This is a genomic window from Methylibium sp. (assembly GCF_035762065.1).
Lineage (GTDB): Bacteria > Pseudomonadota > Gammaproteobacteria > Burkholderiales > Burkholderiaceae_C > Methylibium.
Genome location: NZ_DASTPW010000002.1, coordinates 108,649 through 222,765, shown reverse-complemented (window position 1 = coordinate 222,765; position 114,117 = coordinate 108,649). Strand labels below are relative to the sequence as shown.

General features: G+C 71.2%; 100 protein-coding genes and 1 other RNA gene (2 of these 101 cut by a window edge). 47 read left to right on the top strand and 54 right to left on the bottom strand.

The genetic code is table 11. The features are described 5' to 3' along the window. Both VFR90_RS01220 and VFR90_RS01215 read left to right on the top strand, forming a co-directional pair. A protein-coding gene (locus VFR90_RS01220) for an NAD(P)/FAD-dependent oxidoreductase (RefSeq protein ID WP_326404097.1) crosses the window boundary here: on the top strand, positions 1–828 show its 3' portion. It extends 567 nt beyond the left edge of the window; only the last 828 of its 1,395 coding nucleotides appear in the window; its start codon lies off the left edge, out of view; it ends in the stop codon at positions 826–828. Positions 829–904: 76 nt separating this feature from the next. Next, the gene (locus tag VFR90_RS01215) at positions 905–2,722 is read left to right on the top strand and encodes an aminopeptidase P family protein (RefSeq protein ID WP_326404096.1); all 1,818 of its coding nucleotides are present in this window, start codon (positions 905–907) and stop codon (positions 2,720–2,722) included. Between the two features lie 13 nt (positions 2,723–2,735). Here the strand turns inward: VFR90_RS01215 and VFR90_RS01210 are convergent, their stop codons facing one another. Continuing rightward, positions 2,736–3,548: a TIGR00266 family protein gene (locus VFR90_RS01210; RefSeq protein ID WP_326404095.1), complete on the bottom strand. Its 813-nt coding sequence runs from the start codon at positions 3,546–3,548 to the stop codon at positions 2,736–2,738. Between the two features lie 181 nt (positions 3,549–3,729). Between VFR90_RS01210 and VFR90_RS01205 the strand changes: the two genes are divergently transcribed. Beyond that, complete coding sequence (locus tag VFR90_RS01205; RefSeq protein ID WP_326404094.1) at positions 3,730–4,983, top strand: GGDEF domain-containing protein; 1,254 nt, start codon at positions 3,730–3,732, stop codon at positions 4,981–4,983. Positions 4,984–5,014: 31 nt separating this feature from the next. Here the strand turns inward: VFR90_RS01205 and VFR90_RS01200 are convergent, their stop codons facing one another. Further along, positions 5,015–5,866 (bottom strand): ABC transporter substrate-binding protein, encoded by an 852-nt coding sequence (locus tag VFR90_RS01200; RefSeq protein WP_326404092.1) that lies wholly within the window; start codon positions 5,864–5,866, stop codon positions 5,015–5,017. A gap of 11 nt (positions 5,867–5,877) precedes the next feature. Between VFR90_RS01200 and VFR90_RS01195 the strand changes: the two genes are divergently transcribed. Beyond that, positions 5,878–6,030 (top strand): hypothetical protein, encoded by a 153-nt coding sequence (locus tag VFR90_RS01195; protein ID WP_326404090.1) that lies wholly within the window; start codon positions 5,878–5,880, stop codon positions 6,028–6,030. A gap of 51 nt (positions 6,031–6,081) precedes the next feature. Further along, positions 6,082–6,453: a winged helix-turn-helix domain-containing protein gene (locus tag VFR90_RS01190; protein WP_326404088.1), complete on the top strand. Its 372-nt coding sequence runs from the start codon at positions 6,082–6,084 to the stop codon at positions 6,451–6,453. A gap of 10 nt (positions 6,454–6,463) precedes the next feature. On the opposite strand, the gene VFR90_RS01185 is transcribed toward VFR90_RS01190, so the two are convergent. From VFR90_RS01185 to VFR90_RS01175, 3 genes are all read right to left on the bottom strand, one after another. After that, entirely contained in the window at positions 6,464–7,468 is a 1,005-nt protein-coding gene (locus tag VFR90_RS01185) for an XdhC family protein (protein WP_326404087.1), read from the bottom strand. Between the two features lie 126 nt (positions 7,469–7,594). After that, positions 7,595–8,302, bottom strand: a complete 708-nt coding sequence (locus VFR90_RS01180) for an ABC transporter ATP-binding protein (RefSeq protein ID WP_326404086.1) — start codon at positions 8,300–8,302, stop codon at positions 7,595–7,597. Then, positions 8,295–9,014, bottom strand: coding sequence for an ABC transporter permease (locus VFR90_RS01175; RefSeq protein ID WP_326404197.1), 720 nt, complete (start codon positions 9,012–9,014; stop codon positions 8,295–8,297). The genes VFR90_RS01180 and VFR90_RS01175 overlap by 8 nt, the downstream gene beginning before the upstream one ends. A gap of 97 nt (positions 9,015–9,111) precedes the next feature. On the opposite strand from VFR90_RS01175, the gene VFR90_RS01170 reads away from it, so the two are divergent. The 4 genes from VFR90_RS01170 to VFR90_RS01155 all read left to right on the top strand — a co-directional run bounded on the left by VFR90_RS01170 (position 9,112) and on the right by VFR90_RS01155 (position 13,675). After that, the gene (locus tag VFR90_RS01170; protein WP_326404085.1) at positions 9,112–10,278 is read left to right on the top strand and encodes a substrate-binding domain-containing protein; all 1,167 of its coding nucleotides are present in this window, start codon (positions 9,112–9,114) and stop codon (positions 10,276–10,278) included. Between the two features lie 23 nt (positions 10,279–10,301). Then, the gene (locus VFR90_RS01165) at positions 10,302–11,066 is read left to right on the top strand and encodes a fumarylacetoacetate hydrolase family protein (RefSeq protein WP_326404084.1); all 765 of its coding nucleotides are present in this window, start codon (positions 10,302–10,304) and stop codon (positions 11,064–11,066) included. 102 nt (positions 11,067–11,168) lie between these two features. Beyond that, the gene (locus tag VFR90_RS01160) at positions 11,169–12,059 is read left to right on the top strand and encodes a Tll0287-like domain-containing protein (protein ID WP_326404083.1); all 891 of its coding nucleotides are present in this window, start codon (positions 11,169–11,171) and stop codon (positions 12,057–12,059) included. Between the two features lie 11 nt (positions 12,060–12,070). Then, positions 12,071–13,675 carry a serine/threonine-protein kinase gene (locus VFR90_RS01155; RefSeq protein ID WP_326404082.1) on the top strand — a complete coding sequence of 535 codons (1,605 nt, stop codon included), beginning with the start codon at positions 12,071–12,073 and terminating at the stop codon, positions 13,673–13,675. A 168-nt stretch (positions 13,676–13,843) separates the two neighbouring features. Here the strand turns inward: VFR90_RS01155 and VFR90_RS01150 are convergent, their stop codons facing one another. From VFR90_RS01150 to chlG, 26 genes are all read right to left on the bottom strand, one after another. Beyond that, entirely contained in the window at positions 13,844–14,854 is a 1,011-nt protein-coding gene (locus VFR90_RS01150; RefSeq protein ID WP_326404080.1) for a 2-dehydropantoate 2-reductase, read from the bottom strand. Between the two features lie 31 nt (positions 14,855–14,885). Then, a complete protein-coding gene (locus tag VFR90_RS01145) occupies positions 14,886–16,391 on the bottom strand; it encodes a tripartite tricarboxylate transporter permease (protein WP_326404078.1) in 1,506 nt (501 codons plus the stop codon). Between the two features lie 34 nt (positions 16,392–16,425). Further along, a complete protein-coding gene (locus VFR90_RS01140; protein WP_326404077.1) occupies positions 16,426–16,926 on the bottom strand; it encodes a tripartite tricarboxylate transporter TctB family protein in 501 nt (166 codons plus the stop codon). 130 nt (positions 16,927–17,056) lie between these two features. Further along, the gene (locus VFR90_RS01135; RefSeq protein ID WP_326404076.1) at positions 17,057–18,052 is read right to left on the bottom strand and encodes a Bug family tripartite tricarboxylate transporter substrate binding protein; all 996 of its coding nucleotides are present in this window, start codon (positions 18,050–18,052) and stop codon (positions 17,057–17,059) included. A 42-nt stretch (positions 18,053–18,094) separates the two neighbouring features. Further along, the gene (locus tag VFR90_RS01130; RefSeq protein ID WP_326404075.1) at positions 18,095–19,615 is read right to left on the bottom strand and encodes an acyl--CoA ligase; all 1,521 of its coding nucleotides are present in this window, start codon (positions 19,613–19,615) and stop codon (positions 18,095–18,097) included. Positions 19,616–19,774: 159 nt separating this feature from the next. After that, a complete protein-coding gene (gene pufC / locus VFR90_RS01125; protein WP_326404074.1) occupies positions 19,775–21,190 on the bottom strand; it encodes a photosynthetic reaction center cytochrome PufC in 1,416 nt (471 codons plus the stop codon). Further along, entirely contained in the window at positions 21,190–22,164 is a 975-nt protein-coding gene (pufM, locus tag VFR90_RS01120; protein ID WP_326404072.1) for a photosynthetic reaction center subunit M, read from the bottom strand. The genes pufC and pufM overlap by 1 nt, the downstream gene beginning before the upstream one ends. 21 nt (positions 22,165–22,185) lie before the next feature. Beyond that, complete coding sequence (gene pufL, locus VFR90_RS01115; RefSeq protein ID WP_326404071.1) at positions 22,186–23,025, bottom strand: photosynthetic reaction center subunit L; 840 nt, start codon at positions 23,023–23,025, stop codon at positions 22,186–22,188. Between the two features lie 148 nt (positions 23,026–23,173). Next, entirely contained in the window at positions 23,174–23,359 is a 186-nt protein-coding gene (pufA, locus tag VFR90_RS01110; RefSeq protein ID WP_326404070.1) for a light-harvesting antenna LH1, alpha subunit, read from the bottom strand. A 31-nt stretch (positions 23,360–23,390) separates the two neighbouring features. Next, complete coding sequence (locus VFR90_RS01105) at positions 23,391–23,615, bottom strand: hypothetical protein (protein ID WP_326404069.1); 225 nt, start codon at positions 23,613–23,615, stop codon at positions 23,391–23,393. A gap of 29 nt (positions 23,616–23,644) precedes the next feature. After that, positions 23,645–23,788 carry a light-harvesting antenna LH1, beta subunit gene (gene pufB / locus VFR90_RS01100; RefSeq protein ID WP_326404196.1) on the bottom strand — a complete coding sequence of 48 codons (144 nt, stop codon included), beginning with the start codon at positions 23,786–23,788 and terminating at the stop codon, positions 23,645–23,647. Positions 23,789–23,920: 132 nt separating this feature from the next. Further along, a complete protein-coding gene (gene bchZ, locus VFR90_RS01095; protein ID WP_326404067.1) occupies positions 23,921–25,408 on the bottom strand; it encodes a chlorophyllide a reductase subunit Z in 1,488 nt (495 codons plus the stop codon). Further along, positions 25,408–26,946 carry a chlorophyllide a reductase subunit Y gene (bchY, locus tag VFR90_RS01090; protein WP_326404066.1) on the bottom strand — a complete coding sequence of 513 codons (1,539 nt, stop codon included), beginning with the start codon at positions 26,944–26,946 and terminating at the stop codon, positions 25,408–25,410. The genes bchZ and bchY overlap by 1 nt, the downstream gene beginning before the upstream one ends. 9 nt (positions 26,947–26,955) lie before the next feature. Next, a complete protein-coding gene (locus VFR90_RS01085) occupies positions 26,956–27,984 on the bottom strand; it encodes a chlorophyllide a reductase iron protein subunit X (RefSeq protein ID WP_326404065.1) in 1,029 nt (342 codons plus the stop codon). Continuing rightward, positions 27,981–28,934: a chlorophyll synthesis pathway protein BchC gene (bchC, locus tag VFR90_RS01080; RefSeq protein WP_326404064.1), complete on the bottom strand. Its 954-nt coding sequence runs from the start codon at positions 28,932–28,934 to the stop codon at positions 27,981–27,983. Before bchC ends, VFR90_RS01085 begins: the two co-directional genes overlap by 4 nt. Positions 28,935–29,076: 142 nt before the next feature. Continuing rightward, positions 29,077–30,345, bottom strand: a complete 1,269-nt coding sequence (locus VFR90_RS01075; RefSeq protein ID WP_326404062.1) for a methyltransferase — start codon at positions 30,343–30,345, stop codon at positions 29,077–29,079. Next, positions 30,342–31,235 (bottom strand): polyprenyl synthetase family protein, encoded by an 894-nt coding sequence (locus tag VFR90_RS01070; RefSeq protein ID WP_326404061.1) that lies wholly within the window; start codon positions 31,233–31,235, stop codon positions 30,342–30,344. Before VFR90_RS01070 ends, VFR90_RS01075 begins: the two co-directional genes overlap by 4 nt. Before the next feature lie 89 nt (positions 31,236–31,324). Next, positions 31,325–32,398 (bottom strand): phytoene/squalene synthase family protein, encoded by a 1,074-nt coding sequence (locus VFR90_RS01065; protein ID WP_326404060.1) that lies wholly within the window; start codon positions 32,396–32,398, stop codon positions 31,325–31,327. Further along, entirely contained in the window at positions 32,395–33,288 is an 894-nt protein-coding gene (bchO, locus tag VFR90_RS01060) for an alpha/beta fold hydrolase BchO (protein ID WP_326404058.1), read from the bottom strand. The genes VFR90_RS01065 and bchO overlap by 4 nt, the downstream gene beginning before the upstream one ends. 83 nt (positions 33,289–33,371) lie before the next feature. Beyond that, complete coding sequence (locus tag VFR90_RS01055; protein ID WP_326404057.1) at positions 33,372–35,165, bottom strand: magnesium chelatase subunit D; 1,794 nt, start codon at positions 35,163–35,165, stop codon at positions 33,372–33,374. 5 nt (positions 35,166–35,170) lie between these two features. Then, entirely contained in the window at positions 35,171–36,199 is a 1,029-nt protein-coding gene (gene bchI / locus VFR90_RS01050) for a magnesium chelatase ATPase subunit I (protein ID WP_326404056.1), read from the bottom strand. A 13-nt stretch (positions 36,200–36,212) separates the two neighbouring features. Then, the gene (locus VFR90_RS01045; protein ID WP_326404055.1) at positions 36,213–36,518 is read right to left on the bottom strand and encodes a hypothetical protein; all 306 of its coding nucleotides are present in this window, start codon (positions 36,516–36,518) and stop codon (positions 36,213–36,215) included. 14 nt (positions 36,519–36,532) lie between these two features. After that, positions 36,533–37,054, bottom strand: a complete 522-nt coding sequence (locus VFR90_RS01040; protein ID WP_326404053.1) for a TspO/MBR family protein — start codon at positions 37,052–37,054, stop codon at positions 36,533–36,535. Between the two features lie 105 nt (positions 37,055–37,159). Next, a complete protein-coding gene (locus VFR90_RS01035) occupies positions 37,160–38,374 on the bottom strand; it encodes a geranylgeranyl diphosphate reductase (protein WP_326404052.1) in 1,215 nt (404 codons plus the stop codon). A 29-nt stretch (positions 38,375–38,403) separates the two neighbouring features. Further along, complete coding sequence (locus VFR90_RS01030; RefSeq protein ID WP_326404051.1) at positions 38,404–39,756, bottom strand: BCD family MFS transporter; 1,353 nt, start codon at positions 39,754–39,756, stop codon at positions 38,404–38,406. After that, the gene (gene chlG, locus VFR90_RS01025) at positions 39,753–40,649 is read right to left on the bottom strand and encodes a chlorophyll synthase ChlG (RefSeq protein WP_326404050.1); all 897 of its coding nucleotides are present in this window, start codon (positions 40,647–40,649) and stop codon (positions 39,753–39,755) included. The genes VFR90_RS01030 and chlG overlap by 4 nt, the downstream gene beginning before the upstream one ends. A gap of 98 nt (positions 40,650–40,747) precedes the next feature. On the opposite strand from chlG, the gene VFR90_RS01020 reads away from it, so the two are divergent. After that, positions 40,748–42,310 (top strand): phytoene desaturase, encoded by a 1,563-nt coding sequence (locus VFR90_RS01020; protein WP_326404049.1) that lies wholly within the window; start codon positions 40,748–40,750, stop codon positions 42,308–42,310. Positions 42,311–42,316: 6 nt separating this feature from the next. Next, the gene (locus tag VFR90_RS01015) at positions 42,317–42,511 is read left to right on the top strand and encodes a hypothetical protein (RefSeq protein ID WP_326404048.1); all 195 of its coding nucleotides are present in this window, start codon (positions 42,317–42,319) and stop codon (positions 42,509–42,511) included. Here the strand turns inward: VFR90_RS01015 and VFR90_RS01010 are convergent, their stop codons facing one another. The 5 genes from VFR90_RS01010 to VFR90_RS00990 all read right to left on the bottom strand — a co-directional run bounded on the left by VFR90_RS01010 (position 42,512) and on the right by VFR90_RS00990 (position 48,303). Next, a complete protein-coding gene (locus VFR90_RS01010) occupies positions 42,512–43,396 on the bottom strand; it encodes a carotenoid 1,2-hydratase family protein (protein WP_524538607.1) in 885 nt (294 codons plus the stop codon). Positions 43,397–43,401: 5 nt separating this feature from the next. Next, positions 43,402–44,991, bottom strand: a complete 1,590-nt coding sequence (gene crtD, locus VFR90_RS01005; protein WP_326404046.1) for a 1-hydroxycarotenoid 3,4-desaturase CrtD — start codon at positions 44,989–44,991, stop codon at positions 43,402–43,404. Between the two features lie 7 nt (positions 44,992–44,998). Then, positions 44,999–45,664, bottom strand: coding sequence for a spheroidene monooxygenase (locus VFR90_RS01000; RefSeq protein ID WP_326404044.1), 666 nt, complete (start codon positions 45,662–45,664; stop codon positions 44,999–45,001). 106 nt (positions 45,665–45,770) lie between these two features. Further along, positions 45,771–47,228: a transcriptional regulator PpsR gene (gene ppsR / locus VFR90_RS00995; RefSeq protein ID WP_326404043.1), complete on the bottom strand. Its 1,458-nt coding sequence runs from the start codon at positions 47,226–47,228 to the stop codon at positions 45,771–45,773. A gap of 79 nt (positions 47,229–47,307) precedes the next feature. Further along, entirely contained in the window at positions 47,308–48,303 is a 996-nt protein-coding gene (locus VFR90_RS00990) for a cobalamin B12-binding domain-containing protein (protein ID WP_326404042.1), read from the bottom strand. Between the two features lie 220 nt (positions 48,304–48,523). On the opposite strand from VFR90_RS00990, the gene bchF reads away from it, so the two are divergent. From bchF to VFR90_RS00890, 20 genes are all read left to right on the top strand, one after another. Further along, positions 48,524–49,042, top strand: coding sequence for a 2-vinyl bacteriochlorophyllide hydratase (bchF, locus tag VFR90_RS00985; protein ID WP_326404041.1), 519 nt, complete (start codon positions 48,524–48,526; stop codon positions 49,040–49,042). 14 nt (positions 49,043–49,056) lie between these two features. Beyond that, positions 49,057–50,352: a ferredoxin:protochlorophyllide reductase (ATP-dependent) subunit N gene (locus VFR90_RS00980; RefSeq protein WP_326404040.1), complete on the top strand. Its 1,296-nt coding sequence runs from the start codon at positions 49,057–49,059 to the stop codon at positions 50,350–50,352. A 19-nt stretch (positions 50,353–50,371) separates the two neighbouring features. After that, positions 50,372–52,000, top strand: coding sequence for a ferredoxin:protochlorophyllide reductase (ATP-dependent) subunit B (gene bchB, locus VFR90_RS00975; RefSeq protein WP_326404039.1), 1,629 nt, complete (start codon positions 50,372–50,374; stop codon positions 51,998–52,000). Then, the gene (locus VFR90_RS00970; RefSeq protein ID WP_326404037.1) at positions 51,972–55,700 is read left to right on the top strand and encodes a magnesium chelatase subunit H; all 3,729 of its coding nucleotides are present in this window, start codon (positions 51,972–51,974) and stop codon (positions 55,698–55,700) included. The genes bchB and VFR90_RS00970 overlap by 29 nt, the downstream gene beginning before the upstream one ends. Next, positions 55,697–56,623 (top strand): ferredoxin:protochlorophyllide reductase (ATP-dependent) iron-sulfur ATP-binding protein, encoded by a 927-nt coding sequence (gene bchL, locus VFR90_RS00965; RefSeq protein WP_326404036.1) that lies wholly within the window; start codon positions 55,697–55,699, stop codon positions 56,621–56,623. The genes VFR90_RS00970 and bchL overlap by 4 nt, the downstream gene beginning before the upstream one ends. Then, positions 56,616–57,347 carry a magnesium protoporphyrin IX methyltransferase gene (bchM, locus tag VFR90_RS00960; protein ID WP_326404035.1) on the top strand — a complete coding sequence of 244 codons (732 nt, stop codon included), beginning with the start codon at positions 56,616–56,618 and terminating at the stop codon, positions 57,345–57,347. Before bchL ends, bchM begins: the two co-directional genes overlap by 8 nt. Further along, positions 57,344–58,798 carry a BCD family MFS transporter gene (locus tag VFR90_RS00955; protein ID WP_326404034.1) on the top strand — a complete coding sequence of 485 codons (1,455 nt, stop codon included), beginning with the start codon at positions 57,344–57,346 and terminating at the stop codon, positions 58,796–58,798. The genes bchM and VFR90_RS00955 overlap by 4 nt, the downstream gene beginning before the upstream one ends. Positions 58,799–58,841: 43 nt before the next feature. Further along, positions 58,842–59,615 (top strand): photosynthetic reaction center subunit H, encoded by a 774-nt coding sequence (puhA, locus tag VFR90_RS00950; protein WP_326404032.1) that lies wholly within the window; start codon positions 58,842–58,844, stop codon positions 59,613–59,615. A 19-nt stretch (positions 59,616–59,634) separates the two neighbouring features. Continuing rightward, the gene (gene puhB, locus VFR90_RS00945; RefSeq protein ID WP_326404031.1) at positions 59,635–60,327 is read left to right on the top strand and encodes a photosynthetic complex putative assembly protein PuhB; all 693 of its coding nucleotides are present in this window, start codon (positions 59,635–59,637) and stop codon (positions 60,325–60,327) included. Between the two features lie 28 nt (positions 60,328–60,355). Then, on the top strand, positions 60,356–60,811 hold the full coding sequence (gene puhC / locus VFR90_RS00940; protein WP_326404030.1) for a photosynthetic complex assembly protein PuhC: 456 nt from the start codon (positions 60,356–60,358) through the stop codon (positions 60,809–60,811). Further along, positions 60,808–61,182 carry an O2-dependent cyclase accessory protein gene (locus VFR90_RS00935; protein WP_326404029.1) on the top strand — a complete coding sequence of 125 codons (375 nt, stop codon included), beginning with the start codon at positions 60,808–60,810 and terminating at the stop codon, positions 61,180–61,182. The genes puhC and VFR90_RS00935 overlap by 4 nt, the downstream gene beginning before the upstream one ends. Further along, positions 61,179–62,258: a magnesium-protoporphyrin IX monomethyl ester (oxidative) cyclase gene (acsF, locus tag VFR90_RS00930; RefSeq protein WP_326404028.1), complete on the top strand. Its 1,080-nt coding sequence runs from the start codon at positions 61,179–61,181 to the stop codon at positions 62,256–62,258. Before VFR90_RS00935 ends, acsF begins: the two co-directional genes overlap by 4 nt. 21 nt (positions 62,259–62,279) lie before the next feature. Further along, positions 62,280–63,104 (top strand): putative photosynthetic complex assembly protein PuhE, encoded by an 825-nt coding sequence (gene puhE / locus VFR90_RS00925; protein ID WP_326404027.1) that lies wholly within the window; start codon positions 62,280–62,282, stop codon positions 63,102–63,104. A gap of 83 nt (positions 63,105–63,187) precedes the next feature. Continuing rightward, the gene (locus VFR90_RS00920; protein WP_326404026.1) at positions 63,188–63,349 is read left to right on the top strand and encodes a hypothetical protein; all 162 of its coding nucleotides are present in this window, start codon (positions 63,188–63,190) and stop codon (positions 63,347–63,349) included. A gap of 92 nt (positions 63,350–63,441) precedes the next feature. Then, positions 63,442–64,242: a glycosyltransferase family 25 protein gene (locus VFR90_RS00915; RefSeq protein WP_326404025.1), complete on the top strand. Its 801-nt coding sequence runs from the start codon at positions 63,442–63,444 to the stop codon at positions 64,240–64,242. Continuing rightward, the gene (locus VFR90_RS00910) at positions 64,239–65,036 is read left to right on the top strand and encodes a DUF707 domain-containing protein (RefSeq protein ID WP_326404024.1); all 798 of its coding nucleotides are present in this window, start codon (positions 64,239–64,241) and stop codon (positions 65,034–65,036) included. Before VFR90_RS00915 ends, VFR90_RS00910 begins: the two co-directional genes overlap by 4 nt. Then, on the top strand, positions 65,005–66,825 hold the full coding sequence (locus tag VFR90_RS00905) for an ABC transporter transmembrane domain-containing protein (protein ID WP_326404023.1): 1,821 nt from the start codon (positions 65,005–65,007) through the stop codon (positions 66,823–66,825). Before VFR90_RS00910 ends, VFR90_RS00905 begins: the two co-directional genes overlap by 32 nt. Positions 66,826–66,835: 10 nt before the next feature. Further along, a complete protein-coding gene (locus VFR90_RS00900; RefSeq protein WP_326404022.1) occupies positions 66,836–68,656 on the top strand; it encodes a hypothetical protein in 1,821 nt (606 codons plus the stop codon). 84 nt (positions 68,657–68,740) lie between these two features. Beyond that, the gene (locus VFR90_RS00895; RefSeq protein ID WP_326404021.1) at positions 68,741–69,187 is read left to right on the top strand and encodes a DUF2382 domain-containing protein; all 447 of its coding nucleotides are present in this window, start codon (positions 68,741–68,743) and stop codon (positions 69,185–69,187) included. A gap of 145 nt (positions 69,188–69,332) precedes the next feature. Next, the gene (locus tag VFR90_RS00890) at positions 69,333–70,274 is read left to right on the top strand and encodes a YsnF/AvaK domain-containing protein (protein ID WP_326404020.1); all 942 of its coding nucleotides are present in this window, start codon (positions 69,333–69,335) and stop codon (positions 70,272–70,274) included. Positions 70,275–70,322: 48 nt separating this feature from the next. Here VFR90_RS00890 and VFR90_RS00885 read toward each other — a convergent pair whose 3' ends face one another. From VFR90_RS00885 to ompA, 7 genes are all read right to left on the bottom strand, one after another. After that, a complete protein-coding gene (locus VFR90_RS00885) occupies positions 70,323–71,216 on the bottom strand; it encodes an O-methyltransferase (protein WP_326404019.1) in 894 nt (297 codons plus the stop codon). Positions 71,217–71,290: 74 nt separating this feature from the next. Continuing rightward, positions 71,291–71,866 carry a sugar O-acetyltransferase gene (locus VFR90_RS00880; protein ID WP_326404018.1) on the bottom strand — a complete coding sequence of 192 codons (576 nt, stop codon included), beginning with the start codon at positions 71,864–71,866 and terminating at the stop codon, positions 71,291–71,293. 168 nt (positions 71,867–72,034) lie between these two features. Next, positions 72,035–72,407, bottom strand: a transfer-messenger RNA (tmRNA) gene (ssrA, locus tag VFR90_RS00875). A 52-nt stretch (positions 72,408–72,459) separates the two neighbouring features. Beyond that, positions 72,460–75,801, bottom strand: a complete 3,342-nt coding sequence (locus tag VFR90_RS00870) for a DUF748 domain-containing protein (RefSeq protein ID WP_326404017.1) — start codon at positions 75,799–75,801, stop codon at positions 72,460–72,462. A 4-nt stretch (positions 75,802–75,805) separates the two neighbouring features. Beyond that, positions 75,806–76,504 (bottom strand): HAD-IA family hydrolase, encoded by a 699-nt coding sequence (locus tag VFR90_RS00865; protein WP_326404016.1) that lies wholly within the window; start codon positions 76,502–76,504, stop codon positions 75,806–75,808. After that, entirely contained in the window at positions 76,501–77,208 is a 708-nt protein-coding gene (ubiG, locus tag VFR90_RS00860) for a bifunctional 2-polyprenyl-6-hydroxyphenol methylase/3-demethylubiquinol 3-O-methyltransferase UbiG (RefSeq protein WP_326404015.1), read from the bottom strand. The genes VFR90_RS00865 and ubiG overlap by 4 nt, the downstream gene beginning before the upstream one ends. A 120-nt stretch (positions 77,209–77,328) precedes the next feature. Further along, on the bottom strand, positions 77,329–77,985 hold the full coding sequence (gene ompA / locus VFR90_RS00855; protein WP_326404195.1) for an outer membrane protein OmpA: 657 nt from the start codon (positions 77,983–77,985) through the stop codon (positions 77,329–77,331). Between the two features lie 298 nt (positions 77,986–78,283). On the opposite strand from ompA, the gene gyrA reads away from it, so the two are divergent. The 13 genes from gyrA to VFR90_RS00790 all read left to right on the top strand — a co-directional run bounded on the left by gyrA (position 78,284) and on the right by VFR90_RS00790 (position 93,305). Then, positions 78,284–80,932 (top strand): DNA gyrase subunit A, encoded by a 2,649-nt coding sequence (gene gyrA, locus VFR90_RS00850; RefSeq protein WP_326404014.1) that lies wholly within the window; start codon positions 78,284–78,286, stop codon positions 80,930–80,932. 137 nt (positions 80,933–81,069) lie between these two features. Continuing rightward, the gene (locus VFR90_RS00845) at positions 81,070–81,684 is read left to right on the top strand and encodes a DUF2059 domain-containing protein (protein WP_326404013.1); all 615 of its coding nucleotides are present in this window, start codon (positions 81,070–81,072) and stop codon (positions 81,682–81,684) included. Between the two features lie 11 nt (positions 81,685–81,695). Next, entirely contained in the window at positions 81,696–82,799 is a 1,104-nt protein-coding gene (serC, locus tag VFR90_RS00840) for a 3-phosphoserine/phosphohydroxythreonine transaminase (RefSeq protein WP_326404012.1), read from the top strand. After that, the gene (gene pheA, locus VFR90_RS00835) at positions 82,792–83,907 is read left to right on the top strand and encodes a prephenate dehydratase (RefSeq protein WP_326404011.1); all 1,116 of its coding nucleotides are present in this window, start codon (positions 82,792–82,794) and stop codon (positions 83,905–83,907) included. Before serC ends, pheA begins: the two co-directional genes overlap by 8 nt. A 141-nt stretch (positions 83,908–84,048) precedes the next feature. After that, entirely contained in the window at positions 84,049–84,921 is an 873-nt protein-coding gene (locus tag VFR90_RS00830) for a prephenate dehydrogenase (RefSeq protein WP_326404010.1), read from the top strand. Between the two features lie 129 nt (positions 84,922–85,050). Then, entirely contained in the window at positions 85,051–87,057 is a 2,007-nt protein-coding gene (locus VFR90_RS00825; RefSeq protein WP_326404008.1) for a bifunctional 3-phosphoshikimate 1-carboxyvinyltransferase/cytidylate kinase, read from the top strand. A 148-nt stretch (positions 87,058–87,205) separates the two neighbouring features. Next, positions 87,206–88,918: a 30S ribosomal protein S1 gene (gene rpsA / locus VFR90_RS00820; protein ID WP_326404007.1), complete on the top strand. Its 1,713-nt coding sequence runs from the start codon at positions 87,206–87,208 to the stop codon at positions 88,916–88,918. A 57-nt stretch (positions 88,919–88,975) separates the two neighbouring features. Next, positions 88,976–89,296, top strand: coding sequence for an integration host factor subunit beta (locus VFR90_RS00815; protein WP_326404006.1), 321 nt, complete (start codon positions 88,976–88,978; stop codon positions 89,294–89,296). Positions 89,297–89,352: 56 nt separating this feature from the next. After that, the gene (locus VFR90_RS00810; RefSeq protein WP_326404005.1) at positions 89,353–89,661 is read left to right on the top strand and encodes a lipopolysaccharide assembly protein LapA domain-containing protein; all 309 of its coding nucleotides are present in this window, start codon (positions 89,353–89,355) and stop codon (positions 89,659–89,661) included. After that, positions 89,651–90,829: a lipopolysaccharide assembly protein LapB gene (lapB, locus tag VFR90_RS00805; protein WP_326404004.1), complete on the top strand. Its 1,179-nt coding sequence runs from the start codon at positions 89,651–89,653 to the stop codon at positions 90,827–90,829. The genes VFR90_RS00810 and lapB overlap by 11 nt, the downstream gene beginning before the upstream one ends. Next, positions 90,826–91,845 (top strand): D-glycero-beta-D-manno-heptose-7-phosphate kinase, encoded by a 1,020-nt coding sequence (gene rfaE1, locus VFR90_RS00800; protein ID WP_326404003.1) that lies wholly within the window; start codon positions 90,826–90,828, stop codon positions 91,843–91,845. Before lapB ends, rfaE1 begins: the two co-directional genes overlap by 4 nt. Continuing rightward, positions 91,842–92,843: an ADP-glyceromanno-heptose 6-epimerase gene (gene rfaD, locus VFR90_RS00795; protein ID WP_326404002.1), complete on the top strand. Its 1,002-nt coding sequence runs from the start codon at positions 91,842–91,844 to the stop codon at positions 92,841–92,843. Before rfaE1 ends, rfaD begins: the two co-directional genes overlap by 4 nt. A gap of 129 nt (positions 92,844–92,972) precedes the next feature. Further along, positions 92,973–93,305 carry a ComEA family DNA-binding protein gene (locus VFR90_RS00790; protein WP_326404001.1) on the top strand — a complete coding sequence of 111 codons (333 nt, stop codon included), beginning with the start codon at positions 92,973–92,975 and terminating at the stop codon, positions 93,303–93,305. Between the two features lie 83 nt (positions 93,306–93,388). Here the strand turns inward: VFR90_RS00790 and VFR90_RS00785 are convergent, their stop codons facing one another. From VFR90_RS00785 to VFR90_RS00745, 9 genes are all read right to left on the bottom strand, one after another. Continuing rightward, positions 93,389–94,651 carry a patatin-like phospholipase family protein gene (locus tag VFR90_RS00785; protein WP_326404000.1) on the bottom strand — a complete coding sequence of 421 codons (1,263 nt, stop codon included), beginning with the start codon at positions 94,649–94,651 and terminating at the stop codon, positions 93,389–93,391. Positions 94,652–94,753: 102 nt separating this feature from the next. Then, the gene (locus tag VFR90_RS00780) at positions 94,754–95,239 is read right to left on the bottom strand and encodes a hypothetical protein (protein WP_326403999.1); all 486 of its coding nucleotides are present in this window, start codon (positions 95,237–95,239) and stop codon (positions 94,754–94,756) included. An 89-nt stretch (positions 95,240–95,328) separates the two neighbouring features. Beyond that, positions 95,329–98,955, bottom strand: a complete 3,627-nt coding sequence (gene dnaE, locus VFR90_RS00775; RefSeq protein WP_326403998.1) for a DNA polymerase III subunit alpha — start codon at positions 98,953–98,955, stop codon at positions 95,329–95,331. A gap of 43 nt (positions 98,956–98,998) precedes the next feature. Then, the gene (locus tag VFR90_RS00770; RefSeq protein WP_326403997.1) at positions 98,999–99,751 is read right to left on the bottom strand and encodes a flagellar brake protein; all 753 of its coding nucleotides are present in this window, start codon (positions 99,749–99,751) and stop codon (positions 98,999–99,001) included. 124 nt (positions 99,752–99,875) lie between these two features. Then, positions 99,876–100,178 carry a flagellar protein FliT gene (gene fliT, locus VFR90_RS00765; RefSeq protein WP_326403995.1) on the bottom strand — a complete coding sequence of 101 codons (303 nt, stop codon included), beginning with the start codon at positions 100,176–100,178 and terminating at the stop codon, positions 99,876–99,878. 53 nt (positions 100,179–100,231) lie between these two features. Further along, complete coding sequence (gene fliS / locus VFR90_RS00760) at positions 100,232–100,627, bottom strand: flagellar export chaperone FliS (RefSeq protein ID WP_326403994.1); 396 nt, start codon at positions 100,625–100,627, stop codon at positions 100,232–100,234. A 110-nt stretch (positions 100,628–100,737) separates the two neighbouring features. Further along, positions 100,738–102,186, bottom strand: coding sequence for a flagellar filament capping protein FliD (gene fliD, locus VFR90_RS00755; RefSeq protein WP_326403993.1), 1,449 nt, complete (start codon positions 102,184–102,186; stop codon positions 100,738–100,740). A 132-nt stretch (positions 102,187–102,318) separates the two neighbouring features. Beyond that, on the bottom strand, positions 102,319–103,533 hold the full coding sequence (locus VFR90_RS00750; protein WP_326403991.1) for a flagellin: 1,215 nt from the start codon (positions 103,531–103,533) through the stop codon (positions 102,319–102,321). Positions 103,534–103,794: 261 nt separating this feature from the next. After that, the gene (locus tag VFR90_RS00745; RefSeq protein WP_326403990.1) at positions 103,795–105,009 is read right to left on the bottom strand and encodes a flagellin; all 1,215 of its coding nucleotides are present in this window, start codon (positions 105,007–105,009) and stop codon (positions 103,795–103,797) included. 426 nt (positions 105,010–105,435) lie between these two features. Between VFR90_RS00745 and VFR90_RS00740 the strand changes: the two genes are divergently transcribed. Continuing rightward, the gene (locus VFR90_RS00740) at positions 105,436–107,424 is read left to right on the top strand and encodes an O-linked N-acetylglucosamine transferase, SPINDLY family protein (protein ID WP_326403989.1); all 1,989 of its coding nucleotides are present in this window, start codon (positions 105,436–105,438) and stop codon (positions 107,422–107,424) included. Between the two features lie 69 nt (positions 107,425–107,493). On the opposite strand, the gene VFR90_RS00735 is transcribed toward VFR90_RS00740, so the two are convergent. Together VFR90_RS00735 and VFR90_RS00730 are read right to left on the bottom strand one after the other, a co-directional pair. Next, positions 107,494–109,080, bottom strand: coding sequence for a hybrid sensor histidine kinase/response regulator (locus VFR90_RS00735; protein ID WP_326403988.1), 1,587 nt, complete (start codon positions 109,078–109,080; stop codon positions 107,494–107,496). Next, positions 109,070–110,581: an ATPase domain-containing protein gene (locus tag VFR90_RS00730; RefSeq protein WP_326403986.1), complete on the bottom strand. Its 1,512-nt coding sequence runs from the start codon at positions 110,579–110,581 to the stop codon at positions 109,070–109,072. Before VFR90_RS00730 ends, VFR90_RS00735 begins: the two co-directional genes overlap by 11 nt. A 199-nt stretch (positions 110,582–110,780) precedes the next feature. Here VFR90_RS00730 and VFR90_RS00725 point away from each other — a divergent pair, with 199 nt between their 5' ends. Both VFR90_RS00725 and VFR90_RS00720 read left to right on the top strand, forming a co-directional pair. Beyond that, positions 110,781–112,343: a methyltransferase domain-containing protein gene (locus VFR90_RS00725; protein ID WP_326403985.1), complete on the top strand. Its 1,563-nt coding sequence runs from the start codon at positions 110,781–110,783 to the stop codon at positions 112,341–112,343. 44 nt (positions 112,344–112,387) lie between these two features. After that, positions 112,388–114,117 carry the 5' portion of a hypothetical protein gene (locus VFR90_RS00720; RefSeq protein WP_326403984.1) on the top strand. Its footprint extends 1,009 nt past the window's final position, so only the first 1,730 of its 2,739 coding nucleotides appear in the window; it begins with the start codon at positions 112,388–112,390; the stop codon falls past the right edge of the window.

The window sequence follows — 114,117 nt, the reverse complement described above, 5'->3', positions numbered from 1 at the left end:
GCCGGCATGCTGGCCGAGATCGCCCAGCACACGCTGCAGGACGAGTACCGCCGCATCGACTCGCGGCGCGCACGGGTGCTGCTGGTCGAGGGCGGGCCGCGGGTGCTCGGGGCCTTCACCGAGCCGATGTCGCGCAAGGCGCTCGAGCAGCTCGACGAGCTCGGCGTCGAAGTGCTGACCGGCGCGCGCGTCAACCGCATCGACGCGAGCGGCCTCGGTTTCGACGCGCCCGACGCGAGCCAGGGGCTGACGAACATCGCCGCGCGCACCGTCGTCTGGGCCGCCGGCGTCGCCGCTTCGCCGCTCGGCAAGGCGCTCGCGGCCAGCGCCGGCTGCACGCTCGACCGTGCCGGGCGGGTCGTCGTCGAGCCGGATCTTTCGCTGCCCGGCCACCCGGAGATCCAGGTGATCGGCGATCTCGCCGCCGCGCACAGCCATCCGAAGCGCGGCGCGCCGAAGCCGGTGCCCGGCGTCAGCCCGGCGGCCAAGCAGATGGGCCGCACCGCCGCGGCGAACCTGGTGCGCCGGCTGCGCGGCGAGCCGACGCGGCCGTTCCGCTACGTCGACTACGGTGCGCTCGCCACCATCGGACGGCGCGCGGCGATCGCGTCGGTCGATGTGCCCCTGCTGAACCGCCAGGTGCACTTCAGCGGCATGCCGGCCTGGCTGTTCTGGCTTTTCGTGCACATCTATTTCCTGATCGGCTTTCGCAACCGGCTCGTCGTGCTGAGCGACTGGGCCTGGGCCTACTTCAGCTTCGAGCGACAGGCGCGCGTGGTCGCCGAGCCGCGGCCCGCGTTCAAGGGCAGCGCCGACCCGGCTGCCTAGAATTCCCGCTCGGCCGACCGGCCGCCGAAGTCATCCGAGGGCCGCGCGCGACCCGCCGGCCACAGGGAGCCCCGCCATGGATACCCGCACCTCGCCGATCCGACTGCGGCTCGACCGCCTGCGCGAGGCGATGCGCGCCGCCGGCCACGACGCCGTGCTGCTGCCCTCGAGCGATCCGCACCTGTCCGAGTACCTGCCGGCGCACTGGCAGGGCCGCGAATGGTTCTCGGGCTTCACCGGCTCGGTCGCGACGCTCGTCGTGCTGGCCGACCGCGCGGCGCTGTTCGCCGACAGCCGCTACTGGTCACAGGCCGAATCGCAGCTCGCCGGCAGCGGCATCGAGCTGGTGAAGCTGGCGAGCGTCGGCGCCAGCGGCCATCTGCCCTGGCTGGCCGAGCAGCTGCGGCCGGGCCAGACGCTCGCGGTCGATGCGGCGGTGCTGGCGCTCGACGCGCACACCGCGCTCAAGCGCGCGATGGACGCCGCCGGGGTGAAGCTCTTGACCGACGCCGACCCGCTGGCCGCCGCCTGGCCCGAGCGGCCGGCGCTGCCCGCCGCGGCGATCTACGAGCACCGTGCGCCGCACGCCGCGACGGCACGCGCCGACAAGCTCGCGCAGCTGCGCGCTGCGATGGCCGAGCGCGGCGCGACGCATCACTGGATCTCGACGCTCGACGACCTCGCCTGGCTCACCAACCTGCGCGGCGCGGACGTCGACTACAACCCGGTCTTCCTCGGCCACGCGCTGCTTTCGATGCAGACGCTGACGCTGTTCGTCGATCCTTCGAAGCTCGACGCCAGCCTGGTGGCGACGCTCGCGCGCGACGGCGTGGCTGTGCGGTCCTACGCCGAAGCCGCGGCGGCGCTCGCCGCGCTGCCGCGCGAGGCGACGCTGCTGATCGATCCGAAGCGCATCACGCTCGGCCTGCGCCAGGCGGTGCCGCCGGCGGCAAGGCTGGTCGAGGCGATCAACCCCAGCACGCTCGCCAAGAGCCGCAAGACCGACGCCGAGGCCGCCTTCGTCCGCGAGGCGATGGCGCGTGACGGCGCCGCGATGTGCGCGTTCTATGCCTGGTTCGAAGCGGCGCTCGGCCGCGAAGCGATCACCGAACTGACGGTGGCCGAACGGCTGAGCGCCGAACGCGCGAAGCAGCCGGACTTCGTCAGCCTGAGCTTCCCGGTGATCGCCGGCTTCAACGCCAACGGCGCGCTGCCCCACTACCGGGCGAGCGCCGACGCGCATGCGGTGATCTCGCGCGCCGACGCGCTCGCGGCCGAGGGGCTGCTGCTGATCGACTCCGGCGGCCAGTACCTCGGCGGCACCACCGACATCACGCGCGTGTGGCCGATCGGCTCGCCGACCGCCGAGATGAAGCGCGACTACACGCTGGTCCTGAAGGGCACGATCGCGCTGAGCCGCATGCGCTTCCCGCGCGGCACGCCGGGGCCGATGCTCGACGCGATCGCGCGCGCGCCGCTGTGGGCCGAAAGCCTCGACTTCGGCCACGGCACCGGCCACGGGGTCGGCTATTTCCTCAACGTGCACGAGGGCCCGCAGACGATCAGCCGCGCGCTCCCGGCTCCCGAGACGGCGATGCAGCCCGGCATGATCACCAGCATCGAGCCCGGCCTCTACCGCCCCGGCCGCTGGGGTGTGCGCATCGAGAACCTGGTGCTCAACGTGCCGGCGCCGGCCGACGGCTTCGGCGAGTTCCTCGCCTTCGAGACGCTGAGCCTGTGCCCGATCGACACGCGCTGCATCGAGCGCTCGCTGCTGCGCGACGACGAAGTCGCCTGGCTCGACGCCTACCACGCGACGGTGCGCCAGCGGCTGGCGCCGCTGGTGCGGGGCGGGGCGCGCGACTGGCTGGAGGCGCGGACGCGGTCGCTGTAGGCGAGCGACGCCGCTACTCGTCGTCGCCGCCGAGGATCCCGCCGAGCAAGCCGCCGCCCACCAACCCGCCGAGCACGCCACCCTCCTCGCGCGAGCCGCCGCGCTGCGGTGCTGCCGCGAACACGCGCGAGGCCAGCCGCGAGAACGGCAGGCTCTGCAGCCACACGGTGCCGGGGCCGGTGAGCTTGGCGAAGAACAGGCCTTCGCCGCCGAACAGCGCCGTCTTGATCTTGCCGACGTACTGGATCTCGAAGTCCACGCTCGGCATGTAGGCCACGACGCAGCCGGTGTCCACCAGCAGCGTCTGGCCGGCCGCCAGTTCGCGCTTGAGCACCGTGCCGCCGGCATGCACGAAGGCAAGGCCGTCGCCGTCGAGCTTCTGCATGATGAAGCCCTCGCCGCCGAAGAAGCCGACGCCGAGCTTGCGCTGGAAGGCGATGCCGAGCGCGACGCCCTTGGCCGCGCAGAGGAAGGCGTCCTTCTGGCAGATCAGCGTGCCGCCGAGCGCCTTCAGGTCCATCGGCAGGATCTTGCCCGGGTAGGGCGCGGCGAAGGCGACGCGCTGCTTGCCCTGACCCTGGTTCGTGTAGACGGTGGTGAACAGCGATTCGCCGGTGACCAGCCGCTTGCCCGCCCCGAGCAGCTTGCCGAACAGGCCGCCCTGGTTCGCCGAGCCGTCGCCGAACACCGTGTCCATGCCGATCGCGGCGTCCATGAACATCATGCTGCCGGCCTCCCCGATGGCTGCCTCGCCCGGGTCGAGTTCGACCTCGACGAACTGCATCTCGGCGCCCCGGATCTCGTAATCCACCACGTCCATCGCCATCACGGCCTCCTGTATCGCTTGCTTGACGAAACCGGCTTGCGTTTGTTCACAAGCCGGCGCGCGGCGATGGTATCGAAGCGGGGAGATGTCACTTCCGGCGTGGCACGGCTTCTTCCACAATCGCCCGGCCGCGGTCCACAGGCTGTGCGTCCGGGCGCCGATCGTCTCCGCCGAGACCCCCTTGGACCCCCGAGCCCTCCCCGCCGACGCCTGGATCCACGTGCCGACACTGCTCGTCGTGTCGGTCGCCGTGATGTTCAGCATCGCGATCGTGATGGCCCTGTTCGGCGCCACCCATCGCGTCTACCGCGGCTACTGGGCATGGACCTTCGCGATGGCGGTCGCGCCGCTTGGCACGGTCTTCATGAGCCTGCGTCCGCAGTGGCCGCTCGCCGCCGTTCCCGGCGGTCTGCTGCTCATGAGCTGGCCGATGCTGGTGCTGCTGGGCGTTCGTCGTTTCCACGTGCGCGATGCCCAGCTCGGCACCCGCACGACCGATGCGCTGGTGTTCACCGCCTGCTTCGGCGTGTGGCTGGCCCTGTGGGCCAACCACGTGCCCGATTCGATCCGCCTGATCGCCTTCGTGCTGGGCATGCTGGTGTTGCACCTCCATGCATGCGTGGTGATGGCCTGGCTGGTGCGCGCGCGCAGCGGCACCGCGCTGCGCATGATGATCGGCGTCCTGCTGCTGGCCGGCTCCGTGCCCGCGCTGCGGCTCGTGTGGGTGATGTTCTTCGCGCAGCCGGGCTCGGTCGTCGGCCATCCGCTGCTCAGCGTGGGCGTGGTGCTGCCGCAGATCGTCGGCATGCTGTGCGCCGCCTACCTGTGCCTGGTGCTGACGCACGAGCGCACCGTCGAGGACCTGCACGAGACGCAGCGCCAGCTGCGCGAGCTCGCCGACATCGACATGCTCACCCAGGTGCCGAACCGCCGCCGCGTCGAGGAGCTTGCCCAGCGCATCGTCGGCCACGCCGCGGCGGTGCCGACGGTGCTGATGCTGTTCGACATCGACCACTTCAAGCTCATCAACGACACCCACGGCCACGCCGCCGGAGACGAGGCGCTGCGCGTCGTGGCGCGCTGTGCGCGCGAGACGCTGCGCACGCGCGACGTGCTCGGCCGCATCGGCGGCGACGAGTTCATGCTGCTGCTGCCCGGCGCAACCGTCGATCACGCGCTGCAGATCGCCGACCGCATCACGCGCCGGCTCGACGCGCAGCACGGAGCGGGCGCGCTGTCGCTCTCGCTGAGCTTCGGCGTGGTGCAGCTCGAACCGGGCGAGCCGATGGACGCCGCGCAGCGCCGCGCCGATGCCGCGCTCTACGAGGCCAAGCGCCAAGGCCGGCGCCGCGCGGTGCCGGCCGGCATGCACGGCCGCCACACCGTGTTCGGCGAAAGCAAGGCGCTCGGGCTCGATCCGCTCGCGCCGGTCTGAGTCGGCCCCGGCCCGGACCGGCTGCGCCGGCCTACTTGGCCAGGCCGGCGTTCGGGAAGAACAGCTGCTGGCCGCCGATCTGGTAGCTCGCGATCGTCGCCTGCCCCTCCGGCGACACGACCCAGTCGGCGAAGCTCTGCGCGAGCGCGGTCTTCGTATGAGGGTGCTTGGCCGGATCGACCACGATCACGCCGTACTGGTTGAACAGCCGCTTGTCGCCTTCGACCAGCACCGCGAGCTCGGCGCGGTTCTTGAAGCTGAGCCAGGTACCGCGGTCGGCCAGCACGTAGGCGCTGCTCGACGCGGCGATGTTCAGCGCCGGCCCCATGCCGCAGCCGCACTCCTGGTAAGCCGCGAACACGGCCTTGGGCGCTTCGATGCCGGCGGCCTTCCAGTAGCGCAGTTCGGCCGCGTGCGTGCCGCTCTTGTCGCCGCGCGAGACGAAGCTGCTGCCCTGCCTGGCGAGCCCGGCGAGCGCAGCGACGATGTCCTTGCCCTTGACGCCCGCGGAATCGGCCTTCGGCCCGATCAGCACGAAGTCGTTGTACATGACCGCCGAGCGCTTCAGGCCGTGGCCTTCGGCGACGAACTTCTCCTCGGCGGCCTGGTCATGCACGAACAGCACGTCCGCATCGCCGCGCCGGCCCATGTCGAGCGCCTGGCCGGTGCCGAGCGCGACCACCTTCACGTCGATGCCGCTGGCCTTCTTGAACGCCGGCAGCAGGTGCGCGAACAGGCCCGACTGCTCGGTCGAGGTGGTCGAGGCCATCACGATCGACTTGTCCTGCGCCGACGAAGCCGTGGTGCCAGCCAACGCGGCGAGCGCGGCGGCACAGCAAAGCAGGAAGCGAAGCAGCGAGCGGCGATCTTGGATGTCGTTCATGGCGTCGGTGGGTGGCCAGCAAGGCGGCTGCGGGGCGCGCCGCGCGCCGCGCGGCGGTGGCGGTGGCGGTGGCGGTGGCGGTGGCGGTGGCGGTGGCGGTGGTGGTGGCGGTGGCGGTGGCGGTGGCGCGCGATTCTGGTGAAGGCGCGGCCGCTTGCCGATAGGGCCGCGCCTGCATATCGCCGCGGCTCCGAGGCGCTGGCGGCATCGACCGCATGGCTCCGCGGCGCACCGGCTTCTCGATCGACCTGCACTACCGCTTCGAGCGTCCCGGCGAGCCGCGTCGCACGTTGACCCATCCGCGGATCGCGGTGCTGCGCGCGGTGCATCGGGGCGGCTCGATCCAGGCGGCGGCCAAGAGCCTGCGGCAGTCCTACCGCCACGTCCGGGGGCTGCTGCGCGACGCCGAGGAGCAGCTGGGTTGCGGCCTCTTCACCTGGGTGCGCGGCGAAGGCTCGACGCTCACCGATCGCGGCCTCGCGCTGCTGCATCCCGAAGACCTGGCGCTGCAGATCGAGTCGCTGCGCAGCGGACCGCGCCACGTGCGCAACGTCGCGCGCATCGAGGTGCGGATCCTGCGCGACTGAGCCGCCGCGCTCAGGCGGCGCAGCCCGGCTCGGCGGCCGGCAGCCCGGCCAGCGGCACGGGCGCGGGGATCCGGTAGCCGTGACGCGCCGCGGTCAGTTCCGCGAGGATGCTCACCGCCAGCTCGGGCGGCGTGCGCGCGCCGTTCTTCAGGCCGACCGGGCCGTGCAGCCGGTCGAGCTGCGCGGCGCTCAGCCCGAAGTGCTCTTCGAGCCGCTCGCGCCGCTTGCGCTGGTTCGTGTGCGAGCCGATCGCGCCGACGTAGAAGGCCGGGCCTTGCAGCGCCTCGATCAGCGCGAGGTCGTCGAGCTTCGGGTCGTGGCTGAGCGCGATGACGGCGGTGTGCGCATCGGGCCGCAGTGCCGTCACCGCGTCGTCGGGCATGCCTTCGGCGCGCTTGACGCCGGGCAGCGCCCAGGTGGCGGCGTGCTCCTCGCGCGGGTCGCAGACCAGCACCTCATAGTCGAGCGCGAGCGCCATGCTGGCGAGGTACTGCGTCAGCTGCCCGGCGCCGATGATCAGCAGCCGCCAGCTCGGGCCATGCACGCTGACGAGCACCTCGGCGTCGAGCCGCAGCGCATCGGCTTCGCGCGCTTCGCTCAGCTCGACCGCGCCGCTGGCCCGGTCGAGCCGCCGGCGCACCCGCTCGCCGCGTTCGAGCCGCGCGAGCAGCGCGTCGATCGCGCTGGCCTCGCTCACGGTCTCCATCACCAGCTCGATCGTGCCGCCACATGGCAGGCCGAAGCGCGCGGCCTCGTCGCCGGCGACGCCGTAGCGCACGATCTGCACCGGCTCGGCCGCGCGCTCGCCGGCACGCACCCGCGCGACCAGGTCGTCCTCGATGCAGCCGCCCGACACGGAGCCGGCCATCTGCCCGTCGTCGCGCAGCGCGACCAGCGCGCCCACCGGCCGCGGTGCCGAGCCCCAGGTGCGCGTGACGGTGCCCAGCACCACGCGATGCCCCGCGGCGCGCCAGTCGCGCACCGCCTTCAAGACTTGCAGATCGACGTTGTCCATGCCTGCGCGGATCGTCGTGAGGCCGCGATGATCGTGCAGCGCCCGCGCGCCGCGCGCCAGCGCGCGCAATCCCCTAGCGCGCCGGGCGCTTGGATCGGCTGAGCGCCGCAGTCCGCGTCGGCGCCGCTACCAGGGCAGCTCGCCGCGCACGAACAGCTGCGCTTCGCGCGGCAGCCCGGCGTGGCCGTCGAAAAAGCGCGCGGCCGGCACGTCGGCGAGCACGCGGCCGTGTTCGAGGTAGATCACGCGGCTCGCGAGCCGCTTGACCTGGCCGAGGTTGTGCGAGGCGACGATCAGCGTCAGGCCCTGCTTGGCGAACTCCGCGAGCAGCGCTTCGACCTCGCGCTTCGCGGTCGGGTCAAGGCTGGCGGTCGGCTCGTCGAGCAGCAGCACGTCGGGTCGCAGCGCCCAGGCGCGGGCGAGCGCGAGCCGCTGTTGCTGGCCGCCCGACAGCGCACGCGCCGGCCGCCTCGCCTCGGCTTGCAGGCCGACGCGCTGCAGCGCCTCGGCGCAGCGCGCGGCGGCCGCGGCGCCGTGCACGCCGTGCAGCCAGAGCCCCAGCCGCAGGTTGGCCCGCACTGAAAGCCGCAGCAGGAAGGGCCGCTGGAACAGCATCGCGATGCGCAGCCCGGCGTCGCGCTGCGCACGCCGGCCTGCGCTCGGCGCGAGCAGCCCGTGCAGCACGCGCAGCAGGCTGCTCTTGCCCGAGCCGTTGGCGCCGACCAGCGCGATGCGCTCGCCGCGCGCCACCGCCAGGCTCACCTCGCGCAGCGCGGTGTGCGCGCCGTAGCGCAGGCCGACGCGGTCGAGCTCGATCAGCGCCGGCTCAGCCATGGGCCGCTCCGCGATCGCGATGCGTCGCCCACCAGCGCACCGCGGCGATCAGCGCATTGAGCAGCAGCACGACGCCCAGCAGCACGATGCCCAGCGCGAGCGCCAGCGGCAGGTCGCCCTTGCTGGTCTCGAGCGCGATCGCGGTGGTCATCACGCGGGTGTGGCCGTCGATGTTGCCGCCGACGATCATCACCGCGCCCACCTCCGAGATGGCGCGGCCGAAGGCGGCGAGCAGCACCGTCAGCAGCGCGAGCCGCTCGTCCCACAGCAGCAGCGCGGCCGCGACCCCGCGGCCGGCGCCAAGCGAGCGCAGCTGCTCGCCGTGCTGCTTCCAGCTCGCGGCGATCGCCTCGCGCGTCAGCGCGGCGACCACCGGCACGACGAGCACCGTCTGCGCGATCACCATCGCGCCCGGCGTGAACAACAGGCCCCAGCTGCCCAGCGGCCCGGAGCGCGACAGCAGCAGGTAGACCACCAGCCCGACGACGACCGACGGCAGCGCGAGCAGCGTGTTCAGCACCACGAGCATCGAGCGCCGGCCCGGAAAGCGCAGCACGGCGAGCGCCGCGCCGGCGGCAAGCCCGAAACCGGCGGCGATCAGGCAGGCGCTGCCGCTGACGGCCAGCGACAGGCCGACCACCCGCAGCAGTTGCAGATCGGCATGCACGATCAGGCCGAAGGCGGCCTGCAGGCTTTCGGTGAAGGCGTTCATCTCGAGGGCGTCGCGCATGCGGCTCGGTCCGCAGGCCCGCTGCGGCACACTGCGGCGCCGAAGGAAAAGCCCTCCTGCGAGGGCCGGGCGCATGGTAATGAAGCGGCACGCGGATGCGCAGGCGCGCGAACCCACCGATCGCGTCGCCGCGAAGGCGCCGGAGCGCGACCGGCCGCCCCAGCGCGTCGCCTTGACCTACGAACTGGTGCCGGCCGGCACGGCGGGCGCAGGCCCGGTGCATCACCCGCTGCTCGCACTGCTCGACGCGGTGCGTGCGGGCGGCTCGATCTCGGCGGCTGCGGCGCGGCTCGACATGTCCTACCGCCACGCCTGGGGCGAGCTGCGCCGCTGGGAGCAGGTGCTGGGCCGCGAGCTGATCCACTGGGGCAAGGGCCGCCATGCGGCGCTCGCTCCCTTCGGCGAGAAGCTGCTGTGGGCCGAGAAGCGCGCGCAGGCGCGGCTCGCGCCGCAGATCGAGGGCCTGCGCATGGAACTGGAGCGCGCCTTCGCCGATGCCTTCGACGATCGGGTCGACGTGCTTTCGATGTGCGCGAGCCACGACGAGGCGTTGCCGCGCCTGCGCGAGCTGGCGCTCGCCGAGCAGCTGCACCTGGACCTGACGTTCGCGAGCAGCACCGCGGCGCTCGACGCGCTCGACGCCGGCCGCGCGATGCTCGCCGGCTTCCACGTGATCGACGGCGCCGTGCGCGGCTCGCCGAGCGCGAGGGCGTGGCGTGCCCGGCTCAAGCCGGGGCGCCACAAGCTGATCGGCTTCGCCGAGCGCAGCCAGGGCTTGATGCTCGCGCCAGGCAACCCGCTCGCGCTTGGCTCGCTTGCCGACCTGCTGCGCCCCGGCCTGCGCGTCGCCGGGCGCGCCGCGGGCACCGGCACGCGCGTGCTGCTCGACGAGCTGGCGCAGCGCGCCGGGCTCGCGCTGCCGGCACGCTGGGCGCTGGTCGAGCCCTCGCATGCGGCCTGCGCGCAGGCGGTCGCGAGCGGCGCGGCCGACGCGGCCTTCGGGCTCGAAGCGGCGGCGCGTGCTGCGGGGCTGGGCTTCGTCGCGATCGCGCGCGAGCGCTACTTCCTGGTCGCGCTGAAAAGCGCGCTCGACGAGCCCGCGATGCGCCGGTTGATCGCGCTGCTCGGCTCGGCGGCTTGGGCGCAGGCGCTCGCGGCGCTGCCCGGCTACCGCGCGACCGAGCCCGGCGCGGTGCTCGCGTTGACCAAGGTGCTGCCGTGGTGGTCCTACCCGCGGCCGCGATGAATCCCGAAGCGAAGGAGCGAACGATGAAGTGGTTGCGGTTCAGGCACGAAGGTGCGATCGGTTTCGGCACGCTGGCCGGCGACGCCGTCGAAGTGCACGAGGGCTCGATGTTCGACAGCCCGCGGGCCACCGGCGCGCGCCTCGCGCTCGCCGCGATCGAATGGCTCGTGCCCTGCGTGCCGGCCAAGGTGATCGGCCTGTGGAACAACTTCGGCGCACTGGCCGACAAGAACGGCTGGGCGCGGCCGGCCGAGCCGCTGTACTTCCTGAAGGCGACCAGCAGCCTGGCGGCGCACGGCCAGGCGATCCCCGCGCCGCCGGCCGACGCGGGCCGCATCGCCTACGAAGGCGAGCTCGCGATCGTGATCGGCCGGCGCGCGCAGCGGGTGTCGGTCGAGGACGCATCAGCGCACGTCTTCGGCTACGCCTGCGCGAACGACGTGACCGCGATCGAGCTGCTCCACCGCGACGCCAGCTTCGCGCAATGGGCGCGCGCGAAAAGCTTCGACGGCTTCGGCGCGATCGGCCCCGTCGTCGACACCGCCTTCGATCCCTCCGCCGCGACGCTGCGCACCCGCGTCGCCGGCCGCGAGCGGCAGAACTACCCGCTCGCCGACATGCTGTTCGGCCCGGCCGAGCTGGTCTCGCGCCTGTCGCACGACATGACGCTCGAACCCGGCGACGTGATCCTCTGCGGCACTTCGCTCGGCGTGCTGCCGATGAAGCCGGGCAGCACGGTCGAAGTCGAGATCGACGGCCTGGGCACGCTGAGCAACACCTTCGGTTGAGGCGGCGCCCTCCCCCGAACGAGGCGTTGCGCTCCGTCGTTCAACCGAGGGGGCGCGCAAGGCCCGCCACTAAGCTGAATCCATGCCTGCGAGGTGCATGCGATGAAGCTGATGCTCAAGTTCAACCTGGTGTTCGCGGCGGTCTTCGCCGTCGGGCTGCTGGCGACCGGCAGCGTGACGCGCGGGCTGCTCACCCGCCACGCGCAGGACGAGGTGCTGCAGCACGCGCGCTTCATGATGGAGAAGGCGACCGCGGTGCGCGCCTACACCTCGAGCCAGATCGCGCCGCTGCTCGAAGCGCAGATGCGCAACGCCTTCCTGCCGCAGTCGGTGCCGGCGTATTCGGCGACCGAGGTGCTGGGCAAGCTCGCGAAGGTCTACCCCGACTACAGCTACAAGGAAGCGACGCTGAACCCGACCAATCCGCGCGACCGCGCGGTCGAATGGGAAGCCGACCTGATCGCCGGGTTCAAGAAGTCGGGCGCGGGCAAGGAGTTCGTGGGCGAGCGCGACACGCCCAGCGGCCGCTCGCTCTACGTCGCGCGGCCGATCCGCATCGCCGATGCCGCCTGCCTGCGCTGCCACAGCACGGTCGATGCGGCGCCGGCGCCGATGGTCGCGCGCTACGGCCCTGCCAACGGCTTCGGCTGGCACGAGGGCGAGATCGTCGGCGCCCAGCTCGTCTCGGTGCCGATGGCGGTGCCGCTGGCGCGCGCGAAGAGCGCTTGGCTCACGTTCATGGCGCTGCTGACGGTGGTGTTCGCCGCGATCGCCGTCGCGCTGAACCTGCTGCTGTGGCGCTTCGTCGTGCAGCCGGTCGCGGAGCTTTCGGCGCTGGCCGATCGGGTCAGCCGCGGCGATGCCTCGGCGCCCGCCTTCTCCAGCGCGAGCGACTTCGGCGACGACGAGATCAGCGTCCTCGCGCGCTCCTTCGTGCGCATGCGCAAGAGCCTCGCGCAGGCGATGAAGATGCTCGCCGCGAGCCCGGCCTGAGCGAGGCGACCGTGGCCGCCGTCCTGCAAGCCGGCACCGCGCGCCCGAGCCTCGGCGCGCTGCACCCGGCGCGGCTCGGCAAGTACGAGCTGCTCGGCATCGTCGGCGTTGGCGCGATGGGCACCGTCTACCAGGGCATCGATCCGCTGCTGCAGCGGCCGGTGGCGGTGAAGGCGATCCACCCGCACCTGCTGCGCGATCCGGCGTCGGACCTCTCGGTCACCGACCGCTTCCGCAACGAGGCGCAAGCCGCGGGCCGGCTGTCGCACCCGGGGATCGTTCCGGTCTACGAATACGGCGAGGACGACCGCTGCGCCTTCATCGCGATGGAGTTCGTGCGCGGGCTGACGCTCTCGCGCTTCCTCGCCGCGAGCGGACCGCTGAGCGAGGACGAGGTGCTAAGCATCGCGGTGCAGCTGCTCGAAGCGCTGCACCACGCGCACGAGCAGGGCGTGTGGCATCGCGACATCAAGCCGGGCAATCTGATGCTCACCGCCGACGGCTGCGTGAAGGTCACCGACTTCGGGATCGCGCGGCTCGCGTCGACGGCCTTGCTGCCGGCCTCGCCGCACACCGAGCTGCTGGTCGGATCGCCCGGCTACATCGCGCCCGAGCGCTACGCGGGCGTGGCGCCCGATCGGCGCGTCGACATCTTTTCCTGCGGCGTGCTGCTGCACCAGTTGTTGAGCGGCGCGCCGCCTTTCGCCGGCTCGGCGTCGGAGGTGATGTTCCAGGTGATGCATCGCGATCCGCCGCCGGCATCGCAGTCGCACGACGGCCGCGGCCCGGGCAACCCGGCCTTCGACGCGGTGGTGCTCAAGGCGCTCGCGCGCCGGCCCGGCGACCGCTACGCGACCGCGCTCGAACTGCGCGACGCGCTGCTCGGCGTCGCGATGCGTCCGGTGAGCCGCAGGCTCAGGCTCACGCCGGCACGTCAGGCGTGGATCGGGGACGGCGGCACCGCGCCCGGTGCGGCGGCCGGGTCACGCGGCGCGCCGTCGCGGGCGCAGCGGCTGGTCGTCGTGCGCAGCGCTGCGGCGCCCCGCCCGCGCGGGGCGATGCCCGCGGCCGAGGCAACGCACCCGAGCGCACCGGCGAACACCGGCAGCGCGGGCCCGCGCTGGCCGCCGGCGCTGCTCGGCGCCATCGAGGACGCGCTGATCGACGCGCTCGGCCCGATCGCGCGCGTGCTCGTGCCACGCACCGCGGCCGGCTGCGCCGACCTGCCGACGCTGATGCACAGCCTCGCCGCCGAAGGCTTGAGCGCGCAGGAGCAGCAGGCCTTCTTCGCCGCGGTGCGGCAGCGGCTCGCTCGCGAAGAGGCGGTGCGCCGCGCACCGAACCCCGCCGCGGCGGCGCCCGCGCCGCAACCCTTGCCGCGCCACGAGCCGCCGCTGCTGGAGGATGCCGCGACCCTCGTCGTGCTGTGGCCCGCGACGATCGAGCGTGCGCAGGCGCTGCTCACCGCCCACCTCGGCCCGGTCGCGGCGCTGCTGATGCAGCGCGCGCTGGCGCGGCGCGGCGATCGCGATGGCTTCTTCCTCGCGCTTGCCGACGAAGCCGAGGGCTGCATCGATCGGCGCGGCCTGCTGAAGGCGCTGCAGCGGCTGGCGTGATGCCGGCGGCCCCAAGCGCCGCTCGAGGCTCCGCACGCGAGCCTGCTGGGCGCTGGCGCACGGCGGCTCGGAGCGCGTCTCCTGTGACCCGCGGCCCTTGCGGCAGGTACGAGGGGCCTTGCGTCCGAGCGGCCCGAAGCGGGCTGCGGCCCGGCGATGCGCCGAGCCTCAGAGTGCCGGTGCGAGCGCCAAGCGCGAGCCGCTGTTCTTCAACGTCTTGCCCAGCAGCCGCGTCGCCGCGCAGATCGCGTCGAGCGTCGGCGTCGGCGTCCCGGTGATGCGGCCCAGCTCCACGACGCTGCCCAGCAGCGCTTCGAGTTCGAGCGCGCGGCCGGCTTCGACGTCCTGCAGCATCGAGGTCTTGTGCGCGCCGATCGCCTCGGCGCCCGCGATGCGCTGTTCGATGCTGATCTTGAATTGCACGCCGAGCTTCTCGGCCACCGTCTTGGCCTCGCTCATCATCGCCACCGCGAGCTCCCGCGTGGGGCCGAAGCGGCAGATGTCCTCGAGCGTCGCGTGCGTCAGCGCGCTGATCGGGTTGAAGCACAGGTTGCCCCATAGCTTGACCCAGATCTCGCCACGGATGTCCTTGGCGACGGGGCTCTTGAAGCCGGCCGAGATCATCGCCTTCGACAAGGCTTCGATGCGCGGGCTGCGCGTGCCGTCGGGCTCGCCGAGCGTGAACCGGTTGCCCTCGATCACCTTCACCACGCCGGGCTCGACGAGTTCGGCCGCCGGGTAGACGACGCTTCCGATCACCCGCTCCGGCTCGATGTGCGCGGCGATCACGCCGCCCGGATCGACGCTCTCGAGCTGCCGGCCTTCGTAGGGGCCGGCGAGCTTGTGGAAGTACCACCAGGGCAGTCCGTTGATCATCGTGACGACCGCGGTCTCGGGGCCGAACAGGCCACGCATCGCCGGCAGCAGGTCCTTTACCTGATGCGCCTTCACGGTGAGCAGCACCGCGTCCTGGGGCCCGGCTTCGGCGGGGTCCTGCACCGCCTTCGCGGTCGGTGCGTGCAGCGTGCTGCCGTCCTCCAGGATCAGCTTGAAGCCGTTGGCGCGGATCGCCGCCAGGTTCTTGTTGCGCGCGACGAAGGTGACGTCTTCGCCGGCATGCGCGAGCCGCGCGCCGAGCAGGCCGCCGATCGCGCCGGCGCCGACGATCGCGAGCTTCATTGCGCGCTCCTGCGCGCTCGCCCAGCGGTGCTCATGCGGCGCGCTCCTGGGCCTTGAGCGTCTCGCGCAGCTTGCCGAGCAGCGGCCACAGCAGCATCGCCAAGGCCAGCGCGACGATCGAGCCGACCAGGCCGTTGCTCCAGAAGATCGAAAGACTCCCCTGGCTCAGCAGCATCGCCTGGCGGAAGCTGGCCTCGGCCATGTCGCCGAGCACGAGCGCCAGCACCAGCGGCGCGAGCGGGTACTTGAGCTTCTTGAACAGGTAGCCGACCACGCCGAAGCCCAGCATCAGCCAGACGTCGAACATCGACTGGTGCACCGTGTACGCGCCGATCGCGCAGATCACGATGATCACCGGCGCGATCACCGAGAACGGGATGCGCAGGATCGCCGCCCAGAACGGCACCGTCGTCAGCACCACCAGCAAGCCGACGATGTTGCCGAGGTACATCGAGGCGATCAGGCCCCAGACGAAGTCCTTCTGCTCGACGAACAGCATCGGCCCCGGCTGCAGGCCCCAGATCAGCAGGCCGCCGAGCAGCACCGCCGCCGTCGGCGAGCCCGGGATGCCGAGCGTGAGCATCGGCAGCAGCGCCGAGGTGCCGGCCGCATGCGCCGCGGTCTCGGGCGCGACGACGCCTTCGATCTGCCCCTTGCCGAAGCTCTGCGGATCCTTGTGCGAGCGCTGCGCGATGCCGTAGCTCATGAACGACGCGGGCGTCGCGCCGCCGGGCGTGATGCCCATCCAGCAGCCGACGGCCGTCGAGCGCACGAAGGTCCACCAGTAGCGCGGCAGTTCCTTCCATGTGGTCCACACCACCTTCGGGTCGATCTTGGCGCTCTTGCCCTTGAACGCGAGCCCCTCTTCCATCGTCAGCAGGATCTCGCCGATGCCGAACAGGCCGATGACCGCGATCAGGAAGTCGAAGCCTTTCAGCAGCTCGGGCACGCCGAAGGTCATGCGCAGGTTGCCGGTGACGCTGTCGAGGCCCACGGCCGCGAGCGCGAAGCCCAGCATCATCGAAGCGATCACCTTCGCCGGCGGCTCCTTGCTCATACCGACGAAGCTGCAGAAGGTCAGCAGCTGCACCGCGAAGAACTCGGCCGGCCCGAACTTCAGCGCGAACTTCGCCAGCAGCGGCGCGAGGAAGGTGATCAGTGCCACCGCGAACAGCGCGCCGACGAAGCTGGAGGTGAAGGCGGCGGTCAGCGCCTGCGCGGCACGGCCCTGCTGGGCCATCGGGTAGCCGTCAAAGGTGGTCGCGACGCTCCACGGCTCGCCGGGGATGTTGAACAGGATCGAGGTGATCGCCCCGCCGAACAGCGCACCCCAATAGATGCAGCTCAGCATGATGATCGCCGAGGTGGGATTCATGCTGAAGGTCAGCGGAAGCAGGATCGCGATGCCGTTCGCACCGCCGAGCCCCGGCAGCACGCCGATCAGCACGCCGAGCGTGATGCCGACGAGCATGAAGCCGAGGTTGGGCAGCGTCAGCGCGACGCCGAAACCGTGGATCAGGTTGCCGAGTTCTTCCATGGACTGCCTGCCGCGTTGAGAACCCGGGTGCGGCTCAGAAGCCGAGCGCGCGTTCGATGAAACCCTTGGGCAGCGGCACCAGGAACCAGCGCTCGAAGACCAGGAAGAAGAAGACCGGCACGCCGATCGACACGCTCGCCGTCGCGGCAAAGCCGTAGCGGCCGTGGCGCTTCATGAAGTAGGCGATCAGCAGCAGCGACGCGAGATAGATGCCCAGCGTCGCGACGCCGAACACGTAGACCGCGATCGGCACCAGCACCGCGATCACCAGCGCGAGCTGCGATTTCTCGGCGAAGGCCTCGTCGGCCTGGCGCCAGCGCCGCACCACGCCGAACAGCACGCTCGCCGACGACAGCACGAGCCCGAGGCCGATGTAGAAAGGGAAGTAGCCCGAGCGCGGCCCGTCGTCGGCCCAGCCGATGCCCACGCGCAGGCTGTCGGCGATCACCAGCGCGCCGAGCGCGAGCAGCAGCAGCGCGACTGCAGTCTCGGGCCAGCGGGTGCCGATGCTTGCGCTGCCGTCTGAATCACTCATTGAACCACCTCATCCCGTCAAGCCGAGCGCTTCGAACCAGCCCCTCCAGCAGCCGCCGCGGATCCGGCTTGGCCGGTCCGCCAGCGGCGCCCCCTCGAGGGGGAGCGGCGAAGCCGCAACGGGGGTGGACCTAATTCGCCAGGAAGCCGGCTTCCTTCATCAGCACGCGATGCGCCTGTTCGTTCTTGCCGAGCCAGTCGGAGAACTCAGCCCCTGCAAGCGCGGTGGTGTTGAACGCGCCCTTCTCCATGAAGTCTTTCCACTCCGGCAGCGCGCGCACCTTTTTGAACAGCTCGGTGTAGTACGCGACCTCGTCCGGCTTCACGCCCGGCGGCATGAAGATGCCGCGCAGCATCACGTAGTCGACCGGCACGCCGGCCGAGGTGCAGGTCGGGATGTCGCTCCAGCTTTGCGTCGCGGTCAGCTTGGCCTTGTAGGGCATCGGCTGCTTGTCGAAGACGCACAGCGGGCGCAGCTTGCCGGCGCGCCAGTGGCTTTCGGCCTCGATCGGGTTGTTGACCGTCGAATCGACGTGCTTGCCGACCAGCTGCACCGCCACGTCGCCGCCGCCCTTGAACGGGATGTAGGTGATCTTCTTGGCCGCCGCCTTCTCGAGCAGCACGGTGATGATCTGGTCTTCCTGCTTCGAGCCGGTGCCGCCCATCTTGAAGCTCTTGTCGGGCTGGGCCTTCACCGCATCCAGGTAGGCCTTCGCGGTCTTGTGCGGAGACTCCTCGTTGACCCACAGAACGAACTGGTCGAGCGCGAGCATCTGCACCGGCGTGAGGTCGCGCCAGTTGAAGGGCACGCCGGTCGCCAGCGGCGTGGTGAACAGGTTCGAGAGCGTGATGACGATCTTGTGCGGATTGCCCTTGTCGTTCTTCACGTCGAGGAAGCCCTCGGCGCCGGCACCGCCGGAGCGGTTGACGACGACGATGGGCTGCTTGCTCAGGTTGTTCTTCGCGACCACGCCCTGGATGAAGCGCGCCATCTGATCGGCCCCGCCGCCGGTGCCCGCGGGCACGACGAACTCGATCGGCTTCGTCGGCTCCCAGGCCGCCGCCGGGGCGGCCGCCAACACCGAGGCGACGGCGCTTGCCGCCAGCAGATTGCGTGTGATGCCCATGGCGTGCTCCTAGCGTGGAAGATGGGTGGAATGCGGCGCGCTTCAGCCGAGGCCGAGCTTTTGCGCGAGGCCGATGCGTTGCAGCTTGCCGGTCGCGCCCTTCGGGATCTCGTCCATGAAGAGGATCTTCTTCGGCACCTTGTAGTCGGCCGCGCGCTTGGCGACGAAATCCTGGATCTCGCGCTCGGTCGCGCTCGCGCCTTCCTTGAGGACGACGACCGCGGCGACCTCCTCGCCGAGCTTCGGATGCGGCATGCCGAACACCACGCACTGGCCGACCGCCGGGTGGTCCATCAGCAGTTCGTCGATTTCGCGCGGGCTCACCTTCTCGCCGCCGCGGTTGATGATTTCCTTCAGCCGGCCGGTCAGGCTCAGGTAGCCGTCGGCGTCCTTGGAGCCTTGATCGCCGGTGCGGAACCAGCCGTTGCGGAAACCCTCGGCATTCGCCTTCTCGTTGTTCTCGTAGCCGGCGGTCACGTTGGCGCCGCGGATCACGATCTCGCCGACTTGGCCGGCAGCCAGCAGCGAGCCGTCCTCGCCCATGATCTCCACCTCCGGCCCCGCCGGCAGCCCGACCGCACCGGGCTTGCGCGCCGCAGGCGGCAGCGGGTTGCTCGCCATCTGGTGCGTCGCCTCGGTCATGCCATAGGCCTCGATCAGCGGCGCCTTGAAGACTTCCTCGAGCTCCTTGATCACCTGCGTCGGCATCGACGACGACGACGAGCGCAGGAAGCGCAGCGGATGCCGCGCGATCACCTCGAGATTGCCCTTCGCGCGCTGCAGGATCGCCTGGTGCATCGTCGGCACCGCGGTGTACCAGGTGGGCTTGGCTTCCTCCATCCACGCGAAGAACTTCAGCGCGTTGAATCCCGGGGTGCAGAACACCTGCGAGCCGGCCGAAAGCGGCGCCAGCACTCCGGCGATGAGGCCGTGGATGTGGAACAGCGGCATGATGTTCAGGCCGCAATCGTTCGCGGCGAACGCGAGCGTCGTGCGGATGTTGTTCGCCGAGGCGAACAGGTTGCCCACTGACAGCGGCACGATCTTCGGCCGCGAGGTGGTGCCCGAGGTGTGCAGCACCATGCCGATGTCGCCGGGCTCGCCGTAGCCGCCCCGGGCCGCTGCCGTCGAGGACTTGCCGTCGCGGGCGCGCAGTTCGAATTCGCCGGCCGAGGCGCCGGCCGGCACCACCAGATCGGCGACGCGGACCCCCAGCTGCTCGGCCACGCCGATCGCCGGCGAGGTGCTGCCCTGCTCGACGATCAGCAGCTTGGCCTTCAGATCGGAAAGGTAGAACTCGAACTCGTCGGCGCGGTAGGCCGGGTTGAGCGGCGCGCTGGTGGTGCCGGATGCGCAGGCGATAAAGCAGCTCGCCATTTCGGGACCGTTGTTCAGCACGATCGCGACGCGGTCGTTGCGGCCGACGCCCATCGCATTCAGGCTTGCCAGGGTCTTGTCGACCAACTTGCGCAGGCCGCCGTGCGTCAGGGCTGCGCGTCCGGGCGCTGCGATCGCGGGAGCGGCCTCGGCGCCGGCGCCGAACAAGGTCTTCAAGGTGGACATGGTGGTCGTACTGCAACCGCACTGCGAAACGAGGCGCGGGTTATAGCAGCCCGCTTGCGACCTGCACGGAAGGGAAACGCCGAATGCGGATGCCGGACGCCACCGTGCGGCGAGGCCCCCGCCCGCGCTGTTGCGCAGGCGGGCGATCGAGCGCTCGCGCTACTGAACCTTGACTTCGACGCGCCGGGCTGAAGGGTCCTCGCCGCCGCCGTTGGCCTGCATCTCGACCGGCTTGGCCAGGGCGACCCGCTCGGTCGCGATGCCGGCGCCGAGCAGGCTGTCGCGCACGGTGAACGCGCGCTGCTTGGCCAGCTCGGCATTGAGGTCGGCGCCGCCGCTGGCGGAGTGGAAGCCGGAGATCGTAGCCTTCAGGTTCGCGTCGGCCTTCATCGCGTCGATCAGCTGCGTCATCGACTGCGCCTGCGGAGCTTGGAGCGTCGAGGAGCCGGTCGCGAAGTACATCAAAGCGAATTTCGGCTCGGCCACCGGCGGCGGCAGGCCCGAGGTGACCGGCGCGGTCGGCGCCACCGCCCCGCCGCTCAGGGTCAGCAGCTCCGGATAGTCCTTCGCCATCTGCGCACCGTAGAGCGGCTTGTAGGCGCCCTGATGGCAAGTGCCGCAGCCGACCTTGCCGATGTCGCCGGTGGGGCCCTTGTGCGCCGCCGGGATCTGGTCGGTGAGCGGCACGACGTAGTTCTGATTCAGATCGCGCGCCATGCGGATGCCGTACCACGCCGTCGTGCGCTGCGGCGTGCTGGTGTCCCAAGTCTGGAACGAGCGGGAGTTGTGGCAGTAGGTGCAGTTCACGCCGAGCGAGCTCGACATGTGCATCATCAAGCCGTAGGTCCACTCGGCCTGCTTGGTCGACTGCCGGTTGCCGGTGGGCAGCGCGGTGGGGCCGACGACGCGGATCTCGTCGGCCTTCAGCAGCATCGCGGAGAACGGATCCTCGGGCAGCGACGTCAGCCCGACCTGCGGCGACGCGAGGTTCTGCTCGCCGCGATAGCCGACCATGCCGCGCGTGGCGGTGCGCTCGGGCGGCTGCGCGTACCAGGCCTGCGTCGGCACCGGCTGGCCGCGGTGGCAGGTGTAGCAGGTGACGCCGGTTTGGCCGACGTGCTTCTGCCAGTCGGCGTTCACGTGCTGCGTCATCTGCAGCATGCGGCGCGCGACCACCTTGGCGTACTTGCTGTCGTCGGCCAGGTTCGCGAGGTTGTGGCAGTAAGCACAGCCCTGGTCCGGCGAGACCCAGTTGGTGATCGCCGTCATGTTGCGGGTGAACTGCGCGACGCTCAGGTCGCCCAGCACCTGCACGTTCTTGTAGACGTCGCGCGCCTTCGGACCGTCGGCCGGCACCTGCGGCAGCGCTTCCGGCGCCTCGTTCAGCGCGGCCTGGCTCGCGAGGATGCGCGGGTTGTAGATCTGGTCCATGCCGGTGCCGCGGTAGCCGTGCTGCACAGCCTCGATCGGCGGCCGCTCGCCGCAGCCGGCCAGCAGCATCAGCGCGGCGGCCGCGAGGAACAGCCAGGGCGTCGAGCGCGAGAACGCGCTGGTTTTGTCGAGACGCTTCTTCATCACTGGCCTCCTGGCAGGGTGGCGGGATCAATGACCGGCGGGAACACCGAGGGGTACGAGGGCGCGACGCCGTGCTTCACCGCCCACAGATACCAGTTGTCCACCACTGTGCCGGTGAGCAGGATGCCGATGCCACCGGTCAGCGGGCACAGCACCGCAAACCACCAGGCATAGCGGTGGATCGATTCCATCGTCGCGTTGAAGCCCATCGTCCAGCGCCAGAACAGCGCGGCGCGCTCGCTGGCCGTGCCGCGGTCGACGATCTGCTCGATCTCGCGTTCGCCGCCGAAGCGGCTGACCGCGAGGATGGTCGCCCCGTGCATCGCGAACAACAGCGCCGACCCGTACAGGAAGACGATGCTGAGCATGTGGAACGGGTTGTAGAAGAGGTTGCCGTAGCGGATCGAGAACGCCGCGGTCCAGTCGAGGTGCGGGAAGATCCCGAACGGCACCGACTCGCCCCAGGTGCCCATCAGCACCGGCCGGATCAGCCCCAGCACCAGCATCAGCCAGATCGCCGCGGCGAAGGCCCAGGCCACGTGCGTGCCCATGCCGAGCTGGCGTGCGCGGGTGTACATGCGCGCCCACCAGAGCAGCACCGAGATCGTGAGGAACAGCCCGGCGATCTGCCACCAGCCGCCCGCGTTCAACGGCGCGAGGCCCAGGCCGTTGCCGGCCGCCGGCGGCTCGAGCGCCAGCCAGAACAGCTGCCGCACGAACTGGATGACGTTCCAGTCCACCGAGGCCAGCATGTTGAGCCCGGTGATCACGAAAGCCAACGTGAAGAAGATCGCCGACGCGAGCCCGAGCGAGCCGAGGTAGATCGGCCCGATCTGCGCGTTGCCGATGCGCCCGGCGAGATGCGAGAGGAAGGGCTGCCCGCTGCGCGGCGAGTTGCCGGGGGGCAGCGGCACGCCGTCGTGCACCGGCCCGACGACCTGGAGCTGCGTGAAGAGGTTCTGGTACTCGGCCATGGATGTCTCCTCGCTGCGCGCTTACTGCAAAGGCCACTGGGACCAGATCGGCAGGTTGAGCCACCAGCCCCACCACTCCGGCCAACCGCGGGTCCAGAAGGGCCCGCTGATCACGATGCATACCGCGCTCCAGAAGCCCGACGAGAGGGCGAGGAACAAGCCAAGGCGGTGAATGCCCAGCGTGCCGATCGAGTAGCCGATCGTGTCGCGGAAGAAGGTGTCCTCGTGCTCCGGCGTCTTGACCACTTCGCCCTTGCCGGGGTTGGTCGCCGAAAGCACCAGCGCGCCGTGCAGCGAAAGCGCGAGGCAGGTGGTGAAGAAGAAGCTCACCGCCAGCATGTGCGCCGGGTTGTAGTGGAAGTGCAGGTACTGGTAGCCGGTGTTCGAGACCCAGTCGAGGTGACTCATGATCCCGTAGGGGAAGCCGTGGCCCCAGGCGCCCATCAGCACCGGGCGGATCACCACCAGCGACACGTACGCGAAGATCGCGACGCCGAAGGCGAAGGGCACGTGGTAGCCCATGCCGAGCTTGCGGCAGATCTCCACCTCGCGCAGCGCCCACGATACGAAGGCGCCGATCGCGCACACCGTGATCAGCTGCCAGAGCCCGCCTTCAAGAAGCGGCGCCATCCCCAGCCCGTACTTGAGGTCGGGCGGCGCGATGTTGATCTGCCAGACGTTCCAGGTCGGCCCTTGGGAGGCGCCCCAGAGGATCAGCGCGGTGCCGAGCAAGGTGAAGAAGATGGTGGTGACGCCGAAAAAGCCGACGTAGAACGGCCCGACCCAGAAGTCGAACAGATCGCCCCCGACCAGCGTGCCGCCACGCACTCGGTACTTGCGTTCGAAACTCAACACGGCCATGACCGTCTCCTCCGGTGGGGCGGCATCGAAGCCTCAAGGGCGGTTCGCTGCCGGCCGGATGTGTTCTGAAGGCACATCGAAGGCCGCCGTTTGGACGGCCTCCGGTGTGCTCCGGCCGAGCCCGAGGGCCCGGCCGCTGGACGCCGCGCTATTTCGCGGGCGTCGCTGCCGGCATCGCGCTGGACGCGGCGGCGGCCGATTTGCCGCCGTCGAGCCAGTTGAACCGGTTCGTGCTGAGCAGGACGAGATGAATCATCACTGCGAGCGCGAACAGGAAGATGCCTTGGATGACCATCGCACGAAGCGGGTCGAACAGTCGCCAGATACGCCACATGTTTGCGTTCTCCTTCGGTTGGTTGGGTGCGTCAACTGAGGTGGGACATCACGGTGTAGACCGCCGAGCGCACACCACCGATCAAAGACTTCTCGCCCTCGGCGCCCGGCAGCCACGTGCGCCAGTGCCAGGTCAGGACCTGGGCCAGCAACGCGACCACGAGGAACACCGCGAAACTCGTCAAGAAGATCCCCCGGTAGGCGAGCGAGTCGCCGTTCTCGGGTTGCTTCAGTGCATCGATCGTCGGGTAGGCCATGTCTTGCCCTCGGTTGCTAGTTCAAAGCCTCAGAGCCACGGGCGCCAGGTCCAGACCAGGAAGTGCGCCACCACCGCGATGGCCGTGAACCCGATGAACCCCTGCACCCAGAATTTGTGGAACTCCTGGGCTTCGGCATCGGTGAGGCCGGATATCGAGCCTTTTCTCTCCATAGGACTTGCTCCTTCAATCGGCCTGTCGGCCATGTCGCGCATCGCCCGCGCGGCGGGGGCAACGGCAGCTTTCGCTGCCGCGTCGGGGCATGCCGCGCGCAGCGCACGGCATCGATCGGACGGCGAGCCGGCTCACGCGGGCTCCCCAAGCTTGAGCGCCGCGTGCGCACGCTCGACGTGCGCGGCGCCCACTTCGTCTTCACCGGCCCGGCGCGCGTCGCGCTCGGCGCGGTCACGCAAGCGCTTGGCCGACGAGATTTGCACCAGCACCGGGTCGAGCGCGACCAGCTCGGCCAGCCGGGCCTGCGCATCCGCGTGCCAGCGCGTCTCGTCGTGAACGGCGTCGGCCGGCCGTGCGAGCGTCGCCTCGACGCGGTCGAGGTCGGTGCCCAGCGGCAGCACGTGGAACAGCGCGTCGAACAGCGCGTTGCAGAACTCCTGCAGCACGTAGGTCGCACCGGCATAGCCCATGAACGGCGTGCCGGTCGCGCGCCGGATGATCGGCAGCGGGAACGACGCGGGGATGAAGCTCGGCTTCATCGGCGAGGCACCGCCCGCCTCGGCGAGGTACATGCGCTCGTTGTAGGAGCCGTACAGCACCAGCGGCGGTTTGGTCTTCACCAGCTCGCGCACGGCTTCGTTGTCGGTCTTCTCGCCAGGCTTGCGCGCGATGGCGAAGTTGCACGGCAGGCCGAGCTCGTCTTCGAGGAAGTGGCGCAGGCCGCGCGTGTAGGTCTCGTTGGCCACCACCGCGAAGCTCGCGGTGCCGAAGAAGTCCTGCGTGACCGAGCGCCACAAATCCCACACCGGCTTGATCGTCGTGTGCTTCTCGCGCTCGATGAAGGGCTCGGGGTCGAGGTGCAGCAGCTCGCCGAGCTTGCGCAGGAAGGCGGTGGTGCTGTGCAGGCCTATCGGTGCTTGCAGGTAGGGCCGCTCCAGGGCTTCGCACAGCATCCGGCCGAACTCGCGGTACAGGCAGATGTTCACGTCGGCCTCGACCAGCCGCGACACGTCGGCCAGATGGCTGCCGAGCGGGAACACCATGTTCACTTCGGCGCCGATGCCCTGCACCAGCCGGCGGATCTCGGCAAGGTCGCTCGGCGAGTTGAAGGTGCCGTAGCTCGGGCCGATCAGGTTGACGCGCGGCTTCTCGCCGGCGGGGCGCTGGTCGAACGGCACGCGCTGCGGCACCTTGCGCAGGCCGTACTCGCTCCACAGCCAGAACATCGCGCGGTTCGCGCACTGCCACTGGTCCTCGTCGATCGTGCGCGGCAGGAAGCGCAGGATGCCCGTGCCTTCGGGCGTGACGCCGCCGCCGATCATCTCGGCGATCGAGCCCGTCACCACGACCGCCGGCAAGTCCGGGTCGAGCGTGGCATGCGCGCGCTTCATCGAGCCTTCGGTGCCTTCGCGGCCGAGCTGCTCCTCGGCGAGGCCAGTGACGACGATCGGCAGCTCGTGCGGCGGCAGCGCATCGGTGTAGTGCAGCACCGAGGTGACCGGCAGGTTCTCGCAGCCGACCGGGCCGTCGATGACCACCTGCAGACCTTTGATCGCGGTGAAGACGTACACCGCGCCCCAGTAGCCGCCGGCACGATCGTGGTCGAGGACGAGTGCCACTAGACCATCTCCTCGGCCTTGCGCTTCTTGGCGAGCTTCACCATCTGGCGACGGTGATCGGCCTTGAAGTCGGGGCGGTCCTTCGGCGTGCCGTTGGCGCTTTCCCAGACGCCGGCGGTCGGGCCGTCGCCGGCACCGTCGAAGAAGCTCTTCATCGCGTCGAAGCGATGCTTGTTGCCGATCGCGGCGTTGATCACCTGAGCGAGCGAGCCGGCGCCGGCCGGGCCCATCAGCGGGCGTGCCGAGATCAGGTTGGTGAAGTACAGCGCGGGGATAGCGCGCTGCTTCGCAAACTGCACGACCGGCGTGGTGCCGATCGCGAGATCGGGCTGGTATTCGTCGACCGCGGCGAGGTCCTGTTCGAGCGACGCGCGGAACTGCACCTGCACGCCATGCGCCTCGAGCCATTGCCGGTCCGCATCGTTCCAGGCGGTGCGCGGGCAGGCGCTGCCGACGTAGCGCAGGTCGGCACCGCTCTCGACGAGCAGCCGGCCCACCAGCAGCTCCGAGCCTTCGTAGCCGCTGAGCGTGATGCGGCCGCGGATCGGCGTCTTCGCGAGCACGGCCTTGATGACCGGCAGGAAGCGGTTCTTCGCCGTGTCGATCTCGGCCTGGCCGACGTTCAGCGTCGTGCCGATCGCCTGCAGCCAGGCCTCGGTGCCGTCGTGCCCGACCGGCGCCGAGCCGACGATCGGCCGGCCGGCAGCTTCGAATTCACGCAGGCTCGCGGTGTAGAACGGGTGGATCGCCGCGACCGCCGCGCCGTCGAGCGCCGCATACAGCTCGCGCCATTCGCGTGTCGGCACCACCGGCCCGGCGGCCAGGCCCATCGGTTCGAGCAGCGAGCCGATCACGACCGGATCGGCCGGGAACATCTCGCCGAGCAGCGTGACGGTGGGCCTCGCCGAGCGCCCCGCCCTCGGCGCCGCGACCGGCCCGGCCTGCACTTCGCCGCGCGCGTACTTCAGCATCGCCGCGGCGAGCACGTCCTTCGCCTCCGCATGCGTCGGCACGCCGAAGCCGGGCACGTCGATGCCGATCACGCGCACGCCGTCGATCTGCTTGGGCAGGATCGAAAGCGGCACGCCGCTGGCGGTCGGCACGCAGAGGTTGATGACGACGATCGCATCGAGCTTGGCCGGGTCGGCGACTTGATGGACCGCGTCGCGGATGTCCTCGAACAGCTTGCCGGTGACCAGCGTCTCGCTGTTGAACGGCACGTAGCCGACGCTGCGCTTGGCGCCGTAGAAATGCGAGGTGAACGTGAGCCCGTACACGCAACACGCCGAGCCCGAGAGGATGGTCGCCGTGCGCCGCATGCGCAGGCCCACGCGCAGCGAGCCGAACGCGGGGCACATGCTCTGCGGCTGGTCGTGCGGGCCCTTGGGGTAGTCGCGGGCATAGGCGTCGAGCGTGTCGCTCTTGCCTGCAGCCCTGGCCGCCTCGAGCATCTGCGCCTGGCCGCCGTGGCAGCCCGCGCCTTCGACCGGCGTTGGCGCGCGGCTCGCGACGATCGGGATGATGGTGACGGCGCTCATGGTTGCGGCTCAGGCGGCGTCGTAGACCACTTCGAGCGTCTCCTTGACGATCTCGGTCTTGCCGCACATGTCGAACAGCGAGGCCGGCTCCATCTTGAAGTCGCGTCCGGTCACCTCGGCCGAGAACAGGCCGAGCAGCTCGTCCTGCGTCTGCGGCTTCGGCCGCAACGGCGGCGCCTCGGCGACGTTGGTCGCGAGCTCCTCGAACAGCGAGGCCCACTGGGTGCCGGGCCGGCCGATGATTTCGTAGCTGGCGCTCTTGCGGCGGATGTCCTCGTGCGCGGGAATCGCCGCCAGCACCGGGATGCCGGCGTTCGCGGCGAAGGCCTGCGCCTCGCCGGTGCCGTCGTCCTTGTTGATCACCATGCCCGCGACACCCACGTTGCCGCCGAGCTTGCGGAAGTACTCGACCGCGGAGCAGACGTTGTTGGCGACGTAGAGCGACTGCAGGTCGTTGCTGCCGACGACGATGACCTTCTGGCACATGTCGCGCGCGATCGGCAGGCCGAAGCCGCCGCAGACCACGTCGCCGAGGAAGTCGAGCAGCACGTAGTCGAAGCCCCAGTCGTGGAAGCCGAGCTTTTCGAGCGTCTCGAAGCCGTGGATGATCCCGCGCCCGCCACAGCCGCGGCCCACTTCCGGGCCGCCGAGCTCCATCGCGAAGACGCCGTCGCGCTTGAAGCAGACGTCGCCGATCTGCACCGCCTCGCCGGCGAGCTTCTTCTTCGAGCTGGTCTCGATGATGGTCGGGCAGGCCTTGCCGCCGAACAGCAGCGAAGTGGTGTCGCTCTTCGGATCGCATCCGATGAGCAGCACCTTCTTGCCCTGCTGCGCGAGCATGTAGCTCAGGTTCGCGAGCGTGAAGCTCTTGCCGATGCCGCCCTTGCCGTAGATCGCGATGATCTGCGTGGTCTTGGTGGCCTCGCCGGTCACCGGCGCTTCGGGCTCGATCGCCGCTTCGGCGCGCAGCGCGGCAAGCATCGCGTCCTTGCGAATGATCTGGACCGGCGCCGATGCCGGGATCGTCGAAACGCTCATGCGCATGCCCTCCAGTCGAGAACCATCTTGAGACAGGCCGCGTCGCCGAAGGCGCAGCGGTAGGCGCCGTCTGCGTGCTCGGCGGCTTCGGTGTGGGTGATGAGGCCGTCGAGCGACAAGCGGCCGTCGGCCAGCAGCGTGGTGACCGCCGTCATGTCGGCGCGCTGCCACTCGGCGGCGACGCGCAGGCGCACTTCCTTCATGAAGGCCGGCGCGAAGTCGAAGCCGAGGCGCTGCTGGTAGAAGCCGGCAAGCACGATCTCCCCGCCGGGCGCGACACGCTGGATCAGCCGGTCGAGCAACGCGGAATCGCCGCTCACGTCGTAGACCGTGCGGTAGTCGCGCCGGGGGTCGTCGTCGGGGCGCAGCACCGTGTAGCCGTGCGCGCCGGCACTGCGACGCTCGTCGAGCTCCCAGACCGTCGGCGCCGGCAGGCCAGCGGCCACCGTCAGGCGAGCCAGCAGGCGGCCCAGCACCCCGTGGCCGACGATCAGCTCCGGCGGCTCGATCGTCGCGAGCTTGCCGCCGCCGGCGACCGCGTGATACGCCGTGGCCGCGAGCGCCAGCAGTACCGCGTTCGCGCCGAGTCGTTCTGCAATCGGCACCACCCGCGCGGCCGGCACGACCAGCTGCGAAGCCGCGCCGCCGAACAGGCCGCGCACGTCGCCGAAGCAGCGCGCGCCCGGCACGAACACGCGCTCGCCGATCGCGAGCTTGGCATCGGGGCCCGCCTCGACCACATACCCCACAGATTCGTAGCCTGGCACCAGCGGATAGCCCATGCCGGGGAAGACCGGCATCTGCCCGTTCCACAGCAGACGCTCGGTACCGGTGCTGATGCCGCTGTAGTCGATGGCGACCACCACGTCGGCCGGGGACGGCACCGTCAGGTCGAGTCGACTCAAGGCGAGTTGGCCTGGCTGCTCGAACACCACCGCCTGCGCGTGCATGGAGGCTCCTCGTTATCGATGACCCGCCGGGGCCGGCGGAGCCGGCATCCATCAGCGGCAAGGGTCGTCGCTATGTCTGAATGTCATCCTATGCTTACTAAACGCAGTGTCAACGGATATTTACATCAGTCCGCGTTCGCGCTCACGGCGCCCCCACCGCGCTGGCCACCAGCACCTGCGCATGCAACGGCAGGTGCGGCTTGAGGCGCCGCACGTCGCCGAAGCCGGCGGCGCGCAGCAGCCCCTCGATCTCCGCGGCCGAGCGCGGCCGGCCCTCGCCCATCGCGAGCAGGTAGAAGCCGAAATAGGCGTCGCCCATCGCCTCGGCGCCCGGCGTGGCCGACATCGGCTCCGCCACCAGCAGGCGCCCGCCGGGCGGCAGCGCGGCGCGCACCGCGCGCAGCAGTGCGGCAACGCGTTCGTCGGGGTGATCGAAGAGCACGCGCACCAGCGAGATCACGTCGGCACCGCGCGGCAGCGCGCCCGAGAAGAAGTCGCCCGGCACGAGCTGCAGCCGGTCGCCCAGCGCCTGGGCCTCGGGACGCCGTGCAGCGCGCTCGACGACCGGCGGCAGGTCGAACAGCATCAGCCGTAGGGCCGGCGCCTGGCGCCCCACAGCTGCGATGAAGCGGCCCTCGCCGCCGCCGACGTCGAGCAGTACGCGGTGGGCGCCGAAGTCATAGGCCGCCAGCACCTCGTCGATGACGATCGACTGCGAGGCAGACATCAGCGCGGAGTACGCCGCGACGCGCTCCGCCGACATCGCCCCGGCGCCTCGCGAGCCGGTGGCATAGGGCCAGTAGCTGGCCAGTGTGGTGGCCGCCTCGCCGCGCAGGAGCGCCACGGGATCGCGCAGGTCGCCGTAGAGCGCGCTGTGGTGCTCGACCATCGCCGCGACCGCCGGATTGCCGACCATCGGCGCGCCCAGCGCACCCAAGGCGATGCGGCCGTCGCGCCGGCGTCGCAGCAGCTTCAGCGACACCGCCGCGGCGACCAGCCGGCGCGTCGCCTCCGGTGCCAGTCCGAGCTGCGGCGCGAGCGCCTCGATGCGCTGCGGCCCTTGCGCGAGCCGCTCGAACACTTCCAGCCGCACGCAGGCCAGCAGCACCTGCGAATAGACGAAGCCCGCGACCAGATCGAACAGCTGCGAAGCGCGCCGGCGCGCCATCCAGCGCCCCCACCAGGCGCCGGCCGCGCGATGCCGGAACGTCGGGTCGGCGATGCGGGCGTCGCGCCAGCTGAGCAGGCGGTCTTCGAGGCGGTGCCACCAGCGCGGCAGCCGCATGCCCGTCCTGCGTTCGCCGTCGGCGGCCCGATGGGCCGGTGCGGGCGCTTCGAGCGGCGCGGCCTGCGCGGCGCCGGCGGGCTCGGCGCGAACCGGCGCCGGGCGCGCGGCGCGCTCGGGCCTCAAGCCGCCACGCGGGCCAGGCTCGGCAGCAGCTCGCTCGACCACGCCAGCGGCACCAGTCGCTCGGACTCGTGGCGCACCAGCGCGCGCAAGGCGCCTGCGCCCGGACAGGGCGGGATCGCCGCGACCGCGCCGGCCACGAGCCGATCGAAGTGCTGCACCGCGCCGCTCAGGCCTTGCTCGACCGCGACGCTCGGGCGACCCAGCGCGCGGTCACGGCCGACCGGCTTGCCAATCCAGCGCGGATCGGCGCCGGCGTCACGGATGTCGTCGGCGACCTGGTAGGCCTCGCCGAGCCATTCGCCCAGCGCGCGCCAGGCTTCGGCGCCTGCCCCGGCAGCCTGCGCGCCGGCCATGGTCGCCGCGGCGAACAGCGCGCCGGTCTTGGCGCGCTGGTACTCGCGCAGATCGACCTGCGACTCGCATTCCCAGGCCTGCCCGGCGGTGATGCCGTCGGGCGCGCCGACCCCGCGCGCCAGGGTCGCGAGCAACGGCGCGAGCCGCTGCGGCGCGACCGCGGCACCCTGTCCCAGCGTCTGGAAGGCCAGCACGATCAGCCCGTCGCCCGCAAGCACGGCCAGACGCTCGCCGAAAGCGCGATGCACCGAGGCGCGGCCGCGGCGCGTGGGCGCGTCGTCGAAGCAAGGCAGGTCGTCGTGGACCAGCGAGGCGCAGTGCAGCAGCTCCACCGCCGCGGCGGCCGCCATCGACAGCGCAGGCGCATCGTCGCCGCAGGCATCGGCCACTGCCAGACAAAGCTGCGGCCGGATGCGGGCGCCGCCCGGAAACACCGCGTGCCGAAGCGCCGCGGCGAGCTTCGGCGGGCCGCGCCCTTCGTCGATCGCCGCCATCGCCGCGGCAAGTGCCTTCTCGATGCTCGAGCGCGATTGCATAGGTCTTCTCCGGCTCAGCGCTCGACGAGCGCTTGGGTCAATCTAGCAGCACACCACGGGTTGTCAATCGTGAATGACATCCGGCGGCTTCAGCGCAACTGCAGTGAGCGGCGTTCGATGCGGCGGTGTTCGAGCTGCTCGAACAGATCGATCAGGTGGACGGTGGGGCGGGGCGCTTCGGGCGGCCGCGGCGCCTGCGCCAGCATCTCGAGCAGCGCAGCGGTGGCCGGCAGCGCGACGCCTGCACCGAGCCGAGCGCGCCGCCGCGGCGCGAGCAGCCCGCCGAGGCAGCCGAGCTTGCGCGCCGGGCGCACGACCGCGCGCCGGCTCACCGCATCGAGCCCGTTGCGCCGCACCTGCTGGCCGATCTCGGCATACAGCACGCGCGCGGCGTGGATGCCCGGCCGGCACGCCACCGGCAGCAGCGCCACGCCTTCGGCCGCGCACGCATAGAGCGCATCGGCACGCTGCAGCAAGCGTTCGATGACCTGCGCGAGCCGCGGCGTGAACACCGGCCGCGCGAGCCAGGCTTCGGCATCGATGCCGGCTTCGGCCAGCCAGTCGAGCGGCAGGTAGAGCCGGCCCATGCGCGCGTCCTCGCCGACATCGCGCGCGATGTTCGACAACTGCATCGCGCAGCCCAGCTCGCAGGCGCGGGCGACCGCCTCGGCGCTGCGCCCGCCGCGCGTCGCGCCCATCACGGCGGCCATCATCGCCCCCACGGTGCCGGCGACGCGCATCGCGTAGTCGAGCAACTCGGCCTCGTTGCGATAGCGCCGACCGGCGCGGTCCCACTCGAAGCCTTCGATCAGCGCCTCGGGCCAGCCTCGCGGGATGCCGTGGCGGCGCACGACAACCGCGAACGCGCGGTCGGCCGCTGCATCGGCCGGCTGGCCGGCGTAGATGGCGGCGAGCCGATGCCGCAGCACCGCGATGGGATCGGCGACCGCCGGGTCGATGCGATCCACCGCGTCGTCGGCAAGCCGGCAGAAGGCATACAGCGCGCAGGCCGGATCGCGCACCGCGGCCGGCAGCAGGTGCGATGCGGCAAGGAAGGTGCGCGAGCCGCCGCGCAGGGTGTCGCGGCAGGCGGCGAGGTCCGCGGCATGCGTCGCGGGTTCGTCCCAGGATCGCGCGGCTTGGGCGTACGACATGGCCGTCATGCGGACTCCTTCGATACAGCTTCGATCAGCGCGGCGGCGCGCTCGGGGGCTTCTTCGTGTGCGAGGTGGCCCAGCCCGTTCCAGCGCACGAGCCGGGCCTGCGGCAGCCGCGCGCGCACGCGCTGCGCGACCGTCGGCGGCACGGTGCGATCACGCTCGGCCGCCACGAGGTGCAGGCAGGCGGCGAGCCCGGGCAGGTCGCGCTCGAGCGGGCGCAGGTCCCAGCGGGCCATCATCGCCAGCGCGCCGGCCGCGTGCGCCGGACTGCGCACCAGGCGCGCGTAGAGCGCGAAGCCCTGCTCGTCGAGGCGCGAGCCGGTGCTGCCGACGAGTCGCTGCACCACACGCCGGTCGCGCGAGTGCGCCGCGAAGAGCTTCGGCACCAGCGGCTGCGAGGCGAGCAGCCGCGCGGCCGGCATGAACAGCCGGCCGGCAAGCCCGCCGAAGGGCAGCAGCGCGCCGTTGAACGACACGATCGCGCGCGGCGCCGCGAGGCCGTCGAGCGCCATGCGCACCGCCACGGCCGCGCCGGCCGAGTGGCCGACGATGGACGCCGGCACGAAGTCGATCGTGCGCAGCAGCGCGGCGATCGCGGCGGCCATGCCCGGCAGCGTGTGCGCGCCCGGCGGCCCGGCGGAGGTGAAGGCGTGGCCGGGCAGGTCGATCGCGAGCACCTCGTGCCGCAGCGCGAGGGCCGGCGCGACCTCGCGCCACGAATGCGTCGACGCGCCGGTGCCGTGCAGCAGCAGCACGCGCGGCGCGTTCGCCGGGCCCAGCCGCTGCAGGTGCCAGCGCAGGCCGGCCGCTTCGACGAAGCGGCTGTGCTCGGCGAGCGGCCAGCCGCGGCCGTCGACGTCCCAGACGAGATCCTCGGTCGAGGCGCGGCTCATCGCGTCGCCTGGGGATGGCGGCGGCGTCCGCAGCGCGACGGGGGAAGCCGGCGCTGCATCGGCGACGACGGCAAGCGGCGCATTCACGGGCGCGTCGCCTCGAGCGCCACCGCGCGCGCCGCGGCCGACATCGCACCGCTGCCAGCCTGCGGCAGCGAGAGGTGCCGCGCACCCAGCGCCTCGGCGAGCCGCGCCGTCGGCGGTGATGCGCCCCCGCCGAGAACGCAGGGCGCGGTGTCGATCACCAAGCCTGCCACGCCCATGGCGCCGAGCAGTCGCGCCGATGCGAGCGCATCGGCCAGCGCCTGCTCGCGGCCCGGCCGGCCGTCGCGCGCGACGTTCGCGCGGCCGTCGGTCAGCAGCACCAGCACCGGCGTGTCGCCGCGCCGTCGCACCGAAGCGACGAGCGCCGACGCCGCATCGAGCCCCGCCGCGAGCGGCGTGCCGCCGCCGCCCGGCAGGCCCGCGAGGCCGCGCTTCGCGCGCACGAGCGAGCGCGTCGGCGGCAACAGCAGTTGCGCGCCCGCGCCGCGGAAAGCGATCAGCGCGACGCTGTCGCGGCGCACGTAGCAGTCGGCGAGCAGCCGCTCGACGGCGCCCTTGGCCTCGGCCAGGCGATGCAGCGCCGACGAACCGGAGGCGTCGACCACGAACACCGTCGTCGTCGAGCGGCGCTGCGCGTAGCGGCGCACGTGAAGATCGTCGCGGCGGATCTCGACGCGGCGCGGCGCGCGCGCCGCCGTGCCTTGCGACGCGCGCCGCAGCGGCTGCCACGGCGCGGCCGCGCGCAGCGTCGCGACCAGCGCGAGCCGCGCACCGCCGCGCACCTCGCCGCGCTGCGCGCCGAGCGGCCGGCCGCGCAGGCGCGAGGCCTGCAGCGCACCGGCACGGCCGCCGGCCGACGCGGCCGGGCTGCGCGGCGCGCGCGGCGCAAGCAGCGCGGCGAGCAGATCGGCCGGGATCGCTGCCTGCGCGGCTTCGAGCACCACGTCGTCGAGCGGCCGGGCTTCGGCGTCGCGGGGCACGTCGTTCGAGTCGCCGGACGCGTCATGGCCCGGCGGGGCAGGAGGCGGCGTCTGCGCTTCGTCGTTCGCGTTCGGCAGCCGCGTCGCGCGCGACGCGAGCACCAGCTGCGCGGCACGCGCCGCGTCCTCGGCGCTCACTTCGTCGCGACCCTTCAGTGCCGCGAGCACGCGCGCCGCACGCAGCGCCTGCGCCGGCGCGCGCAGCGAACCGACACCGAGCGCCAGCGCCGCGGCGCAGAGCGCTTCGACGATGTCGTCGCCGGCCGTCACGCGAAGCAGGCGCTGCCGCGCGGCCTGCACGGCGTCGCGGTCGTGGGTGTCGAGCGCGGCCAGCGTGTCGCGCCAGCCGAGCGACGCGAGGTCGAGCTCGAAGGCCAGCCGATCGCGCAGCGCAGGGGCTGCGCGCGCGTCGTCGGCCGCCTCGCCCTCGTCGAACGCGACGACGCCGAAGCCCGCGGCGTCGGTGCGCGACACACCCTCGCGCTCGACGACGACTTCGCCGGTGTCGAGCGCACGGCACAGCTCGGCGCCGACCGCGGCATCGAGCCGTTCGGCCATCGGCACGAACAGCCAGCCGCCGTGCGCTTCGGCGTAGACGCCGCGTTGCGCGACGGGGCGCCCGCTCGAGAGCGTCGCCGCGAGATCGAGGCCGCCCAGGCGCCGGCTCGCGTCGGCATGCGAAGGCAGGCGGCGCACGGGCGTGCCGCGGGCGAGCAGCGATTCGAAGCCTTCGAGCCAGGCATCGCGCACCAGCCCCGGCCGTGCGCGCAGCAGCACGCCGCCCAGGCCGCCGGGATCGACGGCCGCGAGCGCGGCGATGTCGAGCGCGTCCGGCCAGGCGGGCGCATGCATCGCGATCACGCGGCGCGCAGCACGCCGAAGACCTCGTCGATCGCGCGCTCGACACGCAGGCTCGAGCCGCTGTCGTCGAGCGGATCGCGGCGCAGCCGGTGCCGCAGCGCCGAGGGCGCGACCGCGCGCAGCTCGGCGTCGCCGACCCGCGCGCGGCCGTTGAGCGCCGCGAGCGCGCGCGCCGCGCGGATCAGCGTCAGCTCGCCGCGCAAGCCGTCGGTGCCGAGCGCGATGCACAGCCGCGCCGCCTGCTCGTGCGCGGCGTCGTCGACGTCGACCGCGCCGAGCGCCGCGCGCGCCTTGACGAGGCGCCGGCGCAGGCGCTCGTCGTCCTTGCGCCAGCGTTCGACGAAGGCGGCGGGCTCGCGCTCGAAGGCATCGCGACGCTTCACCACCTCGACGCGCGCGCCCAGCTCCTGCGGCGTCTTCACCTCGACCGAAAGCCCGAAGCGATCGAGCAGCTGCGGGCGCAGCTCGCCTTCTTCCGGGTTGCCGCTGCCCACCAGCACGAAGCGCGCAGGGTGGCGCACGCTCAGGCCCTCGCGCTCGACGACGTTCTCGCCCGACGCGGCCACGTCGATCAGCAGATCGACCAGATGGTCTTCGAGCAGGTTGACTTCGTCGATGTAGAGGAAGCCGCGGTGCGCGCGCGCGAGCAGTCCCGGCTCGAAGGCCTTGACGCCTTGCGCGAGCGCGCGTTCGAGATCGAGCGCGCCGACGACGCGGTCTTCGGTTGCCCCGAGCGGCAGGTCCACCACGGGCACTGGCAACAGCGTGCTGCGCAGGCTGCGGCCCAGCTTGGCGCAGTCGTCGCACAGCGCGCTCGCTTCGGGATCGCAGCCGTAGCGGCAGCCGGCGACGGCGCGCATCTTCGGCAGCAGCCCGGCGAGCGCGCGCACCGCGGTCGACTTGCCGGTGCCGCGATCGCCGAAGACGAGCACGCCGCCGACCTGCGGATCGACCGCGGCGATCAGGATCGCCTGCTTCATCTCCTCCTGGCCGACGATGGCCGAGAACGGGAACGGTGTGGCCATCGCGAACTCCTTGTCAGCGGATCGGTTGCGCAGCGGCCCGCTGCGCCTCGCGCGGCCAACGACGGCGCAGGTCCCAGAGATGCGCGAGGCCGGCCAGCGCCACCGGCAGCGCGATCCACGCCGCCGCGGCGCCCGCCACGGCGGCGCGCAAGGCGAGCATCAACAGCAGCCCCGAGACGAGGCTCGGCGCCAGGGCCGCGAGATCGACGCCGCCGCGCCGCCTCGACCACAGCGCCAGCGCCACGCATTCGAGCAGCGTGATCGCGATCACCGCGTCGACGAAGTCGGCGGCGGACAACGATGCGAGGGCGGCGTCCATCGCGGGGGCCTGCTTCAGCGCGCGATGCCGCCGGCAACCATCGGCGCGCCGAACGGGCCGTTCAGCGCGACGATCGTGTAGTTCAGGAAGGCCGCGAACGCGACCCAGCCGAGGTAGGGCACGAGCAGCCAGGCGCCGAGCGCCGAATGGCGGGCGACCACGACGATCAGCACGACGATCGACAGCCACAGCACCACCACTTCGGCCAGTGCCCAGTCGGGCCGGTGCAGGCGGAAGAACAGCAGGCTCCACAGCACGTTGAGCGCCGCGTTCGCGCCGAAGACCTTGACGATCGTGCGTCGCGCGGCGGCGTCGGGCGCGGCGATCGCGGCCTTCAAGCCGGCGAGGGCGGTGAGCGCGAAGATCACCGTCCATACCGGGCCGAACAGCCAGTCCGGCGGCTGCCAGCTCGGCTTCTTCAGGGCTTGGTACCAGGGGCCGATGTCGGTCGCGAGCCCGCCCAGCACCGCGACGGCCACCGCCGCCAGCGCCGCACCGACGATCGCCTTGCGGCGGCTCGCGGCCGCAAGACTCATGCCCTCGCCTCCACGACAGAGCACATCACCGACCCGCACTTCCGTCGGCAAGAGCGTGCATTCGCTCGCTTCGATCCCCACTGCGCGGGGCCCCTCTCGCGCGGCTCATGCCCGCACCACCCCCATCAAGTGCGCCAGATCCTTGAAGAAGATGCGCACGTGTGCCATCGGCTTCCTGCGCACCAGCTCCTTGTTCATGTAGGCCTCGAAGGTGAGCTGCTGGACGTCGCGGTCGCGGCAGATCGAGACGAAGCGTTCGCGGCGGCGGTCGCTCGAATACCAGAAGCGCTGCATCACGCCGAGCACCCAGAACACCTTGCCGTGCAGGCGCATGAAGCGCTTGCGCGCGGTGGCGAGCACGCGGGCGTCGCCGGTCTGCAGGAACACGTCGACCGTCTCGGCGGCGATGCGACCGCCGGCCATCGCGTAGTAGATGCCTTCACCCGAAGCCGGCGCGACCACGCCGGCGGCGTCGCCGGCGAGCAGCACGTTGCGGCCGTCGTCCCAGCGCTTGAGCGGCTTCATGGGCAGCGGCGCGCCTTCACGGCGCAGGGTCTCGGTGCCCTGCAGTCCGCTGGCCTCGCGCAGCGCGCCGACCGCGCCGCGCAGGGAGAAGCCCTTGTCGGCGCTGCCGGTGCCGATCGACAGCGTGTCGCCGTGCGGGAACACCCAGCCGTAGAAGTCGGGCGAGAGGCTGCCGCGGTAGACCACGTCGCAGCGCGAGCCATCGTAGCCGGCCGGCTTCACCGCAGGCGCACGCACGATCTCGTGGTACGCGAACACGCACTCGTTCGGTTCGCCGCCCGTGACGGCCTGGCGCGCGACCGCGGAGCGCGCGCCGTCGGCGCCGATGACGGCGCGGGCGCGCAAGCTCGCGCGCCGGCCCTCGCCGTGGCCGTGCCGGTCGCGTTCGGTGAAGTGGATGGTCGTGTGGCCGTCGGGCTCGCTCACGAGCCGGTCGAAGCTGCCGATGCGGCGTTCGGCACCGCCTTGGGCGGCTCGCGCGCGCAGCCATTCGTCGAACTGGTCGCGGTCGACCATGCCGACGAAGCCGCCTTCGATCGGGATGTCCACCCGCTTGTCGCTCGGCGAGACCATGCGCGCCGAGGTCGCGCGGGCGACGAGCAGCGCATCGGGGATCTCGAAGTCGCGGATCAGCCGCGGCGGAATCGCGCCGCCGCAGGGCTTGATGCGGCCGGCGCGGTCGAGCAGGCAGACCTTGCGACCGCGGCGGGCCAGGTCGTTGGCCGCGGTGGCGCCGGCGGGACCGCCGCCGACGACGACCACGTCATAGAGCTCGTCATGGTGCTTGTCATCCATCGCGCCATCTCCTTGCGATGCCATCGTCATCAGCCGTTCGCGCCCGCGAGCGACAGGTCTTGCCTGGGGACGGGCCGCGCAGCCGGCGGCACCTCGATGCGTGATGCGAGCACCGCGGCTGCGAGGAACATCAGCGCCTCGACGAAGAACACCAGGGCGTAGGCGCTGCCGATGTCGGCGATGAAACGCCGCGCGACATCGCTCGCCGCCGCGCCCGCGAGGCCGCCGAAGCCGAAGGCGATCGCCTGCGACGCGCCCCAAAGGCCCATGCGCACGCCCTCGCGCCGTGCGTGGCCGACGCCGGCGAGCCGCATCATCGAGCCGATCGCCGCGATCGAGAACGCGCCGTTCGCGGCGCCGAGCAGGAACACGGTCGCGGCCAGCGGCCATGCGCCGCCGCGCACGCCACCGGCCACCAGCCCGAACAGCGCGAGCGCCGAGGCGAGGCAGCCGCCGACGGTCCACGCCTTCAGGCTGCCGAAGTCGCGGGCTTGCCAACGCCCGGGAAGCTGCCGCCCGGCGAATGCGGCCATCAACATGCCAAGCAGCACGCCACCGTGCTGCACGCCGGCCAGCGACGTCGATTGCCCCGGCGTGTAGCCGAAAACGCTGCCGGCGAAGGGCTCGAGGATCAGGTCCTGCGCGCTGTAGGCCAGCATCGAGACGAACACGAAGACGGTGAAGCGGCGCGCGGCCGGCTCGTCCCACACCTGCGCGAGCGCCGCGCGAAACGGCATCCGCGTGCGCGCTTCGGCCGCGGGCTCGGCCGCGTTCGATGCCGCGCCTTCGAGCCCGCGCAGCGCCAGCAGCGTGAGCGCGAAGGCCGCGATCGCGACGCCGGCCATCACCGCGAGCAGCCGCGCCGGCGAGTACGGGTCGAGCAGCTTGCCGGCGACGCCGGCGGTGACCGCGAAGCCGCAGATCATCATGAGCCACACCAGCGTGGCTGCGCCGGCGCGCCGCTCGGGCACGACCCGCTTGGCCAGCAGCACCAGCAGCGAGGTGCCGGTCGCGCTGACGCCCAGGCCGATCAGCACGAAGGCGAACACCGCGAGGGCGATGCCCGGGCCGCGCGCGGTCGCCATCGCCACGACCGCGACCGCGGCCAGCACGCCGCCGAGGCCGAGCACTGCCATGCCGCCGACGATCCACGGCGTGCGGCGCCGGCCTTCGTCGCTGCCGTGGCCCATGCGCGGGCGGGTCAGCTGCACCGCGTAGTGCAGCGCGACGAGCAGGCCCGGCAGCAGGGCCGGCAACGCGAGCTCGACGACCATCACCCGGTTCAGCGTCGAAGTGGTCAGCACGACGATCGCGCCGAGCGCCGCCTGCACGAGCCCGAGCCGCGCGACCTGCTGCCAGCCGAAGTTCGTGGCGGCGTTCATGGTGATGCGAGGGAGCGCAACGCGAAGGCGCTGACCATCATCCCGGCGACGAACAGCGGCACGCCGAAGCCGCTGTAGAACAGCGCGCGCTCGACCGGCTGCGCGAGGAAACGCCGCATCAGCACCAGCTGCCCGGCCATCAGGGCGCCGATGCCGGCCGCATGCCAGGGCGCGCCCCAGGCGAGCAGCAGGCCGAGCACCACGCACTGCGGCACGAGCATGAAGGCGCAGGCCGAACGCGCCGCGTTGACTGCGCCCAGCTGCACCGGCAGCGAGGCGATGCCCATGCGCCGGTCGCCTTCGATGGCCTTGAAGTCGTTGAGCGTCATGATCCCGTGCGTGCCGACGCTGTAGAGCAGCGCCAGCAGCAGCGAACGGCCGCCGGGCACGTCGCCCAGGCTTCCGCCGGCGACCACCGCGGCGCCGGTCGCCCAGGCCAGCCCTTCGTACGAAATCCCGCAGGCCGCGTTGCCCCACCAGCCATTGCGCTTGAGGCGCAGCGGCGGCGCGCTGTAGGCCCAGGCGAGCGCGAGGCCGACGAGCCCGGCGACGAAGGCCCAGGGCCCCAGCGTCGCAGCGACCGCCGCGGACAGCAGCGTCCAGCCGATCGCGATGCCCAGGCCCCAGCGACCCGGCAGGCGGCCGGAAGGGATCGGCCGCTGCGGCTCGTTGATCGCATCGACGTGGCGGTCGAACCAGTCGTTGACCGCCTGACTCGATGCGCACACCAACGGGCCGGCGAGCAGCACGCCGGTCAGCACCGCGAGCCAGCGGTCGGCCACCGGCAAGCCCGAAGCGACGACGCCGCAGGCGAAAGCCCACATCGGCGGAAACCACGTGATCGGTTTCAACAACTCGGTTGCGGCGGACAAGCGGACAGCCAGGCGAGACATGCGATCGATTCTGTGACTCGCTTCATCGAGCGTCAACTTGGGTTTACATTGAACGTGTCGTCCCAGCTTGTCGGAGGAGTCCTGATGGAGCCACGCGCTTGTCCGCGGTCCTGAACGCCGAGCCGCGCGGCGCGGCTTTCGCTCCCGCGGCGCCGGCCGGACCGCATGCGGTCGTGATCGGCAGCGGTTTCGGCGGGCTCGCCGCCGCGATCCGGCTCTCGGCGCTGGGCTGGCGCGTCACGGTGCTGGAAAAGCTCGATGCCCCCGGCGGCCGAGCCTACGTGCACCGGCAGGACGGCTACACCTTCGACGCCGGGCCGACGATCATCACCGCGCCCTTCCTGCTCGACGAGCTGTGGGCGCTGTGCGGCCGGCGCTTCGCCGACGACGTCGAGCTGCGCGTCGTCAGCCCGTTCTACCGGATCCGCTTCGCCGACGGCAGCTGGTTCGACTACACCGGCGACGCCCAGGCGATGCGCGCCGAAGTCGCCCGCTTCAACCCGGCCGACGTGGCAGGCTACGAGCGCTTCCTCGCCGAGGCAGAACGCTGCTACGCGCTCGGCTTCGAGGACCTCGGTTCGAAGGCCTTCGACAGCTTCGCCGACCTGCTCGCCGCGGTGCCCGCGATGACGAGGATGCGCGCCTGGCGCAGCCTGCACGGCATGGTCGCCTCGCACATCCGCGACCCGAAGCTGCGCACCGTGTTCACGCTGCAGTCGCTGCTGATCGGCGGCAACCCGTTCGGCGTGACCTGCGTCTACAGCCTGATCGCGTCGCTGGAGCGCCGCTGGGGCGTGCACTACGCGATGGGCGGCACCGGCGCGATCGTGCGGGCGATGGCGCGGCTGCTCGAATCGCGCGGCGTCGCGATCCGCTGCAACGCCGAAGTCGCGCGCATCGATTGCGAGCCGCAGGGCGGCCGCTCGAGGGCCACGGGCGTGACGCTCGCCGACGGCACGCGCTTGGCGGCCGACATCGTCGTCAGCAACGCCGACACCGCCTGGACCTACCGCCGCCTGATCGCGCCCGAGCATCGCCGGCACTGGAGCGACCGCCGCATCGACGCCGGCCGCTATTCGATGAGCCTGTTCGTCTGGTACTTCGGCACGCGCCGGCAGTACCCGGACGTGCCGCATCACCTGATGCTGCTCGGGCCGCGCTACGAAGGCCTGCTCGACGACATCTTCCGCAAGCACCGGCTCGCCGAAGACTTCAGCCTCTACCTGCACCGCCCGACCGCGACCGATGCGTCGATGGCGCCGCCCGGCTGCGACGCCTTCTACGTGCTCGCGCCGGTGCCGCACCTCGACAGCGGCACCGACTGGCGCGCGCAGGCCGAGCCGTATCGGCAGGCCATCGAGCGGGTGCTGGAAGACAGCGTGCTGCCCGGCCTGGGCGACAACCTCGCGACGTCGCGGGTGACCACGCCGCTCGACTTCCGCGATCGCCTGCTGTCGCTCAAGGGCGCCGCTTTCGGGCTCGAGCCGCACTTGCTGCAAAGCGCCTGGTTCCGCCCGCACAACCGCAGCGAGGACATCGACGGCCTGTTCATGGTCGGCGCGAGCACGCATCCAGGTGCGGGCGTGCCGGGCGTGCTGTCGTCGGCGAAGGCGCTCGAATCGGTGCTGCCGCCGGTGTCGGCGTTCGCATCGAAGGGTTGAGCGGCGATGGACTTCTCGAACCCGATCGTCTACGAGCTGGGGCTGACCGTCGTCGCGCTCGTGGCCTTCGCCATCTGGCAGACGGTGACGCTGAAGCGCGACATGCGGCGCACGCGCGAGGAGGACGCGGCGCGCGAAGCACAGGCAGCGCAGGCGGCGCACGGGGAACGCGACGGCGAACCGCCCGCCGGCACCGCTTGATCAGCCGGCCCGCCGCGGCATGCGCCACGGCAGCATCCATTGCGTCGAGGTCGCGAGGAGGCGGGTCACGTCGAGGCTCTCGTGCACCGCGAGCACCTCCTCGCCGAGCAGCCGCGAGGCGATGAGCTCGCGCGAGTAGAACGGGCCGTCCTCCAGGCGCTGCAGCACGCGCGGCTCGAAGCCGCTGCCGTCGTCGTCGCAGCGCGTGCTGCGTGCGAGCCGCCACAGGCTGCGCGGCAGTTCCCGGCGCGGCGGGGCGGCGAAGGGTTCGACGCGGCCGTGGCGATCGAAGCGCAAGGCCAGCACCTCGCTGCTGCGCCCGCGACCGCGGCGCTCGACGTTGCCCGGCGCCGAGCGGTGCCGGACGTCATACAGCACCGCGCAGCCGCCGTCTCGAAGCGCCGCGCGTGACCAGTCCCAGGCGAGGAAGGGCCGGTCGATCGGCTCGTCGCCTTCGTTGCAGTCGAGGTAGCCATGGCCCGACCAGCGCTGCGCCGGACTCGCGAGATCGACCTCGACGCGCGCGCACGGCGCGATCGGCCCCCAGCGGTGCGCACCGCCGGCGTCGAGCGCGGTGACGTGCTCGCAGGGCGCTTCGAACATCACGCGCACCTGGCCGCGCAAGCGGCGCGGGATCGGCACCGCGACTTCGTCGATGTCGAAGACGAGCGCGCTGCCGTTCCAGCGCGCGCTGCTCGGGCCGATCGCGAGCGCATGGCGTTGGCGCTGCAGTTCGCGCCGGCCGCGCTCGGTCATTGCCCAGCGCCGGCCGGCCGGGCCGTAGAGCGCGACGTTGAGCGCGACGTGCCGCTCGGGATCGCGCTGCGGATCGCGCTCGCGCGCGGCGGCGTAGTACGGCGAGAAGACGCTGCCGACGAAGGCGATCAGGCTCAGTCCGTGACGGCCGTCGTCGCTGAGTGCGTCGACGTACCACCAGAGGTAGCCGCCGGGCGCGACCGGCGCATCGAAGCAAGGTGCGCCATCGTCGCCTCGGCCGCCCAGCGGCCGGACAGCGCCGCCATCGGCACGCCCGCGCCCGGATGGACGCTGCCGCCCGCGAGCATCAAGCCCGGCAGGCGGCTCGTCGCGCCCGGCCTCCGGAACGGCGACATCCAACCGTTGATCGACCCGTGCGAGGGCCGGCCATAGAGCGCCCCGCCGGTCGCCGGGAACAACGCTTCGAACTGGATCGGGCCGGTGCGCGTCGTCGAGATCGAGGGCTCGATCCGCAGACCACAGTCCGACAGGAAAGCCAGGCGGTCCTTCTCGCATGCGTCGATCTCCATCTCGGTGGGTGCGCCGCGGTCGCCGAGCGCGGGGGCATTGACGAGCATCAGCAGGCGCTCGGGACCTTCGGGGGCTTCGTCGCCGAGCCGGTCCTGCGCGCAGACGTAGACGGTGCCGCGGCGCGGCAGCCGGCCACGGTGGAATACGTCGTCGAATTCGCTGGCGTAGTCGTCGTCGAAGAAGACGGTATGGCGCGCGAGCGGGAAGCCGGCGGTGCGCGCCTGCAGGCACCAGGTCAGCGCCGACAGCGAGCGCGCGCGGGCCGCGGCCGGGACCGCGCGCGCGGCCTCGGCGCCGAGCCGCCCGGCGGCGAGCGCGGCCGTGTCGCCGTTGAAGACGACGGCATCAGCGTCGATCGTGCGAGCCCGGGCGCCCTCGCCGACCGGTGCAACGCGCACGCCGACGGCGCGGCCGTCGCGCACGACCAGCTGCGTCGCCTCGTGCCCGAACACGAAGCGCGCGCCGCGCTCCTCGGCCGCACGCATCGTCGCCAGCGCGAGCGCATGCATGCCGCCGGCGACGCTCCAGACGCCGTCCATCTCGACCTGCGCGATCAGCATCAGCGTGGCCGGCGCCTCGAACGGCGACGAGCCGCAGTAAGTGGCGTAGCGACCGAACAGCTGCTGCAGGCGCGGATCGCGGAAATGGCGCGCGAGCGAGGACCAGAGGCTGCGCAGCGGCCCGAGGCTCGCGAGCGCGCCGAGCCCGCGCGGGCCCAGGCCGGCTCCGAGGCTTGCGACGCTGGGCCGGCCGGCGCGGATGTACGGCCCTTCGAGCGCACGCAGCACGCGCTCGGCCTGCGCGCAAAAGCCGAGGAAGCGGCCTGCCTCGTCGGCGCCGGCGAAGGCTTCGATCGCCGCCGCTGAGCACGCGCGGTCGGCATGCAGATCGAGCCGGGCGCCGCTGCGCCAGGCGTGGCGCGCGAGCACGCCGAGCGGCGTCAGCCCGACACGATCTTCGAAGCGCAGGCCGGCCGCGTCGAACAGCTCGTCGAAGACCCAGCGCATCGTGAAGACCGTCGGCCCCGCATCGATGCCGGGGCCGACCTGCCGCAGCTTGCCGCCCGGCGCCGCGGCGCGTTCGACCACCGTGACCTTCACCCCGCGCGATGCAAGCCGCAGCGCGGCGGCGAGGCCGCCAATGCCCGCGCCGATCACAAGCACGTGGCGCTCGGCCGGGTATGCGCGTTGCACGGGGCCATCAGCCAAGGTCGCGCCCTTTCCACCGGCCGCCTTGATCGAGCACGACGAAGCGCGCGAACAACGATTCGGCGAACCAGCCGTGCTGGTAGGCGGCACGCGCGGCGGCGAGATGGGGGCCGTGCCGCGCATAGGCCTCGACGCTCGCGGCATCCCGCCAGACGCTGAAGGTCGCCTGTCGCAGCAGCGGCGCTTCGCCGAGGCCGGTGGCGAGCCGGCAGCCGGGGGTGTCGATCAGCGCGTGCTCGGCGGCCGGCGAGAGCCGCCAGAACGCGAAGGCGCTGCGCGGGCGGATCGAGGCACGCGTCAGCACCGCGATCGGGCCGTCGGCGGGCGGCTCGCCCCGCACCACGAGCGCCCGCCCGGCCCAGGCGCCGCGCGCCGAGCAGCAGGCGAGCTTGAGCCAGGCGCATTCGCGCGCATGCGCGGCCCAGGCCTGCATCACCGGGCTTGCGGCGACGAAGCGATCGGCGGCGGCCTCGTCGGCGAACAAGGCGAAGAGCCCGAGCCGGTCGGCGCTGGGCCGCAGACCGAAGCCGCCTTCGTGGCCGCTGCCGAGGACCTTGAAGAACGCGAGGCCCGGCACGCGCCGCAACGCGAAGCGGCCGACGACGAGCCGCAGCGCACCCCACAGGCGGGCGCTGCGCTTCATCTGCAGCAACAGCACGAGCGCGGTTTCCCGGGCGACGGCGTCATGGCCGGCGCCGGCGCGGGCGACGGAAGCGCCGGCCGGCGCCGCGCGCGTCAACGCCGGCGCGACCGCAGCGCAAGCTTTACTTGCCGCCCTCGGTGCCCAGGTCGCCGAGCCCATAGCGTCTCAACTTCACGTACAGGCTCTGGCGCGAAAGGCCGAGCATCTCGGAGGCCGACGCGCGGTTGTCCTGCGTCAGCTCGAGCGCGGCTTCGATGCACATCTGCTCGATCAGGTCGGTGGTTTCGCTGACGATGTCCTTCAGCGGCACGCGGCCGACCAGCTCGATCAGCTGCGAGGCCGAGCGCGGCAGTTCGCGGCGCTTGAGCGCGTCGGGGTTCAGCCGGCGGCCGACATCGCGCACGGTGAAGCCGAGGCAGGGGTGCTCGCCGCCGGCGACCGATGCGGCCGAGATCTCGACGTCGACATCGACGCCGTAGGCCCCGCGCACCCGCGTCGCGAACAAGCGCAGCGCACCGTGCTGCTTCAGGTTGGACAGCAGCACGCCGAGATCGACTTCGGAGCGCCCGAGCCAGCGCGCGAGCGGCTGGCCGACGACCAGGTCGCGCGTCGCGAGCTGCGTCATCTCGATGAACGAACTGTTCGCCGCCAGCACCATGCCGTGTGGATCGGTCACCACGAAGCCGTCGGGCATGCGCTCGACCAGCTGCAGCAGCGATGCCGCCGATTCGTTCGGCGCCGCCTGGCGCGGCGCGGCGAGGCCGCCGACCACGCGCAGCGTCTTGGCCGCGGGCGGCGTGAGGCGCACCAGCAGCATCGAGCCTTCGGACTGGCGGAACAGCGAGGCCGCGACTTCCACCGGCATGCCGTTGTCGAGCTCGGCGTCCATCGCGTGGTCGGCCTTGCCCGACAGGCGCACGCCGCCGAGCAGCGCGGCAACGCGATCACGCGCCGCGACGCCGAATCCTTCGGCGATCGAGCGGCCGACCAGCGTGCCCGCCTCCTTGCCGAGCAGTTGCTCGGCGGCCGGGTTCAGCTCGACGATCTTCAGCGTCTCGGCCGCGACGATCACGATCGCCTCGCGCACCTGCTGGAACAGGTGCCGGTAGCGTGTCTCCATCTGGCGCAGCCGCAGGTAGTCGCGCTCCATCGCCTGCTGCGCTTCGACGAGCCGGATCTGCAGCGACGAGTTCGCGCGCAGGTCGCGGCCGAAGGCCACCACCTGGCCGTTGCCGCCGACGCGGATCGCCGAATACAACAGCGGCAGGTCGGGCCCGGTGCCCTGTGCGTGGTTGATGTGGCGCCACTTGCGCGCGGCCTCGGCCTTCGAGGCGCCGGCCTCCTCGAGCAGCGCAGCGACCTTGGGGCGGCTCTCGACGGTGACGGTTTCGCTCCAGCGGCGGCCGACCCAGTCGGCGCAGCTCGCGTCCTGCAGGTCTTCGGCGCCGACCGAAACGTCGCGGATCACGCCGTCCGCATCGAGCACCAAGGCAAGGTCGGAGGCGACGGCGAGCAAGGAGGCGGTGGCCTTGGCATCGAGGCCGGCCAGCAGGTGCCGCGGCGCTTCTGAGTGTTTCACCGAAGTCTTCCGGATCAAGCGAGCGAAGCTTCGACGACTGCTTTGAAGGGATTCGCGGGAGGGTCCGTCGGCGCCCGTGTCATCCGCGCGCCTGAGCTTGCCCGCGGCTGGCGAGCAGGTCTTGGGCCTGGGCTACCGCGTGCGGCGCGTCGCGGGCCGTGGCGTCGGCACCCAGGCGCGCGAGCAGTTCCGGATGCTTGACCAACAGGGGCCCGCCGACCATCACGACGAGCGCGGGATTCGCCGAGAGCCGACGCAAGTCGAGGATAACCGCGGCCAACCCTTCGATATGCACTTCGCTGCCGACCGACAGCCCTATCACGTCGAACCACTCACCGCCCACGGTGCGGCGCAGTTGCTCGTCGTTGCACTCGGCATGGTCGAGCACCTTCCAGCCGGCGCGCCGGAAGAATTCCGCGACCATGTGCAGGCCGAAGGTGTGCTGCGAGCCCGGCGCCGGCGCCAGCAGCACGCGGTGCTCGGCCGTCGCATGTTGCGGGCGGTCGAGGAATTCCGGGCTCAGCTGGTGCATCACCTGCTGCAGGCGCCACAGGCCGATCGTCACCTCGGAGAAGTCGCAGTCGTCGGATTCCCACAGCTCGCCCAGACGGCAGGCGGTGGGCGCGAGCAGGTCGAGGTAGATCATTTCGAGCGACATGCCTTCGGCGTGCAGCCGTTCGACATGCGCCGAGGCCTCGTTCGGGTCGCGCCCGAGCACCAACTTCGCGAGCAGCGCGACGTCGTCCGGTCCCGGGACGTGGCGTGCGACGCCCGCCGCGAGCGAAGGCAGCGGCGATTCGCGGTGCGCCAGCATCAAGCGCGGAATGATCTCGGTCTGGATCGCCTGCAGCAGCCAGGTGGCCGGCGTGTCGAGCCTCGCCGCCCGCTCCGGCCCGGCGGCGAGGCCGCCTGTGCCGCCGATCTTGGACCCGCCGTCCCATGACTCCCGCGCGTAGCGCTCCGCCGCGCTCGTGTCGGACTGCCGACCGTCGTGCGGCCTGTTCGCCATCGGGCCCCTCCTCTCGAAGTACTGCTCTTGGCGGGGGCCCCGCCATTTCCACGAGGTCTCGCTCACCCACCGGCCGCCAGCTTCACGCTGGGCGAACTCAGGACCGAGAGCTTCGAAGCCGGCACGGTTTCCCATTCGCGCTCCCACTTTGGTTGCGTGATGAAAGGTGCGTCAAGCCCTTGCAAACCCGCGCGCAAAGGCTCGACTCTGCGAGGAGCCTAGTGTCAAGTTTGATGTACGTCAATTCCAATTGACACGCCCCGAGGCTCGGCCTAGATTCGCCGTCATGGGGCGTCGTGCAACGAAAGCGGACAGCGACAGCGAAAACATTCGCGGGGCGCCGCTGTACACGGCGGAGCAACGCCGGCGACGCGACGCAAGCGCATGGACCACGGTGCAGGCGGTGCTCGCACCGCTGCAGTTCGTCGTGTTCCTGGTGAGCCTCGCGCTGATCCTGCGCTGGCTCGCCGGCGGCGAAGGCGAGGCGGCAGCGACCGCGTCGGTCGTCGTCAAGACGCTCGTGCTCTACACGATCATGGTCACGGGCTCGGTCTGGGAGAAGGCGGTGTTCGGCGTCTGGCTGTTCGCCGAGGCCTTCTTCTGGGAAGACGTGTTCAGCATGCTGGTGCTGGCGCTGCACACCGCCTACCTGCTCGCGCTGCTGGCCGACGCCTTCGACCTTCGCACGCGCATGCTGCTTGCGCTCGCTGCCTATGCGGCCTACCTGATCAACGCCGGCCAGTTCCTGTGGAAGCTGCGCCAGGCGCGGCTGCAAGGCGGCGCGCTGGCCGCGGCGGCCGGTTGAACGGAGTGGCCACGATGTCGCCGCCCGTCATCCCGATCCACGCCGCGGGCGGCTGCCGCGACGCGCCGACCGCCCTGCCGCCCGTCCTGAAGGAACGCGGCCAGCGCGAGGTGTTCTGCGGCCTGACCGGCATCACCTGGCTGCATCGCAAGATCCAGGACGCCTTCTTCCTCGTGGTGGGCTCGCGCACCTGCGCGCATCTCGTGCAATCGGCCGCGGGCGTGATGATCTTTGCCGAGCCGCGCTTCGCGACCGCGATCATCGACGAGCGCGATCTCGCCGGCCTCGCGGACGCGAACGCCGAGCTCGATCGCGTCGTCACCCGGCTGCTCGAACGCCGGCCCGAGATCCGGCTGCTGTTCCTGGTGGGTTCCTGCCCGTCGGAGGTGATCAAGCTCGATCTCTCGCGCGCGGCCGAGCGGCTCGCCCAGCGCTTCAGCGCCGACGGCGTGCGCATCCTCAACTACTCCGGCAGCGGCATCGAGACGACCTTCACGCAAGGCGAGGACGCCTGCCTCGCCTCGCTGGTGCCGGCGCTGCCGAGGAACGAGGACCGCGCGCTGCTGGTGGTGGGCGCGCTGGCCGACGTGGTTGAAGACCAGTTCCGACGCCTCTTCGACGAACTCGGCATCGGGCCCGTACGCTTCTTCCCGCCGCGGCGCGCGGGAGAACTGCCGCCGGTCGGCGCCGGCACGCGCTTCCTGCTGGCGCAGCCCTTTCTCGCCGACACCGCGCGCGCGCTCGAAGCCCGCGGGGCCACGCGCATCGCGGCGCCCTTCCCGCTGGGTGTCGAGGGAACGACCGCCTGGCTGCGTGCCGCCGCGGAGGCCTGGCATGTCGGCGCCACCCGCTTCGACGCGGTGACTGCTGCGCCGCGCGAACGTGCGCAGCGCGCGCTCGGCCGCCACGCGCAGCAACTGGCCGGCAAGCGCGCCTTCTTCTTCCCCGATTCGCAGCTCGAGCTGCCGATCGCCCGCTTCCTCGCTCGCGAACTCGGCGTGAGACTGATCGAAGTCGGCACCCCTTACCTGCATCGACAGCACCTCGCCGAGGAGCTCGCCTGGCTGCCCGAGGGCACGCAGCTGAGCGAAGGCCAGGACGCCGAGCGCCAGCTCGACCGCTGCCGCGCCGCACGGCCGGACATCGTCGTCTGCGGCCTCGGCCTCGCGAATCCGCTCGAAGCCGAGGGGCTGACGACGAAGTGGTCGATCGAGCTGGTCTTCACGCCGATCCAGGGCTACGAGCAGGCGAGCGATCTGGCCGAGCTGTTCACGCGCCCCCTGGCGCGCCGGCTGAAGCTGGTCGCCTGAACGCAAGAGGACACGAGCGATGCAGTTGACGCTCTGGACCTACGAAGGCCCGCCGCACATCGGCGCAATGCGCGTCGCCACCGCGATGCGCGGCCTGCACTACGTACTGCATGCGCCGCAGGGCGACACCTACGCCGACCTGCTGTTCACGATGATCGAGCGGCTGCCGCGCCGCCCGCCGGTGAGCTACACCACCTTCCAGGCGCGCGACCTCGGCGGCGACACCGCCGAGCTCTTCAAAACCACCGCGCGCGACGCCTACGAGCGCTTCAAGCCCGAAGCGATGATCGTCGGCGCCTCCTGCACCGCGGAGCTGATCCAGGACGACCCGGGCGGACTCGCCCGCGCGCTCGACCTGCCGGTGCCCGTCGTCCCGCTCGAGCTGCCGGCCTACCAGCGCAAGGAAAACTGGGGCGCCGCCGAGACCTTCTACCAACTCGTGCGTGCGCTCGCGAAGCCGCGCGCCGAGGCCCCGGCCGAGGCGCACGCCGGCCACTTCGACACGCTGCATGCCGAGCCGCCGCGCCGCCCGCGCTGCAACCTGCTCGGCCCGACCGCGCTCGGCTTCCGTCACCGCGACGACGTGCGCGAAATCAGCGAACTGCTCGAAGCCATCGGCATCGACATCGTCGTGACCGCGCCGCTCGGCGCGAGCCCGGCCGATCTGGCCCGGCTCGGCGAGGCCGACTTCAACGTCGTGCTCTACCCGGAAGTCGCGAACCAGGCCGCCGCCTGGCTCGCGCGCCAGTACGGTCAGAAGGCCACGAGGACGGTGCCGATCGGCGTCGGCGCGACGCGCGAGTTCGTCCGCGAAGTCGCGACGCTCGCCGGCCTCGATGCGCAGGCCGCGCTCGAACGCATCGAAGCGAAGGCCCGCTCGCGCTCCACCTGGTACGCCCGCTCGGTCGACTCCACCTACCTCACCGGCAAGCGCGTGTTCGTCTTCGGCGACGCGACGCATGCGGTCGCGGCGGCGCGCGTCGCCCGCGACGAGTTCGGCTTCGAGGTGGTCGGCCTCGGCACCTACAGCCGTGAGTTCGCGCGCGAAGTTCGCGAGGCGGCGAAGCTGCACAACTGCGAGGCGCTGATCACCGACGACTACCTCGACGTCGAGGCCCGCGTCGCCGAACTCCAGCCCGAGCTGGTGCTCGGCACGCAGATGGAACGCCACATCGCCAAGCGCCTCGGCGTCGCCTGCGCGGTGATCTCCGCGCCGATGCACGTGCAGGACTTCCCCGCGCGCTACTCGCCGCAGATGGGTTTCGAAGGCGCCAACGTGCTGTTCGACACCTGGGTGCATCCGCTCGTGATGGGGCTCGAAGAGCACCTGCTGCACATGTTCCGCGACGACTTCGAGTTCCACGACGGCGCCGCGGCTTCGCATCTCGGCCACGGCGCCGCCAGGCCGCATGGCACCGATCGCGCGCCGCAGCGTGCCGAGCCGGTCGAGGCCGGCGCCGCAGTGACCGCGAGCAACGTCATCGCGCTCGCCGACTGGGCGCCCGATGCGCAGAAGGAGCTGCAGAAGATCCCGTTCTTCGTGCGCGGCAAGGCCCGCCGCAACACCGAGCGTTTCGCCGCCGAGCGCGGCGTGGCCACCATCACCGTCGAGACCTTGTATGACGCCAAAGCGCATTTCGGCCGGTGAAGCGGCACGCGCCGGCGGCACGCCGATGCGCGTGTGCATCGTCACGATGGACACCCATCTCGCGAGCGCGACCGAGCGCGCCCGTGCCGCGCTCGCACGCGAGGCGCCGGGCCTGAAGCTCTCGATGCACGCGGCCAGCGAGTGGAGCGCCGACGCGCAGGCCCTGGAACGCTGCGTCGCGGACATCGCGGTGTCGGATCTCGTGATCGTCACGATGCTGTTCATGGAAGACCACTTCCTGCCGGTGCTGCCCGCGCTGCAGGCACGGCGCGAGCACTGCGACGCGATGGTCTGCGCGATGTCGGCGAGCGAGGTCGCGAAGCTCACGCGCATGGGCAAGTTCGACATGGCCAAGCCGGCAAGCGGGCCGCTCGCCCTGCTCAAGCGCCTGCGCGGTGGTGCAGGCAAGGACGGCAAGCCGGCGGCCTCGTCCGGCGGCGCGCAGCAGATGCGCATGCTGCGCCGGCTGCCGCAGCTGCTGCGCTTCATTCCAGGCACCGCGCAGGACGTTCGGGCCTACTTCCTGACGCTGCAGTACTGGCTCGGCGGCTCGGAGGACAACGTCGCGAACATGGTCCGCTTCCTGGTCGATCGCTATGCGGCCGGGCCGCGCGCCGCGCTGCGCGGCAAGCTCGCGTCGCAAGCACCGGTCGAGTACCCCGAGGTGGGCGTCTACCACCCGCGCCTCGCGTCGAGCCTGCCGGCGCGCATCGGCGACGACGCGACGAAGCTTCCCGCCGTCGTGCCCCCGGCGCAGCGCCGCGGCCGCATCGGCCTGCTGCTGCTGCGCTCCTACCTGCTGGCCGGCAACACGCGCCACTACGACGGCGTGATCGCCGCGCTCGAAGTGCAGGGCTTGCAGGTCGTGCCGGCCTTCGCCGCGGGGCTCGACGCGCGGCCGGCGATCGAGCGGTTCTTCTTGAACGACGGCAAGGCCAGCGTCGACGCGGTGGTGTCGCTGACCGGGTTCTCGCTCGTCGGCGGGCCGGCCTACAACGACGCGCACGCGGCCGAGGAAGTGCTCGCGAAGCTGGACGTGCCCTACCTCGCCGCGCATCCGCTCGAGTTCCAGACGCTCGCCGCCTGGCGGGGCAGCGAGCGCGGGCTGCTGCCGGTAGAGAGCACGATCATGGTCGCGATCCCCGAGCTGGACGGCGCGACCTGCCCGATGGTCTACGCCGGCCGCGCCGGCGACGGCACGCCGGACATGCAGATGTGCAGCGAGCGCACCGCGATGCTGGCCGCGCGCACCGCGAAGCTCGTCGCGCTGCGGCAGCGCCCGCGCGCCGACCGCAAGATCGCGCTGGTCGTCTTCAACTTCCCGCCGAACGCCGGCAACACCGGTACCGCCGCGCACCTCGCGGTGTTCGAGAGCCTGTACGCGACGCTCGAACGGCTGCGCGCCGAGGGCTATGCGATCGACCTGCCGGAAAGCGTCGACGCCCTGCGCTGCACGGTGCTGCACGGCAACGCCGAGAAGCTGGGCGCCGACGCGAACGTGCTCGCGAGGATCGCCACCGACGACCACGTGCGCCGCGAAAAGCACCTGCGCGAGATCGAAGCGCAATGGGGCCCGGCGCCGGGCCGGCTGCTGAGCGACGGCCGTTCGATCTTCGTGCTCGGCGCATCGTTCGGCCAGGCCGTCGTCACCGTGCAACCCGGCATGGGCTACGAAGGCGATCCGATGCGCCTGCTGTTCGAGCGGGGCTTCGCGCCGACGCATGCCTTCAGCGCCTTCTACCGCTGGCTGCGCGAAGACTTCAAGGCCGACGCGGTGCTGCACTTCGGCACGCACGGCGCCCTCGAGTTCATGCCCGGCAAGCAGACCGGCCTGAGCGGCGACTGCTGGCCCGACCGCCTGATCGCCGACCTGCCCAACTTCTACCTCTACGCCTCGAACAACCCGAGCGAAGGCACGATCGCCAAGCGCCGCGCGGGCGCGACGCTGATCAGCTACCTGACGCCGCCGGTCGCCCAGGCCGGGCTGTACCGCGGGCTCGTCGATCTGAAGGCGTCGCTCGAGCGCTGGCGCACTCTGGAGCCGCAGGCGCACGGCGAGCGCGCCGACCTCGAAGCGCTGATCGCGACGCAGGCGGCGGAGCTCGAGCTGCGCGCGGCGCCGCCGGCCCAGTTGGTGTCGCAGGTCGCCGAACTCGAACACGCGCTGATCCCGCACGGCCTGCACGTCGTCGGCCGCGTGCCGAGCGCCGCGCAACGGGCCGACATGCTGAGCGCGATGCTCGATCCGGCCAGCGAGGTCGATCGCGGCATCGACGCGGCAACGATCGACGCGGTCGTGGCCGGTCGCCCGATCGAAGGCCACGACGAAGCCCGGCTCACGCGGCTGCGCGAACTCGCGACCGTCGCCCGGCAACTCGCCGCCGACAGCGAGCTCGACGGCATCGTCCACGCGCTCGACGGCCGCTACATGCGCCCGGCCCCCGGCGGCGACCTGATCCGCACGCCCGCCGTGTTGCCGACCGGGCGCAACCTGCACGGCTTCGACCCCTTCCGCATCCCCAGCGCCTACGCGCTGCGCGACGGCGCGCGCCAGGCCGCGAAGCTGCTGGAGCGTCACGCGGCCGACGGCCATGCGCTGCCCGAGACCGTCGCGCTCGTGCTGTGGGGCACCGACAACCTGAAGACCGAAGGCGCGCCCTTGGCGCAGGCGCTTGCGCTGCTCGGCGCGCTGCCGCGCTTCGACAGCTACGGCCGGCTCGCCGGCGCGACGCTCGTGCCGCTGGCCGAACTTGGCCGGCCGCGCATCGACGTGGTGATGACGCTCTCGGGCATCTTCCGCGACCTGATGCCGCTGCAGATCAAGCTGCTTGCCGAGGCCTGTCTGCTCGCGGCGCAGGCCGACGAGCCCGAGCACCTGAACTTCGTGCGCAAGCACGCGCTCGCCTACCAGCGCGAGCACGGCGGCGACATCGAGTGCGCCGCGCTGCGCGTGTTCGGCAACGCCGAGGGCGCCTATGGCGCGAACGTGAACCACCTCGTCGACAGCGGCGCGTGGTCCGAGGACGACGAGCTCGCCGAGACCTACACGCGGCGCAAGGGCTTCGCCTACGGCGTCAGCGGCCGGCCGCTCGCGCAGCCGAAGCTGCTCAACACGGTCCTTGCCGGCGTGCAGGTCGCCTGCCAGAACCTCGATTCGGTCGAGCTCGGCGTCACGACGATCGACACCTACTTCGACACGCTGGGCGGCATCAGCAAGGCGGTGGGTCGTGCGCAGCGCGAGCAGGGCCGCGATGCGCAGCTCGCCGTCTACATCGGCGACGCGACGCGCAACGGCAACGAAGGCGGCACCGTGCGCACGCTGGCCGAGCAGGTGGCGCTCGAGACGCGCACCCGCATGCTCAACCCGAAGTGGTACGAGGGCATGCTGGCCCACGGCTACGAAGGCGTGCGGCAGATCGAGGTGCACGTGACGAACACCATGGGCTGGTCGGCCACCACCGGTCAGGTCGCGCCCTGGGTCTACAAGCAGATCACCGACACCTTCATGCTCGACGCGCAGATGCGCGATCGGCTCGCGAAGCTCAACCCGACGGCGTCGGTGAAGGTGGCGCAGCGGCTGCTCGAAGCCTCGCAGCGCAAGTACTGGCAGCCCGACGACGCGACGCTCGCGGCGTTGCGCAATGCATCCGACGAACTGGAAGACCGCCTCGAAGGTGTCTTCGAAGGAGCCACAGCATGAGTGAAGTTGCGATCCCGATCGAGAAGATCGGCCGCGGTCCCGCGCCGCGAGCGAATCCCCGCGAGGACGGCGAAGGCAGCCTGCAGGTGCAGCTGGACCCGAAGGTGAAGATCGGCACCGCCAAGGTCTTCGCGATCTACGGCAAGGGCGGCATCGGCAAGAGCACGACGAGTTCCAACCTCTCCGCGGCCTTCAGCAAGATGGGCAAGCGCGTGCTGCAGATCGGCTGCGACCCGAAGCACGACAGCACCTTCACGCTGACGAAGAAGATGCTGCCGACGGTGATCGACATCCTCGAGACCGTCGACTTCCACGCCGAGGAACTGCGCCCCGAGGACTTCGTCTTCGAGGGCTACAACGGCGTGATGTGCGTCGAGGCCGGCGGCCCGCCCGCCGGCACCGGCTGCGGCGGCTACGTGGTGGGCCAGACGGTGAAGCTGCTGAAGGAGCACCACCTGCTGGAAGACACCGACGTCGTCATCTTCGACGTGCTCGGCGACGTGGTGTGCGGCGGCTTCGCGGCACCGCTGCAGCATGCCGACCGCGCCATGATCGTCACCGCCAACGACTTCGACTCGATCTTCGCGATGAACCGCATCGTTCAGGCGATCGGCGCGAAAGCGAAGAACTACAACGTTCGGCTCGGCGGCGTGATCGCCAACCGCAGCGCCGCGACCGACCAGATCGACCGCTACAACGAGCGCACCGGCCTCAAGCTCGCGGCGCACCTGCCGGACCTCGACGCGATCCGCCGCAGCCGCCTGAAGAAGTGCACGCTGTTCGAGATGGACGCGACGCCCGAGATCGAGGCGGTGCAGAAGGAGTACCTGCGCCTGGCCGCGTCGATGTGGCTCGGCTCCGATCCGCTGCCCTCGGTGCCGCTGAAGGACCGCGAGATCTTCGACCTGCTCGGCTATGACTGACCTCTCCTACCGCGAACGCCGCCGCGCGATCGAGCACTACTTCGATCGCACGGCCGCCGAGGCCTGGGCCCGGCTGACCTCGACCGCCCCGGTCAGCGGCGTGCGCGCCACCGTGCGCGCCGGGCGCGACCGCATGCGCGCGACGCTGCTGTCCTGGCTGCCCGACGACCTGAGCGGCCGGCGCATCCTCGATGCCGGCTGCGGCACCGGCGCGCTGGCGATCGAGGCCGCGCGGCGCGGCGCCGAAGTCGTCGCGATCGACCTGTCGCCGACGCTGGTCAACCTGGCGCGCGAGCGCACGCCGCCGGAGCTTTCGCGCGCGGCCTTGCGCCCGGAGGAGCCGCAAGGCGGCAGCGTCCAGTTCCTCGCCGGCGACATGCTCGACCCCGAGCTGGGTCACTTCGATCACGTCGTCGGCATGGATTCGCTGATCCACTACCGCCCGCAGGACGCGGTGCGCGTGCTCGGCTCGATCGCGCCGCGCAGCACCCGCTCGCTGCTGTTCACCTTCGCGCCGAGCACGCCGCTGCTCGGCACGATGATGAGCCTGGGCAAGCTGTTCCCGCGCGGCGACCGGGCGCCCGCGATCGAGCCGGTGCGCGAAGCCAGGCTGCGCCGCCTGATCGCCGCCGAACCCGCGCTTTCGGGCTGGCAGCCGGGCCGCTGCGAGCGTGTCGCGAGCGGGTTCTACATCTCGCAGGCGCTGGAGCTGGTGCGGCGATGAAGCACGCCGCCGCGACCCCGACGCTGCGTCGCCACGTGTGGCAGACGTGGACCCAGGTCGCGCCGCGCTTCCTGCCCTTCGCCGATGCGGCGTCGACCGAACTGCCGCTCGGGCGGCTGCTGCGGCTCGCGCTGTTCCAGGTCTCGGTCGGCATGGCCGCGGTGCTGCTGATCGGCACGCTCAACCGCGTGATGATCGTGGAGCTCGGCGTCGCGGCCTGGCTCGTGGCGGCGATGGTCGCGCTGCCCCTGGTGGTCGCGCCCTTCCGCGCGCTGGTGGGCTTTCGCTCCGACACCCACCGCTCGGTGCTCGGCTGGAAGCGCGTGCCCTTCATCTGGGCCGGCACCTGGCTCCAGTTCGGCGGGCTGGCGATCATGCCGTTCGCGCTGATCCTGCTGTCGGGCGACAGCCGCGGCCCGGCCTGGCTCGGCCCGGCGAGCGCCGCGCTCGCCTTCCTGCTGACCGGCGCCGGCATGCAGACGGTGCAGACCGCCGGCCTCGCGCTGGCCACCGACCTCGCCACCGAGAAGACGCGCCCGCGCGTCGTCGCGCTGATGTACGTGATGCTGCTGGTCGGCATGGTCGCCAGCGGCATCGTCTTCGGCCTGCTGCTCGCCGACTTCACGCAGATCCGGCTGATCCAGGTCGTGCAGGGCGCGGCCGCGCTGACGCTTGCGCTGAACCTGGTGGCGATGTGGAAGCAGGAGGCACGCGACCCGTCGCGTACCTCGGCCGCCGTCGCGCGCCCCGACTTCCGCAGCACCTGGCGCCGCTTCGCGCGCACCGGGCGCTCGCTGCGCTTCCTCGTCGCGCTGGGCCTGGGCACCGCGGCGTTCAGCATGCAGGACATCATCCTCGAGCCCTATGGCGGCGAGATCCTGCGCCTGTCGGTGTCGGCGACGACGACGTTGACCGCGACGATCTCGCTCGGCGCGCTGGCTGCCTTCATGCTGGCCGCGCGGCTGCTGGGGCGCGGGCTCGATGCGCACCGGCTCGCCGCCCTCGGTCTCGTCGCCGGCGTCGTCGCGTTCTCGGCGGTGATCTTCGCGGAGCCGCTGCATTCGGCGGTGCTGTTCGTCGTCGGCGCGGCGCTCATCGGCTTCGGCGGCGGGCTCTTCGCGGTGGGCACGCTGACCGCGGCGATGAGCCTGGAGACGCAGGGCCTCCACGGGATGGCGCTCGGAGCCTGGGGCGCGGTGCAGGCCGCCTGCGCCGGTATCGCGATCGCGCTCGGCGGCGCGGTGCGCGACGGCATCGGCGCGCTCGCCATGCAAGGCGCGCTCGGCGAGGCGCTGCGCAGCCCGGCCACCGGCTACAGCTTCGTCTACCACTGCGAGATGTACCTGCTGTTCATCGCGCTCGTCGTGCTCGGCCCGCTCGTGCGGCGCTCCCGGGCCGCCGCGGGCGCGAAGCCTTCCGACAAGTTCGGGCTGGCCGACTTTCCCGGCTAGTCCCCCACGCACACACCGGTCACGCAACGAGAGGAGAACCCCCATGGGCACTGGAGCGATCACTTCCTACATCGACGTCGCGCAGCTCGTGCTGTATGCGTTCTGGATCTTCTTCTTCGGGCTGATCTACTGGCTGCAGCGCGAGAGCAAGCGCGAGGGCTACCCGATGCACAGCGACCGCCCTGGCCGCGCGTACGTCGACGGCCTGCTCGACATGCCGCCGACCAAGACCTACTTGATGGCCGACGGCAGCACGCGCGAAGCGCCGCACGACCGCGACATGCTCCCGCAGGCACTGGCGGCTGAGCCGGTCGCCGCCTTCCCTGGCGCGCCGCTCGACCCGATCGGCAACCCGATGCACGCGGGCGTGGGCCCGGGCGCCTGGACCCGCCGGCTCGACTTCCCCGAGCGCCTGTCCGACGGCTCGACGGTGATCGTGCCGCTGCGCCGCGCGCCCGGCATGACGGTCAGTCCGAAGGACATCGACCCGCGCGGCCTGCCGGTGCTCGGCGCCGACGGCGAAGTGGGCGGCATCGTGCGCGAAATCTGGCTCGATCGCGCCGAGTTCATCGTGCGCTACCTCGAGCTCGACATCGCCAACGGCGCGAAGGGGCCGCAGGTGCTGCTGCCGATGGGCTTCGCGAAGATCGGCCGCGACGCGGTGACGGTGCGCGCGCTGATGGGCCATCAGTTCGCTGACGTACCGCGCCTGCGGCACCCCGACGAAGTGACCTCGCTCGACGAGGACCGCATCACCGCCTACTACGGCGCCGGCACGCTCTACGCCGAGCCGGGCCGCGCCGAGTCACTCCTCTGACGTCCGGCAGGAGCACCCGATGAGCGAAGGTCACCGCCACACCAACGGCCCGGAGCACGACTTCGAGCCGGACCCGGGCCTGCCGCAGAAGCTGCCGCCGGGCGAGACGCTGCTGTGGCAGGGCGCACCGGATTTCGCAAGCGTCGCGCGCCACGTGTTCCACCTGCGCAAGCTCGCCGCCTACTTCGCGGCGATGCTGCTGCTGCGCGGCGTCGTCGACTGGCAAGGCGGCGCCTCGGCGGCCGAGTCGATCGCGAGCATCGCGCGCTTCGCGGGGCTGGCGGCGCTCGGGCTCGCCCTGGTCGCGGGCATCGCCTGGCTCACCGCGCGCACCACCGCCTACACGCTGACCGACCGGCGCATCGTGCTGCGGGTGGGCATCGTGCTGAGCGTGAGCTTCAACCTGCCGCTCGCGCGCATCGAGTCGGCCGCGCTCAAGCTGCATGCCGACGGCAGCGGCCACCTGCCGCTCGTGCTCGCCGCGCCCGACAAGATCGCTTATCTGCACCTGTGGCCGCATGTCCGCGCGTGGCGGCTGGCGAGGCCCGAGCCGATGCTGATCTCGGTGCCCGACGCGCAGCGCGTCGCCGCGCTGGTCGGCGAGGCCTGGGGCCGGGTGCACGGGCGCGCCGTCGACCTGCAGGCGCAGGCTCCGGCCGCACCGAGCGCCGCTGCTGCGCTGCGCCCGGTACGCGGCCTCGCGGCGCACTGACGCACCACCGACGCACCGAGGACCAACGATGCTGCTGCGCCTGCCCCGCTTCGGCCGGCCCTTCGGGCTGGGCGACCTGATCGCGGCGATGCTGCTGGTGAGCCTCGCGGCAACCGCGGCGGTGCGCTGGTCGGGCACCGACATCCGCAGCCCCGACGCACCGGCGGTCGCGACGCGCGAGCTGCGCTTCGCCGACGCCGCCGACGGCAGCATCGCGGTGACCGATGCGCGCAGCGAGCGCCTGATCCACCGCTACGTCGGCGAGCACGGCTTCGTGCGCGGCGTGCTGCGCGGGCTCGCACGCGAGCGCCAGCGCGCCGGCTTCGGGCCGCAGCCGGCCTTCGAGCTGATCGCGCGCGCCGACGGCCGGCTGACGCTGAAGGATCCGGCGACCGGCCGGCTGGTCGATCTGGAATCGTTCGGGCCGGTCAACGCGGCCCAGTTCGCGCTGCTGCTCGAAGCCCGCGACGGAGCGCGTCGATGAACCGCCCCGGCGCCGCTTCGATCGCCGCGCCGCCGCGCCTGCCTTCGCGCGGCCGGCGCGAGCAGGTGCCGTGCTCGATCGAGCTGGCCCACACCGCCGACGACTGCCATGCCCACGTGGTGCTCGAAGGCTGTGAGGTCGGCCCGGGCGACGAGGTGCTGGTGCACGGCGCGCCGACGCAGATCGCCTGGGGCAGCCGGCGCGTGGTCGCGGCAAGCGCGACCGTCTCGCGCGCGAGCTGGCTCGGCCGGCTGTGGACGCGCATCGCCGCGCGCTTCGAGCTCGGCCTGCTCTACGAGGTGAGCTTCACCTCCCAGCGCTTCCCGGCGCGCAGCCCACGCCCGTCTTCGTCTTCGAGGAGCCCGTCATGACCACCGCCACCCTTGCCGCGACGCCGGAGCGCGCGCCGAACGAAGCGACGCAGCGCGCGCAGGAGGACACCGTCCTCAACCCGCGCTTCTACACGACCGACTTCGACGCGATGGACCGCCTGAACATCGAGGCGATCCGTCCGCAGTGGGACGCGCTGATGGCCGAGTTCGAGGCCGACACCAACCGCGAGCACTTCCAGCGCCCGCCCGACATGCTGGAGCAGGACTACTCGAAGTTGCCCGAGGGCCTGTACCAGGAGTTCGTCGACTTCCTCATCAGCTCGGTCACCAGCGAGTTCTCCGGCTGCGTGCTCTATGCCGAGATCAAGAAGCGCGTGACCAACCCCGACATGCGCGCGCTGTTCGGCTACATGGCGCGCGACGAGAGCCGCCACGCCGGCTTCATCAACCAGTGGCTGAAGGACTTCGGCATCGGCGTCGACCTCGGCTTCCTCGCGCGGGCGAAGAAGTACACCTTCTTCAAGCCGAAGTTCATCTTCTATGCGACCTACCTGTCCGAGAAGATCGGCTACGCGCGCTACATCACCATCTACCGCCAGACCGACCGGCATCCCGAGCTGCGCTTCCATCCGATCTTCAAGTGGTTCGAGCGCTGGTGCAACGACGAATTCCGGCACGGCGAAGCCTTCGCGCTGCTGATGCGCGCGCACCCCGAACTGCTGCGCGGGCGCAACCTGCTGTGGATCCGCTTCTTCCTGCTCGCGGTCTTCGCGACGATGTACGTGCGCGACCACGCGCGGCCCGAATTCCACGCCGCGCTGGGCGTCACGCCGGGCGACTACGACTTCCAGGTCTTCCGCATCACGACCGAGATCGCCAAGCAGGTCTTCCCGGTGACGCTGAACCTCGACGATCCGCGCCTGCGCACGGGTTTCGAACGCCTGCGCCGCATCGCCGAGGCCAGCGCCGCGGCACGCGAGCGCGGCGGCTTGGTCGGCGCCTCGAAGCGGCTCGCGCTGGGGCTTGCGGCCGGCGCGACCTTCGTCCGGCTCTACCTGCTGCCGGTTCAGCGGCACGCGCTGCCCGAGCAGATGCGGCTCGCACCGGCGTGGTGAAGCCGGCCGCCCGGGCCTGACATGTCCGACATCGCGCAGACGCTGCTGGCCGCGCTCGGCTTCACCGTCTTCGCCTGGTGGTTCAGCACCGGCGTGATCCTGCATCTGGTCGGCCTGCGGCGCACCACCTTCAGCTGGACGATGCTCGGCGCGAGCGTGATGCTGCTGTTCGCGCTGACCGGCCTGTACGCGAGCCGCGATCACACGTCGGTCGCCTCGGCCTACTGCGGCTTCACCTGCGCGCTGCTGGTGTGGGCCTGGCAGGAGGTGGCCTTCCTGCTCGGCTTCGTCACGGGCCCGCGGCGCAGCGCGTGCGAGCGCGGCGTTCGCGGCGGGCGCCGCGCCTGGCATGCCTTCCAGACGGTGCAGCACCACGAGCTGGGGCTGCTGCTGCTCGGCATCGCGGTCTTCGCCGCCACCGCGGGCGGCGCCAACCAGACCGGCTGGTGGACCTTCGTGATCCTGTGGACGATGCGCCAGAGCGCCAAGCTCAACATCTTCCTCGGCGTGCGCAACCTGAACGAAAGCTTCCTGCCCGCGCACCTGAAGTACCTGGGCAGCTACTTCCGCCAGCACTGGATGAACCCGCTGTTCCCGCTGTCGGTGACGGCGGCGACGCTGTTCGCGGTGCCGCTGTGGCAGGCCGCGCTGTCGCCGGCGGCCACGCCGTTCGAGGCGACCGCGGCGGCACTGAACGCCGGGCTGCTGTCGCTCGCGATCCTCGAGCATTGGTTCCTGGTGCTGCCGCTGCCGTTCGACAAGCTCTGGCAATGGGGCCTGCGCTCTCGCGAGCCCGTGACCGTCACGGCCGAGCCGGCCGCGAACGTCGAGTTGCCGAGCCGCTGATCCTCGGCGGCACGCGCGCGGCGCCCGCGCCGACGCTGGGCACAGCGGTTGCCGAACTTCTCCATCGCCACCGGAGCCGCGCCATGGAGTCCAGCAACGCCATCATTCCCTACCTCTTCGCGATGACCCTGATCGTCGCGATCGCCATCGGCATCTGGCAGTACCTGAAGGTGCGCAAGTCGCAGCGCGAGCACCACCACTCGGCCGATGCACGAGCGCACGGCGATCGGCCGATGCGCCGTTGAGCGTCGCGCACCGCCTGCCGCCGCGCCTGGACGAACGCTCGGCACGACGCGGCACGGGCGTTGCCCCAGCCGGCTCGTCAACGGATCGGGCCATGGAACTCTTCGTCATCAATCTCGCGGCGCACGAGGCGCGCTGGCAGGCCGTCGCGCGGCAGTTCGAAGCGATGGGCCTCGCGTGCGAACGCCATGAGGCGAGCGACGGCTCGCAGCTGCCCGCGGCGGAGCGCGACGCGCTGTTCGACGCGGCGCTGAACCGCCGGCAATACCACCGTGCGCTGTGCGACGGCGAGATCGGCTGCTACGCCAGCCACCGCGCGCTGTGGCGACGGCTGCTCGCCTCGGGTGCGCCGAGCGCCGGCGTGTTCGAGGACGACGTCGAGCTCGCACCCGAACTGCCGCGCGTGCTGAGCGCGATCGCGCAGATGCCGCGCGGCTGGGACATGGTCAAGCTGGCCGGTCGCGCGGTCGAGAAAATCGACACCCAGCGGCCGCTCGCCTGGGAGCACACGCTGATCCAGTACCGCCGCGTGCCCTGCCGCACCAGCGGCTACGTGATCTCGCGCGCCGGCGCCGAAAAGCTGCTGAAGCGCCGCGCGCGCGTCGGCCGGCCGGTCGACGTCGACCTGCGCCACTGGTGGGAGTGCGAGCTGAACCTGTTCGGCGTGCAGCCCTATCCGGTGCGCGAGGCCGCGTCGAGCCGGGACTCCACGATCCACGGCCGCGCGGTGGCCCGCCCGGGGCTCGGCGCGCGGCTGCACAAGCTGGCGCTGCAGCTCGACTACTCGATCGCGAACGCGCGCGCCTGCCAGGCACGCCGGCCTCCGAGCTGGCGTGCCGAGCCGGCCGCCGCGGCAGCAGGCACCGGCACCCGCGCGGCGACGCGTCAGTCATGATCGAGCGGCCGACGCGCCAGCTCGTGGTGCTGCGGGCCGGCGACGGATCGCTGCATCGCGAGTGGATCGCCGACGCGCGGCGCGACTTCGATCTGTTCATCAGCTACTACGGCGACACGCCCGGCCGCCACCAGGCCGATGCGGACTTCTACGAGCACCGCCCCGGCGCCAAATGGCCCGGCATCGCCGCGCTGCTCGACGAGCACGACGACTGGATCGACGGCTACGACGCCGTCTGGTTTCCCGACGACGACCTGAGCGCGAACACCGGCACGATCGACCGGCTGTTCGCCTTCTTCCGCGCCCACGAGCTGTGCCTCGCGCAACCGGCATTGACGCGCGATTCGCCCTGCACCTGGCACACCTTGCGGCAAGACCCGCGCGCGCTGCTGCGCCACACCGGCTTCATCGAGGTGATGGCCCCACTGTTCAGCCGCGCGGCGCTGCGCGCCTGCCGCGCGAGCTTCAAGGAAAGCCCGAGCGGCTGGGGGCTCGACTGGATCTGGCCGCGCCTGTGCGCGCAGGCGGGCCTGAGCGGCATCGCGGTGATCGACGCGACCCCGGTGCGCCACACCCGCCCGCCCGGCGGCGAGCTCTACCGGCGCAACCGCGAGCTCGACCCGCGCGCCGACGCCGCGCGGCTGATCGCGCGCTACGGCCTGGCCGAGGTGCGCGCGGTCGCGAAATACTCGATCACGCGGCGCGTTGCCGCGCTGCCGCTGCCGGTGCACCGGCGGCTGCTCTACTGGCTCAAGCGACTCAATGGACGCCGCAAGCAGCTTGCCGCGCGCTAGCGGCCCGCCCGCCGGCGTCGTGCATCGCGGCCATGGCGGCGCGGCGGCCGCGATGGACGGCGAGACGCCGCTGCGCGCCGCCGGCCGGCGCCTGCTGCGCTACCTGCGGCCGCAGCGCGGCCTCGTCGCGCTGTCGATGCTGGCCTTCTTCGTCTCGGCCGCGCTCGAGCCGCTGCTGCCGGCGCTGCTCGCGCAGCTGATCGACCGCGGTTTCCAGCCGAGCCCCGCCTGGCCGATCGGGCTGGTGCCGGTCGCGGTGATCGGGCTGTTCGGGCTGCGCGGCCTGTTCGCCTTCGCCGGCAACGTCGGTTTCGCGCGCGCGACCTCGCGCGCGGTGCTCGCGCTGCGGGGCGACCTGATCGAGTCGGTGATGCGCGCCGACGCCAGCCTCTACGCGAGCCTGAGCCCCGGCGTCGCCGCCGCGCGCGTGATCAACGATCCGCAGAACGCGACCGCCGCGCTCGTGGGCGCCTCGACCTCGGTGCTGCGCGACGGCGTCACGCTGATCGCGCTGCTCGGCTACCTCTTCTATCTGAACTGGCAGCTGAGCCTGGTGTCGCTGGTGACCGCGCCAGTGCTGGGCTTCGTCGTGCGCCGGGTGCAGCGGCGGGTGATCGCCGCCGGCAGCCGCTCCTACGAATCGCAGGTGCGCCTGACCGGCATCGTCGACGACATCGCGCGCGCCTGGCGCGTCGTGCGCAGCTTCGACGCCCACGCCTTCGAGCGGCGGCGCTTCGGCGCCGAGGCCGAGCAGTTGCGCCGCCAGACGCTGAAGTCGGTGACCGCCGGCGCGTTGATGACGCCGCTGACGCAGCTGGTGTCGAGCGCCGGCGTCGCACTGATCGTCACGCTCGCGCTGGTCGATGCGCGCAACGGCGGCGCGACCGTCGGCCAGTTCGTCGCCTTCCTCACCGCGCTGCTGATGACGATCGCGCCGCTGCGCAGGCTGACCGACGTGACGCAGCCGATCGTCGGCGGCCTGATCCAGGCACGCGCCTGCTTCGCGCTGATCGACACGCCGAGCGAGCCCGACACCGGCACGCGCGAGCTGGCCCGCGCCCGCGGCGAGCTGCACTTCGAGCAGGCGAGCGTCGCCTATGCCGGCGCGGAACGGCCGGCGTTGCACGAGGTCGATCTGCACATCCCGGCCGGCCACACCGTCGCGCTGGTCGGGCCCTCGGGCTCGGGCAAGAGCACGCTGGTCGGAACGCTGCTCGGCTTCGTCGCGCCGCGCTCGGGCTGCGTGCGGCTCGACGGCATCGATCTCGCGAGCCTGCGCAAGGCCGCGCTGCGCCGGCAGTTCGCGGTGGTGTCGCAGGACATCGTGCTGTTCGACGCGCCGGTGGCCGACAACGTCGCCTACGCGCAGCCGCGCGACGACGCGAAGCTCGAAGCCTGCCTGCGTGCCGCCGACATCTGGGACTTCGTGCAGACGCTGCCGGAGGGTCTGGCCACGCCCATCGGCGTCAACGGCGGGCGGCTTTCCGGCGGCCAGCGCCAGCGCCTGGCGATCGCGCGGGCCCTTTACAAGGATGCGAGCGTCTGGGTCTTCGACGAGGCGACCTCGGCGCTCGACAGCGAGTCGGAACGGCTGGTGCAGCAGGCGATCGAGCGCTGGCGCGGCGAGCGCACGCTGCTGTTGATCGCGCACCGGCTGAGCACCGTGCGGCATGCCGACGCGATCCACGTGATGGCCGAAGGCCGCATCGTCGAAAGCGGCCGCCACGAAGAGCTGATGACCCGCGGCGGCATCTATGCCGCGATGGTCCGCGCGCAGGCGATCGACTGAAGGACGAGCGATGAGCCACACGCTGCAGAGCCTGGTGCTGCCCAACCTCGAAGTGGCGGCCGACGAGTCGATGTACCTGCGGCTGAACGACCGGGCCTGGGCGGTGCTCGGCACGCCGAGGCTGCTGTTCGAGCGCGGCGGCGTCGCCTCGACCGACACCTTCTACAACGGCCTGACGGTCGGCGTCTGGCGCCGGCTTTGCGCGGTGCGCAGCCTCGCGATGGAGCTCGAAGGCGAAGGCTCGTTCGTGGTGAGCTTCGGGTTGCACCGGCTCGGCCAGGCCTCGGCATGGCTCGCCGAACAGGCGGTGAGGCTCGAGCCGGGCCGGGCGCATCGCATCGAGCTTCCGGCCTTCGCGACGCTGCATGACGGGCTGCTGTTCGCCCGGCTGCGCTCGCTCGAGGCCGGCGTGCTCGACGCGGCCCGCTACGTCACCGACGACGAGCCGCCGAACGCGGTGCGGCTGGGCCTCGTGATCACGCACTTCGACCGCGTCGCGCAGGTGATGCCGGCGATCGAGCGCATCGGCCGCCAGGTGCTCGCGCGGCCGGACCTGCAGGGCCGCGTCACGCTGACCGTGGTGGACAACTCGCGCAATCTGCCGGCGGTGTCGCAGCCCGGCACCACGGTGATCACGAACCGCAACTTCGGCGGCACCGGCGGCTTCGCGCGCGGCCTGCTCGAGCTGATCGACGGCGGCCAGCACAGCCACGCGCTGTTCATGGACGACGACGCCTCCTGCGAGAGCGAGTCGATCGCGCGCAGCTTCGCGCTGCTGGAGCACGCGCGCGATCCGAAGCAGGCGGTCGCCGGCTCGCTGCTGCGCGAGGCCGCGCCCTGGCACCTGCTGGAGAAGGGCGCGCGCTTCGACCATCAGGTGCGCCCGATCTCCCCTGGCCTCGACATGCGCCGCGTCGAAGACCTGCTGCGGGCCGAACGCGCGAGCGCGGCGCCCGACTACGGCGCCTGGTGGTTCTTCGCCTTCCCGCTGCGCGAGGTGCGCCACTTCCCCTTCCCCTTCTTCGTGCGCGGCGACGACATCCAGTTCGGCTTGGCGAACCGCTTCACGATCGCGACGCTCAACGGCGTCGGCTGCTTCGGCGAGGACTTCGGCGTCAAGCACAGCCCGCTGACCGCCTACCTCGACGCGCGCTACCACCTGGTGCTCGCGTTGCTCGATCGCGCGGGCGCGGCGTCGCGGGTGCGCTGGGTCGCGACCCGGCTGTTCCTCAAGGCGCTGACCAGTTACCACTACAGCAGCGCGCGCGCGGTGACGCTCGCCCTGCGGCACGTGATGCAGGGCCCCGACTTCTTCCGCGAGCACCTCGATCTGCATGCGGTGCGCGCCGAGATCGGCGCCTGGCTGCCGCGCGAGAAGCTCGCGCCGCTCGACCACGGGCAGCGCGGCCTGCGGCCGGCACGCCGGCGCGAGGAGTCGCCGCTGCGCCGGCTGGCGCGTGCGCTGACGCTGCAGGGCTTCGTGCTGCCGCGTGCGCTGCTGATGGACCGCACCACCGTGCTCGACAAGAGCTTCCACGGCCGCGCGAGCGCGGTGTTCCGTTACCGGCACGTGCTTTACGAACACGCCGGCAGCGGCACCGGCTACCTCGCCCACTTCGACCGCAAGCGCTTCTTCGCCGAGCTGCGCGCCTTCGTGGCCACCTGGTTCGCGTTCCGGCGCCGGCTCGGGCCGCTGCAGCAGGCCTACGAGCGCGGCGTCACCGAGATGAGCACCGCGGCGTTCTGGCGCCGCACCTACCGGCCCGCGCCGTCGCGGGCGCCGGCGCCCGCGACGCAGCCCGAGGCAGCGGTGTCGGTCGCGGACGGCTGAGGCGCGCCCCGGCGCGGCATGCGCCTTGCCCGACCGGGCCGTTGCGTCTTCGTTGCCGAGCCGACGCCAATGAGCCCGTCCCCAATGTCGCCCTCCTCGCCACCGCCGCCTCCGGCCGCCGCCCAGCCTGCCGCGGGCGACGAGCCGTCGACGATCGGCGTGCTGGAGGAAGAAGCCCGGATCGGGCGCGAGCGCGTCGTCACCGGCGTCCTGCACATCCACAAGACGGTGCACGACGAGACCGAGGCGCTGCATGAAACCGGCTTCCAGGAATACGCGGAGGTGCGCCGCGTGCCGATCGGCCGCGTGGTGGATGCCGCCAGCCCGCCGCGCACCGAGCGGGGCGTGACGATCGTGCCGGTCTACGAGGAGCGCGTGCGCATCGTGCGCGAGCTGGTGCTCGCCGAAGAACTGCACGTCAGCCTGCGCCGCGTGCCCTTCGATCGGACGCTGCAGTTGAGCCGGCGGCGCGAGCGGGTGAGCGTCGAGCACCGCGACGTCGCGCCGGACGGGTCGACCACGCGCGACTGAACGGGCGGCATGCCCATTGCCGAACTTCTCGGGCGGGAAGCGTCGTCGCATCGTCCAACACCCACACCAGTCACGGCACCTGCAGTGCCGCAATCGCCGAGGCTCCGTGCGAACGCCGCGGAGCGAGGCATCAAGGAGATCTGAAATGAGCAGCACGGTCGTAGCCATGTTCGACGACTACAGCAGCGCGGAGCGCGCCGCGGAGGCGCTACGCGACACGGGCATCGCGCCCGACGCGATCAACCTCAGTTCCGACGGCACGCGGATGACGCAGACGCCGTCGACCACCACGCCTCACCAGGACCGCCGCGGCTTCTTCGCGAAGCTGTTTGGCCTGGGCGAAGACGAAGACGACTCGGGCCACTACGCCGAGGCGGTGCGTCGCGGCAGCACGCTGCTCAGCGTGCGGCTCGACGACACGCAGGACGACCGCGCCGACGAGGTGCGTTCCATCCTCGAGAAGCACGGCGCCGACGACATCGACCGGCGCGTCGAGTACTGGCGCTCGGGCGGCTACACCGGCTACGACCCCACCGCGCAGCCCTACGGCGCCGACGAGATGGAGCGCGAGCGCGCGGCCTACGCCGGCGTGAAGGACGGCGGCTCGATGCAAGTCGTGCAGGAAGAACTGGCGGTGGGCAAGCGCACCGTGCAGAGCGGCGGCGTGCGCGTGCACCGCCGCCTGATCGAGACGCCGGTCGAGGAGGACATCGAGCTGCGCGAGGAGCGCGCGGTGGTCGATCGCCGCCCGGTCGACCGCCAGGCTTCGCCGGCCGACCTGCAGAACGCCTTCAGCGAGCAGACGATCGAGGTGCGCGAGAGTCGCGAGGAGCCGGTGGTCTCCAAGACCGCGCGCGTGGTCGAGGAGGTGCAGGTCGGCAAGAAGGTCACCGGCCGGACGGAAACGATTCGGGACTCGGTGCGCCGCAGCGACGTCGAGGTCGAGGGCCTGCACGACCAGCCAGCGGCCGGCAGCGGCGTGGGCGGCATGGCCGGCGCGATGGCGCGGCCGGTCTACCGAGGCCCGGAGCGGCGCATGAACCCGGTGGGCAGCTACACCGGCAAGGAACGGCGGATGGCGGCCTGATCCCCTGACGCGAGGCCGCCGGCGCGTCAGCCGGCGGCCTCGCCGCCTTCAGTCGGCGGCAGGTTCGAGCAGCGCCGGGCTCCAGTCGCTGCGCGCGCCGTCGCGATGCAGGCGGTGCGCGGTGTAGCGCGCATCGGTGAACACCATGCCGCTGCGATCAATGATCGCCGCCGGTTGCCGCACGCATTTGCGCTCGCCTTCGACGATGCCGCCCAGGTCCGGGAAGCGCAGTGCGCCGGGCGCGATCGGCGCGATCTTGCGGAAGACGCTGACGCCGGGGCGCCTCGAGGGCTCGTCGTGGCGGCGGTGCGTCGCGAGCGACACCACTTCGAGCGCGCGCGAGGCCGAGGCCGCGAGCACGACGAGGCCGAGGTCGTCGTAGACCAGCGTGTCGTGCAGCATGAACAGCCCGCCGAGCTTCAGCGCCGGCAAGTAGAGCGCGAGTTCGGCCGACAGGTGCGCGTAGGTGTGCAGCGAGTCGAAGAACATGAAATCGAACTCACCCTGCGCGACCAGCGCGCGGGGGTCGAGCTGCAGCGAATCGGCGTGCAGCGGCTGGATCGACCCGGCGAGCGCACTGCCCTCGAACATCGGATGCGCGGTCGGCTGTGGATCGATCGTGACCAGCTGCGCCGCCTCGCCGCCGTCGAAGCGCGCGCCGGCGGCCAGGTGGCAGGTCGAGAAACCACGCGAGGTGCCGGTCTCGAGCAGGCGGCGGCTCGCGGTGTTGACGACCAGCGTGTAGAGCAGGTCGGCGACAGGCACCTCCACGCAATCGAATTGCACGCGGGTGTACTGCTGGCGGCAGGCCGGCACGTCGTCCATCGAAAGGGGGCGATGCTCGTGGCGCGGTGGCAGGTGGTAGCCGCCGGTCGGCAGGTCGTACAGCGCGCGGCAGGCGCGCGCGGCCTCGGGCAAGGCGCTCAGCAGATGCTCGAACATGACGGCGGATCTCGGAAGCGAGGGCTGGGCCGTGGCGGGCAAGCCGCGCACCGGCTGCGGGCCGGGCGCTCGCGTCAATCGTTCAGGCGCCTCAGCACGCGGCAAGGGTTGCCGGCGGCGACAACGCCCGGGGGCACGTCGCGCGTGACGACGCTGCCCGCGCCGACGACCGAGTTCTCGCCCACCGTGACGCCCGGGTTGACGATGACGCCGCCGCCGAGCCAGACGCCGTCGGCGATCGTCACCGGCAGCGCCGATTCCCAGCCGGCACGGCGCAGCGCGGCGTCGATCGGGTGGGTCGCGGTGTAGAGGTGGACGCCGGGGGCGATCTGGACTTCGTCGCCGATCGTGATGCGGTTGCAGTCGAGCATCACGCAGCCGAAGTTGATGAAGCTGCGCGCGCCGATCGAGATGTTGAAGCCGTAATCGCAGCGCAGTGTCGGGCGGAGCACCGAGCCTTCGCCGAAGCGGGCGAACAGGTCCTCGAGCAGCGCCCGGCGCTCCGGCTCGGCGCCCGACGCGCTTGCGTTGAAGCGGTCGACCCGGGTCTGCGCGCGCACCTGGGCCGCGACGAGCTCCGGGTCGCTGGCGAAGTAAGGCTCGCCGGCGAGCATCCTTGCGCGCTGCCCCTCGCCCGCCGTGGCGGGCATCGAGGGGCGCCGACTCAACGCTTGCCCAGGGTGAGCAAGGCCCAGACGACGGGAGCGAGCAGAAGCCAGAAGGGAAGCAGCATGACCATCGGTTTCTCCTGCGGCGAAACGGGCCGCCGCTGAAGCCAGATGGCAAGCGCGGCTCCTGGACAGCCGCGCTGGAAAGAATGGTGGACCCGGGGGGAATCGAACCCCCGTCCGCAAGCCATCACCGGGTGGATCTACATGCTTAGCGGCCTGGTTTGGATCTCACGCCATCGCCGCGCAGGTGCACGCTGCGGGAGGCGCCAGTCACCTAGATCTCGCCTTGCGCCAAGTGACCCGACGCAAGACCAGCCGATGTGCATGACGTCTCAGCCTTCGGCCTTGCGGCTTGGGCCCGGCCCATCGGCCTGCCGTTGAGACGCTCACCGGTGTTTAAGCGGCGAGGGCGAAACGATCTTCGTTCGCAGTTGGTTTGTTTCAGCTGGATTTACGAGCTCACTGATGCTCGGCATGCCCCATTCCAGATCCGCACCCACGTCGAAACCAGGTCGGGCCCAAGAACGCGATTCTAGGAGGCGCCATGTTCACGGCGCCGCTGAAGGCTTTGCTCAGCGCAGGGCGAAATCGACGCGCGGCGTGGGCCCGTCGTCCTTCAGGCCGTCGCGGCCGAGCTTCGAGGCGGTGAGCAGCACCCGCTCGGGCGGCACGCGCGCGACCAGCTCGGCCTTGACACGATCGCCGCGGCGGTCGGCCAGCGCGCGCAACGCGGCATCGTCGATCGGCGCGCTCGCGGCAAGCAGCGACCGCATCTCGGCGGGCGGCAGATCCTTCGTGAAGCCGAGCGCGTTGCGCGGCTTGGTCTTGAGTTCGGCCGCCTTGTAGGCGGCGGCGAGCCAGCGGTCGCGCTCGTCGGCACCGAGCGTCACGCCGTCGGGCAGCTCGCCGAGCGACTTCGCCTTCGCCGCGCGCATCAGCCGCTCGACATGCTGCTGGCGCAGCGCGGCCTCGTCGGCGGCGCGGTCGGCATGGCCGGTGGCTTCGAGCTTGAGCGCCGGGCGATCGATCAAGGCCTTCGCAAGCGCATCGAGCCGCTGGGTGGCCGCGTCGTCGAGTTCGCTCGATCCGGGCGCGAAAGCGACGTGGCCGAGGTCGTCGGCCTTGCCGTTGCCGCCGCCGAAGGCGTTCGCGAGCAGCGAGAACGGCGCCGTCACCGCCTTGGTGATCAGGTTGACGAGCACCCGCGCGATCACGCCGCCGATCGAGAACTGCGGATCGTCGAGGCTGCCGCTGACCGGCAGATTCACGTCGATCACGCCGTTGCGGTCCTTCAGCAGCGCGACCGCGAGCTGCACCGGCAGCTTCAGCGCGTTCGGGCTCTCGACGCGGTCGCCGAAGGTGAGCTGGTCCAGCACCAGCTGGTTCTCGGCTTCGAGCCGGCCGTCCTTGATGCGGTAGCGCACCCGCATCGTCAGCGTGCCCTTCTCGACGCCGTAGCCGGCGTAGCGCGTGGAATAGCCGCTCAGCCGCGTGATGTCGATGCCGCGCGCGCTCGCGGTGATGTCGGTCGCGAGCCGCGCGCCGAGCGGATGGATGCTGCCGCCGATCTCCAGCGGCGCGCTGCCGTCGACGCGGCCGGCAAGCTTGACCGCCGCCGGCTGGGGATCGCTCCATGCGAGCGCCGCGACCTCGCCGGCCACGCCGGTGAGCCGCGCCGAATAGTTGGGACGGATGAAGTTGTCGGTGAAATCGATCTCGCCGCGCGCGACGCGGATGCCTTGCCAGCGCAGTTGCGCGCCCGGCGCTTCCGGCTGCTTCGCCGCGGCCGGTGCGGACCCCGGCGCCGCGTTCTCGGCCCGCGTCAGCGAGCGCCGATCCCCGCCTTCCTTGACAACGATGTCGCGCAGGTTGACGCGACTTTCGGCATCGATGATCACGCGGCCGTAGAAATCCTCCAGGCTCACGCGGCCGAGGTCGGCCTGCAGCGGCGCGGCTGCGTCGGCGGTCGGGCTCGCGCGCCACAGCAGCTCGCTGCCGTCGAGGCTCAGGCGCCTGAAGCGCAGGAGTTCCGCGTCGTTGAGCTTGTCGCGCGCGCGCAGCTCGCGCAGCGCGGCGGCGCCCTTCCAGCGCAGCGAAGCGAGCGGCTGCAGGGCGGTGCCCTCGAGCTTCAGTTCGCCTTTCGCGTCGAGCTTGGCCGACTGCAGCGTCGCGTTGATCCGCGGCTCGAGGTAGGGCTGCAGGCCCGCGAGATCGAAGGCGGCGATCTCCACGCGGCTCGCCAGCGCGAGCGGCTGCGGCACGACCTCGCCCTTCAGCTCGATGCGGCCGGAGCGGCCGGCTTCGGCGGAAAGCTCGAAGGCGACCGGCCGGGCCATGTCGCTGGACGCACCCGCGAGCTTCGCGTCGATGCGCTTGAACGCGTGCACGGCGGCGCCGGCCGCATCCGTCGCGCGCACCTCGATACCGACGGCCTGCGCGCTCGCGTCGCTCACCGTCCACCCGGCAGGGCTGGCGTCGACTTCGGCACGCAGGTCGATGCGACCGGCTCCGATGCGCACCGGCAGAAGATCGCGCCACGGCAAGAGCCAGGCGGCGGGGGCCCACTGTTCGAGCCGCGCCTTCGCCGCGACGTGGCGCTCGGCGAGCGCGATGCGCGCCTCGAGCTGCAGCTTCGCGCCCTCGTCGTCCGCGCCGCGCAACAGCAGCGCCGCCGGCGCGGCACCGCTGCGATCGCCGAGCCCGTCGACACGCAGCGACTCGATCGCGAAGCGCCGTGGCTGCAGCCAGGCGCCGTGGGACAGCGCCAGTGCGCCGGCGTCGAGCTCGATCGCGTCGATCGCCCAGGCGAAAGCCGTCTTGGCGCCGCGGGCAGGCGCGGCGGCTTGCGCGCTGGTCGCCTCGGGCGGGGCTTTCGCTGTCAGCCGTGCCAGATCGGCCTCGAGCTTCGGCGCATGCACGCGCAGCTTCGCGATCCGCGCCTCGCCGGCCAGCGGGCGCAGGTCGAGCCCTTCGACCGCGAGCCGATCGACCGCAAGGTCGAGCGCGGGCTGCGCGACGCGCGCCGCGAACCCCGACAGCGCCGCGCTGCCGGTGACGCGCAGCAAGGGCGGCTCGGGCGCGTCGCGCCGTTCGAAGTCGATGTGGAGCGCGACATCGAGCCGGCCGCCGCGCGGCTCGAAAGGCAGCGCACCCAGCTGCTGCGGAAACTGGCTTGCGAGCGCCTCGGCCCAGGCCACCACGTCGATCCCGCTCAGGTTCACGTCGATGCTCGAACGCAGGCCCTGCTGGAAGGGCAGCGTCCTGCCTTGCACGTCGATGCGGCTGCCATCGAGCGTGGCGACGAGTTGCGGCTCGACGTCGATCGCGATCTTCGACGGCAGGTTCGAGACGAAGGGCACGCCGAGGCTCAGGCCGTCGAGCAGGTGCTCGGTGCCGGCGACGCGATCGACGAAGCGCATGCGGCCGCCCGCGAGTCGCAGGTTGTAGAGCGCGAAGCGCGCCGGCTTCGCATCGGCCGGCGCCGGCGGGCGGCGCGCCAGCGCATCGAGCAGCGGCGAGACGTTGAAGCGCCGGGCCTGCAGGCGTTCAAGTTCGACGACCGGCTCGTTCACCTCGACGCGTTCGAGCACCGGCGCGAAACGCCACAGCGATTCGGTCGAACCGTCGGCGACGATGCGCGCGATGCGCAGCCACGGCGCTTCGGCTGGGCCGAGCCGCAGGCCTTCGAGCGTCGCGCGCAGCGACCACGGCGCGAACGAAAGCCGCTCGATCGTCAGCGGCGCGCCCAACGCTTCGCTCGCGGCGGCCTCGATGCGCGGCTTCGCGAGAAGCGGCAGCGCCCAGCCGGCGAGCAGCGTCCACGACAGCGCGAGGACGATCAGCGCCGCCGCCGCGATGCGCAGCCGCCGCCCGCCGAGGCGCTGCCGGATCGAGGCCAGCGCCGGAGTGTTCATCGCTTCAGCTTGCGAGCTCGATCAGCTCGAGCAATGCCATCGGCGTCGCGATCACCGCATCGGCCTGCCAGGTCGAGACCTCGGCCGCGGCGCCCAGGTAGCCGTAGCCGGCGACGACGGCCGGCATGCCGGCGGCGTGAGCGGCCTGCACGTCGCGCAGGTCGTCGCCGACGTAGATCGCCTCGTCCGCCCGCACTCCGAGCCGCGCGCAGGCTTCGAGCAGCGGCGCCGGGTGCGGCTTGGCATGCGCGGTGGTGTCGCCGCAGATGAGCGTGGGCGTGCGCAGGCCCAGGCCGGCGAGCACGCGCGGCGCGAAGCGTTCCGCCTTATTGGTCACCACGCCCCAGGCGAAGCCGTGCTCGACCAGCGCGTCGAGACTCGCGCGCACGCCGTCGAACAGCACCGAGTCGCGGTCGAGCGCCGCGTCGTACTCGTTCAGGAACTCTTCGCGCAGCGCTTCGTAGTCGGGCATGCCGGGGTGCACGTCCAGGCCGGCGGCGAGCATGCCGCGCGCGCCCGACGACGCGACCGGGCTCAGCTGCGCGATCGGCAGGGCCGCAAGGCCGCGACGCTCGCGCATGCGATTGAGGGCGCCGCCGAGATCGGGTGCGGTGTCGGCCAGCGTGCCGTCCAAGTCGAACAGGACCGCGCGCACGGCGAAGCGCGGACGTCTCGCACGGGATGCATCCGAGGCTGCGTTCATGGCTTGCGGCACGCGAACATGTAGTTGACGCTGGTGTCGTCGTTCAGGCGGTAGCGCCGCGTCACGGGGTTGTATTGGAGCCCGCGCGTGGCGGTGACTTCGAGGCCGGCGTCGCGGCACCAGCGCGCCAGCTCGCTTGGCCGGATGAAGCGCGCGTACTCATGGGTCCCGCGCGGCAGCAGCCGCAGGAGGTACTCGGCGCCGACGATCGCGAAGAGGAAGGACTTCGGGTTGCGGTTCAGCGTCGAAAAGAAGACGTGGCCGCCCGGCTTCGCGAGCGCGGCACAGGCGCGCACCGTCGACGCGGGGTCGGGCACGTGTTCGAGCATTTCCATGCAGGTGACGACGTCGCGGCTGGCCGGCGCTTCTTCGGCCAGCGCCTCGACGGCGATCTCGCGGTAAGCGACCGACGGCGTCTGCGCCTCCATTGCATGCAGCTGCGCGACCTTCAAGGCCTTGCCGGCGAGATCGATGCCGAGCACCTCGGCACCCGCGCGCGCCATGGCGTCGGAGAGGATGCCACCGCCGCAACCCACATCGACTGCCTGCTTGCCGGCGAGCCCGCCCACTTGCCTGGCGATCCACTCGAGCCGCAACGGGTTGATCTGGTGCAGCGGACGGAACTCGCTTTCCGGGTCCCACCAGCGATGCGCGAGTTCGCTGAATTTGGCGAGTTCGCGCGGGTCGGCATTGGTCGTCGTCATGGGCGGCGATGCTAGCCGGAGGCATCGCGCCGACGCGCTTAGCCATCCGCTGCGAGCAGGCAAAAAAGAACCCCGCCGCAGCGGGGTTCCGATCTCGGCTCGAGGCCGATCGAGCAAGGCTTACTTGTTGCGCGTGCCGACGACCTCGATCTCGGTGCGGCGATTCTTGGACTTGCCTTCGCGGGTCTTGTTGTCCGCGACCGGTTGCTTCTCGCCCTTGCCTTCGGTGTAGATCCGGTTCTGCTCGATGCCCTTCGACACGAGATAGGCCTTCACCGACTCGGCGCGGCGCTGCGACAGCTTCTGGTTGTAGGCGTCCGAGCCGTCGGAGTCGGTGTGGCCCACGGCGATCACGACTTCGAGGTTCATGCCGCTGATCTTGCTGACCAAGTCGTCCAGCTTCGCGCGGGCGTCCGGCTTCAGCACGGCCTTGTCGACGTCGAAGAAGGCGTCGGCGGCGTAGGTGACCTTCTCGCTGACCGGCGCAGGCGGCGCCGGCGGCGGGGGCGGGGGCGCGACCGGAGCAGGAGCCGGCGGCGGCGGGGGCGGCGGCGGGGGCGGGGGCGGCGGGGACGCGCCGTCGCAACGCTTGTCGGCGGTGGCCGGCGACCAGAAGCCGTCACGCCAGCAAAGTTCGTTGGTACCGTTCTTCCAGACGTTGCCGTCTACGTTTTTCCAGTTGTCGGTCGAGCCCGCCGCAGGCGTACTCGGCGAAGAAGCGCAACCGCCAAGCGCGACAACCGCGAAGAGCGCTGCCACCTGGTTTAACTTGTTCATGTTTCTCCTCTCGGGTAGACCGCGATCGTGCGGCAAACGTCGACCGACTGCTTGAATGCATCAGCGGCATTGAAGAGCACGCGCCGCTGAAAATCGACGAGGCATTCTGCCATAGGGCCTCCTGCGAACAAGCGGCAAGCCACGCGCCATGCGGCTTCGCGAGGTGCTGTTGCTGTCGAACGACAAGCACCGACACATAGAATTCATGCCAGTTCGCTCCTGCGAATCCTCGCGTCGGACAGCCCCCTGAAAACCGGTCGGTGCCGTCCTACATAGCCTCTCGTTCCGGTCCCGTCGCATGAGCTCATTCGCCAAGGAAACCCTGCCCATCAGCCTCGAAGAGGAGATGCGCCGCAGCTACCTCGACTACGCGATGAGCGTGATCGTCGGCCGCGCCCTCCCTGACGCGCGCGACGGCCTGAAGCCGGTGCATCGTCGCGTGCTCTACGCGATGCATGAGCTCAACAACGACTGGAACCGGCCCTACAAGAAGAGCGCGCGCATCGTCGGCGACGTCATCGGCAAGTACCACCCGCACGGTGACAGCGCGGTCTACGACACGATCGTGCGGATGGCGCAGGACTTCTCGCTGCGCCACATGCTGGTCGATGGCCAGGGCAACTTCGGCAGCGTCGACGGCGACAACGCCGCGGCGATGCGCTACACGGAGATCCGCCTCTCGAAGATCGCCCACGAGATGCTGGCCGACATCGACAAGGAGACGGTCGACTTCGGCCCCAACTACGACGGCAGCGAGAAAGAGCCGCTAGTGCTGCCGACGCGGCTGCCGAATCTCCTGATCAACGGCAGCGCGGGCATCGCGGTGGGCATGGCGACCAACATCCCGCCGCACAACCTCAACGAGACGGTCGATGCCTGCCTGCACCTGCTGAAGAACCCGGAAGCGTCGATCGACGAGCTGATGGAGATCGTGCCGGCGCCCGACTTCCCGACCGCCGGGATCATCTACGGCTTGAACGGCGTGCGCGAGGGCTACCGCACCGGCCGCGGCAAGGTCGTGATGCGCGCGAAGGTCCATTTCGAGGACATCGACAAGGGCGCGCGCCAGTCGATCATCGTCGACGAGATCCCCTACCAGGTGAACAAGAAGACGCTGCTCGAGCGCATGGCCGAGCTCGTCCACGAGAAGAAGCTCGAAGGCATCAGCCACATCCAGGACGAGTCCGACAAGTCCGGCATGCGCGTCGTCATCGAGCTCAAGCGCGGCGAAGTGCCGGAGGTCGTGCTCAACAACCTCTACAAGCAGACCCAGCTGCAGGACAGCTTCGGCATCAACATGGTCGCGCTGGTCGACGGCCAGCCGAAGCTGTGCAACCTCAAGGACCTGGTCGAGGTCTTCCTCGACCATCGCCGCGAGGTCGTCACGCGCCGCACCGTGTTCGAACTGCGCAAGGCGCGCGAACGCGGCCACGTGCTCGAAGGTCTTGCGGTGGCGCTCGCGAACATCGACGAGTTCATCGAGATCATCAAGAACTCGCCGACGCCGCCGCTGGCCAAGCAGGCATTGATGGACAGGAGCTGGGACTCGTCGCTGGTGCGCGAGATGCTGACCCGTGCCGAAGGCGAAGCGCCGGGCGGACGCGAGTCCTTCCGCCCAGAGGGCCTGCCGCTGCACTACGGCATGCAGTCCGACGGCCTCTACCGCCTCTCCGACGACCAGGCGCAGGAAATCCTGCAAATGCGCCTCGCGCGCCTGACCGGCCTGGAGCAGGACAAGATCGTCGGCGAATACAAGGACGTGATGGCGCAGATCGCCGATCTGCTCGACATCCTCTCGAAGCCCGAGCGCGTCGCGGTGATCATCGGGGACGAGCTGCTCGCGCTGAAGCAGGAGTTCGGCGGCACCAAGCTCGCCGCACGCCGCAGCGTCGTCGAGCACAACGTCCAAGAGCTCGGCACCGAAGACTTGATCACCCCGACCGACATGGTCGTCACGCTGAGCCACACCGGCTACGTGAAGAGCCAGCCGCTCGCCGAGTACCGCGCGCAAAAGCGCGGCGGGCGCGGCAAGCAGGCGACGCAGACCAAGGAAGACGACTGGATCGAGCAGCTCTTCATCGCCAACACGCACGACTGGATGCTGTGCTTCAGCAACCGGGGCCGCGTCTACTGGCTCAAGGTGTGGGAGGTGCCGCAGGGCGGGCGCGCGGCGCGCGGCAAGCCGATCGTCAACATGTTTCCGTTGCAGCCGGACGAGAAGATCACCGTCGTGCTGCCGCTGACCGGCGAGTTCCGCAGCTTCCCCGCCGACCACTACATCTTCATGTCGACCGCGCTCGGCACCGTGAAGAAGACGGCGCTCGACGAGTTCAGCAATCCGCGCAAGGCCGGGATCATCGCGGTCGACCTCGACGAGGGCGACCACCTGATCGGCGCCGCGCTCACCGATGGCAAGCACGACGTGATGCTGTTCTCCGACGGCGGCAAGGCCGTGCGCTTCGCCGAGGACGAAGTGCGCCCGCTGGGCCGCACCGCGCGCGGCGTGCGGGGCATGACGCTCGAACCCGGGCAGACGGTCATCGCGCTGCTGGTCGCCGAGGACGAAACGCAGAGCGTTCTGACGGCCACCGAGAACGGCTTCGGCAAGCGCACCTCGATCGTCGAGTACACGCGTCACGGCCGCGGCGGCAAGGGAATGATCGCGATCGTGCAGAGCGAGCGCAACGGCAAGGTCGTCGCCGCCACGCTGGTGCGTCCGGCCGACGAGATCATGTTGATCACCGACCGTGGCGTGCTCGTGCGCACGCGCGTCAGCGAAATCCGCGAGCTGGGCCGCGCGACGCAGGGTGTCACGCTGATCGCACTGGACGACGGCTCCCAGCTCGGCGGCCTGCAGCGCATCGTCGAGAACGACGCCGGCGAAGCGCCCGAATCGAGCAACTCCAACGATGCTCCGAGCGACGGCGCCCCCGTCGATTCGGCATGACCTGCGCTCGCCGTCCGGCGCTCGCCGTGGCGCGCTTCGCCTCCCTCGTGTTCGTCGTCGCCGCAAGCGCATCGCCCGCCCAGCAGGCCGCCGGCTCGAAAGTGCAGCCGGCATCCTCGCCCGCTCCCGCCGCCTCGATGCCGATCCCGCTGGCGCCGACCGCCAGCAAGCGCGAGTTCGCGCAGCGCTTCGTGCTGCTGCAGCAGCCGTCGATCGATAACCTGGTGCGTAACCTCGTTGAAAGCCCGGCGCGTCAACTGATGGCCGCCGGAGATCCGGTGCTGATGACGCGCGTGCCGGCCGACAAGCGCGAGGCCGCGATCAAGCAGGTGCAGACCGAGGTGCGCAAGTACGTCGACAGCGCCACGCCGATCGTGCGCGAGCAGGCGAACAAGCTCGCGCAATCGGTGCTGCTGCCGGCCGTCGAGGAGCGCTTCACCGAGGACGAGCTGCGCCAGATCGTCCTGTTCCTCGAATCGCCGGCGCAGCGCAAGCTGCAGCAGAGCCTGCCGGAGCTGAGCCAGGGGCTGGCCGCGAAGCTGGTCGAGCAGACCCGGCCGCAGATCGATCCGAAGCTCAAGGCGCTCGACACCTCGGTCGCCAAGGCGCTCGGCGTGCCGATGAACCCCGCGGCGCGGCCGGCCGACAAGTCGGCATCGATGCCGGCAGGCAGCGGCCTGAGCCCGGGCGGTACGCGCAGCACGCCGCTGGGCGGCAACAAGCCGGCCGACAAGCCGGCGCCGAAGCCCTGACGCGAAGCGCCGTGGCCCGCGCCCACAACTTCTCGCCCGGCCCCGCGACGCTGCCGGAGCCGGTGCTGCGCCAGGCCGCCGCCGAGATGCTCGACTGGCAGGGTTCGGGCGTCGGCGTCATGGAGATGAGCCACCGTGGCCGCGAGTTCGCGCAGATCTTCGAGCGCACCGAGGCGCGGCTGCGCGAACTGCTCGCCGTGCCCGCGCACTTTCGCGTGCTGTTCATGCAGGGCGGCGCCATCGGCGAGAACGCGGTGGTGCCGATGAACCTGATCGCGCGCCGGCCGGCGCGGCGGGCCGATCACGTCATCACCGGCACCTGGTCGAAGAAGACGAGCCGCGAAGGCGAGCGCTACGGCCAGGTGCACGTCGCTGCGAGCAACGAGGCGACGCGTCACACGACGCTGCCCGCGCCTTCGAGCTGGCAGCTGAGCGCCGACGCGAGCTACGTCCACCTATGCAGCAACGAGACGATCGGCGGCGTCGAAGTCCACGAGCTGCCCGACCTGCGCGCGCTGGGCAGCGAGGCGCCGCTGGTGATCGACGCCTCCTCGCACCTCGCCTCGCGGCCGATCGCATGGGATCGCGTCGGCCTCGTCTACGCGGGCGCGCAGAAAAACATCGGCCCGGCCGGCCTCACGCTGGTGTTCGTGCGCGACGATCTGCTCGGCCACGCGCTGCCGGTCTGCCCGAGCGCCTTCGACTACGCGACGGTGGCTTCGAACGGCTCGATGTTCAACACGCCGCCGACCTGGGCCATCTACATCGCCGGCCTGGTGTTCGAGTGGATTGCGCAACAGGGCGGCATAGCGGCGATCGAGCAGCGCAATGTCGAGAAGGCGGCGCTGCTGTATGCGGCGATCGACGGCTCCGAAGGCTTCTACGTCAACCGCGTCGCGCACGACTGCCGCTCGCGGATGAACGTGCCCTTCTTCCTGCGCGAAGACTCGCTCACGCCGGCCTTCCTGGACGCGGCGCGCGAGCGCGGGCTCCTGCAGTTGAAAGGTCACAAGAGCGTCGGCGGCCTGCGTGCCTCGCTCTACAACGCGATGCCCTTGGCGGGTGTCCAGTCGCTCGTGGGCTGCATGCAAGAATTCGCGGCACACCATGGCTGAGCCGCGCGCCAACGCTGCGATCGACCCCGCGCTGCTCGGTCTGCGCGAGCAGATCGATGCCGTCGATCGCGAATTGCTCGCCTTGCTGAACCGCCGCGCGGCGCTCGCGCAGCAGGTCGGCGGCATCAAGAAGCGCGAAGGGTCGGTCGTGTTCCGGCCCGAACGCGAAGCGCAGGTGATCGACGGCATGAAGGCCGCGAACCCGGGCCCGCTGCAAAGCGACAGCGTCGCGCCGATCTGGCGCGAGATCATGTCGGCCTGCCGTGCGCTCGAGACGCCGACGCGCGTCGCCTACCTCGGCCCGGCAGGCACCTTCAGCGAGCTTGCGGCGCTCGGCTATTTCGGCAGCTCGATCGTGCGCGTGCCTTGCGCGAGCATCGACGAGGTGTTTCGCAGCACCACCGCCGGTGCGGCCGACTTCGGCGTCGTGCCGGTCGAGAACTCGACGGAAGGCGTCGTCGCACGCTCGCTCGACCTGATGCTGACGACGCCGTTGTTCGTGATCGGCGAGACCAGCCTTTTCGTGCGCCACAACCTGCTGCGGCTCAACGATTCGCTCGCGCAGATCCAAGCCGTCTGCGCGCATCCGCAGGCGCTGGCGCAGTGCCACGGCTGGCTCAGCTACCACCTGCCCGACGTCGAACGCCGGCCGGTCGCAAGCAACGCCGAAGGCGCACGTCTTGCGGCGCAGGACGCCTCGCTCGCGGCCGTCGCGAGCGAGCGCGCGGGCAGCGAGTTCGGCCTGCACGTCGTCGCGCCGGCGATCCAGGACGACCCGCACAACCGCACGCGCTTCGCGATCGTGACGCACCCGCAGCGCCATCCGGCGCCGAAGGCCTCGGGGCACGACTGCACCAGCCTCGTCGTCTCGGTGAACAACCGGCCCGGGGCGGTGCACGACATGCTGGTGCCGTTGAAGGAGCACGGCGTGTCGATGACGCGCTTCGAATCGCGCCCCGCGCGCAGCGCCGATCAATGGGAGTACTACTTCTACATCGACCTTCAGGGCCATCCCGACGAGCCGAAGGTCGCGGCCGCCATGGGCTCGCTGCGGGCGGTCTGTTCGTTCTTCAAGGTGCTCGGCACCTATCCCCTGGACGCGCACTGATGGGACCACCCCCGTTGCGGCTCCGCCGCTCCCCCTCGAGGGGGCGACGCTGGCCGACCGGCAAAGCCGGACCCGCGGCGTCTGCGCAGTGGGCCTCGCTTGCATGTCGAGCGCCGCGTGCAGCCGAGAGGGCAAGGCGCGATGTTTAATCAGCTCGGTGTGATCGGCTGCGGCCTGATGGGCGGATCCTTCGCGCTGGCGCTCAAGCGCGCGGGGCTGGTGCGGCAGGTCGTGGGCTACAGCAAGTCGCCCTCGACGACGGAGAAGGCGAAGCGGCTCGGCGTGATCGACATCGCGGCGGAATCGGCGCTGCTGGCCGTCTCCGGCTCGGACCTGGTGCTGATCGCGGTGCCGGTCGCGGCGATCGACGCGACGCTGAAGGCGATCCGGCATCTGGTCGAGTCCGGCGTGCTGATCATGGACGTCGGCAGCACCAAGCGCGACGTCGTCGATACCGCCCGGCGCGTGCTCAAGGATCGGGTCGATTGCTTCGTGCCCGCGCACCCGATCGCCGGCAAGGAAGTCTCGGGCATCGATCACGCCGACGGCCAGCTGTACGGCGGCCGGCAGGTGATCTTGACGCCGATCGCGCAGACGCGGCCGGAGCTGGTGCAGAAGGCGACCGACCTCTGGTCGGCGATCGGCTCGCAGGTGCTCAAGATGAGCCCGGAGAACCACGATGCGGCCTTCGCGGCCGTGAGCCATCTGCCGCATCTGCTGGCCTTCGCGTATTTCTCGTCGGTCGCCAAGCAGCCCGCCGGGCGCGAGTTCCTCTCGCTCGCCGGCCCGGGCTTTCGCGATTTCACCCGCATCGCCGCCAGCGACCCGGAGATGTGGCGCGACGTGCTGATGGCCAACCGGGAAGAGATCCTCAAGCAGTCGCTGCGCTTTCGCCACACGCTCGATGCGCTCGAGCACGTGATCAAGCAAGGCAACGGCGATGCGCTCGAAGACCTGATCCGCAGCGCGTCCGAGATGCGGCTCGGGTGGCAGATGAGCACGCCGAAAAGATGACGACTCGGCCGTTGGGGCTTCGCCGGTCCCTGCACGGGGCGCCGCTCCGCGGCCCGGCCGAGCGGGATTTGCGGCGGCTGCCAGCTTGAAGGAATTGCTGGTGGCGCGATCACGCGCTGCATACGAAGCATGAGCGGCCCTGCCTTCCTCGACATCCCCCCGTTGCGCCGCGTCGCCGGCACGGTGCGGCTGCCCGGCTCGAAGAGCATCTCGAACCGCGTGCTGCTGCTCGCGGGTTTGAGCGCCGGCGCGACGCGCGTGCACGATCTGCTCGACTCGGACGACACGCGGGTGATGCTCGACGCGCTGCGCACGCTCGGCTGCCGCGTCGAGCGCGACGGCGACGTGCATCTCGTTCACGGCCTCGGCGGCCGGCTGGCCGTCAAGGAGGCGAAGCTGTTCCTCGGCAATGCCGGCACCGCGATGCGCCCGCTCGCCGCCGCGCTCGCGCTGCTGGCCGCCACGCAGGGCGGCCGCTTCGAACTGAGCGGCGTCGCTCGCATGCACGAGCGGCCGATCGGCGACCTGGTCGATGCGTTGCGCCCGCTGGGCTTGGCGATCACCTGCCTCGGCCACGAGGGCTACCCGCCGCTGCGTCTGGACGGCGGCACGCTGAGGCTCGACGCGCCGATCCGCGTCCGCGGGGATGTCTCCAGCCAATTCCTGACCGCGTTGCTGATGGCGCTGCCGCTGGTGGCCGAAGCACGCGCGATCGAGATCGAGGTCGTCGGCGAACTGATCTCCAAGCCCTACATCGAGATCACGCTGAAGCTGCTCGCGCGCTTCGGCATCGCGGTGGAGCGCGACGGCTGGCAGCGCTTCACGATCCCGCCCGGCGCGGCGTATACGTCGCCCGGCGAGGTGCACGTCGAGGGCGATGCCTCGTCGGCCAGCTACTTCGTCGCGGCCGGCGCGATCGCGGCGACCGCTGCGCCGCTGAGAATCGAAGGCGTCGGCTCGGCGTCAATTCAGGGTGACATCCGCTTCGTCGATGCAGCGCGCGCGATGGGGGCCGACGTGCGCGAGGAGCCGAACGCGCTCGCCGTGCGACGCGGGCGCTGGCCGCTCGCCGGCATCACGCTCGACTGCAATGCCATCCCCGACGCCGCCATGACGCTGGCGGCAATGGCCCTCTACGCCGACGGGCCGACGCGGCTCACGAACATCGCGAGCTGGCGCGTCAAGGAAACCGACCGCATCGCGGCGATGGCCGCCGAACTGCGCAAGTTCGGCGCCGAGGTCGAGGAGGGAGCGGACTTCATCGAGGTGAAGCCGCCCGCCGCCTGGCGTGCCGCGACGATCCGCACCTACGACGATCACCGGATGGCGATGTGCGCTTCGCTGGCGGCGTTCAATCCTGCTGCTGGCGGACACCAGCCGGTGCGCGTGCTCGACCCCCGCTGCGTCGGCAAGACCTTCCCCGAGTACTTCGAGGCGCTGTTCGCGGTGGCCGAGGCGGCGCCGGCCGACATCCCGGTGCTGACCGTCGACGGCCCGACGGCCTCCGGCAAGGGCACCCTTGCCGATGCGCTGGCGCAATGCCTCGGCTACCACCACCTCGACTCCGGCGCGCTGTACCGCGCGACTGCGCTGGCGGCACTGCGCTCAGGTGCGGACGGCGCGGACGAGCCGGCGCTCGCCGCCCTCGCCCGCGCGCTGCCACTGCGCTTCGAGAAGCAGCGCGTGCTGCTGGCTGGCGAAGACGTGACCGACGCACTGCGCCAGGAGGAGGTCGGCAGCCTGGCCTCGCGCATCGCCGCGCTGCCGTCGGTGCGCACCGCGCTGGTCGATCTGCAGCTCGCCTTCCGGCGCCTGCCCGGGCTGGTCGCCGATGGGCGCGACATGGGCACGGTGATATTCCCCGACGCCCCATTGAAGGTCTTCCTGACGGCAAGCGCCGAAACCCGCGCCGCGAGGCGGCACAAGCAGCTCGCTTCCAAGGGTGTTTCTGCTAGCATCGCGGCCCTGCGCGCAGACCTCGAAGCACGCGACGAACGGGACAAAAACCGCAGCGTCGCGCCCCTGAAGCCCGCCGCGCAGGCGCAACGGCTCGACAACTCGGCCCTCACGATCGAAGCCTCGGTCGACGAGGTGCTCCGCTGGTGGAGGGCCGTGCGGCCGTTCGAAGCCGGTTGAAGGACAGGCCCAGAACGCATCCCGGTCCGTCGCTTCCCCTCGGTGCTCTCCGCTGCAATGGCGGGGGCCCACCGAAGCGGCGGTTGTTGCAACCACCGACCCGCCGCTTCTGCGGCAACGCCGGCCACCACCGGCCCCAGGAAACCACATGAGTCAAACCGCAATGGCCTCGGCCGAAGGCATGGAATCGTTCGCCGCGTTGTTCGAGGAGTCGCTCAAGCGCTCCGACATGCGCGCCGGCGAAGTGATCACCGCCGAGGTGGTGCGCATCGAGCACAGCTTCGTCGTCGTGAACGCCGGCCTGAAGAGCGAGGCCTATGTCGCGATCGAAGAATTCAAGAACGACCAGGGTGAGCTCGAGGTCGAGGTCGGCGATTTCGTCTCCGTCGCGATCGACGCGATCGAGAACGGCTACGGCGACACCATCCTGAGCCGCGACAAGGCCAAGCGCCTCGCCTCGTGGATGTCGCTCGAGACTTCGCTCGAGTCGGGCGACTTCGTCACCGGCACCGTCAACGGCAAGGTCAAGGGCGGCCTGACCGTCCTCGTCAATGGCATCCGCGCCTTCCTGCCCGGCTCGCTGCTCGATACGCGTCCGGTCAAGGACATGACGCCGTTCGAAGGTAAGACGATGGAGTTCAAGGTCATCAAGCTCGACCGCAAGCGCAACAACGTCGTGTTGTCGCGCCGCGCGGTGGTCGAGGCTTCGATGGGCGAGGAGCGCGCCAAGCTGCTGAGCACGCTGCGCGAAGGCGCCTTCGTCAACGGCGTCGTCAAAAACATCACCGAGTACGGCGCGTTCGTCGACCTCGGCGGCATCGACGGCCTGCTGCACATCACCGACATGGCGTGGCGCCGCGTGCGCCACCCGACGGAAGTCGTGCAGGTCGGCCAGGAGCTCACCGCCAAGGTCCTCAAGTTCGACGCCGAGAAGAACCGCGTCTCGCTGGGCCTCAAGCAGATGGGCGACGACCCCTGGGTCGGCGTCTCGCGCCGCTACCCGCAGGGCACCCGCCTGTTCGGCAAGGTCACCAACATCGCCGACTACGGCGCCTTCGTCGAGATCGAGCCGGGCATCGAGGGCCTCGTGCACGTCTCGGAGATGGACTGGACCAACAAGAACGTCGCGCCGAGCAAGCTTGTCACGATGGGCGAGGAGGTCGAGGTCATGGTCCTCGAGATCGACGAGGACAAGCGCCGCATCAGCCTGGGCATGAAGCAGTGCAAGGCCAATCCCTGGGACGAATTCGCGCAGAACCACAAGCGCGGCGACAAGCTCAAGGGCCCCGTCAAGTCGATCACCGACTTCGGCGTGTTCGTGGGTCTGGCCGCCGGCATCGACGGCCTGGTGCACCTGTCCGACCTGTCCTGGCACGAGCCGGGCGAGCAGGCGGTGCGCAACTACAAGAAGGGTCAGGAGGTCGAGGCGCTGGTGCTGGCGATCGACGTCGAGCGCGAGCGCATCTCGCTGGGCATCAAGCAGCTCGACGGCGACCCGTTCGCGACCTACACCTCGGTCAACGACCGCGGCATGACGGTCACCGGGAAGGTCAAGACCGTCGATCCGCGCGGCGCCGAGATCCAGCTGGCCGACGACGTCACCGGCTACCTGCGCGCTTCCGAGATCAGCCGCGACCGCGTCGAGGACGCACGCAACGTGCTGAAGGAAGGCGACGAGGTGACGGCGCTGATCATCAATGTCGATCGCAAGACGCGCTCGATCCAGTTGTCGATCAAGGCCAAGGACTCGGCGGACAGCCAGGAAGCGATGCAGCGCCTGCACCAGTCGAGCGAGCGCGAGAGCGCCGGCACGACGAGCCTGGGCGCGCTGCTCAAGGCCAAGCTCGACAACCGCGAGTGAGCCACGCCGCAGCCGCGCCCCGGAGCCCCGGCTTCGAGGCGCGGCTGACCAGCCGCCATGACCCGCTCCGACCTCGTCGCCCTGCTGGGCGAGCGCTTCACGCAACTGACGAACCGGGATACCGAGTTCGCGGTGAAGACCATGCTCGACGCGATGAGCGACGCGCTGGCGCGCGGGCACCGGATCGAGATCCGCGGCTTCGGCAGCTTCTCGGTCAACCGCCGGCCGCCACGCACGGGGCGCAACCCGCGCTCGGGCGAACAGGTCGCGGTGCCCGAGAAGCTGGTGCCGCACTTCAAGCCGGGCAAGGCGCTGCGCGAGGCGGTCGACCGCCAGCCCGTCGAGCCGCCGGAGCGCGCACGCGCGGTCGGCGAGTGACGCGGCCGGTGCGCAGCGCAGGCTGCTGAGTCGCATCGCGCGCTTACGATCGGCCGATGCGCGTGCTCGTCTGGTTGCTGAGGATCGTCGTCTTCGTCGCGCTGTTCGCCTTCGCGCTGAACAACCAGCACGAGGTCGCGCTGAAGGCCTTCTTCGGACGCGAATGGCGCTCGCCGATGATCTTCGTGGTGCTGGCGGCGTTCGGCGCGGGCTGTGCGGCCGGCGTCGCCGGGATGCTGCCGAGCTGGTGGCGCGCGCGCCAACCGGCACGGTCCGCGTCGTCGCTCCCACCGGGCACGGCGCCGCCGGCGGCGGCGTCCACCGAACCGGTCGCGCTCGACCACCCGCCGCGCGATGGACTTTGACCCCTTCGACTCGCTGACGCTGGCCCTCGTCGGCCTGATGCTGGCGTTCGCGCTCGGCTGGCTGGCGTCGCGCTTCGATTTGCGCCAGTGGAAGCGCGAGCAGCAAGAGTCGCCGAAAGCCTATTTCAAGGGCCTGAACCTGCTGCTCAACGAACAGCAGGACAAGGCGATCGACGCCTTCATCGAAGCGGTCCAGCACGATCCCGGCAGCTCCGATCTGCACTTCGCGCTCGGCAACCTGTTCCGCCGCCGTGGCGAGTACGAGCGCGCGGTGCGGGTGCATCAGCACCTGCTGGGCCGCGGCGACCTCTCCGCCACCGAACGCGAACGCGCCCAGCACGCGCTTGCACAGGACTACCTGAAGGCCGGCCTGTTCGACCGCGCCGAGGAAGCCTTTCGGAGGCTCGAAGGCACCGCCTTCGCGACCGATGCGCGGCTCGAACGCCTGCTGCTGCACGAGCACGCGCGGGACTGGCATGCGGCGATCGAAGTCGCCCGCAAGCTTGAAGCGGCTGGCGCCGGCTCGTTCGCGCAGCGCATCGCGCACCACCACTGCGAGCTGGCGCTGGAGGCCGATGCGCGCCTGCGGCCCGACGATGCCGATGCCGAGCTGCGCAAGGCGCGCGAAGCGGCACCGCAGGCAGCGCGGCCGCGCGTGATCGAAGCGCAGCGCCTCGCCCAGGCGGGCCGCCACCGCGATGCGCTCGCCGCATGGGGCGATCTGTTCAAGGTGCAGCCGCCGGCGCTGGCGCTCGTTGCCGGCGAGATCGCGGCGAGCGCGAAAGCCGCGGGCTCCGAGCTTGACCTCGCCGCCGGCCGCAAGCTGCTGCAAGCGGCCTACGAACGCCAGCCCTGCCTCGATCTGTTGCAGGCGCTGCGCACGCTCGAGCCGGCCGCAAGCGACGGCTTCGCCGCACTGGCATCGCACCTCGAGCGCCATCCGACGCCCTCGGCCGCCGCAGCGCTGCTGCAACATCGCGACGCGCTCGGCTCGACGCCCACTGCCGCCGAAACCCGCCGCCTGCAGCAGGTGCTCGCCGCCGCTGCGCGGCCGCTGCGCCGCTACCGCTGCGCCGCCTGTGGCTTCGAGGCGCAGAACTATTTTTGGCAATGCCCCGGCTGCCACAGCTGGGACAGCTATCCGCCGACGCGGCTCGAAGACCAATGACCATCCCGATCGTCGCTCCAGGTCGCGAGCGCATCGCCGCCGCGCGCGTGCTCGTGGTCGGCGACGCGATGCTCGACCGCTACTGGTTCGGCGCCGTCGAACGCATATCGCCCGAGGCGCCGGTGCCGGTGGTGCGCGTCAACCGTGAGGAGGAGCGCCTGGGCGGCGCGGCCAACGTCGCGCTCAACGTCAAGAAGCTCGGCGCGCAGGCGACGCTGCTCACCGTCGTCGGCGACGACGAGCCCGCGCGCACGCTCGAACGCCTGCTCGAACGCGACGGCGTCGCGACGCTGCTCGGCCGCGATCCGCAGCTCTACACCATCGTCAAGCTGCGCGTGATCGGCCGCTCGCAGCAGCTGATCCGCGTCGACTTCGAGAACCAGCCCGATCACGAGGTGCTCGCCGGCATGCTGGCCGACTACGAGACCGCGCTCGCGAAGCACGACGCGGTGCTGTTCTCGGACTACGGCAAGGGCGGGCTCGAGCACATCCCGCGGATGATCGAACTCGCGCGCGCGGCGGGCAAGCCGGTGCTGGTCGATCCCAAGGGCGCCAGCTGGCAGCGCTACGCCGGCGCGAGCGTGATCACGCCGAACCGCGCGGAGCTTGCGCAGGTCGCCGGCAGCTGGAGCGGCGAAGCGCAGCTGCGCACGAAGGCGCAAGCCTTGCGTGCCGAGCTGAACCTGGCCGCGCTGCTCGTCACCCGCAGCGAAGAAGGCATGACGGTCTTCGACGCCGGTGGCGATGCCAGCGTGCCGGCGCAGGCGCGCGAGGTCTTCGACGTCACCGGCGCCGGCGACACCGTGATCGCGACGCTCGCGACGCTGATGGCCTGCGGCCTCGACGCACGCGAGTCGATGCCCTGGGCCAACAAGGCCGGCAGCGTGGTGGTCAGCAAGTTCGGCACCGCGAGCGCGAGCTACGAGGAGGTTTTCATGAGCGGCGACGGTCTCCCGAGCGCGGCCCCCCTCCCGAGGGCACCGGGCGCCGCAGGCGATCGTGGGGGTTCGGCATGACCCGCGTGGTCGTCACCGGCGCGGCCGGCATGATCGGCAGCAACATCGTGCTCGGGCTCAACCGGCTTGGCATCGACGACGTGATCGCGGTCGACAACCTCACGCACGCCGGCAAGTTCCGCAACCTCGTCGATGCGCGCATCGCGGACTACCTCGACAAGACCGACTTCTACGCCCGCTTCGCACGCGGCGAGTTCGGCAAAGTCGATGCGGTGTTCCATGAAGGCGCCTGCTCCGACACGATGGAGCACGACGGCCGCTACATGCTCGACACCAACTACCGGGCATCGAAAGACCTGCTCGATGCGTGCCTCGCGCGCGGCGTGCGTCTGCTGTATGCCTCCTCGGCGGCCACGTATGGCGCCAGCACGGGTTTCATCGAGACGCCCGCGAACGAGCGGCCGCTCAACGTCTACGGATGGTCGAAGCTGCTGTTCGATCAGGTGGTGCGCCGGCAACTGCAGACGGCTTCGGTCCAGGTCGCGGGGTTCCGCTACTTCAACGTCTATGGCCCGCGCGAGACGCACAAGGGCCGCATGGCCTCGGTCGCCTTCCATCACTTCCAGCAGTTGCGCGAGCACGGCAGCGTCAAGCTCTTCGGCGAGTACGGTGGCTACGGGCCGGGCCTGCAGGAGCGCGACTTCGTGAGCGTCGACGACGTGGTCGCGGTGAACCTCTGGTTCTTCGCGCATCCGGCGGCGCGCGGCATCGTCAACCTCGGCACCGGCCGCGCGCAGCCGTTCAACGACGTGGCACAGGCCACGGTGAATGCCTGCCGTCGGCTCGCCGGTCGGCCGGCACTGAGCCTGGCCGATCAAGTCGCACAAGGCCTCGTGCAATACATCCCCTTCCCCGATGCGCTGGTCGGCAAGTACCAGTGCCACACGCAAGCCGACCTGAGCGCCTTGCGGGCGACGGGCTGCGATGTGGTCTTCGCCGACGTCGCCACCGGCGTCGATCGCTACATCGACTGGCTCGCCGCGCAGCCCGCGACCTGAGCGCCACTGCCGCCCGCCCAGGGGCCGCCCGCAGAGTGGCCCGAGCGAGCGAAGACGCCGCAGCGCCGTCTTCCTACAGTGGCGAAAGCCGCTTCGCTTCGACGCGGCCGCCACCTCAGGGAGAGATCGATGCTGATGAAGAAACTGGTCGCCGCGCTGTTCGCGCTGCACGCGTTCGCGGCCTTCGCCGCGGTCGACGTCAACAAGGCCGATCAGGCCGCGCTCGAAAGCGTCAAGGGCATCGGCCCAGGCCTTTCGGCCAAGCTGCTGGCCGAACGCAAGAAGGCCGCGTTCAAGGACTGGCCCGACCTGATCGAGCGCGTTGGCGGCGTCGGGCCGGGCAACGCGCAGCGCTTCTCGACCGCCGGGCTGACGGTCAACGACGCGCCGTACTCGGCGGCGGCGAAGGCCGACAAGCCGCTCGCCGCGAAGGCGAAGCCCGCAGACAAGCCTGCGAAGTAATCCGCCGCCGCCATGCGCCGTCGTCGTACGGCGCAGCCGTTCGGCTCAGGCCCTCTCCCGGCTGCGGGAGAGGGCGCTGCGGCTCACACGTCGCTGGAGACGTTCGTGTCCGCGAACGGCTGCCACGCCGACAGCGGCAGTGCCTGCTGCCTGCTCGTGTCCCAGCCGAAGAACTTCAGCACGTCGTCGCGACGCGCCATCGTGTCGGCCTCGCCGAGCGCGATCAGCTCGCGCGTGTACGGCGCCTCGAACAGCAGGTAGCTCGCGAGCGCCGAGCCTTTGGTCGAGTCGGGCGCGTCCTCGCTGACCCCCACCGAGCGCAGCATCGCGCGCACCGGCGCAGGCAGTGCGTGCAGATGGCGCGCGGCGATCGAGTCGATGCGCTGACTCGGTGCGATCACCAGCAGCTCGATCGGCCGCAGGCTCGTGCGCGCGCGCGCCTCGCCGCCGAGCAGGGCCAGCGTGTTGTTGATGCGTTGCAGCCGCTCGATGTCCACCGCCAGCGCATCGAGAAAGATGTTCGACAGCGCATGCCCGGCGATCTGCCCGAGGCTCGGGTAGCTGTTCGCCACCGGCTTCGGCGCAGCCGGCTCGTGCATGCGGCCGGCGCCGATCACGAAGATGCGCTCGGCGCCGAGGTGCACCGCCGGCGAGATCGGCGCAGCCTGGCGCATCGAGCCGTCGCCGAAGTACTCGCTGAGCGCCGTGTCGGCATGGCCGCGCGCCAGCGGCACCGCGGGAAAGATGAACGGGATCGCCGACGAGGCCATCAGGTGCTCGATGCCCAGCGAGGCGCGCATCGCCACGCGCTGCGAGCGCGTCCAGGGCGTCAGCTCGCGCGGCGCGTCGTAGAAGGTGACGTGGTCGCCGGCGCTGTAGCTCGAAGCGCTGATCGCCAGGCCGAGCAAATGGCCTTCATCGATCAGCGCCGGCACACGGTGCATCGGCAGCAGCGTCGCGAGCAGCTCTTGCAACGGGGCGTTGTCGAGAAGCGAACGCGGCCGCGCCCGCCGCCACTTCGCCAGCGCCCATCCCGCCGTGAACAGGGTGAGCCAGCGCGCGCCGGTGCGGATCACGCCGAAGGCATCGGCGCGGTAGACCTGCCCGGCCTCGAAATTGCGCCACACGCGCAGCAGCAGGCGCACCGCGCGCTCGAAGTCGTCGGCACCGCAGCTCAAGGCCGCGGCGTTGATCGCGCCGGCCGAGGTGCCGGCGATGACCGGAAAGGGGTTGCCGCCGCGCACGCCAGCTTCGCGCCGAAGCCGCGCCACCGCGGACAGCACGCCGACCTGGTAGGCGGCGCGTGCGCCACCTCCGGTGAGTACGAGGCCGACGGTCGGGTTCACGCGGCGAGGATAGTTCGCGGCCCCTCGGCAACCCTTCCAAAGGCGGCACCGAGCGTGGCATGCGGCGCGCTTGCGGCGCCCTCGAAAGGGGCCGTGGGGGCCTCAGTCGTCGCGACCCTTGCCGTGACCCTTCCCATGGCCCTTGCCGTGGCCCTTGCCGTGACCCCGGTCGTCATGGCCACGCTCGTAGCCGCGCTCGTAGCCTTGCCGATAGCCACGCTCGTAGCCGCCGCGCGAACGCCGATACGGACGCACGTACTGCTCCTCGTACCAGCCGTCCTGCACGAAGTACACCGGCTGGCCGCAGGCGGCATAGCGCGCGCAATGCTTGCCCCAGTTCTTGGCATGGCCCGGCGGCACGCGCAGGTAGATCGGCTGGCGCATCACCGCCACCGGGGCCGGCGCGACGATCACCGGCTGGGGATAGATCAAGGGCGGCGGCGGCCGGTTGTTGATGTCGATGCGGCCGTAGAAGCCGGGCTGGCCGACGCTGACCGAGACGCCGACATCGGCCGCCCGCGCCGGCAGCGCGGCGAGCCCCGCGCCGAGCATGGCGGCGGCGCAAAAGGCCCCAGTGATCTTCTTCATTCGGACTCCAAGCATTGCGATCCCCGAACAACGGCGTGCGCCGGCGCGCCGACGACGCCCGACGGTGAAGTTTCGTTGCCGCTCGTGAGTCATTCGTAGACGACCATGGCCTGACCGTGACTGCCCGCACGCCAGCGCGACAGCGCTTCGTCGCTCGGGAAAAAGCGTGCGGCGTCGCCGAGGTCGAGCTCGGCCTCGACGCGCTCGCGCCGCAACGCGAGCCGCACCGCCAGCCCGAGCGGCGTCCTGCCCTGTTCCGACTCCACGGCACGTGGCGGAAAGGCTTGCAGCAACTCGTCGACCGGCGGCGCCGCGCCGTTGACCGGCACGCGCAGGAAGCGGCCGAACTTGCAGCGCGCGGCCGCCATGTCCCAGACCTGTTGCACGTTGAGCCGCAACCCGCCGGAGAAGCGGTCGGGCTGCAGCCGCGCTTGCACGACGATCAGCGCGTCCTCGGCGAGCAGCTCGCGATGCACGAGCAACTGTTCCTCGTTGACCACCGCGTCGATCGCGTCGCTGCCGTCGTCGAGCCGGAACAGCGCGACCCGCCCGCGCTGGCCGTTGACGATGCGCAGCTCGGTGACGATCCCCGCCACCAGCTGCGGCTCCCTCGCATCGACCAGATCGGCGATGCGCCGCTTCGCGAAGCGCCGCACCTCGGCCTCGACTTCGTCGAACAAATGGCCCGACATGTAGAAGCCCAGCGCCTGCTTCTCCTGCATCAGCCGCTCGCGCACGCCCCACGGCACGGCGGCGACGAGCGCCGGCTCCTGCGTCGAGGCGGCATGCGAATCGTCGAAGTCGAACAGGCCGCCCTGGTCGGCATGCGCCGCCCGGGTGTCGGCGAACTCGAAGGCGAGGCCGACGCTCGCAAGCATGGAGGAACGCTCCGACGCGCCTGCGGCGCTGCGCCCGGCAGAGGTGTCATCGGCTTGGGGCGAGCCGGCACGGTGCCCGTGCAGCGCATCGAAGGCGCCCGCCTTGATCAGCGCCTCGACGACCCGCTTGTTGACCCGCGTGCGATCCACCCGCACGCAGAAGTCGAACAGGCTCGTGAAGGCCTGGTCGCCACGCGCCTGCACGATCGCCTCGATCGCGCCCTGCCCCGTGCCCTTGATCGCGCCGAGGCCCCAGCGCACGCCATGGCGTGCGCCCTCGTGGCCCCTGACCCGCTTCGCCTCGATCGGCTCGAAGCGCCAGGTGCCGGCGTTGATGTCCGGCGCGTCGAAGGCCACGCCGAAATGCTTCGCGTCGCGCACCAGCACGCGCAGCTTGTCGGCGTCGTCGAGCTCGACGGTCATGTTGGCCGCGTAGAACTCGGCTGGGTGGTGGACCTTGAGCCAGGCCGTCTGGTAGGCCAGCACCGAGTACGCGGCGGCGTGGCTCTTGTTGAAGCCGTAGCCCGCGAACTGCTCCATCAGGTCGAACACCTCGTCGGCCTTGGCCTGGCCGATGCCGTTCTTCGCGCAGCCCTCGCGGAAGATCGAGCGCTGCTTGGCCATCTCCTCGGGCTTCTTCTTGCCCATCGCGCGGCGCAGCAGGTCGGCGCCGCCGAGCGAATAGCCGGCGAGGATCTGCGCGGCCTGCATCACCTGCTCCTGGTAGACGAAGATGCCGTAGGTCTCGCCGAGCACCTTCTCCAGCAGCGGATGCGGGTAGTCGATCGCCTCCTTGCCGTGCTTGCGCTGGCAGAAGCTCGGGATGTTCTCCATCGGCCCCGGGCGAAACATCGCGTTCAGCGCGATCAGGTCCTCGATGCGGCTCGGCTTGGCCTGCTTGAGCATCGCCCGCATGCCGCTCGATTCGAACTGGAAGACCGACTCGGTCAGGCCTTCGGAGAACAGCGCGTAGACCCTGCGGTCGTCGAGCGGCAGCGCATCGAAGTCGAAGTGCTGCTTGTCGGCGTAGCGGGTCCGCAGGAACTCGCGCGCGAGCTCGAGGATGGTCAGCGTCGCCAGCCCCAGGAAGTCGAACTTCACGAGACCGATCGCCTCGACGTCGTCCTTGTCGTACTGGCTCACCGCGCTGCTGCTGCCGGGCTGCTGGTACAGCGGACAGAAGTCCGTGATCTTGCCCGGCGCGATCAGCACGCCGCCCGCATGCATGCCGACGTTGCGCACCGTGCCTTCCACGCGCTCGGCCAACGCCAGCAGGGCGGCGACTTCCTCTTCCTTCTTCTCGCGCTCGCCGATCTCGGGCGACTCCAGGCGGGCGTAGACCGTCGAGTCCTTCTTCGGGTCGTGCCCCGGCGGCGGGCGGCGCAGCGTGACCGTCCTGCCCGGCGGCGCCGGCACCAGCTTCGCGATGCTGTCCACGTGGCCGTAGCCCATGCCGAGCACGCGGCCGACGTCGCGCAGCGCGGCCTTCGCGGCCATCGTGCCGAAGGTGGCGATCTGGCCGACCGCGTCGCGGCCGTAGCGCTGCTTGACGTAGTCGATCACGCGCTCGCGGTTGGCCTGGCAGAAGTCGATGTCGAAGTCGGGCATCGACACGCGCTCGGGGTTCAGGAAGCGTTCGAAGAACAGCTGGTAGGCGAGCGGGTCCAGCCCCGTGATGCCGAGCGCGTAGGCGACCAGCGAGCCCGCGCCCGAGCCGCGGCCGGGGCCGACCGGGCAGCCGTTGGCCTTCGCCCAGTTGATGAAGTCGGCCACGATCAGGAAGTAGCCGGGAAAGCCCATCTTCACGATGGTCGCGATCTCGAATTCGAGCCGCTCGACGTACTCGGCGCGGCGCCGCTCGCGCAGCGCGGCATCGGGATACAGCTGCACGAGCCGCTGCTCCAGGCCCTCGAACGACACGTGCCGGAACCAGGCCTCGGGCGCCATCCGCTCGCCGTTCACCTGCGGGATCGGGAAGTCCGGCAGCTGCGGCTTGCCGAGCTCCAGCACCAGGTGGCAGCGCTTCGCGATCGCGACGCTGTTGGCCAGCGCCGAAGGCAGGTCGGCGAAGCGCGTGGCCATCTGCTGCTGCGTCTGGAAGTGCTGCTCGCGGCCGAACCGCTTGACGCGGCGCGGATCGCCGAGCGTCGAGCCTTCGGCGACGCACACGCGCGCCTCGTGCGCCTCGTAGTCGTCGGCCTCCAGGAACTGCAGCGGGTGCGTCGCGACCACCGGCAGGCCCAGCTTCGCGGCGAGCGGCACCGCGGCCCGCACGTGCGTCTCCTGCCGCGCGAGGCCCGCGCGCTGCAGCTCGAGGTAGAAGCGGCCGGGGAAGATGGAAGCGAGCCGCCGCGCCGTGGCCTCGGCCTTCGCCGCATCGCCGGCCAGCAGCGCCTGGCCGACCGCGCCCAGTTCCGCGCCCGACAGCGCGATCAAGCCTTCGTGATGCTGCGCGAGCCGCTCCCAGGCGACGCAGGCGAGGTGCTTGCGCACGTTGTGCGTCCAGGCGTGCGACAGCAGCTCGCAAAGATTCAGGTAGCCGCGCCGGTCCTGCACTAGCAGCAGCAGACGGCTCGGCGGGCGGGCCTCCGCGCCGGCCTGCACCTCGCCCGCGTCTTCGAGCCAGACGTCCGCGCCGATCAGCGGCTGCACGCCCGCACTGCGTGCGGCCTCGTAGAACTTGACCGCGCCGAACAGGTTGCTCAGGTCGGTGATCGCGAGCGCCGGCTGGCCGTCGGCCGCGGCGGCCTCGACCATCGCGTCGATGCGTAGCATGCCGTCGACGACGGAGTACTCGGTGTGGCTGCGGAGATGGACGAATCGGGGCGCGGCGCTCATCCGCGGGATTCTAGGAAGCGCATGCGCGCGCCCCCTTCGCCGGCTACAGCGTCAACAGCCGGCGGCGCTTCTGCGTCTGGTCGATGTAGCGCTGCAGCTGCCGCTCGCCGCCCGGCTCGACCTTGGCGAACTCGCAGCCGAGCCGGCCGCCCTTCGATTCGTGGTTGAGCAGGGTCACGTGGTGCACGACGAGGCTGGCGCCGAAGCGCGTGTCGCCGTCGAGTTCGATCTGCGCGAGGCCGATCGTGGTGCCGGGCTCGATCGGCGGCGTGTCCTCGGGCAGGAACAGCGCGACGCCGCTGATGCTCACGTCGAGCACGCGCAGCGCGAGCCGCATGTCGGCCACCGCCGGATGGCGCAGCACCGCGACCGGGCTGGCGTTGCCCATCGGCTTGACGCGAAAGCTGCTGCGCCGCTGGAAGCGGTACATGCGTCGCGGCAGGCGCGCGCTCATCACGCAGCCGCCGACGCCGCGCACCAGCATCAGGTCGGTCAGGTCGAACTGCAGCTTCACCGCCTCGAGGTAGCCGACGGCGACGACCTCGCCGTCCTCGAGCAGGTTCTGCAGCTGCACGTCGTTCGGCTCGGCGGTCAGCGAGAGCGTGCCGCGCGCCGCGTCGACCGCCCACACGGTGGAGCTGTAGTGCGCGCCGCGCGGCGAGCTGAGGTTGAGCACCACGTCGCCGTCGGCGCAGTTCTTCAGCAGCGCGACGATCTCCGCCTGCGATCCGACGAGGAATTCGCCCAGGCCCGAGCTCGCCTCGAGCGCGTCCAGCGGTGCCGGCATCGTTTGCATCTCGAGTTCCTTGGCGGTAGGCGGCGTGGTATCGGCTTGTCGCGAGTGCCGCCGCGGATCCGGCTTTGCCGGGCCGCCAGCGGCGCCCCTTGAGGGGAGCGGCGAAGCCGCAACGGGGTGGTCGTCAGTGCAGGACGTGCGGCTTGCCGGCCATCAGGCGGTCGAGGTCCTCGAGCCAGGGTTCGGCGAGCGTGCGGATCTCGGCGTCGTTGACGAGGATGCGTTTCATGATGCGGCTCTTCAGCACGCGCTCGTCGCGGCCCAGCTCCTTCTCGGCGCCGGCCTGCTTGAGCCGGCCGATGAGCACCGCGCAGGCGCCTTCGAGCTTGATCACTTGGTCCCAGTCGCCGCCGCGCGCAGCGGCCAGCATCTGTTCGCTCGCCTGCTCGATGGCCTCGTAGTACTGGATCAATGCGCCCTGGTTCATGGTCAACGCTCGGTTTCTGGGATGGATACAACGCGCGGTTCGCACGGCGGGCCTCAGGCCGGCCGCTCGATCTCGCTCCACGCATCACGCAGCGGCGCGAGCAGCGCGGCGCATTCGCCGAGCGCCGCGTCGTCGTTGCGCAGGTTCGCTTCGGTCAGGCGGCGCGCCAGGTAGCGGTAGAGCCGGTCGAGGTTCGCGGCCAGCTCGCCGCCGCGGTCGCGGTCGAGCCCGCCGAGCAGGCCCTCTTCGACGATGCGCGCGGCCCGCGCGATCTGCCGGCCCTTCAGTTCGATGTCGCCGCGTGCCATCGCGCCGCGGGCCGTCGAGATCGCCTCGAGCGCCCCGTCGTACAGCATGCCGACCAGCTTCGGGCCGCTCGCGGCTTCGATGCCGGTCTGCACCTGGACCTGCTGGTAGGTGCCTGCAAAGCTCTTGTGAGGGGAAAACATGGTCATGTCGCTCCGCGTTCGTCGTGTGCCTTCGTTATCGGCACACCGGGCTCATGACTTGAGATCCCGCGATCCGGGGATCTGGCCGGTGTTCGCCGGCCTGCAACCGCTCAGGAGTTGCCCTTGTTCCAGCTGGTGATCTGCTGGCTGATGTAGGTGTTCAGCCCGTTGAGCGTCGCGAGCTTGGTGTCGAGCGCGCTGTACTGGCGGTTCAGCCGCGCCTCGACCTGCGCGACGCGCGTCTCCTCGCGCTTTTGCCGCTCGTCGTTGCGCTTGATGCTCGCGAGCAGCCCGTTGGTGCGCGTCTCGACCACGCCGCCGCTGCCGTTGAGCTGCGTCGCCAGCGTCTTGATGCGCACCGCGAAGCCGTCCTCGACGTCGCGCGGGCCGTCGGCCGTGAACGCGCGGCTCAGTTCGGCGAGGTTGGCCGACGAGCTGGCCTGCGTGAATCGGGTTTCGTTGACCTTCAGGTTGCCGTCCGGCTGCAGCTCCACGCCCACGTCGGACAGCCGGCCGTAGCGCGCCGAGGCGTTGCTGCTCGAGCCCAGCATCGCGCGCAGCTGCGACTGCAGCGCCAGCGTCGCGCGGTCGCCCTGCAGCGTGCTGGCCTTCTTGCTCTCGTCGTCGTACTTGGTCTGGTCGCGGATGTACTTGTTGATGTCGTTGTAGGCCTTGACGAAATCCTCCAGCGACTTGCGCATCGCCGTGTTGTCCGTCTGCACCGACAGTTGCACCGGCGTCGTCGTCACCTTGTTGAACGTGATGGTCAGTCCCTGCACCACGTCGCTCAGCACGTTCGAGTTCGACGAGATCGCGAGGCCGTTGACCGTGCCGGTCGCGTTGCGCGCGGCCAGCGTCTCGGCCAGCGCGCCGGGCACGGCGTTCGGCGGGTCGTAGACGAGGCCGGCGAGCGTCGGGCCGCCGGGCGTCGTGGGCGCGTCGGCGGTCGCGGTGATGCGCACCGAGTTCTCCAGGCCGGAGTTGATCGAGCGGATCGCGAGCCGCGTGCCGCTCGCATCGCGCACGATCGAGGCGCTGACGCCGGCGTTGGCCGCGTTGATCGCGCTGCGCACCGCCTCGAGCGTGTCCTGCCCCGGCGCGATCACCACGTCGACCGCGGTCGCGCCGGTCTTCGGCGTGAAGGTGGTGCGGCCGGCGTCCCAGCCGCCGAGCTCGATGCGCAGCGTGCCGCTGCCGGTGGTGGCCATGTTGGAGGTGTAGACGCCCGAGGCGAGCGACTGCGACTGCGCAAGCTGCGTCACCTCGACCGCATAGCTGCCCGGCACCGCGCTCGTCGTCGAAGTGACCGCGACGGAGCTCGCGTCGGGGCTGCTCGCCTTGGTCGGCCGCCAGGTGTCGGCCTTGGTGAGCACGTTGGCCGCGTCGAGCAGGTTGGTCGTGTAGCTCTGGATCAGCCCGAAGGCCGACAGCTTGGCCTGCAGCGTCTCCTTCTGCGTCTGCAGCGTCTCGATCGGCTTGCGTTCGAGCGCGACCAGCTGGCTGACGATGCTCTTGACGTCGAGCCCGCTGCCGAGACCGGGGGAGGAGATGGTCGCCATTGCATGCTTTCCTTGACAGCGGGTTCTCGGCGGCCCGCGCGAAAACTTGAGCCCTTCAACGCGACGGCCCGCCGCGAGGCAGGCCGTCTTTGGAGGATCCGGCGTCGGCCGGCATCGGCCGGCCCGCGCCCGTCACTTGAGCAGCGACAGCACCTGCTGCGGCAGCTGGTTGGCCTGCGCGACCATCGCGGTGCCGGCCTGCTGCAGGATCTGCGCGCGCGAGAGGTTCGCGGTCTCGGCCGCGAAGTCGGCGTCCATGATCCGGCCGCGGGCGGCCGCGGTGTTCTCGCTCTGGATCATGATGTTCGCGACCGCGCTCTCGAAGCGGCTCTGCACCGCACCCAGCGTGGCGCGCGCGCCGTTGATCTGGTTGAGCGCGTCGTCGATCTGCTTCATCGCGAGCCAGGCGTCTTCGACGGTGTCGATGGTCAGCACCTCGATGCCGACCGACGAGGTCGCCGAGCTGTTGGCGATCGCGAGGTCGGTGCCGACGAAGCCGCTGTTGGCCACGGTGAAGCCGACGCCGCTGACGCCGACGGCGCTGCCGGCCGAATCGAGCTTCGACGAACGGAACGCGATCTCGTACTGGCCGGCCGAGGCGATGACCGGGCTGGCCTTCAGGTAGGCCGCGACGCCGGTGTCGGCCGTCAGGCGGTTGACCGCCTCGACGACCTGGCCCAGGCGTTCCTCGCCGGTGCGGGCGATCGCCAGGTTGCCGAGCGAATAGGTGGTGCCGCCGACCTGGATCGCCAGCGAGCCGTCGGTGATCGCGGTCAGCGAGGTGATCTGGCCGGACGTGCCGGTGACCACGGTGTCGGCGCCGTAGACCACCTTCGACAAGCCGCTCGCCGAGGCGTTGGTCAACGCGGCGACGGTGATGCTTTCGCCGGAGTTCGCGCCGATCTGGAAGGTCGAGGCGGTGAACGAGCCGTCGAGCAGCTTCTGGCCGTTGAAGGCCGTCTGCTTCGCGACGCGGTTGATCTCGTCGCGCAGCTGGCCGACTTCGGCGTTCAACGCCTTGCGGTCGTCGGCGCTGTTGGTCGCGTTGGAGGCCTGCACCGCGAGCTCGCGCATGCGCTGGAGCATGTCGCCGAGCTTGCCCAGCGCGCCTTCGGCCACCTGCGCCAGCGAGATGCCGTCGTTCGCGTTGCGCGCCGCGACGTTCAGGCCGCGCACCTGGGTGTTCATGCGCTCGGCGATCGCCATGCCGGCGGCATCGTCCTTCGCGCTGTTGACGCGCAGACCGGAGGACAGGCGCTGCATCGACGTCGAGAGCGCGCTCTGCGACATGTTCAGGTTGCGCTGCGCGGTCAGCGAGTTGATGTTGGTGTTGATGGTCTGGGGCATGGAAGCACTCCTTGGCTTGCGTCGCTAGGCATGGCCCGGCGACAGCCGGAAACCCGTTGAGGTGGAGTGAATCTTCGGCCGGGCCGGCGCGTGCAAAAGCCCGATAAACGGCGCAAGGGCCGGCCAATTCGCCGCCGCGCCGCGCTGCACGCGCAGCGGAGAACAAGCCGGGCCGAAGCCCGAGGCCCAGAACGAAAAAGCCCGGCCGGAGCCGGGCTTGGAAGGAGCGTGGCCGTCGCCGGCCACGCTTGCCGTCGCGCATCAGCGCAGCAGCGACAGCACCTGCTGCGGCAGCTGGTTGGCCTGCGCCACCATCGCCGTGCCGGCCTGCTGGAGGATCTGCGACTTCGACAGGTTCGCGGTTTCGGCCGCGAAGTCGGCGTCGACGATCCGGCCGCGGGCGGCCGAGGTGTTCTCCGCCTGGATCGCGATGTTGGCCACCGCGTTCTCGAAGCGGCTCTGCACCGCGCCCAGCGTCGCACGGGCGCTGTTGACCTGGTTCAGCGAGTCGTCGATCTGCTTGATCGCGAGCCACGCGCCTTCGACCGTTTCGACCGTCAGCTGGTCGAGGCCGGCCGCCGAGGTCGACGAGCCGTTGGTGATCGCGAGGTCGCTGGCCAGGATGCCGCTGTTGGCCACCGTGAAGCCGACGCCCGAGACGCCGACCGCGCTGCCGCTGGAATCCAGCTTCGACGAGCGGAACTCGATCTCGTACTGGCCAGCCGAGGCGGCCGTCGCGCTGGGCTTCAGGTAGGCGGCGACGCCGGTGTCCACGCTCAGGCGGTTGATCGCTTCGACGACCTGGCCCATGCGCTCCTCGCCGGTGCGGGCGACCGCGAGGTTGCCCAGCGAGTACGTCGTGCCGGCGACCTGGATCGCCAGCGAGCCGTCGGTGATCGCGGTGAGCGTCGTGATCTGTCCCGACGTGCCGGTCACGACCGTGTCGGAGCCGTAGATGACCTTCGACAGGCCCTTCGACGACGAATCCGTCAGCGCGGCGACCGTGATGTTCTCGCCGGCGCCGGCGCCGACCTGGAAGGTCGCCGCGGCGAACTTGCCGTCGAGCAGCTTGGTGCCGTTGAACGAGGTCTGCTTCGCGACGCGATCGATCTCGTCGCGCAGCTGGCCGACTTCGGCCTGCAGGGCCTTGCGATCGTCGGCGCTGTTGGTGGCGTTGGAGGCCTGCACCGCCAGTTCACGCATGCGCTGCAGCATGTCGCCGACCTTGCCCAGCGCGCCTTCGGCGGTCTGCGCCAGCGAGATGCCGTCGTTGGCGTTGCGCGCCGCGACGTTCAGGCCACGCGTCGTGGCGTTCATGCGCTCGGCGATGGCGAGGCCGGCGGCGTCGTCCTTCGAGCTGTTGACACGCAGGCCCGAGGACAGGCGCTGCATGGAGGTCGCGAGGGTGCTCTGCGACGCGGTGAGGTTCCGCTGTGCCGTCATCGACGCCACGTTGGTGTTGATGGTCATTGCCATGATCGATAACTCCTAAGTTGATGAACTCCCGGCGATTCGCCGGCCTTGACACTTGTGGGGAAGTCGCCCTCCCCATTCGCGCCCGTCGCCAACTCGGGCTTGCGGAATCGCTTCCACTCGCCTTCGCCGCTGACCGGCTGCGCCCGGGGCAGTTCATCGATGAGCCCGACGTCGTGGGTTGTGTCGGTTCTTCGGTCGCTGTTCCGGACCACGAAGCCCTGGGGTCCGGGCCTCGTTGAAGCCCTTATCGGTGGGCCTCGCGCCGAACTTGAGGCCTTTCGACTTCATCGCGCTTCGACGGATCGAGCGAAGCATCGAGACGCGGGATACGAGGGTGAAGCGCCTGCTTATCGGCGCTTGCGAGTCCGACTTGCTGGCTAGATTGCACGGGCCGCGCGTTGCTTCGCGCCAGGACGCTCATCGCCCATGCCTTCGCACCCAAGCCCTCGACATTCACGCCTGCGCGCGAGCGCCGCGCCGCCGCCTGCGTCACGCCACGGCTTCATCACGGCGCGCAACGAGGCCTACAAGGCCGTGCTCGCCAACGACTGGGCCGGCGCGATGCAGCGCTTCGAACGCCTTGCCGGCGATGCGGCCTTCGAGGCGCACGACTGGGTCGCGCTTTCGAGCGCGCGCTACAAGACCGGCCGCATCGAAGCGGGCCACGAGGCCGCCTTGCGGGCGCTCGCGATCGAGCCCGGCAACGCGAAGGCCGCGCACATGGCCACGCTCACGCTGGTGGTGCAGAACCGCTGGGCCGAGGCGCTGCCGATCTTCGAGCGCTTCGCCAGCGGGCCGGCGCGCCAGCACTACGACTTCGTCGTGAACCACGGCGTCACGCTGCAGCAGCTGGGCCGGCACCAGGACGCGGTGCCGGTGCTGCTCGAAGCGATGGTGCTCGAGATGGCCGACCCGGCGATCCACATGCGCCTGGGCCTGACACTCAAGGACCTGAAGCTCTTCGAAGAAGCGGCCGAAAGCTTTCGCACCGCAGAGACGCTCGACCCGAGCCGCTTCGCCGCGCAACTGATGGTCGTGCACATGCGGCAGTTCGCCTGCCAGTGGGACGGCTTCGAGGCCGACAGCGCCCGCATCGTCGAGTCGATGGCGCGCATCGAGCGCGACGAGGACCAGCGCGGCGAAGGCGCCGTGTGGGCGCTCGCGGCGATCGAGCATCCGCCGCTGCTGTTCAAGTCGGCCTGCGCGGCGATCACGCGCAAGTACGCGGCGCACGCGGCGGCATCGCCGCTGGCGAAGCGCGTGCCGCATGCGCTCGACGGCAAGCCGCCGTCATCGAAGCTTCGCGTGGGCTACGTCTCCGGCGACTTCCACAACCACGCGACCGCGCTGCTGATGGTCGAAGCCCTGGAGCACCGCGACCGCGAGCGCTTCGAGGTCACGCTCTATTCGCACAGCCCCGACGACGGCTCGCCGATCGAACGGCGCATCCGCACGGCCTGCGAGCGCTACGTCGACATGCGCGCGATGAACGAGCGGCAGATGGCCGAGCGCATCGCCGCCGACGGCATCGACATCCTCGTGGACCTGAAGGGCCACACCTTCGGCAACCGGCTCGCGGTGTTCGCGTGGCGGCCGGCGCCGGTGCAGGTGGCCTGGCTGGGCTTTCCCGGCACCTGCGGCGCCGACTTCATCGACTACATGATCGGCGACCGCTTCACCACGCCCATCGAGCACGCCGCGCACTACAGCGAGAAGCTCGCGCAGATGCCGCACAGCTACCAGCCGAACGACAGCCGGCGCTTCCGCCCCGCGCCGACGCGGCGCGCCGACTGGGGCCTCGGCGAAGACGCGATCGTGCTCGGCTGCTTCAACCAGGCCTTCAAGATCGGCCCCGACAACTTCGCCGCGTGGATGAACATCCTGCGCGCCGTGCCGAACGGTGTGCTGTGGCTGCTCGAGGACAACGCGCAGGCCTCGCACAACCTGCGGCGCGAGGCCGAGCGCGCCGGCATCGATGCACGCCGGCTGGTGTTCGCGCCGCGCGTGCCGGTCGATGTGCACCTCGCGCGCCTGCCCTGTGCCGACTTCATGCTCGACAACTGGCCCTGCAACGCCCACACGACCGCGAGCGACGCGCTGTGGATGGGCGTGCCGATGGTCACCAAGACCGGCGCGATCTTCGCGTCGCGCGTCGCGGCCGGGCTGCTCGAAGCCGTCGGCCTCGGCGAACTGGTCAGCGACGACGTCGCCGGCTACGAAGCCACCGCGATCGCACTCGCGCGCGACCCGGCACGGCTGGCGCGGCTGCGGGCGCACCTGGAACAAGGCCGCACGAGCTTCCCGCTCTTCGACGGCCGGCGCTTCGCGCGCGACCTCGAAGCGCTGTACGAGCGGATGGCCGAAAGGCAACGCGCGGGACTCGCGCCGGATCACCTGCCGGCCGCGACGGGCTGAGCGTTCGCACCGGCGCGCCGGCTCCAGGACCAAGGAGCCGCCGCGCGTCGTGCGGTGCCGCCACGCTGCTCAGACCCCCAGCGCCTCCATCAGCTGGGCCGGCTCCACCGGCTTGAGCAGATGCCGGTCGAAGCCGGCCGCGGCGATGCGCTCGCGGTCGCGGTCCTGGCCCCAGCCGGTCAGCGCGATCAGCTTGAGCGGCGCGCGCTGCCGCTCGCGCAGCTTCCGCGCGAGCTCGCAGCCGTCCATGCCGGGCAGGCCGATGTCGAGCACCGCGGCGTCGAAGTCGTGGCTGTGCGCGGCCTGCAGCGCCTGCTGGGCGTCGTAGACCCCCTCGGCCCGGGTGCCGATGCCGCGCAGCAGCTCGACGAGGCTGTCCGCGGCGTCGCGGTTGTCGTCGACCACCAGCACGCTGCGCGGCAGCGCGGGCCGCGCGGCGGCGGGGCCGGCGGCGGCCGGCACGCCATCGCCGCGAGCGTCGGCGGCCGACAGCGGCAGCCGCACGGTGAAGGTCGCGCCGCGGCCCGGGCCCTCGCTCGCGGCCTCGATGCTCCCGCCGTGCATCTCGACCAGCGTCTTCGCCAGCGTCAGTCCGATCCCCAGGCCGCCTTGCGCGGGCCGCGCGCTGTCGCCCGCCTGCACGAACATGTCGAAGATCGGCGCGAGCATGGTCGCGGCCAGGCCGATGCCGTCGTCGCTGACGCTCACCGCCGCCTGCGCGCCCTCGCGCCGCGCCGCGAGCGTGATGCGGCCGCCCGCCGGCGTGTACTTCGCCGCGTTGTTGAGCAGGTTGCAGAACACCTGCGTGAGCCGCACCGCGTCGCCGTGCAGCGCGAGCGGCTCGGACGGCAGGTCGACCACCAGCCGATGGCCGCGGCCTTCGATCGCCGGGCGGCTCAGCTCGACGGCGTCGCCGAGCACCGCGGCCGCCTCGAGCGGCGCGCGCTGCAGGTCGACCTTGCCGCGGGTGATGCGCGAGACCTCCATCAGGTCGTCGACCAGCCGCACCATGTGGTCGAGCTGGCGGCGCAGCATCGCGTGGATGCGTGGTTGCTCGGCGGCGCCCACGCGCGCGTCGGACAGCAGCGCGAGCGCGGTGCTGATCGGCGCCAGCGGGTTGCGCAGTTCGTGCGCGAGCGTCGCGAGGAACTCGTTCTTGCGCCGGTCGGCCTCGTGCAGGCCTTCGAGCACGTCGCGCAGCTCCAGCTGGCGCCCGCGCGCGCGCAGCATCGAGCGCAGCGCGGTGATCAGCGGGGCGACGCGCACCGGCCGCTCGACGACGGTGAGATTCGGCATCACCGCCGCTTCGACCAGCCCGCGGATCGCGTTGGAATGCGCGCCCTGGCGCGCCAGCACCAGCACGGGCACGTCGGACCACGGCGGTTGCGCGGCCAGCGCGTGGAGCAGCTCCGCCGCGCCGGGGCCGGTGAGGGTCTCCTCGGCCAGCATCAGCGCGCCGACGCCGTGCTGCATCTCGCGCAGCATCTCGGCGATGTCCGCGCATTCGCGGCAGAAGATGCCCGCGCGTTCGAGCACCGAAGAGGCGGCGCGCGCGTCCTTCGCGGTCGCCAGCCGCGCGAGCACGCGCTGCTCGAGCTCCGTCGGCGATGCGGGGCCGGCCGGCAGCGCGAGCAGATCGCCCGCCTCAGGCTTCACCGGCAAGCTCCTCCTGCGGCGGCTGCGGCTTGACCGGCTCGGGCGTGCCCGAGAGCACGCCGCGGTAGTCGCGCAGCGGCTCGCCAATGTCGATGCCTTGGGCGCTGAACTGCAGGCGGCGGATCGTGCGCTCGTGCCCCCCGGCGCGCTTCTTGACGACCGAGATGGCCTGCCGCACCTCGCCGTACAGCTCGTAGTAGCGCAGCAGCACGACCGAGTCGGCAAGGTAGCTCGCATCGACCGGCGCCTGCATGTGCGTGCCGATCAGGCCCGAGTGCGCGCCGACCAGGATGGTGATCACGCCCTGCTGGCCCAGGAAGGTGAGCAGCTCGTGCAGTTGGATCACCAGGAAGCGTTCGTCGGGCATCGCGTTCAGGTAGCCGTTCAGGCTGTCGATCACGACCAGCTTCGCCTGGTGCTCCATCACGCGCTCGCGGATCGCGTGCACCAGCTCGCCCGGCGACAGCTCGGCCGGATCGACCTGCCGCACCGTCAGGTGGCCGGCATCGATGGCCGGGCCGAGGTCGATGCCCATGCCCTTGCAGCGGGTGCGCAGCGTCGCGACGGCCTCGTCGAAGATGAACATCGCCGCGTGCGCGCCGCGCTTGCTCACGGCGGCGGCGAAATGCGCCGCGAGCGTCGACTTGCCGGTGCCCGGCGCGCCGACGATCAGCGTGCTGGTGCCGGACTCCAGGCCGCCGCCGAGCAGCGCGTCGAGCGCGGCGCTGTCGCTCGTGATCTGCGTCGGCGCGAGCGGCGGCGTGTGTTCGGAGGCGATCAGCCGCGGGAAGACCTGCAGCCCGCCACGGCGGATGCGGTAGTCGTGGTAGCCGTCGCGGTAGGCGCGGCCCCGGTACTTGGTGACGATGAGCCGCCTGCGCGTGATGCCGTAGTCGACGTTGTGCTGCTCGAGGCGGATCACGCCGTGGGCGATCGACTGCACCTGCAGGTCGTGCTCGACCGCGGTCATGTCGTCGAGCAGCAGCACCGTGCATTGCCGGCCGGCGAAGAACTGCTTCAACGCGAGGATCTGCCGCCGGTAGCGCAGCGAATTGCCGGCCAGCAGTCGCAGCTCGGACAGCGAATCGAAGACCACCCGCAGCGGCTCCACCCGCTCGACGTCTTCCAGGATCTTCAGCGTCGTCTCGCTCAGTTCGAGCTCCGACGGATGGAAGAGCGTGTGCTGCTCGTCGGGGTCGAGCGAAGTGACCGGCGGCAGCAGCTCGCGGATCTGGACGCCGTCGAGCGTCCAGCCGTGCGAGGCGGCGACGGCGTGCAGCTCCTCGATCGTCTCGGACAGCGTCAGGTACAGCACCGGCTCGCCTTGGCGCGCGCCTTCGCGCAGGAACTGCAGTGCGACCGTCGTCTTGCCCGCGCCCGGCACGCCTTCGAGCAGATAGAGCCGGCTCGCGGCGAGGCCGCCGGCGAGCACGTCGTCCAGGCCTTGCGCGCCGGTGCTCAGGAGCGCTGGAGTTGTTGCCGCCGTCTGCTCGTTCTTCATCGCTTTGCTTCCCCCCGGAGTTGCGGCTCGTGCGTCCAACCGGCGCCAGCGGCAATCGGTGTGCCCGAGCACGTGCAGCCGGCCCGGCACGAGCCTACCGACGCGGAACTGCCGGGCAAAGCGGCGCTTGTTCCGGGCATGCGCCGCAACCCCGCCCACGAAAAATGGGGGCCAACCTCGGCTCGCCGCGTCCTCCACCATGTCTTCCCTGCCTGACCTCCATCTCTGCGTGATGCAGCCCGCGGGCTACGTGCACGCGCTCGGCTTCGTCGATCAGGCGCGCTTCCTGCGCCACCAGTTCCGCCGCTTCGGCGCACGGGTGACGATCGCGAAGAACCGCCTGCGCGAGGACGCGGTGAACCTGGTCTTCGGCGCGCACCTTGGCTTCCCGGTCGAATGGACGACGCGCCACGCCTGCGTGTTCTTCAACCTCGAGCAGCTGGGCGCTGGCGGCGCGAAGGTGAGCGCGGCCTACCTGGAGCTGCTGCGCACTTCCGCGGTGGCCGACTACGACGCGGCCAACGTCGCGGCCTACCTCGCGCCGGGCGTCGATGCGGCCGACGTGCCCATCGTCCCCTTCCTGCACGCGCCCTACCTCGGCGCCGGCGTCGAAGCGATCCCGCTCGAGCAGCGCCCGATCGACCTGCTGTTCTTCGGCAGCATGAACGAGCGCCGCGCGAAGCTGATCGAGCGCATCGAGGCGGGCGGCACGCAGGTCGCGCTGTTCGATGCGCCGCTGTACGGCCCCGAGCGCGACGACTGGATCCGCCAGTCGAAGGCCGTCCTGAACATGCACTTCTACGAGAGCAGCCGCTTCGAGCAGGTGCGCGCATCGCACTGCCTTTCGCTCGGCACGCCGGTGATCAGCGAGCGCGGGCCGAACACCTTGCCGCCGGCCGCCTTCGAGGACACGGTGTTCTGGTTCGATGCCGCCGCGCCCGAGGCCTTCTTCGCGCAGCAGTTCAAGACGGCGGCGTTCTTCGACGCGGCCCGCACGAAGCTGGAAGCCTGGCGCACCACCGACGCGACGGAGGCCTATGCCGATCTGCTCGCCTTCGCCTGCGGCTTCGCGCAGGGCCACGCACAGCGTCGCGAGCCCGGCGCCTGGCGGCCGAAGCAGGTGAACCTCGGCTCGGGCAAGGACTACAAGCCCGGCTGGCTCAACCTCGACGTGATCGACCGGGCCCAGCCCGACCTCGTGCTCGACCTCGGCCGCGAGGTGCAGTGGCCGGTGGAGGCCGTCACCCGCTACGGCAGCCCGCTGCATCTGGCGGCAGGCAGCGTCGAGACGATCTACGCGAACAACGTGCTCGAGCACGTGCCCGACCTGCCGCTGCTGATGACCAACCTGCTCGCCCTGCTGGCGCCGGGCGGCACCGTCGAGATCGAGGTGCCCTACGAGCGCGCGCTGACCGCCTGGCAGGACCCGACCCACCTGCGCGCGATGAACGAGAACTCCTGGCTCTACTACACCGACTGGTTCTGGTACCTCGGCTGGTTCGAGCACCGCTTCGAGATCGCGCGCTCCGGCTGGCTCGACGTGAACGTGCAACCCTGCCCGCACGAGCGCGCCGCCTTCATGCGCATCACGCTGCGCAAGATCGAGACGACGCCGCGCGAGCGCACGGTCGCGCGCACGATGCGCGCGGACTTCGCGCTGCCCGACGACGAACTGCCTTCGCAAGCCGGCTCGTTCGACGAGCCGGGCGCGCATCCGGGTCACTTCGGGCCGGCGCAGGCCGGCGTCAACCTCGTGCATTGAGCCCTCGCCCGAGCGCGACGCTCGCCATCGCCTGAAAGCCCGCCATGAACATGCCACTGCCGCGCGAAGCGACCCGCGCCGCCGCGCCGCGCATCGAACTGCGCCGCGCCCGCGGCGAAGGCCGCGCCGCGGCGCGCGTCGACGCCGCGCTGACCGCGGTGATGCCGCCGGCGGCGCGCGTGCTCGCGCTCGGCTGTGCCGCCAGCGGCTTGCGCGAGGCCTACCTGCGCGAGCACCCGCAAGCCCGCTGGCACGAAGCCGATGCGCTGCCGCCGGGCAACGCCGAAGCCTTCGACCTGATCGTCCTCGGCCCGCGCCTCGGCCACGGCGGCCTTGCCGCGCTCCCGTTCGATGCACTGTTCACCGCCCTCGCCCGCCATGCCGCGCCGAACGCGACGCTGGTGCTGCGCGCGGCCAACGGCGCGTCGCTCGAACGCATCGAGCGCATCGTCGAAGGCGACCTGAGCGCCGACGACGGCGGCGACGGCGCGGCCCCTTCGATCTCTTCGCTCTACAAGCGTCTGATGGACGCGGGCTGGATGCCCTCGCTCGCCGGGCGCCGCCCGGCCGCGCCGGTGCAGACCGCGACCGCGCAGGCCGCGCTCTCGATCGCCGACGCGCTCGCGATCCCGCACGGCACCGTGGAGCGCACGCTCGGCATCGACGAATGGATCGTCACCGCGCGCCGCGCCTTCGACGCCGCGCCGCCGGGCTCGACCGAAGGCCGCTTCGACGTCGTCGTGCCGGTCACGCGCGAGCGGCAGCTGCGGCTCAACGTCGAAGCCTCGCCCGGGCTGGCCGAGGTCGAAGCGCGCATCGTCGTCTGCCGCGGCGCCGCGCACGCGGCCGAAGCCCTCGAGAGCTCGTTGCCCGCCTGCGAAGCCGACTGGGTGCTGATCTGCCACCAGGACGCCTTCTTCCCCGAAGGCTTCGGCCACCGGCTCGCCGCGGTGCTGGCCGCGGTGCCGGCCGGGGAGCGGGAACGCACGCTGATCGGCTTCGTCGGCATGGGCGTCAACGCCACGACCCACGACTACGAGCCGGCGGGCTTCGTCGTCGACCGGCTCGAGACGGTCGATCACCCGCCGAGCGAACGCGCGATGTCGATCGACGAGGTCGCGATCGTCGTCTCGCGCCGCTCGATCCACCGCATCGATCCGACCTTCGGCTGGCACCTGTGGGCCACCGACCTGTGCCTCGCGTCGATCTGCGAGCACCGGCAGTTCGCGCGCATCGTGCGGTTGCCGCTGTTCCACAACTCGGTCACCGACTACGAGTTGCCGGAAGCCTTCATGCGCTCGGCCACGACGCTCGCGGCCAAGTACCCGGCCTTCAAGAGCATCCCCACGCTGTGCGCGACGATCGACGAGCGCTTCCTCGCGCGGCCGGCGGACTTCGTGCGGGTCGAGGCCGCCAGGCCCGCCGCGAGCCCGGCGGTGGCGCCCCCCGCGCGAGCCGCCATGGCTGCGAGCGCCGAGCCGCCGTGGCGCGTGCGTGATCGCGACCTCGAGCTGCCGGCCGCGACCCGCACGATCCAGGCCCGCATCGACGCGGGCGACCACGAGGGCGCGACCACCGGCATCGTGCAGGCGGTGCATGCCAGCTACACGCAGCCCGGCGTCAGGCACCGCGCGCTCTACATCCCGGCGTTCGACGACCAGATGCGCCAGCTCGCGCAGGCGCTGGGCCGCGAGCCCGGCACCGCGCGCAGCGGCGCCCCCGGCGTGCCCCTGCTGATCGCCACCGAGCTCTACGACCTGGGCGGCCATACGCG

Bases quoted from the DNA above. Each gene is read 5' to 3' on its own strand.
- dnaE (WP_326403998.1), bottom strand. From the start codon at position 98,955: ATGAGCGCCGCGCCCCGATTCGTCCATCTCCGCAGCCACACCGAGTAC.
- VFR90_RS01165 (WP_326404084.1), top strand. From the start codon at position 10,302: ATGAAGTGGTTGCGGTTCAGGCACGAAGGTGCGATCGGTTTCGGCACG.
- fliD (WP_326403993.1), bottom strand. From the start codon at position 102,186: ATGGCGACCATCTCCTCCCCCGGTCTCGGCAGCGGGCTCGACGTCAAG.
- VFR90_RS00870 (WP_326404017.1), bottom strand. From the start codon at position 75,801: ATGAACACTCCGGCGCTGGCCTCGATCCGGCAGCGCCTCGGCGGGCGG.
- VFR90_RS00935 (WP_326404029.1), top strand. From the start codon at position 60,808: ATGAACCGCCCCGGCGCCGCTTCGATCGCCGCGCCGCCGCGCCTGCCT.
- VFR90_RS01015 (WP_326404048.1), top strand. From the start codon at position 42,317: ATGGACTTCTCGAACCCGATCGTCTACGAGCTGGGGCTGACCGTCGTC.
- VFR90_RS01055 (WP_326404057.1), bottom strand. From the start codon at position 35,165: ATGCATGCGCCCGCCTGGCCGGACGCGCTCGACATCGCCGCGCTCGCG.
- VFR90_RS01035 (WP_326404052.1), bottom strand. From the start codon at position 38,374: ATGGATGACAAGCACCATGACGAGCTCTATGACGTGGTCGTCGTCGGC.
- VFR90_RS00725 (WP_326403985.1), top strand. From the start codon at position 110,781: ATGTCTTCCCTGCCTGACCTCCATCTCTGCGTGATGCAGCCCGCGGGC.
- puhA (WP_326404032.1), top strand. From the start codon at position 58,842: ATGGGCACTGGAGCGATCACTTCCTACATCGACGTCGCGCAGCTCGTG.
- rfaD (WP_326404002.1), top strand. From the start codon at position 91,842: ATGACCCGCGTGGTCGTCACCGGCGCGGCCGGCATGATCGGCAGCAAC.
- puhB (WP_326404031.1), top strand. From the start codon at position 59,635: ATGAGCGAAGGTCACCGCCACACCAACGGCCCGGAGCACGACTTCGAG.
- VFR90_RS00980 (WP_326404040.1), top strand. From the start codon at position 49,057: ATGTCGCCGCCCGTCATCCCGATCCACGCCGCGGGCGGCTGCCGCGAC.
- VFR90_RS00885 (WP_326404019.1), bottom strand. From the start codon at position 71,216: ATGTTCGAGCATCTGCTGAGCGCCTTGCCCGAGGCCGCGCGCGCCTGC.
- bchI (WP_326404056.1), bottom strand. From the start codon at position 36,199: ATGGCCACACCGTTCCCGTTCTCGGCCATCGTCGGCCAGGAGGAGATG.
- VFR90_RS01085 (WP_326404065.1), bottom strand. From the start codon at position 27,984: ATGAGCGTTTCGACGATCCCGGCATCGGCGCCGGTCCAGATCATTCGC.
- VFR90_RS01135 (WP_326404076.1), bottom strand. From the start codon at position 18,052: ATGGGCATCACACGCAATCTGCTGGCGGCAAGCGCCGTCGCCTCGGTG.
- VFR90_RS01180 (WP_326404086.1), bottom strand. From the start codon at position 8,302: ATGGCTGAGCCGGCGCTGATCGAGCTCGACCGCGTCGGCCTGCGCTAC.
- VFR90_RS01200 (WP_326404092.1), bottom strand. From the start codon at position 5,866: ATGAACGACATCCAAGATCGCCGCTCGCTGCTTCGCTTCCTGCTTTGC.
- rpsA (WP_326404007.1), top strand. From the start codon at position 87,206: ATGAGTCAAACCGCAATGGCCTCGGCCGAAGGCATGGAATCGTTCGCC.
- bchB (WP_326404039.1), top strand. From the start codon at position 50,372: ATGCAGTTGACGCTCTGGACCTACGAAGGCCCGCCGCACATCGGCGCA.
- ubiG (WP_326404015.1), bottom strand. From the start codon at position 77,208: ATGACGACGACCAATGCCGACCCGCGCGAACTCGCCAAATTCAGCGAA.
- VFR90_RS00865 (WP_326404016.1), bottom strand. From the start codon at position 76,504: ATGAACGCAGCCTCGGATGCATCCCGTGCGAGACGTCCGCGCTTCGCC.
- VFR90_RS00815 (WP_326404006.1), top strand. From the start codon at position 88,976: ATGACCCGCTCCGACCTCGTCGCCCTGCTGGGCGAGCGCTTCACGCAA.
- gyrA (WP_326404014.1), top strand. From the start codon at position 78,284: ATGAGCTCATTCGCCAAGGAAACCCTGCCCATCAGCCTCGAAGAGGAG.
- VFR90_RS00845 (WP_326404013.1), top strand. From the start codon at position 81,070: ATGCCGATCCCGCTGGCGCCGACCGCCAGCAAGCGCGAGTTCGCGCAG.
- VFR90_RS00895 (WP_326404021.1), top strand. From the start codon at position 68,741: ATGTCGCCCTCCTCGCCACCGCCGCCTCCGGCCGCCGCCCAGCCTGCC.
- VFR90_RS01160 (WP_326404083.1), top strand. From the start codon at position 11,169: ATGAAGCTGATGCTCAAGTTCAACCTGGTGTTCGCGGCGGTCTTCGCC.
- VFR90_RS01040 (WP_326404053.1), bottom strand. From the start codon at position 37,054: ATGAGTCTTGCGGCCGCGAGCCGCCGCAAGGCGATCGTCGGTGCGGCG.
- VFR90_RS00780 (WP_326403999.1), bottom strand. From the start codon at position 95,239: ATGAAGAAGATCACTGGGGCCTTTTGCGCCGCCGCCATGCTCGGCGCG.
- VFR90_RS01105 (WP_326404069.1), bottom strand. From the start codon at position 23,615: ATGGCCTACCCGACGATCGATGCACTGAAGCAACCCGAGAACGGCGAC.
- bchL (WP_326404036.1), top strand. From the start codon at position 55,697: ATGAGTGAAGTTGCGATCCCGATCGAGAAGATCGGCCGCGGTCCCGCG.
- VFR90_RS01045 (WP_326404055.1), bottom strand. From the start codon at position 36,518: ATGGACGCCGCCCTCGCATCGTTGTCCGCCGCCGACTTCGTCGACGCG.
- VFR90_RS00790 (WP_326404001.1), top strand. From the start codon at position 92,973: ATGCTGATGAAGAAACTGGTCGCCGCGCTGTTCGCGCTGCACGCGTTC.
- bchM (WP_326404035.1), top strand. From the start codon at position 56,616: ATGACTGACCTCTCCTACCGCGAACGCCGCCGCGCGATCGAGCACTAC.
- bchY (WP_326404066.1), bottom strand. From the start codon at position 26,946: ATGAGCGCCGTCACCATCATCCCGATCGTCGCGAGCCGCGCGCCAACG.
- chlG (WP_326404050.1), bottom strand. From the start codon at position 40,649: ATGTCTCGCCTGGCTGTCCGCTTGTCCGCCGCAACCGAGTTGTTGAAA.
- VFR90_RS01150 (WP_326404080.1), bottom strand. From the start codon at position 14,854: ATGAAGCTCGCGATCGTCGGCGCCGGCGCGATCGGCGGCCTGCTCGGC.
- VFR90_RS00750 (WP_326403991.1), bottom strand. From the start codon at position 103,533: ATGCCCCAGACCATCAACACCAACATCAACTCGCTGACCGCGCAGCGC.
- pheA (WP_326404011.1), top strand. From the start codon at position 82,792: ATGGCTGAGCCGCGCGCCAACGCTGCGATCGACCCCGCGCTGCTCGGT.
- bchC (WP_326404064.1), bottom strand. From the start codon at position 28,934: ATGCACGCGCAGGCGGTGGTGTTCGAGCAGCCAGGCCAACTCGCCTTG.
- VFR90_RS01170 (WP_326404085.1), top strand. From the start codon at position 9,112: ATGAAGCGGCACGCGGATGCGCAGGCGCGCGAACCCACCGATCGCGTC.
- VFR90_RS00740 (WP_326403989.1), top strand. From the start codon at position 105,436: ATGCCTTCGCACCCAAGCCCTCGACATTCACGCCTGCGCGCGAGCGCC.
- bchF (WP_326404041.1), top strand. From the start codon at position 48,524: ATGGGGCGTCGTGCAACGAAAGCGGACAGCGACAGCGAAAACATTCGC.
- VFR90_RS00770 (WP_326403997.1), bottom strand. From the start codon at position 99,751: ATGCAAACGATGCCGGCACCGCTGGACGCGCTCGAGGCGAGCTCGGGC.
- VFR90_RS01145 (WP_326404078.1), bottom strand. From the start codon at position 16,391: ATGGAAGAACTCGGCAACCTGATCCACGGTTTCGGCGTCGCGCTGACG.
- VFR90_RS00880 (WP_326404018.1), bottom strand. From the start codon at position 71,866: ATGCCCGCCACGGCGGGCGAGGGGCAGCGCGCAAGGATGCTCGCCGGC.
- rfaE1 (WP_326404003.1), top strand. From the start codon at position 90,826: ATGACCATCCCGATCGTCGCTCCAGGTCGCGAGCGCATCGCCGCCGCG.
- VFR90_RS00915 (WP_326404025.1), top strand. From the start codon at position 63,442: ATGGAACTCTTCGTCATCAATCTCGCGGCGCACGAGGCGCGCTGGCAG.
- VFR90_RS01210 (WP_326404095.1), bottom strand. From the start codon at position 3,548: ATGGCGATGGACGTGGTGGATTACGAGATCCGGGGCGCCGAGATGCAG.
- VFR90_RS00955 (WP_326404034.1), top strand. From the start codon at position 57,344: ATGAAGCACGCCGCCGCGACCCCGACGCTGCGTCGCCACGTGTGGCAG.
- pufM (WP_326404072.1), bottom strand. From the start codon at position 22,164: ATGGCCGAGTACCAGAACCTCTTCACGCAGCTCCAGGTCGTCGGGCCG.
- VFR90_RS00920 (WP_326404026.1), top strand. From the start codon at position 63,188: ATGGAGTCCAGCAACGCCATCATTCCCTACCTCTTCGCGATGACCCTG.
- VFR90_RS01215 (WP_326404096.1), top strand. From the start codon at position 905: ATGGATACCCGCACCTCGCCGATCCGACTGCGGCTCGACCGCCTGCGC.
- VFR90_RS01070 (WP_326404061.1), bottom strand. From the start codon at position 31,235: ATGCAATCGCGCTCGAGCATCGAGAAGGCACTTGCCGCGGCGATGGCG.
- puhC (WP_326404030.1), top strand. From the start codon at position 60,356: ATGCTGCTGCGCCTGCCCCGCTTCGGCCGGCCCTTCGGGCTGGGCGAC.
- bchO (WP_326404058.1), bottom strand. From the start codon at position 33,288: ATGAGCCGCGCCTCGACCGAGGATCTCGTCTGGGACGTCGACGGCCGC.
- pufL (WP_326404071.1), bottom strand. From the start codon at position 23,025: ATGGCCGTGTTGAGTTTCGAACGCAAGTACCGAGTGCGTGGCGGCACG.
- VFR90_RS01065 (WP_326404060.1), bottom strand. From the start codon at position 32,398: ATGACGGCCATGTCGTACGCCCAAGCCGCGCGATCCTGGGACGAACCC.
- VFR90_RS01130 (WP_326404075.1), bottom strand. From the start codon at position 19,615: ATGTCCACCTTGAAGACCTTGTTCGGCGCCGGCGCCGAGGCCGCTCCC.
- pufB (WP_326404196.1), bottom strand. From the start codon at position 23,788: ATGGAGAGAAAAGGCTCGATATCCGGCCTCACCGATGCCGAAGCCCAG.
- VFR90_RS00900 (WP_326404022.1), top strand. From the start codon at position 66,836: ATGAGCCACACGCTGCAGAGCCTGGTGCTGCCCAACCTCGAAGTGGCG.
- VFR90_RS01175 (WP_326404197.1), bottom strand. From the start codon at position 9,014: ATGAACGCCTTCACCGAAAGCCTGCAGGCCGCCTTCGGCCTGATCGTG.
- pufC (WP_326404074.1), bottom strand. From the start codon at position 21,190: ATGAAGAAGCGTCTCGACAAAACCAGCGCGTTCTCGCGCTCGACGCCC.
- VFR90_RS01140 (WP_326404077.1), bottom strand. From the start codon at position 16,926: ATGAGTGATTCAGACGGCAGCGCAAGCATCGGCACCCGCTGGCCCGAG.
- VFR90_RS00970 (WP_326404037.1), top strand. From the start codon at position 51,972: ATGACGCCAAAGCGCATTTCGGCCGGTGAAGCGGCACGCGCCGGCGGC.
- fliS (WP_326403994.1), bottom strand. From the start codon at position 100,627: ATGTTTTCCCCTCACAAGAGCTTTGCAGGCACCTACCAGCAGGTCCAG.
- VFR90_RS00890 (WP_326404020.1), top strand. From the start codon at position 69,333: ATGAGCAGCACGGTCGTAGCCATGTTCGACGACTACAGCAGCGCGGAG.
- puhE (WP_326404027.1), top strand. From the start codon at position 62,280: ATGTCCGACATCGCGCAGACGCTGCTGGCCGCGCTCGGCTTCACCGTC.
- VFR90_RS00830 (WP_326404010.1), top strand. From the start codon at position 84,049: ATGTTTAATCAGCTCGGTGTGATCGGCTGCGGCCTGATGGGCGGATCC.
- VFR90_RS01185 (WP_326404087.1), bottom strand. From the start codon at position 7,468: ATGGACAACGTCGATCTGCAAGTCTTGAAGGCGGTGCGCGACTGGCGC.
- fliT (WP_326403995.1), bottom strand. From the start codon at position 100,178: ATGAACCAGGGCGCATTGATCCAGTACTACGAGGCCATCGAGCAGGCG.
- VFR90_RS01190 (WP_326404088.1), top strand. From the start codon at position 6,082: ATGGCTCCGCGGCGCACCGGCTTCTCGATCGACCTGCACTACCGCTTC.
- pufA (WP_326404070.1), bottom strand. From the start codon at position 23,359: ATGTGGCGTATCTGGCGACTGTTCGACCCGCTTCGTGCGATGGTCATC.
- VFR90_RS00910 (WP_326404024.1), top strand. From the start codon at position 64,239: ATGATCGAGCGGCCGACGCGCCAGCTCGTGGTGCTGCGGGCCGGCGAC.
- lapB (WP_326404004.1), top strand. From the start codon at position 89,651: ATGGACTTTGACCCCTTCGACTCGCTGACGCTGGCCCTCGTCGGCCTG.
- VFR90_RS00825 (WP_326404008.1), top strand. From the start codon at position 85,051: ATGAGCGGCCCTGCCTTCCTCGACATCCCCCCGTTGCGCCGCGTCGCC.
- ompA (WP_326404195.1), bottom strand. From the start codon at position 77,985: ATGAACAAGTTAAACCAGGTGGCAGCGCTCTTCGCGGTTGTCGCGCTT.
- VFR90_RS00730 (WP_326403986.1), bottom strand. From the start codon at position 110,581: ATGAAGAACGAGCAGACGGCGGCAACAACTCCAGCGCTCCTGAGCACC.
- acsF (WP_326404028.1), top strand. From the start codon at position 61,179: ATGACCACCGCCACCCTTGCCGCGACGCCGGAGCGCGCGCCGAACGAA.
- VFR90_RS00745 (WP_326403990.1), bottom strand. From the start codon at position 105,009: ATGGCAATGACCATCAACACCAACGTGGCGTCGATGACGGCACAGCGG.
- VFR90_RS01030 (WP_326404051.1), bottom strand. From the start codon at position 39,756: ATGAACGCCGCCACGAACTTCGGCTGGCAGCAGGTCGCGCGGCTCGGG.
- VFR90_RS00905 (WP_326404023.1), top strand. From the start codon at position 65,005: ATGGACGCCGCAAGCAGCTTGCCGCGCGCTAGCGGCCCGCCCGCCGGC.
- VFR90_RS00810 (WP_326404005.1), top strand. From the start codon at position 89,353: ATGCGCGTGCTCGTCTGGTTGCTGAGGATCGTCGTCTTCGTCGCGCTG.